Raw genomic sequence first — 115,343 nt, forward strand, 5'->3', positions numbered from 1 at the left:
TCCTGGTCTTCATCTTCTGCTGGAACGACCTGTTGTTCGCGATCTCGCTGACGTCGACGGAACGGTCCATCACCGCGCCTGCCGCGATCGCGAACTTCACCGGCGCCTCCCAGTTCGAGGAGCCGACGGGCTCGATCGCCGCGGCCGCAATGGTGATCACGATCCCGATCATCATCTTCGTGCTGTTCTTCCAACGACGCATCGTGGCCGGTCTGACCTCCGGCGCAGTGAAGGGCTGAGACCTGCTTGCAGGGTCGAAACTATGAAGGAGTTTCTGTGGCCGAAATCGTGCTCGACAAGGTGACGAAGCTGTACCCGGACGGCGCCAGGGCGGTGAGCGACGTCGACATCACGATCGCCGACGGCGAATTCATCATTCTGGTCGGACCGTCCGGTTGCGGGAAGTCGACCACTCTCAACATGATCGCCGGGCTGGAGGACATCTCCTCGGGTGAACTGCGCATCGCGGGGGAGCGGGTCAACGAGAAGGCGCCGAAGGACCGCGACATCGCGATGGTGTTCCAGTCGTACGCGCTGTACCCGCACATGACGGTGCGGCAGAACATCGCATTCCCGCTCACCCTGGCGAAGATGTCGAAGTCGGACATCGCGGCGAAGGTGGACAACGCCGCCAAGATCCTCGACCTCACCCAGCACCTCGATCGCAAACCGGCCAATCTGTCGGGCGGACAGCGGCAGCGGGTCGCGATGGGCCGGGCGATCGTCCGCAGCCCCAAGGCGTTCCTGATGGACGAGCCGCTGTCGAACCTCGACGCCAAACTCCGTGTCCAGATGCGCACCGAGATCGCCCGGCTGCAACAGCGGCTCGGCACCACCACGGTGTACGTCACGCACGACCAGACCGAGGCGATGACCCTCGGCGATCGGGTGGTGGTGCTGCGGGGCGGCGTGGTCCAGCAGATCGGGGCGCCGCAGGATCTGTACGACCACCCGAACAACCTGTTCGTCGCGGGTTTCATCGGCTCGCCGTCGATGAACTTCTTCCCGGGGCAGCTGACCGCCGACGGGGTGTCGACGCCGCTCGGCGAGTTCATGCTGCCCCCGGAGACGCGCGACAGGATCGGGTCGTCGAACACGGCGAAGGACGTCGTCGTCGGGATCCGTCCCGAGCACTTCGAGGACGTGGGGCTCGTCGACGAGGGGCAGAGGGCGGCCGGTGCCACGTTCACGGCCAACGTCGAGGTGCTCGAGTCGATGGGTTCGGACAAGTACGCCTATTTCACGGCCGAGGGACCGCAGGTGACTTCCCGGGAACTCGAGGAGCTCGCCGCCGACTCGGGGACCGCGGTCGCGGGCGGCGGGCAGCTGGTCGCCCGGTTGTCGACCGAATCGTCCGCGGCGCACGGCAGGCCGGTGGAACTGTGGTTCGACCGGGCGAAGATCGCCCTGTTCGATCAGGACTCGGGAGCCAACCTCACCCTCTGATCGGAGCGCTCACCCGAACCACTGGTGTTCGCTCCGCCGAGGCCACCGACCGTGCCCCACTCGGCCGCGAGGGCGGTCGCGTGGACCTCGTCCTCCTCCTCGTCGGACGGGGTGCGGGTGGTGCGCGTGATCCCGAAGAACGGCAGCAGCCCGGCGAGGGCGGCCGCGGTCGCGCCGACGGCGAACGCGATCACGTACGCCGATTCGGTCGGGACGTCCGTTCCGTCGATCGTGATGCCGGCGAGCAGGGTGGCGAGCAGCGCACTGGCGAACGAACTGCCCACGGACCGGGCGATGGAGTTGATGCTGTTCGCGACGCCGGTCTCGTCCTGCCGGACCTCGGCCACGAGCAGCGACGGCAGCGACGCGTAGGCGAGGCTGATGTACGTGTTGACCAGCAGGATGGCCGCGATCACCTCCCACGTGCGGTCGTGGGCGAAGACGAACACGACGAAACCGCTGACGCCGACGACGCTCGCGGCGATGAGGACGGCACGGGAACCGAAGCGGTGGATCAGTTTTCCGCTCAGGATCGACGCGAGGACGCCGCTGATCGCGCCCGGCAGCAGGTACACGGTGCTGGCCTCGAGGACGGTGGCCCCGAAGCCGTATCCGGCCACCGCGCGCGGTGTCTGGACGAAGTACGAGCTGCCCAGGAACATCACGAACATCGACATGCCGACCACGAGCGCGGACAGGTGGGTGACCAGGACGGGTGGGTTGGTCAGCAGCCGGGGCGCGACGAGCGGGTCGGTGATCCGGCGTTCGTAGAGGAACCAGCCGATCAGGACCAGGACTCCGGCGATGCCGCTGACGATGGTGACGGGAGACGTCCAGCCCCAGGTGCCGCCCTCGGCGAGCGGCAGCAGGACCAGGACCAGGCCGGCGGCGAGACCGGCCGCACCGACCCAGTCGATGGAACCCGTTCCGGCGCGCGGGCGGCGGGGGATGGCGATCCAGGCGAGGACGAGTCCGGCGGCGGTGATCGCCGACGACAGCCAGAAGATGCGGTGGAAGTCGGCGCCACCGGAGACCAGCACACCGGTGAGGACGATGCCGAAACATCCGCCGAATCCGAGGGTGCCGGAGAAGATCCCCATCGCCCCGGTCAGCTCCTCGGCGGGAAGCTCATCACGCAGGACCGCGATGCCGATGGGGAACAGCGCGAACGACACGCCCTGGAGCACGCGGGCGAAGATCAGCACCCCCACGGATGTCGACAGCGCACCGATCAGGGAGCCGAGCAGCACGACCACGAGCACCCCGAGCAGGACGGGTCGTTTGCCGCGGAGATCGGCGAGGCGGCCGAGGACGGGTGTCGCGGTGGCGGCCGCGAGGAGGTTCGCGGTGAGGAGCCAGCCGACGGCGGTGGGGCCGACGTCGAGTTGCGCACCGATGGTCCCGACGATCGGCACCACCAACGTCTGCAGAACGGCGACAATCATCACGACGAAGCACATGACGGGCAGGAGAGCCCTGGCTGCGGTTGTCGATCCGGCGGCCATGGGGGTCCTCCTGTGGGGGTCGGTGAACGAGCGTAATGAAACACGGTACTGGGGCTAACTAACAAAGGGGTTCACGGTGGGGTCTGAACGCATGTCGAATCGAGCGCTGGGCCGGGCGACACTGGCCCGGCAATCGCTGCTGAGCCGTTCGGACACGTCCGCTCTCGACATGATCGAGCACCTCTGCGGACTGCAGGCCCAGGCGCCCGCCCCGCCGTACTTCGCACTGTGGGCGCGGTTGACACGATTCCGCGCCGAGTCGCTGTCGGATCTCATCGAGAACCGCGCGGTGGTGCGGATCGTCGCGATGCGCGGGACGGTCTTCGCCCTGTCCGCCTCGGACGCACTTTCGTTCCGACCGCTCACACAACCGCTGCTCGACCGCGACCTCCACACCAACACGCAGTACCGGTCGAGCCTCGACGGGATCGACCTGGGCGCCCTCGCCGCCGCGGGACGCGAACTGGTGCGCGACGAGGCCCGCACCCAATCGCAGATGCGGCCCCTGCTCGAGGAGCGGTTCCCCGGCCGCGACGGGGCCGCCCTCGCCCACGGGGTGCGGGGACTGGTCCCGATGGTCCAGGTTCCGCCGCGCGGGCTCTGGGGCAGGTCGGGGCAACCGGCGCTGTCGACGCTGGAGTCGTGGGTGGGCCGTCCACTGTCCGCCGCGCCGTCCATCGACACGATGCTGTTGCGCTACCTCGCCGCGTTCGGCCCGGCGAGTGCGCGGGACGCCCAGGCCTGGTCGGGGTTGACCCGGCTCGGTGAGGTCCTGGACCGGTTGCGGCCGGAACTCCGGGTGTTCGCGGGGGAATCGGGGCCGGAACTTTTCGACCTTCCCGACGCACCCCGGCCGGACCCGGGCACCCCCGCCCCCGTCCGCATCCTCGCTCCGTTCGACAACGTGCTGCTCTCGCACGCGGACCGCGGACGCCTCCTCGACGACGACGTGCGGAAGAAAATCTTCACCCAGAACGGCATCATCAAACCGGCTGTCCTGGTGAACGGCAGGGTCGCGGCGTTCACCACGACGGTGGTCGAGAAGTCCCGTGCGGTACTCGACGTGGAACCGTTGGCGAACATCGCGAAAACGCACCGCACCGCGATCGAGGCGGAGGGCAGGCGACTGCTGAAGTTCGCGCACCCCGACGCGCCCGAGCGTGTCGTGCGGTTCACGGGCTAGCCGGTTTGTGCCTGCGCGGTGCGAGGTGACTGAGCTCGGCGATGATCTCGTCGTTCCAGACATGCTGGCGCACAAGGCGGTACCGCTCGCGTGCCACCCACAGGTACGCCTCGGCGTCGGTGTGGTCGGGCAGCATCTGCGCGGCCCGCAGCATCCGGACCACCGGCAGGAACTCCTCACCGAACCAGCGCCGGGCCACCGTCTCACGGCTGAGGAATTCGCCCACCTCCTGCATGAGCCGGAATCCCCATGCCTCGACACTCTGGCTGATCTCGGCGTACTCCCAGGGATCGGTGACCACCACGGCCGCCCGCTGGGGACCGCTCAACGGCACCCGCGTGAGGAACAGTCGGCGGTGGTCCTTGATGACCAGGTCGCCGCGCTGCGCGATCCCGTCGGGGGAGATCTTGGTCTGGATCTCGGTGACGTAGGCGTCGATCGTGCTCCAGTGCATCGCGTACGCGATGGAGACGCGGTGGTGGCCGTCGCTGACGAAGTGCATGGACCCGATCCGATACACCTGGATCGGCGGCACCGACTCGCCCCGGCGCTGCGCGGCCGCCAGCCGTTGCCAGCGCTCGCGCACACGGGTGGACGTGGGCCGGAAGAACCGGTCGAAGTCGCGGGTCCGGTCGACGCTTCCGACGATGGAGTTGACCGGGATCACCTGCAGTCCGAGCGATCGTTCCCCGACCCGTCCGACGGCAGCGACCACCTCGTCGAACGGCAGGATCTCGTTGACGTCGTCCGGCTCGCGGCGCAGCCAGCTGACCAGCCGCGACAACTCGGCGCGGCGACGCTGGCGGGAGAAATCGTTCTCCGCGTCGGCGGCGGGGAACCCGGTGTCACGTGCCATGCCGGCGCCTGACGATGGTGGGGTCGGCGCCCGGGGCCAACTCCATCAGGGTGAATCCCACGGTGTTGATCACCGTCGTCGCGCCGAGCGTGCGGTCCTCGGCGGCCCGGCCGTACGGGTGGACGTGCCCGTGAATCATGACGCGGGCCTGCAACCTGCCCGCCAAGGTCTCGAAGCATTCGAAACCCCGGTGCGGCGGATCCTCCTGGTCGCCCACTCCGCGCGGTGGGCTGTGCGTGAGCAGCACGTCGACGCCGGACACGCCCGAGCGGCGTGCGTGCCACGCACTCGTCAGAGCCAGGTTGCGCGCCCGCCGCCGCTGCTGCCGCTCGGTCCACTGATTGGGGCCGTCGTTGTAGCGGATCGACCCACCCAGGCCCGCGATGCGCAGGCCCGCGATCCGCACGATCCGGCCGTCCGCGTTGACCGCGCCGCAGGGTCCCGGCCACGCCGAGGGCAGACCCGCCCGCATCCATCCGACACGTCCCGCGGAGTAGCCGGACAGATCGGCGTCGTGGTTGCCCGGCACGAAGACACACGGCGCGTCGAGCGCGTCGATCAGGTATTCCAGGTAGTCGAACGGGAGATCGCCCGCACCGAGGATCAGGTCGACGTCCATGGCACGCACCTGCGAACTCCACAGCGACTCGATCGTCTCGTCGGACACTGCGAGTACCGAGACCATGCTCCGACGCTACCGGCTCGCGAGGCCGGAGGACGGGTGAGCGGCTTCGGTGGTTTGATTGCGGGGTGACTGACAGCGTTGTGGCCTCCGTTCGCGCGCACCTGCTGGGGCAGATCGGGGGACCGGAGCCGACCGCCGCATCGGTGACGTTCCTGGGCGTCGAGCCGCTGGACGTGCTGCGGTTCGCACCCGACGACGAGGATCTGGTTCGCTACGTGACCCTGGGGTGCTCCCGGCACCCGATGGGCGACCCCGGCGAACTGGTGGCCGACCCGCTCCGTGGCCCCCGCGCCGAACTGATCCTCACCCTGCGCGGCGGCGCCGGGGTGGCGTCGGGAGTGGCGCGCACACTCGCGGTCCTGGCGGCGGCGCCGTCGGTGGAAGGGGTGGTTCTCGTCGAGGACGCGCTGCTCGACCTGGGGGAGCCGCTGTGGAAGGACACACCGTTCACCGCCGTGCTGCTCGGTGAGTCGACCATCCCCGACCTCCCGCTGCCCGAACCCGCGGAGGCCGTGCGGTTCCTCGCGGTCGTGCCGATCACCGGCACCGAGGCGGCGTGGGTCCGACTGCGCGGCGCAGGCGCACTGCGCGACGCCTGGGCGGAGGCGGGCATCGACGTCCGCGATCCGCACCGCGGTGCCGCGTCCCTCTAGAGCCAGTGGTTCCGGCGGAACGTGACGAACAGGCCCACCGTCACCGACGCGATCACCAACACCACGCCGTGATAGCCGTACTGCCAATGCAATTCGGGCATGTTGTCGAAGTTCATGCCGTAGATGCCCGCGATCATCGTCGGCACGGCCGCGATGGCCACCCACGCCGAGATCTTGCGCATGTCGGTGTTCTGCTGCACGGCGATCTTGGCGAGGGCGGCATCGACGAGTGAGCTGAGGACCTCGTCGTATTCGGCGATCCGCTCGGCGACGGTGGTGTGGTGATCGAGGACGTCGCGGAAGTAGCGGCGAATCTCCTTCGGCACCGGATTGCCCGGGGATCGCGTCAGCCGGAGCAGCGGATTGGACAGCGGGTTCACCGACTTGCGGAGTTCGACGATCTCGCGCTTGAGAAGGTAGATGTGTTCGACCGCGACGCTGCTGCGCGGACTGAACACCGCCTCCTCCATGCCGTCGACGTCCTCCTCGATGGCCTGGGTGACCTCGAGGTACGTGTCCACCACGTGGTCCGCGACCGCGTGCAGCACCGCGTAGGGGCCCAGGGCGAGCCGCTCCTGGTTCGCCTCCAGCGCATGGCGGACGTTCGCGAGCGGGGAATGGTCACCGTGCCGGACGGTGATGACGAAGTCGGCGCCCACGAACACCATGATCTCGCCGGTCTCGACGATCTCGCTGGCGGTGGCCACCGACTCGTGCGGCACGTAGTTGACCGTCCGCAACACGAGGAACAGGACGTCGTCGTAGCGTTCCAGCTTCGGCCGCTGGTGGGCGTGGACGGCGTCCTCGACCATCAGCTCGTGCAGCCCGAACGTCTCGGCCACACTCTCCATCTGCCCCTCGTCGGGGGCGAGAAGCCCGACCCACACGAACCCCCGACCCTGCTTGCGGACCTCGGCCATCGCGGCCTGGTGGGTGTACTTGCCGGGAAGCCTCGTGCCGTCGACGTACACACCGCAATCCACGATGGCGCGCGCCGTCGGGATGCGGATCCTGGGGGCCGGGTCCTTGTCACCGTTGCGCTGATCCTTGTCGCTGCCGCGCTTGGGGAGCGAGGGCACAGACGGCACCGGGCCCTCCCTTCACCGTCGAGTCGGACATGCTGCTGGTGAATCGTACGTCAGCGCCCGCTCCGGGCCGTCGGTGTCGCACGACACGCCAGGCTTCCGGGCCGCACGCTCGGACCCCGTGCCGCGACACCTGACAGACTGGTCTGGTGCTCATCGATCTCCACACCCATTCGACGGCCTCCGACGGAACCGACAGCCCGGCGGACCTTGTGCGCGCCGCGGGGGCGGCGGGACTCGACACCGTGGCGATCACCGATCACGACACGACGGCGGGGTGGGCCGAGGCGGTCGCAGCGTTGCCTGCGGGGCTCGCGCTGGTGCGGGGCATGGAGATGTCCTGCGAGGGGCGAGGCGAGGACGGACGCCCGGTTGCGGTGCATCTCCTCGCCTACCTGTTCGATCCCGCGCACGCCGCGTTTGCGCGCGAGAGGGAACGGTTGCGGAACGAGCGGATCGTGCGCATCCGCGCCATGGCGGAGCTCATGATGGAGGACGGTCTCCCCATCGACGCCGACGAGGTGCTCGCGGAAGCGGGACCTGCGGCGGGGCGCCCGCACCTGGCGAGGGCCCTGATGCGCGCCGGTGTGGTCGGCAGCGTCGGTGAGGCGTTCGTGGATCTGCTGGCCCCGCGCGGCCGGTACTTCGTCGACAAGTCGGACACCCCCCTCGACGACGCCGTCCAACTGGTGGCGGAGGCCGGGGGAGTGAGCGTCCTCGCCCACGGTCGGGCCCGCACGAGGGGACGGCTGCTGTCCCTCGATCACGTCCGCGACCTGGCGGGAGCCGGTCTGCACGGACTCGAGGTGCATCACCCCGATCACTCGTCGGACGACGCGCGGGTACTGCAGGAACTCGCCGACGAGCTCGGTCTGGTCGTCACCGGCTCCTCCGACTACCACGGCACGAACAAGGCCATCCGGCTCGGTGAGTTCACGACGGACGCCGACGAATTCGACACCCTCGTATCGAAAGCATCCGGGGTGCAGGTGGTCTCGGCATGAACACGCACGAGTCCGAGCGGTACGACCCCTACGGTCCGACCGTCCCGAGGACGGTGACGGCCACCGAACCGCGACGCAGTCCGCTCGTGGTCCGCGCGCTGCGCGCCCTCAGCGGGGCCGTCGCCGCCGGCGTGGTGATCCTCTGCCTCGTCGTGATCGGCTCCGCCTACGTGGGCGGCGGCCGTGGCTTCCCAGGCCCCGGGGCGATCTCCATCACCGCGCACGTGGTTGCGTCCGTGTTCGTGATCGTGGCGCAGCGGATTTCGGACCGCCGCGACGGTCTCGTCGCCGTGGTCGCATCCGTCGCCGTTCTCGCGGCGGCGGCGCTTCTGCTGGCCACCCAGTGGTGGGGTTGACGGACACTCGGTGCGTTATGTGAAACCGGCTCTCACAGTGACCCGCCGGTAACTTATTCTCACAGGTAGAGGCCAGAAAACGTGAGACATCTGACTGTCGTGGCAATTTGATTGTGCATCGATATTCGTGCCAGACTTAGCACCACTCCGACGTCGGCGCCACCGCCCTTCGGCGGGGGTTTATGGCAGTGTTGCCAGGGCTCACCCGCCCGTGCCATGACGCTTCGGACGTTCTGCGGCCATCGTGATCGCGCACCCCGGAAGCTTCACCCTCAGTTGTCGTTCGTGGAGTAACTGTGAAGATCAGCGCCGATCCTCACGGTTACTTCTCAGTAACCCGGCCCCGAGTGAGCCTGGACTTAGCAGGAGTGTCATCGTGTCCATCGTGTCCGAACCCACCACACCGCAGAAGGTCGAGCTGACCGACGAAGAGATCTTCGCCGGCCACATCGGGGGGAAGCTCTCCGTCGAGACCACGACCGCCCTCGATACGCAGCGCGCCCTGTCCATTGCCTACACACCCGGCGTCGCACAGGTTTCCCGCGCCATCGCCGCCGACGAAACCCTCGCCGACCGGTACACCTGGACCAGCCGCCTGGTGGTCGTCGTCTCCGACGGCTCCGCGGTGCTCGGCCTCGGGGACATCGGCCCGCGCGCGTCCCTTCCCGTGATGGAGGGCAAGTCCGCCCTGTTCAAGAACTTCGCGGGCCTGAACTCGATCCCGCTGGTCCTCGACACCAAGGACCCCGACGAGATCGTCGAAACCCTGATCCGGCTGCGCCCGAGCTTCGGTGCGGTCAACCTCGAGGACATCTCCGCACCGCGCTGCTTCGAGATCGAAAAGCGCGTCATCGAGGCGTTGGACTGCCCGGTCATGCACGACGACCAGCACGGCACCGCCATCGTCGTCCTCGCCGCCCTCAAGGGTGCGGTCACGGTCCAGGACCGCGACATCCACGATCTGCGGGTCGTCATCTCCGGTGCCGGCGCCGCCGGAGTCGCCTGCGCGAACATCCTGCTCGCCGCCGGGATCGCCGACGTGACCGTCCTCGACTCGAAGGGCATCGTCTCCGCCGACCGGCAGGACCTCAACGAGATCAAGGTCGACCTGGCCGCGCGCACCAACCCGGCCGGCCGCCGCGGCGGCACCGCCGAAGCCCTCGACGGGGCGGATGTGTTCCTCGGGGTGTCCGCCGGGACCGTGCCGGAGGAGCTGATCGCCACCATGGCGAAGGATTCCATCGTGTTCGCGTTGTCGAACCCGGACCCGGAGATCCACCCCGACATCGCCCGCAAGCATGCGGCGATCGTGGCCACCGGACGCAGCGATTTCCCGAACCAGATCAACAATGTGCTTGCCTTCCCCGGCGTGTTCCGTGGCGCCCTGGATGCCGGTGCCCGCCGGATCACCGAAGGTATGAAGCTCGCCGCCGCCGAGGCAATCCTCTCGGTCGTCGGTGACGAGCTGGCTGTAGACAAGATCGTTCCCAGCCCGCTCGATCCTCGCGTCGCCCCCGCTGTCGCGGAGGCAGTCGCCGCCGCTGCTCGTGCAGAAGGCGTCACCGACTAGCGAGAATCCGTCGAGCACCCCGATCCGGAACCCGCACCCACGGTTCCGGTGTCGGGGTGTTTGCCGTTGGGGGACTTCTTCGCTACGACGCGCGCTCGGCGATCTGTTCGGCGCTCGGGTTGCGGCGCAGGCGGCCGGTCCCCGGAACGGACGCCCACACCGCCAGCGCCAGCAGGCCGTCCACGACGAGGGCGAGGATCGTCACGAGCAGCGCACCGACGAGCACCCGGTCGTACTGGCGCAGGGCCAGTCCGTCGAAGATGTAGCGCCCCAGGCCGCCGAGGTTGACGTACGCGGCGACCGTTGCGGTCGCGATGATCTGCAGGGTGGCGTTACGCAGCCCGCCGAGCATGAGCGGCAGCGCATTCGGGGCCTCGACACGCGTGAGGACCTGCCATTCGGTCATTCCCATCGCGCGGGCGGCGTCCACGACCGTTCGGTCGACGTTCGCGACACCCGCGTACGTGCCCGCGAGCACCGGCGGGATTCCGAGGATCACCAGCGCCAGGATCGGCGGGATCAGACCCAGTCCGAGCAGCAGCACCAGGAACGTCAGCAGACCCAGTGTCGGCAGCGAGCGGAGCGCGTTGACGAGACCGACCACGACCACGTCACCCTTGCGCAGATGTCCGATGATCAGACCGATCGGGACCGCGACCACCGCGGACAGTGCAACTGCCAGGAAGCTGTACCAGAGGTGTTCGAGAATGCGGGCGCCGATTCCGGTACTGCCCGACCAGTTACCCGGATCGACGATGTACTCCCATGCGCCGCCGAAGATGTTCACGAAGCCTCCCCTGCGGCCGGGGCCGCCGACTGTCCCGCGACCAGCGGCGTGCGCCGGACTTTCTGCTGCCGGGTCCACGGTGTCAGTGCCCGGCCGACCAGGAACAGCAGCAGGTCGAACGCGAGGGCCAGAACGACGATCGCGATGATCCCGGCGAGAATCTGGTCCGGGTAGTCACGCTGGTAGCCCTGGGTGAACAGGGTGCCGAGACCGCCGATCCCGATCAGCGAACCCACCGACACCAGCGAGATGTTGGTCACGGCCACCACTCGCACGTTCGCGACGAGAACGGGTAGCGCGAGGGGCAATTCGACGGTCAGGGCCCGGCGGAGCCGGGTGAAACCCATCGCGGTGGCCGAGTCGACGACGTCGGCGGGAACGGAGTCGAGGGCCTCGGGCACGGCGCGGATGAGCAGGGCGGTGGAGTAGATCGTCAGCGCGATCACCACGTTGAGCGGGTCCAGGATCTGCAGTCCGACGACGGAGGGGATTGTCACGAACAATGCCAGCGACGGGATCGTGAACGCGATGCCCGCGACGATCAGCGTGATCTTCCGCAGCCAGGACGCACCCCGGATCGCGGTCCCGACCGGGACCGCGATGAGCAACCCGATCAGCAGCGGAACCAGCGCGAGGTAGAGATGGGTCTTCGTCAGGTCGACGACGACCGAGAAGTTGTCGATGAGCCACCGCATGGGATCACGGCCCGTCCGGGGTTGCCGGTTGGGCAGTGAAGTAGTGCTCACCCCTCGCACGATCCTCGGCTGCCCGCTGCTCGGCCAGCTTCGCGATCACCTCGGAGCCGAGGATGCCCCCGGTGACCGCGCCGTCGGCGTCGACGGCCACACCGATGCCCGACGGAGAGGAGATGGCCGCGTCCAGGGCCTGCCGCAGGTCGGCGCCGGGGGAGAAGAGGGATCCACCGGCCGCGGTGCATTCGGAGACGGGCCGACCGGCCCGCGCCCCCTCGACGCCGGTGACGTCGATCCACCCCCGCGGTACGCCCGCGTCCGTGACGACCAGGACCCATTCACCCTGTTCGAGCCGGAGCCCGGGCAACTCCTTCTCGGTCGCCGTCCGGATGGTGTGCAGCGGAACCTGATCTGCCGTCCGGAACGACAGCCCGCGGTACCCGCGGTCGCGTCCCACGAACGAGGCGACGAAATCGGTGGCCGGCGCGGACAGCACCGTGTCGGGCGCGTCGTACTGCTGCAACCGGCCACCCGGTCCGAAGACCGCCACCCGGTCACCGAGTTTGACGGCCTCGTCGATGTCGTGGGTGACGAACACGATCGTCTTGCGCATCTCGGCCTGCAGGCGCTGCATCTCGGCCTGCAGATCTTCGCGGACAACGGGATCGACGGCGCTGAACGGTTCGTCCATCAGCAGGATCGGGGGGTCGGCAGCCAGTGCCCGCGCGACCCCCACGCGTTGTTGCTGCCCGCCGGACAGCTGGCCGGGATAGCGGGACGCCAGCGCCGGGTCGAGTCCGACGCGTTCGAGCACCGCCAACGCGGCCTTGCGGGCGTTGCGTCGTGAGTCGCCGCGCAGCACCGGCACGGTCGCGACGTTGTCGACCACCGTGCGGTGCGGCAGCAGTCCTGCGCTCTGGATGACGTAGCCGATGCCGAGCCGAAGCTTCACCGCGTCGGTCTGGGCGATGTCGCGGCCGTCGACCGTGATCGTTCCCGCGGTCGGGGTGATCATCCGGTTGATCATCCGCATCGACGTGGTCTTGCCACAGCCGGACGGCCCGACGAAGACCGTGAACGATTCGGCGTCGATCTCCAGGTCGAGGCCGTCGACCGCCGTCGTACCGTCCGGGTACTGCTTGGTGACTCCCGAGAATGTGATCACGGCAGGCTCCTCACGAGACCGGCTTGTCGAGCCCCTGGTCCGTCACCCACTGCTTCGCGGCCGCAGCCGGCTCGGTTTTCGCGTCACCCGACACGGAATCATTCAGCGCGACAAGCTCTTCGGTGGTCAGCTTCGCCGACAGCGCGTCGAGCGCCCGGGTCAGCTTGTCGGAGGACTTGGTGGCACGCACCACCGGGACGACGTTCTGCGCCGCGAAGTTGTTCTGCGGATCCGCGAGCACGACGAAACCGTTCTGCGCGATCGCCGGGGACGTCGTGAAGATGTCGGCGGCCGTGATCTGCCCCGACGCGAGGGCGTCCACCGTGGCCGGACCGCCGCCGTCGGCGATCGGGACGAAGTTATCGGCCGTGATGTCGAGGCCGTACTTGGCCTTCAGGCCGGGCAGGCCACCGGGACGCTCCTGGAACTCGGCGGGTGCACCGAATTTCACCTCGTTCGAGTGCGCCGCGAGATCCGCGATCGAGGTGAGGTTCCAGCGCTGCGCCGTCTCCTTCGTGACGACGACGGCGTCCTTGTCCTCGGCCGGGGCCGGGGTGGTGATCGTCAGCTCCGAGCCGAGCGCGGCAGGCAGCGCGGCGTCCACGTCGGCGGCGCTCGTCGCCGTCGAGTCCGGGTCGAGATACTGCAGCAGGTTGCCCGTGTAATCCGGGATGACGTCGATCGAGCCGTCCTTCAGCGCAGGGATGTAGGCCTCACGGCTGCCGATGTTGAACTTCGTCGTCACATCGAACCCGTTGGCGCGGAGCACCTCGGTGTAGATGTTCGCGACCGTCTCCGATTCGGGGAAGTTCGCCGATCCCACGATGATCGTGTCGGGGTCGTCACCGGATCCCTCGCCGCCGGCGGTCAGGGGGTCGGATCCGCCACCGCACGCCGCGAGCGACACGACGGCCACCGTCGCGAGAGCGATACTGCCCACGGAGCGGCGGGTGAGGCCCGACAGAATTCGTGAGGTGCGCATGAGCGTCCTTCCCGTTGTCACCGGCGCCGGACCTGCCGACGGAAACCGGTGGACGCGTGTCCGCGCCATCGGTTGGCCAGTGTAACGATAGGGGCGGACAGAGCACGGTTTTCGACCAGCTCGAGGTAAACGAAAGGCGCGACGTGGCACACACACGCACAGACGGATCGGCCGAGCGCCCGGCGGCATGGTCCCGGGCACTGATCGCCGCGTCCGCGCTGCTGCTGGTCGCGGGGGTGGTGTCGGGATGCGCAGGCGGTGACACGACCCTCGACGGTTCCGCGGGGCAGGGGACGGGCGAGATCGTGGTGGGTGCGGGTGACGGAGCGGAGAGCCGGATCCTGGCCGAAATCTATGCGGGTGCCCTGCGTTCGACCGGGGCGCCGGTCACCACCGAGGGGGGCCTCGGCGACCGGACCGCGTACCTCGGCCGGCTCGATGCCGGAAACGTCACGCTGTTGCCGGAGTTCACGGGCCGGTTGCTGCGCTACTACGACCCCGAATCGACGGAGACGGAACAGGACGAGGTGTTCGAGGCGTTGAGCAAGGCTCTGCCGCAGGGGCTTTCGATCTCCGACTTCGCGGCCGCCGAGGACAGATCGGCGCTGGCGGTGACCCCACAGGCGTCGGGGCAGCTGGATCTCACCACCCTGGACGAACTCGTTCCCTCGTGCAGCACGAGCACAGCCGTGCTCGCCCCGGCGTTCGAGGCCGACGCGCTTCCCGACCTCACCGGCTGCACGTTCGCACAGATTCGGACGGTGGACGACGCCGCCGCCGTCGGCGAACTCGCCGCGCCGGCACCGGCGGACGGAGTCGTGCGGGTGGCCGGGGTGACCACCGTGTCACCCGCCGTCGCGGGCGCGGACCTGGTGCTGCTGGCGGACGACGAGCACGTGTTCACCGCACAGAACGTGGTGCCGCTGTTCCGGATCGGAACTCTCACCGAAGCCCAGCTGAAGGCGTTGAACGTCGTGGCGGGTGAGCTGACGACCGCGGACCTGGCCGACATGATCGGCCAGGTCCGCGGTGGTGCCGATTCAGCCGACGTGGCGCGGGTGTGGCTCGACGCTCATCTGTGAACCCAGGAACGCGCCGAGTTCCGCGACCGCGTCCGCTGCCTCGCGGACCAGGGACGCCTGCAGGTGGGCGACGTGCCACAGCCGGGCGTACTCGGTGAGCGTGACGTCCACATTCGACTCGTTCAGCTTGTCGACGAACTCCACGATCTGCGGGTAGAGCACCTCGTCCACCCCGACGTGGATCAGTGTCGGCGGCAGTCCCGCCAGACTTCCGTGCAGCGGTGCGTAACCCGGATCGTGTGCGTCCCCGTTGCCCAGGTACTTCTCGGCGGCGTCGAACGACCACGCCGTGTTGACCACGAGATCCCGGTCCCGGGACGTGTCACGCCTGCCTGGATCGACCCACGGAGCGATCAGCGCCAACGCGGCCGGCGTCACCCCGTGCCGGTCGATCAGCCGTCGCGCGGTGGCGACCGTCAGGCCGCCGCCCGCCGAATCGCCCGCGATGGCGAGTTGCTCTGTCTCGTAGCCATGTTCGGTGTTCAGCTCCAGGTATGCCGCGACCGCGTCCTCGAGCCCGGCCGGGAACGGATGTTCCGGAGCCAGCCGGTAGTCGAGGGTGTAGACGACGCTGCCGGATTCCCTGGCGAGGTGAGCCGCCAGCGAACGGTGCGTGGCGAGCGAACCGATCGTGTACGCCCCACCGTGCAGGTAGAGCACGGCGGTCCGGCGTTCGGTGGCTCCCACCGTGATTCGCTCCGCCGGCCGCCCGGCCAGCGAGGTCGGGCGGACGACGGCACCTGCAGGCACCTGCTGCAACGGAGCGCCGAGGTCGAGGATCGCTCTCTGGACGGTGTACGGGAGCCGGGCGTTGAGGCCGAGGCGGTAGAACGGCCGGAGGGCCGTCGCGACGACCGGCAGCGGCAGGTGGAAGCTCATCGGTACCTCAGTTCGACTTCGGGAGGACGCGTCCGGCGACGAAAGCAACCACACGCTGGTAGCTCGGTCCGACGAGCCGCACCCAGGCGTCGAGGAACTTGGCGTCGGCGCCGATCAGGACGCGCGGCTTGCTCTTGCGGACACCGTTCACGATGGTCTCGGCCGCCGCCTCCGGAGTGGTGCGTGCGAGTTTCTGGTCGAAGAACTGCGCGAACGTGTCGAGGTCCTCGCCCGGGCCCGCGGTGGCGTTGCGGGCGATGGCCGTCTTGATGCCACCGGGGTGCACGCACGTCACCTTGACGGGGTGCTTGGCGATCAGCATCTCCTGGCGCAGCGACTCGGTGAAACCGCGCACCGCGAACTTCGCCGAGTTGTACGCGCTCTGGCCGGGCATGGACAGCAGACCGAAGAGGCTCGAGACATTCACGACGTGGCCGTCGCCGGACGCGATGAGATGCGGCAGGAAGGCCTTGGTGCCGTTGACGACTCCCCAGAAATCCACGTCCATGATCTTCTCGATGTCCTTGAACTCGGACTTCTCGAACTCACCGTGGTAGGCGATGCCGGCGTTGTTGTACACCTGGTTGATCTTGCCGAAGTGCGCCCGCACCTCGTCGGCGTATGCGAGCACCGCCTCGCGCTGGGTGACGTCCAGGTGATCGGCCTTGACCTCGGCGCCCAGCGCCTCGGCCTGGCGTGCGGTCTCGGCGAGCCCGACCGTGTCCATGTCCGAGATCGCCAGCCTGGCACCCCGGCCCGCCAGGTTGAGGGCGAGCGCCCTGCCGATACCGGAACCGGCTCCGGTGATTACGACTACCTTGCCTGCGAACTCGCTCACTGTGCTGTCACCTTGTCGTCGTCGAGGTCGATCTGTGCCGGGATGGCGGCCGGGCCGGGGGTCTTGCCGTTCACGTGCACCGGTGCAGCCAGATCGCCGGTGGTCACGCTGTCGTACGCGGTGAGGTCGAAGCGCTTCGTCTCGTTCCGGAACTGGAACGTGAAGCCCGGCCACAGCGTGGTGTTGTTGCCGTGCTTGTCGAGGTACCAGCTCGCGCACCCACCGTTGTTCCAGACGCTGTGCGACAGCTTCTCCTGGAGTTCCGCGTTGTATCGGTCCTGGGCGTCCTGCCGGACCTCGATCTTGCCGATGCCGTACTTGTCGAGCGTCTGCAGGGCGTCGACGAGGTAGTTGAGCTGCGACTCGATCATGAAGACCATCGAGGTGTGGCCCAGGCCCGTGTTCGGGCCCACCAGGAAGAACATGTTGGGGAAGTTCGCGATCGCGGCCCCCTTGTAGCCCTGCTGTCCGCCTTCGTCGAAGACGTCGGCGAGCGAGCGGCCGTCCTTGCCGAAGATGCCCTCGAACGTGGGGGAGTCGGTGACGTGGAAGCCGGTGGCGACGACGATGGCATCGACCTCACGGACGGTGCCGTCCTTCGAGACCACCGAGTTGGCCGTGACCTCGGCGATGCCGTCGGTCACCAGGTCGACGTTGTCCTGCGCCAGGGTGGGGTAGTAGTTGTTCGAGATCAGCATGCGCTTGCAGCCGATCTGGAAGTTCGGCGTGACCTTCTTGCGCAGATCCCTGTCCTTGATCTGGCGACGCAGGTGGCGCTCGGCCGCGAACTGCAGCGGCTTCATGAAGACGGGGGCCTTCGCGAGTCCGACGACCTGGCTCTCGCGCATCCAATAGATCCCGGCGCGGCACAGCTTCTGAAAGCCGGGGAGATACTTGAACGCGGTGTGCTCGAGCTTCGTGTACTCACGGTCCGCCCGGGGCAGGATCCACGGCGCCGTGCGCTGGTACACGTCGAGGTGTGACACCTTCTTGCCGATGGCGGGCACGATCTGGATGGCCGAGGCGCCGGTACCGATGACGGCGACGCGCTTCCCCGCCAGGTCGGCGTCGTGGTTCCAGCGGGCGGAGTGGAAGATCTCGCCCTCGAAGCCTTCGATGCCCTTGATGTCGGGGAGGGACGGCTCGCACAGTGCACCGACCGCAGACACGAGGACCTTCGCGACGAAGTTCCCCTTCGTGGTGGTGACCTCCCAGCGGGTGGTCGACTCGTTCCAGTGGGCGGACTGCACGTCACAGCCGAAGAGGTGCTTGTCGCGCACCTTGTACTTGTCGGCCACCGACTGGATGTACTTCTGGATCTCGGGCTGCGTCGAGAACGACCGAGTCCACTCCGGGTTCAGCGCGAACGAGTAGGAGTACAGATGTGAGGGAACATCACACGCCGCGCCCGGGTACGTGTTGTCTCGCCAGGTACCACCGACGTCGGTGCCGCGTTCGAGCACGAGGAAGTCTGTCTTGCCTGCCTGGGTCAGCTTGATCGCCGCGCCGAGGCCGGCGAACCCGCTGCCGATGATCAGCGTGTCGATGTGCCGGACCCCTGCGGTGGGGGCGGAAGTATCTGTGACGGGGAGACTCATGTAAGAAACAATAGGGCGCTATTGAGGGACAGTCAATAGCCTATTGACCTTCATTCAGTAGTCCTGTCTCATGGACGTCGTGAAGCGGACCCGTCTCAGCCCCGAACAACGGCGCGCGCAACTGATCGACCTCGGCGCGAAGATGCTGGCGCAGCGCCCGTTGGAGCAGATCTCCGTCGAGGACATCGCCGATCAGGCCGGTGTCTCCCGCGGCCTGCTGTTCCACTACTTCGCCTCCAAACACGACTTCCACCTCGAGATCGTGCGACACACCAGCAGCGAGATGCTCGCCCGCACCGCCCCCGACCCGTACGTCGGGGAAGCGCGGGATCCGATGCAGATCCTGCGCTCGGTGCTCGCGTCCTACGTCGACTACGTCAGCGAGAACCGTGGCACCTACGTGTCGCTCCTGAGGGGGACGGCGAGTGGCGACCCGGACATGCGCGCCGTCTTCGAGCAGACCCGCGCCGTGATGTCCGAACGGACCCTCGAACAACTCCCGGCGATCGGCATCGAGCCCACCAAGGCCGTCGCACTCGCCGTCCGGGGCTGGATCGCCTACGTCGAGGAAGTCACGATCACCTGGCTGCGCGACCCGCACCTGACCCGAGACGAGCTGATCGAACTCAACGTCCAGGCCCTTCCCGCGCTCGCCATCGCCGCCGCACCCGAGATCGCCGCAGCGCTGGTGTCGGCCACCACGACCCGACACCCCTAGTACCCGGGGCACACCCGTAGTACCCGCGGGTGACACCGGTTTCGTTCCCCGGCGTGACGTCGCGACGCATGCGACGTTCCTAGCGTTCTCGTCATGACCACACTCGATCTCCGCTCCCGCGTCGTCGCGTCCCGCCAGGTGCCGCTGGCGGTGATGGTCGCAGCGATGTCCGCCCTCGCGCTGGTGTGCGCCGTCGGACTCGTCGTCGACGACCGGACCGTGCTCGGAGTGTCCGTGTGGCTCAAGCCGCTGAAGTTCGCGATCTCCTTCGCGCTCTACGGGGCCACCATGGCGTGGATGCTGACCCTCCCGCATCGAGGCAGCAGATGGACACGGGTCATGGCGACGGTGTTCGCCGTGACCGGCATCCTCGACGTCGGATTCATCGCGGTCCAGGCCGCGCGCGGAACGTTCAGCCACTTCAACACGTCCGACGACGCCGTCAACACGATCGGGCAGTACGTGTTCATGACCGGTGTCCCCGGACTGTTCGTCGCGAACCTCGTGATCGCCCTGATCCTGCTGTTCCAGCGCGTGGGAGATCGTCCCCTCACCCGAGCCATCCATGCGGGCCTGTTCCTGGCGGTGGTCGGCATGGCACTCGGGTATCTCATGGGATTCCAGGGCCGGCAGTCGACGACCGACGCGAGCGGCCGCGCCGTCGAACTCGCCGCACGGCACAGCGTCGGCGTCACCGACGAGAATCCGGGACTGCCCGTCACCAACTGGAGCACGTCCGGCGGCGACCTCCGCATCCCGCACTTCGTCGGACTGCACGGGCTACAGGTGATGCTGATCGGCGCCCTCGTCCTGAGCGTTCTCGCGTCGCGGATTCCGTGGCTTCGCAGCGAGGGAACCCGCGCCTCCCTGATGGCCGTGCTGGCGCTCGCCTACACCGGACTGCTCGCCGTGCTCACCTGGCAGGCGTTCCGCGGCCAACCGCTGATCCACCCCGACGCGCTCACCCTCGCCGCCCTCGGCGGACTACTCGCCGCCACCGCCCTCGGAGTCCAGGCCGTGAGGTCCCGGGCAGAGACGGGGCAGCAGGCGCCTGCCTAGAGGTGCCGCAGGAAGCGGTCGGGTCCGTCGAGGAACGACCGCCAGTTGCGGACGAGGTCGAGCTGATTCCACTCGGGGAAGTCGATCCCGTCGTCGGTGAGTTCCCAGATCTCGGCGCCGGGCGCGGCGGCGAGCAGGGGAGAGTGCGTCGCCATGATCACCTGCGAACCCTCTTCGGCGAGATCCGCGATCACGCCGAGCAGCGCCAGGCAGGACTGGAACGACAGCGCGGCCTCCGGCTCGTCCAGAATCCACAGCCCCACGCCGATCGGACGGTCGGCGACGTACCGCAGGAACGACTGACCGTGCGAGAGCTGGTTGAACGACTGATCGTCGTTTCGGGGCCGTGACTCGTCGGCCGCACCGAACAACGAATGCATCGACTCGGCACGCAGAAAACACCCGCCGTACGGCTGCGGCCGGGCGCCGACACACGTGAGATGAGTGCCGAGGTCCGCGTCCTCGGGGCTGGATCCCGCCGACCACAACCGGTCCTGCGCCCCGCGGAACCCGCCCTGCCAGGCCGCGGCGATCGACTCGACGAGCGTCGACTTCCCGACCCCGTTCTCACCCACGATCACGGTGACGGGCCGCTCGAATGCCAGCCCGTTTTCGCACAGTTCCGCCACCGCGGGCAGGTCCAGATACCACGAAGCCGGGTCGAATCCGCTCCGTGGAGTGAACTCGACCCGGCTCAGTGGCAGATCAGTCAATCAAACGCTCAGCTGAACGCTTCGTCGATGATCTCCTGCTGTTCCACAGCGTGCACCTTGCTCGAACCCGAGGACGGTGCCGACATCGAACGACGCGAGATGCGCTTGATTCCGGACAGCTTGTCGGGCAGCAACTCGGGCAGAGCGAGACCGAAGAACGGCCACGCACCCTGGTTGGCCGGCTCCTCCTGAACCCACCGGAACTCGGTGGCGTTCGGGTAGCGGTCCAGCGTCTCGCGGAGACGACGGCTCGGAACCGGGTACAGCTGCTCGATGCGGACGATCGCGATGTCCTCGCGGTTGTCCTTCTGCTTCTTCGCCAGCAGCTCCCAGTACAGCTTGCCGCTGACCAGGAGGACACGACGCACCTTGTCGCGTTCGGCGTCGCCCGTCTCGTACGTGGGCTCCTCGAACACCGAGCGGAACTTGCCGGTGGTGAAGTCTTCGACGTCGGAGACCGCGGCCTTGTTCCGCAGCATCGACTTCGGTGTGAAGACGACCAGCGGGCGGCGGATTCCGTCGAGCGAGTGACGACGCAGCAGGTGGAAGTAGCTGGCCGGGGTGGACGGCACGGCCACGGTCATCGAACCCTCGGCGCACAACTGCAGGAAGCGCTCGATACGACCGGACGTGTGGTCGGGACCCTGACCCTCGTGGCCGTGCGGCAGCAGCAGCACGACGTCGGACAGCTGGCCCCACTTGGCCTCACCGGACGAGATGAACTCGTCGATGATCGACTGCGCGCCGTTGACGAAGTCACCGAACTGCGCCTCCCACAGCACGAGCGCGTCCGGGTTGCCCACGGAGTAGCCGTACTCGAAGCCGACGGCGGCGAACTCGCTGAGCGCGGAGTCGTAGACCAGGAACTTGCCGGGGTTCTCGCTGCCCAGGTTCTGCAGCGGGGTGTACTCGGCGCCCGTCTTGCGGTCGATGAGGACCGAGTGACGCTGCGTGAACGTGCCGCGCTTGGAATCCTGGCCGGACAGGCGAACCATCTTGCCCTGGTCGACCAGCGAACCGAACGCGAGCAGCTCGGCGAAGGCCCAGTCGATCTTGCCTTCGCGGGACATTTCGCGGCGCTTCTCGATGACCGGCTTGACGCGCGGGTGCACGGTGAAGCCCTCGGGCACGTTGACGAACGCGTCGCCGATCCGCTCGAGCACCGAGTCGTCGACGGACGTCTTCAACTTCGTGGGCAGTACCTGGTCGAGCTCGACCGACTCACTGGGCTCCGGCGTGTACTTCTCGAGTTCGCGAACCTCGTTGAACACCCGTTCCAGCTGGCCCTGGTAGTCGCGCAGTGCGTCTTCGGCTTCCTTCAGCGAGATGTCGCCGCGGCCGATCAGGGATTCGGTGTAGCTCTTACGAACGCTGCGCTTGGTGTCGATCACGTCGTACATCGCCGGCTGCGTCATCGACGGGTCGTCGCCCTCGTTGTGACCGCGACGGCGGTAGCAGATCATGTCGATGACGACGTCCTTCTGGAACTTCTCCCGGAAGTCGACAGCGAGCTGGGCGACCCAGACGCAGGCCTCGGGGTCGTCGCCGTTCACGTGGAAGATCGGCGCGCCGATCATCTTCGCGACGTCGGTGCAGTACTCGGACGAACGCGAGTGCTCCGGGGCGGTGGTGAAGCCGACCTGGTTGTTGACCACGATGTGCACGGTGCCGCCGGTGCGGTACCCGCGCAGCAGTGCCAGGTTCAACGTCTCGGCCACGACACCCTGACCGGCGAAGGCGGCGTCGCCGTGCAGCATGAGCGGCAGGACGGTGAAGCCGTCCTCGCCCTTGTCGAGGATGTCCTGCTTGGCGCGGACCAGGCCCTCGAGGACCGGGTCGACCGCCTCGAGGTGCGACGGGTTGGCCGTCAGCGACACGGTGATGTCGTTGTCGCCGAACATCTGGATGTACGTGCCCTCGGCGCCGAGGTGGTACTTCACGTCGCCGGAGCCGTGCGCGGCCGCCGGGTTCATGTTGCCCTCGAACTCGGTGAAGATCTTCGAGTACGGCTTGCCGACGATGTTCGCGAGAACGTTGAGGCGACCGCGGTGCGGCATGCCGATGACGACCTCGTCGAGCTGGTGCTCGGCGGCCTGGTCGATGACGGCGTCCATCATCGGGATGACGGACTCGGCGCCCTCCAGGGAGAAGCGCTTCTGGCCGACGTACTTGGTCTGCAGGAACGTCTCGAACGCCTCGGCGGCATTGAGCTTGCTCAGGATGTACTTCTGCTGAGCGACCGTGGGCTTGACGTGGTGCGCCTCGACCCGGTCCTGCAGCCACTGCTGCTGCTCCGGCTCCAGGATGTGCGTGTACTCGACGCCGACGTGGCGGCAGTACGCGTCACGCAGCACGCTGAGCACGTCGCGCAGCTTCATCTTCTCCTGGCCGTGGAAGCCGCCGACCTTGAACTCGCGGTCGAGGTCCCACAGGGTCAGGTCGTGCGTGCGGACGTCCAGGTCCGGGTGGCTGCGGAACTTGTCCTTGACGAACTGCAGCGGATCCGTGTCGGCCATCAGGTGACCACGGTTGCGGTACGCGGCGATCAGCTCGAGAACACGGGTGTTCTTGTCGACGGCGCCTTCGGGCACGTCCTTGCGCCAGCGGACCGGCTCGTACGGGATGTGCAGCGCGTGGAAGATCTCGTCGTAGAACTCGTCGCTGATCAGCAGGTTGTGGATGGTCCGGAGGAAGTCGCCGGACTCGGCACCCTGGATGATGCGGTGGTCGTACGTCGAGGTCAGCGTCATGAGCTTGCCGACGCCGATCTCGGCGAGGCGCTCGTCGCTCGCGCCCTGGAACTCGGCGGGGTACTCCATCGCGCCGGCACCGATGATGGCGCCCTGGCCGTTCATCAGTCGCGGCACGGAGTGCACGGTGCCGATGCCGCCGGGGTTGGTGAGCGAGATGGTGACACCCGAGAAGTCCTCGGCGGTGAGCTTGCCGTCACGCGCGCGCCGGACGATGTCCTCGTAGGCGCTGTAGAACTGCGTGAAGTTGTGGGTGTCGGTGTTCTTGATCGCGGCGACGACGAGGGACCGGCTGCCGTCCTTGCCCGGCAGGTCGATGGCCAGACCGAGGTTGGTGTGTGCGGGGGTGACCGCGTTGGGCTTGCCGTCGATCTCGGCGAAGTGCCGGTTCATGTTCGGGAACGCCTTGACCGCCTGAACGATCGCGTAACCCAGCAGGTGCGTGAACGAGATCTTGCCGCCGCGGGTACGGGCGAGGTGGTTGTTGATGACGATCCGGTTGTCGAACATCAGCTTCGCAGGGATGGCGCGAACGCTGGTGGCGGTCGGAATGGCCAGCGAGGCCGACATGTTCTTGGCGACGGCAGCAGCTGCGCCGCGGAGAACCTTCGACTCCTCCACTGCAGGCGCGGGAGCGGACGCCTTCGCGTCCTTCGCCGCGGTCTCCTTCGCGGGTGCGGCCTTCTTGGGGGCCTCGGTCTTCGGGGCAGCAGCCTTCGGAGCTGCACCGTTGGGTGCAGTCTTCGGCGCGGCGCCGTTGGCCGCCTTGGTCTGAGGCTTGGGTGCGGTCTCGGACTCGGGAACCGGGGGAGTCGACGCCTTGGCGGAGGGAGCGGCAGCAGGTGCGGCGGTGGTGGTGCCGTTCGTGCCTTGTCCGTTGGCTGCGCCTGCCTTGGCGGCGGCGTCGGGAGAGTAATCCGTCAGGAATTCGTGCCAACTCGCGTCCACGGACGACGGATCGTCCTGGAAACGCTGGTACATCTCGTCAACCAACCACTGGTTCTGTCCGAACTGGGATGTAGAGCTGCTGCTCACGGCAGGTGTTCGCCTCGTTTCTATTTCGGTACCCGATCAGAGCGCCTATATACATGAGACTAGCCCTCGCGTGTGACGTGTAGATCGCCAGGCCTGCACGTGTGAGCTGTCTCACGGCCAACCGATGGGGTCACCATCGATGACGGTTCTCGCCCCGCGATTATTCCCCGACCCGGTCTCCGCCGCATCCCACAGTCCCGAATAGTGGCCACCGGCATAGCGCAGGGTGGCGTGCGATCCGGTTTCGACCACCCGCCCCTTGTCGATGACGAGGATCACATCTGCCCGGGCCGCGGTGGCCAGTCGGTGGGCCACCACCACCGACGTCCGGGTGCGGGTCACACGGCTGCTCGCCTCGAGAACTACCTGCTCGGTGGCCGGATCGAGCGTCGCGGTCGCTTCGTCGAGCAGCAGTAGATCGGGGTCGACCAGCTCGGCCCGGGCGAGCGCGATCAGCTGGCGCTGGCCCGCCGACAGTCCCTGCCCGCGCTCGCCGATGGGGTGATGCATCCCACCCCGGAATCCGGCGATCGTGCCCAGCGCTCCGACCGCGCGGGCGGCGTCCTCGATCTCCTCGCGGCTCGCATCCGGGCGGCCGTACGCGATATTCGTGGCGACGGTCCCGGTGAACAGATGAGCTTCCTGGGGGACGACGCCGAGCCGTCCGCGGTACGCGCCGAGCGGGTACCGGCGGAGGTCCACGTCGTCGACGAGCACCGCGCCGGACGTCGGGTCGTAGAACCGGGCGAGCAGTTTCACGATGGTCGACTTGCCCGCGCCGGTCCGGCCGACCAGGGCGACGGTGGTGCCGGCGGGGATGTGCAGATCGATGTCGGTCAGGGCGTCGCTGTCCGCGCCCTGATAGCGGAACCCGACGTCCCGCAGGCACAGCTCGCCGCGCAGGTGCCCGTGGATCGGCTGGAGGTTCTCGCGCGAGGTCGCCCGCTCGATGGAACTGGGTGTGCGGAGCAGATCCCCGATCCGGAGCAGACCCACACTGGCCTGCTGGTACCCGTCGAACACCTGCGACAGCTGCTGGATGGGCCCGAACAGCAGCCCGAGGTACAGCACGAAGGCGACGAGCGTCCCGGTCGTCGTGTCGCCGCCCGCCACCTGGCGCGCACCGACGAACACCACGGCGGCCAGGGCGAGGTCCGAGAGGAACGCGATGAACGGGAAGTACAGCGAGATCGCCCGCTGTGACCGCATCCGGCTGCGCCGGTAGCTGTCGGCCCGCTCGGCGAACCGGCGGGCGGCGAACCCTTCGCGGCGGTACGCCTGGGCGGCCCGGAGCCCGGCGATGTTCTCCTGGAAGTCGGCGTTGACGAGCGAGATCCGCTCACGCGAGACCGTGTACGCCACCGAGGAGATCCGGCGGAAGATCAGCGTCGCGACGACGAGCGGTGGGATGACGGCGAGCGCCACCAGCGCCAGCGTGACGTCGGTGGCGACGAGGGCGACGGAGATACCGAGGACCGTCAGGACACTCACCACGGCGGTGGACATCCCCGTCTGGATGAACGACGACAACGCGTCGACGTCGGTGGTCATCCGGGTCATGATGCGGCCGGACAGTTCGCGCTCGTAGTAGTCGAGCCCGAGCCGCTGCAGGTGGGCGTAACTGCGCACCCGCAGCCCGAACAGCACACGTTCCCCCGCCCGGGCGGTGAGGACCGTCATCAGGGCGACGACGAGCCAGCCGGCGACCACGAGGGCGACGCCGACCCCCGCCGCGGTCCAGAGCGTGGCGGAGTCCTGCGGGACGACACCGCGGTCGATCGCGAACCGGACGATCGAGGGGAACGCGATCCCGGCGAGCGAGTCGAGCGCGAGGCAGACGACGACGGCGACGAGGAGGGCGCGGACCGGGCGCAGGATCCGCGACAGCCGGAAGTCGGGCTCGGGCAGGCGCAGGTTCCGGGTGTCGATGCCCGGGCTCTCGACGGCGGGCGGAAGGGCATTCACGGCCTGCCGGAGTTCCGGGGTCGCGGCCACGTTGCCCAGCGCTCCCGCCATCGGTCCGCCTGCGGCACGGCCGCCGCCGGGGCCCGCGCCGGGAGCCGGGGTGCGGCCGGACGAGGCGGACGCGACGGGCACGTCCCACTCCTCGGCGTCCTCCGGCCACAACTCGGACTCGGACGGCATGCGCTGATACGGCATCGGCTCGCTCGGAGCGGGGACGCTGACGTCGATGGGACCCGCGCTGTCGGGGGAGGAGAACAGTGCGCGGAAGAGCGGGCACCGCTCGTCGAGTTCGGCCACCGTCCCGGAATCGATGATCCGTCCGCCGTCGAGCACGGCGACGCGGTCGGCGAGCGACAGTGTCGAACGGCGATGCGCCAGTATCAGCGCCGTCCGGCCGCGATTCGCGCGCAGCGCCGCGAAGATCGACGCCTCGGTGGTGGCGTCGACGGCGGAAGTCGCGTCGTCGAGGATCAGCACCCGCGGGTCGGTGAGGAGTGCGCGTGCCAGCGCAATCCGCTGCCGCTGCCCGCCGGAGAGTGTGAGACCCCGTTCGCCGACCACGGTGTCGTAGCCGTCCGGCAACGCGGAGACGAACTCGTCGGCGGCGGCCATGTCGGCGGCGGCACGGATCTCCTCGGCGCTGGCGTCGGGCCTGCCGAGGGCGATGTTGGCCGCGATGGTGTCGGAGAAGAGGAACGGCTCGTCGAACACGAGGCCGACGGCTTCGCGCAACTGCTCGGCGCTCAGGTGTGCGACGTCGAACGACTCGCCCCCCGACGTGAGGGACACGGAACCCGAGGACGGGGCGTAGAAGCGGGGGAGCAGCAGTGACAGCGCGGTCTTGCCGGAGCCGGCCGTCCCGACCACCGCGACCGTCTCGCCGGGCGCGATGCGCAGGTCGAGTCCGCAGAGGATGTGCCGATCCGATTCGAATCCGAACGTGACCGAGCGCAGATCCACACCCAGCGGTCCGCCGGGCAGTGCAGTGGGGTGCGGCGGGTCCGCGACCTCCGGTTCGGCGTCGATCACCTCGTACACGCGCTCGACGGCCGCCCTGGACAGCTGTGCCATGATCACGACCGACGACAGTGTGCGGGTGACGCCGGTCATCGTGGCGACGTACGTGGCGAAGGCGAGGAACGTGCCGATCGTGATGGAGCCGTGGAGGGCGAGGTAACCGCCGACCGCGATGACGCCCACGAGACCCAGCTGGGGCAGTGCCGCCATGGTCGGCGCGAAGCGTGCATTGATCCGGGCGGCCCGCAGGCGTTCGGCGTACAGCGTGCGGCTGTGGTCTTCGAGCTGGTCGACGGCCCGGCGCTCCTGGCCGAACCCCTTGACGACGCGGACACCGGTGACGGTCTCCTCGACGTGCTGCGCGAGGTCGGCCGCCCGCTGCTGCGCCGACCAGGTGGCCGCGAACAGTTTCGGGCGCATCGCGTACACGACGAGGCACACCGCGGGGACGATCACCAGCGCGACGACGGTCAGTAGCGGTGACAGCCAGGCCATGATGCCGAGCGCGAGGACGAATTGGAGCAACGCGCCCGCCGACAACGGGACCATGGCGAGCAGGCCCTGCACCAGCTGGAGGTCGGTGATGGACCGGGAGACCACCTGGCCGGTGCGGATCTGATCCTGCCCCCGCCCGTCGAGCCGTTGCAGCGCACCCAGCAGGCCGAGCCGCAGGTCGTGCTGGACGTCGAGCGAAAGCTTCCCGGCGAGCATCCGGCGGCCGTACTGGCAGCCGAAGCGGACGCACGCGAGCAGTGCGATGAGCAGCGCGGCGATGCCGATCACCTGGGTGTCGCGACCCGAGCCGGCGGCGTCGACCGCGTACTTGGTGAGGAGGGGGAACGAGATGTCGATCCCGGCGGCGACGACCGTCACGGACAGGGCGCCGAGTGCGACGCGGCGGTGCGCCCAGCACTCACCGCTCAGCCGTCGAATCCAGCCCGGCCGTGCCTGATCCTGCTCCAGCGTCTGCTCCCGTTCGATCACCGAACCGGACGCACTCTCACTTGCCACTGGATCCACGTTAGCGCCGGGTACCGACAGGAGCGGCACCCGGCGCGGTGTCAGGTGATGTCGCGCTGCCGGGTGAGCGCCCAGCCGCCACCGACGAAGACCGCGGTCCACACGATCAGGGCGAGGGGCGCGGTGGGCCAGAGCGTCAGCCAGTCGATCTCGTTGCCCGCGGCCGCGTTCGCGACCGTCCCGAGGGTGGCGGACACGGGGAGGACACTTCCGACGGAGCCGATGCCGATCCCGCTGAGGATCGACCGGAGGATCATCTCGCCGAGGGTGTACCAGACCACGAGGGCGATGCAGCTTCCGACGGACGAGCCGGTGAGCATCGACACGCCGCCGCCGATGAGCGCCCACAGCGCCCCGCAGATCAGGGCCGCCCCGAGCATGGCGAACAGGGATCCGCGCAGTTCGAAGGTGTCACCGCCGAACGTCAGCAGCAGGGCGACGCTGACCACCTCCACCACGAGGCAGTAGAAGAAGCCGAAGGCCGCGGTGACGGCGAGCTTGGTGCCGATCACCCCGTCCCGGCCGCGAGCGGTGAGGAATGTGGTGGTGAGCGTCTTGTACCGGAATTCCGTGCCCACGTTCACCGCCCCGAAGAGTGCGGCGAACAGGACGACGAGGGCAACCGCGACCGCCAGGCCGAACAGGGTGGCGGCGAGGTTGGCCTCGCTCGGATCGGCCTCGAACGCGTCGGTGAACGCACGCATCACCGGCAGGGTGATCGCGCTCGAGAACATCCCGACGATCAGTGGTGCGAGACCGAGCATCCACCAGAAGCGCAGTGTGGTGACCTTGCGGAATTCCGCGGTGAGCAACGCTGTCATCGCGGACCTCCGGACATCGGACCGTGCTGGGGGTGTGCGGGTGGTGGACCGTAGCCCGGTGGCGGGGCGTACCCGGGAGGCGGACCGTAACCCGGCTGCGGGGCGTACCCGGGAGGTGCGTACCCGGGCTGGGGCGCGTACGCCGGCGGTGGGCCGTACCCCGCGGGCGCCGCGGCGCTCGCGCCGGCCACGTACTGGCCTGCGGTCATCGACAGGAAGAGTTGCTCGAGGTCGATGTGATCACCGGCGGCGCCGAAAATCGTGACCCCGGCTTCGGCGGCGACGGACTCGACGAGTTCGAGGGACGCGCCGACGACGGCGAGGCGCCCGTCCACGAGCGACCGGGCATCGACGATGCCCCTGGCGGCCAGGGCGGTCGCCAGCGCGGGCGGGCTCGAGGACGCGACCAGCAGCCGGCTCTGCTGCGACTTGCGCAGCTCCTCCATCCGTCCCTGATAGACGAGGGACCCGCGGCTGACGATCACGAGATTGTCGACGGTCTGCTCCACTTCGCGGAGGATGTGGCTCGAGATCAGCACGGTCCGGCCGGATGCGGCGAAGCCCTTGAGGAACTCGCGGAGCCAGGCGATGCCCTCGGGGTCGAGTCCGTTGGCCGGTTCGTCGAGGATTAGGATGCGCGGATCGCCCAGCAGCGCCGTCGCCAGCGACAGCCGCTGACGCATGCCGAGTGAGAAGCCGCCCGCCTTGCGCCCGGCAACGTCCTCGAGCCCGACGAGCGCGAGCACCTGTTGTGCGCGTGCGTCCGGTACACGGATCGCGGACGCGTACACCTTCAGGTGGTCGAGTGCCGTCCGGTTGGGGTGCAGGCTCTGCGAGTCCAGGACGGCACCGATCGTGCGCGCGGGGTCGACGAGGAGGCGGATCGGGACACCGGCGACCGTGGAGGTGCCGGCCGTCGGCTTCACGAGACCGAGGATCATCCGCAATGTCGTGGTTTTACCCGACCCGTTGGGCCCGAGGAATCCGGTGATCGATCCCTGCGGCACGGTGAAGCTGAGGTCCGTGACCGCGTCCACGTTCTTGAAACGCTTCGACAGCCCCCGCACCTCGATCGGCGCCGTGAAACTTCCCGGGATTGGTGTGGTCAACCCGTCCTCCCCTGCCACAATCGAATGGAACTGTTTCGACCCTACTGGGCTGCCGTGCCGAGATTCACCAACTGACGTACAGGGCGTCTGCGACGGCGCATGCTGAAACCACTTGATTGGGGACGCACATGAGCAAGCACCACCACCATCACCATCGCGACGTCATTTCCCCCGCGTACACGGGGCGCCTCTCGATCGATCCGTTTCCGGCGCTGCGGCTGCCGGACGAGGAAACCGATCCCGAGGCCGCCTATCGGTTCATCCACGACGAGTTGATGCTCGACGGCAGTTCGCGGCTGAATCTGGCCACGTTCGTCACCACGTGGATGGATCCCGAGGCCGACAAACTGATGGCCGAGACGTTCGACAAGAACATGATCGACAAGGACGAGTATCCCGCGACCGCGGCGATCGAGTCCCGCTGCGTGTCGATGGTGGCCGATCTGTTCCACGCTCCCGACCTGTCGACCACCGACCCGTCCAGCGCCACCGGCGTCTCGACGATCGGTTCGAGCGAGGCGGTCATGCTCGGTGGTCTCGCGCTCAAGTGGCTGTGGCGGGCGAAGCGGGAGGCGGCCGGGAAGGACACTGCGCGACCGAATCTGGTACTCGGCAGCAACGTCCAGGTGGTGTGGGAGAAGTTCTGCCGCTACTTCGACGTGGAGCCGAAGTACCTGCCGATGGAGAAGGGCCGCTACGTCATCACGCCGGAGCAGGTGCGGGAGGCGGTCGACGAGAACACGATCGGAGCGGTCGTGATCGTGGGCACCACCTATACGGGGGAGCTCGAGCCGGTGGCCGCGATCGCGGACGCTCTCGACGAACTCGCCGCGTCCGGCGGCCCGGACGTCCCGATCCACGTGGACGCGGCGAGCGGTGGCTTCGTCGTTCCCTTCCTGCAACCGGAGTTGTTGTGGGACTTCCGGGTTCCGCGCGTGGCCTCGATCAACGTGAGTGGTCACAAGTACGGGTTGACGTATCCGGGGATCGGGTTCGTGGTGTGGCGTGACCGTGAGCATCTTCCCGAGGGGCTGGTGTTCCGGGTCAACTACCTGGGCGGCGACATGCCGACGTTCACCCTGAACTTCTCGCGGCCCGGCAATCAGGTGGTGGGTCAGTACTACAACTTCCTGCGACTCGGGCGGGCCGGCTACCGGTCGATCATGGAGACGCTGCGCGACACCGCAGTTCGCGTGGGCAGACGCATCGCCGAGATCGACGGCTTCACCCTGATCACGGACGGCACCGACATTCCGGTGGTGGCGTTCGAACTCGCCGGCGACCCCGGGTTCACGGTCTTCGACGTGTCACACGAATTGCGGGCGCGGGGGTGGCAGGTGCCCGCCTACACGATGCCCGCCGATGCGGAGGACGTGGCGGTCCTGCGCATCGTCGTACGCGAGGGCTTCAGCGCCGATCTCGGATCCCTCGTCGCCGAGGCGATTGAGGAAGTGTGCGCCGAACTCCGCGAGAAGGGTGGCGGGCGTTCGACGGAACAGCACTTCGCCCACTAGGTCACGCTTCGATCGCGCGGAGTTCGTCCGGCCAGTGGGCCGGGGCGGGCCCGAACGCTTCGCGCGCGTTCTTGACGACGCCCTTGCCGATGGCCCGGTTGCCTGCGCCGCCGATGGCCGCGCCGATGCCTGCGGGCACGAGTTTGCCGAGGATCAGCGCGCTGCGGCGGGCGGCGTACTTGGTGATGAACTTGCGGACCAGGGTGCTGTTCATGCCCTTCATGGTGGGGCCGGGGATGCGGCTCGTGATGGCGCTCGCCCAGTTCTTCGCCGTCACGCCCGTCGCCTTCTGGACGATCTCCATGCCCGATTCGCCGAGCGCCACCGACAGGACCAGCGCACGCCGCTGCTGGTGGTCGGCGGCGGAGATGCCGTGCACCGACGCGACCGCGAGAGTGAGCAGCGCCGCCGCTTCCAGGAAGAACGCCGATTCGGCGCCCACCGCGGCGATGGACGCGACGGTCCCGACCCCGGGAATGGCGGCGGTGGCCCCGACTGCGCTGCCGCTGCCCGTCACGGCCAGAAGGAACATCTTCTCCATCCGCTCGACGATCTGTGCGGGCGACTCACCGGGGTGCGAGCGCCGGACCCATTCGACGTACTTGGCCACCGCGGGAGCCTGGAGACGGCTTCCGTTGTCGAGGACCGAGACCAGTACCTTCTCCACCGGTCCACCATTGCCAGCCATCGGGGCTCCCGTCTCGCCGTGTGCTTCGAGTGTGCTGGCACCGACTGTAGGTGAGTGAACGCTGTGGCCGGTGTCGGCGCCGTTGCCTAGGCTGGTTTCGTGAGCGTCGCAGACAGCGATACCGCGGTGTCGTCCGGGGCCTCCCGGCACCCGGCGGAACCGTTGCGCGCGCTGGTCACGGGATACGACGGCTACCGGCTGGCCGGATTCGAGCCCGGGATCCACCTCGGTCTGCCGTCGCCGTGCCTCACGGTGATCGTGACGATCGACGAGCCGCTCGACATCGCCGCCCAGGCGACGCCCGAGCAGGCGCCCGGTCGTTTCGACACTCTGGCCAGCGGCATCGCGACGGCGCCGGTAACGATCCGGCACGACGGCAACCAGCACGGCGTCCAGCTGGCGCTCAGTCCCCTCGGCGCCCGGTCGCTGCTGGGGGTGCCCACCGCCGCCCTCGGCGCCTGGGTCGTCGGACTCGAGGAACTGCTCGGTCCCGACGCGGGGGAACTGACCGAACGGCTGTCGCGCGAACCCGGCTGGGACGAGCGGTTCGCGATCCTCGACGAGGTCCTGACGCGCCGCGCGGAGCCGGCGGAGATCGACCCGCACCTCACCCGCGCCTGGCATCTGCTCGTCGCCGACGGCGGTATCCGGGTCGGCGAGGTCGCGCGCGAGGTCGGCTGGAGCCGAAGGCATCTGGTGAACAAGTTCGTCGCGGAGTACGGCGTGACGCCCAAGGACGTGGTGCGGTTGTCCCGGTTTCATCGTTCGCACCGGATGCTCAAGGGTGCCGCCGGGGCGACGCTCGCCGACGTGTCCGTGGTGTGCGGGTACTACGACCAGGCCCACATGGCGCGGGACTGGCGCGACCTCGCGGGCGTCGCACCGTCGCGGTGGCGCGAGATCGACCCGTTCTCATTCGTCCAAGACCCCTACCACGACGACGGCGCAGAGTGAGGACATGACTACTTCGACGCACACCACATGTGTATGGCCCACGCTCGTCTACCGCGACGCGCGCGCCGCGATTCGCTTCCTCGTCGACGCCTTCGGGTTCGCCGAGAACGCGGTGTACGGCGAGGGCGACCGGGTCGATCACGCAGAACTCGGCTGGCCGAAGGGCGGCGGGATCATGCTCGGTTCGCCCAGCGAGGATTCGGTCATCAGCGACCTGCCGCCGGGGACGGGCTCGGTGTACCTCGTCGTCGACGACCCCGACGCGCTCCACGAGCGCGCCGTGGCCGCCGGTGCCACGATCGTCCGCGGACTGCGGGACGAGGACTACGGATCGCGCGGCTTCACTTGCCGCGACCCCGAGGGTGTGTTCTGGAGTTTCGGCACCTACACCGGCGCGTAGACCGCCCGATCACGCCCCGTGCCCGGCCGGGACCTCCTCGCCGGGCCTCGGCGGAGGTGGCGGCGTGCCGTCACCGAACGGCCTGCCGCCGAGTTGTTCACGCCCGTGCGGCTCGAGCCAGCCGGACAGGTCGGGACCCTTCGGCACGATCCGGGTGGGATTGATGTCGGTGTGCACGATGTAGTAGTGCTGCTTGATCTGGGTGAAGTCGATGGTGTCGCCGAACCCGGGTGTCTGGAAGAGATCGCGGGCGTAGCTCCACAGCACGGGCATCTCGTCGAGTTTTTTCCGATTGCACTTGAAGTGTCCGTGATAGACCGCGTCGAACCGGGCCAGGGTGGTGAACAGTCGCACGTCGGCCTCGGTGATCGTGTCGCCGACGAGGAACCTGCGGTCGGTCAGACGGTCCTCGAGCCAGTCGAGGCGGGCGAACAGGCGGTCGTACGCGGATTCGTACGCCTCCTGGGATCCGGCGAAGCCGCACCGGTACACCCCGTTGTTGACGTCGCGGAACACGAGATCGGCGACCTCGTCGATCTCGTCGCGCAGCGGCTCGGGGTAGAGGTCGGGCGCGCCCTCGCGGTGGTATCGCGTCCATTCCGAGGACAGATCGAGGGTGATCTGCGGGTAGTCGTTGGTGACCACCTGCCCGGTGGGGACGTCGACGATCGCGGGCACGGTGATGCCGCGGGGGTAGTCCGGGAAACGTGCGAAGTACGCGTCCTGCAGGCGCGGGATCTTCAGCACGGGGTCGAGCCCGTCCGGATCGAGATCGAAAGTCCAGCTGCGCTTGTCGTGGGTGGGGCCGCACAGCCCCATCGACAACACGTCCTCGAGTCCGAGCAGTCGCCGGACGATGATCGCGCGGTTGGCCCACGGGCACGCCCGGGCGGCGACGAGGCGGTAGCGGCCCGGTTCGACCGGATAGCCGTCACGGCCGTCGGCCGTGATGCGGGTGGGGATGTAGTGGGTGTCGCGCGTGAACTCGGCGCCGGATTCGACGTAGGCGCCTTCCGTGCTGTGCGGTTCTGCCGTTCGGTCTGTCATGGTCGACTCGTCCCCGTCTTTCGATGTCTCTCAGAGCGTACTTCGGGAGATCGTGACCGCGGCGTACGTTCCCAGTTCCCGGTACCCGGCTCGGGCAGCGAGCGCGCGCGAGGCCAGATTGTCGCGGGGTGAACGGCATTGGGCGATCAGGCCGCTGTCGAGCGCGTCGTCGGTGGCGATCCCGGCGACCGCGGCGCCCAGCCCCCGGCGCCGGAACGCCGGAGCGGTCAGGACACCGACATCGGCGAGGAAACCCTGGAACTCGGCGTACCCGGCGGAGCTGACCGGTTGCTCCGCGTCGTCGAGAATCGTGAACCATCGGTCGCGGTCACCCAGATGGGCCTCGGTGACGTCGTCCGGGGGACACGCCTCCTCGACCTGCCGGACGTGGTCGTGTTCGTGGGAGACGAGCGGTGGCTGCCCGGTCGCGGGTTCCTGGTAGTCGGTGCCGAACGCGAGCACCACGGGACCGGCGCACCGTCCGGACCGATCCTGGGTGAGGGCGAGCAGGGTCGCGGATTCGGTCAGTTCCTCCGATGTGTGCCCGTCGGCACGCTCGATCGCCCACCGCGGGCCGACGAGCGCGGACGTCTCGCCCAGGCGCAGGAATCGGATCGTGTCCGTGTCGTCGTCCACCCGGACCGCGCGGTCGTCGGCGTCCGGCCGGGTGGACAGTGCGTCGTCGGGCAATCCCAGTTCGCGTGACCAGGCGAGTCGAATGATGTCGAGGTGATGGGAGTCCACGGGACCCACGGTAACCGCTTGTTCCCCGTCGGCCCGGCCGGTATATTCCACGTGGAGTATTCGACTTGGAGTAGTGGAGGTGGTGACCGTGGCACTCACGCCGCTCGGTGTCACCATCCTCGGTCTGCTGTGTGAGCGGACGATGCATCCGTACGAGATGTACCAACTCGCCGCCGTCCGGCGTGGACGCGTCGTGAAGATCCGGCCGGGGTCGCTGTACCACACCGTGAGCAGGCTCGAAGGTGAAGGGCTGGTGCGCACCACCGGTACCGACCGGGCGGGAAACCGGCCCGAACGCACCATGTACGAGGTCACGGATGCGGGCCGGGAAGCGCTCGCCCAACGGGTGAGCGACATGCTCGCCACCCCCGTGCACGAGTACCCGCAGTTTCCCCTCGCGCTGGCGGAGGCACACAACGTCGACGCACCCACCGTCGTGGAACTGCTCCGGGAACGGCTCGATCACCTCACCCGCGAGATCGACGAACTCGAGACCGCCGCCGCCCTCGCCTGTTCCACCGAGACCCCCAGGATCTTCCTCCTCGGCAACGAATTTCTCGTCACCGTCGCCCGTGCGGAGCACGAATGGCTCAGCGCCCTGGTGGCCGACATCGACTCCGGAGCCCTCCCGTGGCTTTCGCCGGAACTTCTCGAACGACTCACACACTCACGCCGGATCCCATCCGGTTCAGCAAAGGATTGATGATGGACACCGAGCGCACCGCACCACCCACGTCGCCACCCGAGCACCGAAATCCCTGGCCGGCGCTGTGGGCCCTCGTCATCGGCTTCTTCATGATCCTCGTCGACAGCACCATCGTCGCGGTGGCCAACCCGGCGATCATGAACGACCTGCACACCGACATCAACAAGGTCGTCTGGGTCACCAGCGCGTACCTGCTGGCGTACGCGGTGCCGCTGCTGGTCACCGGTCGCCTCGGTGATCGGTTCGGGCCCAAGAACATCTACCTGATCGGGCTCGTCCTGTTCACCGGGGCGTCGCTGTGGTGCGGACTGTCCGGCACCATCACCATGCTCATCGTCGCCCGGGTCTTCCAAGGACTGGGCGCCGCACTGATGACGCCGCAGACGATGGCCGTCATCACCCGCACGTTCCCGCCGGACCGCCGCGGCACCGCGATGGGTCTGTGGGGCGCCGTCGCCGGGGTCGCCACCCTGGTGGGACCGCTCGCGGGCGGCGTGCTCGTGGACAATCTCGGCTGGGAGTGGATCTTCATCGTCAACGTCCCCGTCGGCGTGATCGCGTTCGTGCTGGCCTGGCGACTGGTGCCGTCGCTCGAGACCCACGAGCACAAGTTCGACATCCCCGGGGTGGTCCTCAGCGCGCTCGGCATGTTCTTCCTCGTGTTCGGAATCCAGGAAGGCAGCTCCTACGACTGGTCGGCGACCGTGCTGGCATCGATCGGCGCCGGCCTCGTCCTGCTCGGCGTCTTCGTCTGGTACCAGTCCTGGAACAAGAACGAGCCGCTCCTGCCGCTGGGCCTGTTCAAGGACCGCAACTTCTCGCTCGCCAACGTGGCGATCACCTCGATGGGATTCGCGATCACCGCGATGGTCCTGCCGCTGATGTTCTACACGCAGGCGGTGCGGGGTCTGTCGCCCACACGGTCGGCCCTGCTGCTCGTGCCCATGGCCGTCCTCACCGGCGTGTTCGCTCCGTTCATCGGCAAGCTCGTGGACCGCACCCACCCGCGGTACATCGCGGGCGCCGGATTCCTGCTGTTCTCGATCGCACTCGGCTGGCTGTCCATGGTCATGTCACCCGACGTGGCGATCTGGAAGCTGCTGCTGCCCATCGGACTGATCGGCCTCGCCAACGCGTGTATCTGGTCGCCGCTCGCCGCCACGGCCACGCACAACCTTCCACCCCATCAGGCGGGCGCCGGAGCCGGCGTCTACAACACCACCCGCCAGGTCGGCGCCGTGCTCGGCAGCGCCGCGATCGGCGCACTCATCACGGCCCGCCTGTCCGCTCAGGGACTGAATGCCGACAGCCAGGAGGCCGGTGTGGGGGAGATGCCCGAGTTCGTGAAGGAACCGTTCGCGACGGCGATGTCGCAGTCGATCTGGCTGCCCGCCGCCGTCCTGCTTGTCGGGTTCGTCGCCTCCGTGTGCTTCGCGCGACCGTTGCGCGAGAAGAAGCCCGGAGTCAGTGCGGGCGACGCAGCCAGTCGGGAAACATCACTGCAGGGTTGAGGTAGCCCGCGGGATCGAACGCCTGCTTGATCGTCCACATCGCGGTGATGTCCTCGCGGCTGAGGGCGAGGTCCAGATAGTTGCGCTTGTGTGCGCCGACGCCGTGCTCGGAGGCGATGTTGCCGCCGTGATCGCGGATCAGTTCCGTGACCGGCCGGTACAGCACGGACTCGTCGGGGCAGCGCAGCACGTTGAGGTGGACGTTGCCGTCGGCGACGTGCCCGAAGAACACCGGGATCGCGTCGGGTTCCCGGCTCGTCACCATTGCGACCGCGTCGGCGACGAATGCGGCGAGGGTGTCCAGCGGGAGGGCGGCGTCGAACTTCAGCGGGGGTCCGAACAGTCCGACCACGTCCGCGAACGCGTCCCGCGCCGACCACACCCGGGCGCGGCCTGCGGGATCGATCCCGACGGCGGGTTCGTCGTCGGGAGCGCACTGCTCCAGCGCCTCCGCCAGCTCGTCGGTGAGGTCGCGGTGGCCGGCCAGCTCGACGAGGAGATACCACGGCAGACCCGTGGGAACTGCGAAACCCAGCCGCGAGGAGGCCAATTCGAGCCCGCGGCCGTCGAGCATCTCCACGGCGTCCACCCCCTCGAGCCGCCGGACGACGCGAGCCGCGTCGATCAACCCGGGCAGTTGTGTGAAGCCGGCGAGGGCCGTCACGCGGAACTCCGATACGGGGCGGAGCGCGAGATCGACGGTCGTGACCACGCCGAGAGTGCCCTCGCTGCCGACCCACAGCGCGGGCAGATCGTATCCGCAGTTCTCGGCGCCCACCCGCATGCTGCGCCGCACGATCGCCCCGTCGGGGAGCACCACCTCCAGGCCCAGCACCTGCGCGGACATGTGGCCGTACCGCACGGTGTGCAGCCCTCCGGCATTGGTCGACACCATGCCGCCGATCGTCGCGGTATCGCGGGAGGCGATGTCGACGCCGAACAGCAGTCCCGCGTCGGACGCGGCGTGCCGGAGCGTCGCGAGGGTGACCCCGGCGCCGACGGTGACACGCAGGTTCTCGCGGTCGACGGCGCCGACCGCGGTCAGCCGTTCCGTCGACAGCAGCACGTCGTCGTACTCGGGAACCGTGCCCGCTTCGAGTCCGGTCCGGCCACCCTGCACGGTGACCTTCACACCCGCTCGGCGGCAGATGCCCAGCACGGCCGAGACTTCCGCGGCATCCGCGGGCCGGGCGAGTGCGCTCGCCCGCCCGCTGTAGCGTCCCGTGTGGTCGGTGGCGCGGGCTGCGAGCACGTCCGCGTCCACGGTCACGAACCGTTCTCCGACGACGTCGGCCAGCGCCGCGCGCAGCGAGTCCACACCCCGATCGTAGGCGGAACGCGTGTGGCAGTCTGGCGGCATGACTGAGCCTGCCGCTGCGGCGCATCCCACCCGACTCGAGCGTGTCCGTACCGACGCCGGCGCCGAGATCGCGATCCTGACGTTCGCCCACGGCGCGCTGAACCTCTTCGATCAGGCGATGTTCGACGCCGTGCAGGCCGACGTCGCGGCGCTCGCCGAGAATCCGCCGCGCGCGGTGCTGCTGCGCGCCGAGGGCAAGGTGGTCTCCGCGGGGGTGGACGTCCACGTGTTCGACGGGCTCACCGCGGAACAGGGCGCGGATCTGTGGCAGGAGCTGTTCGCCGAGATCTGCCATCCGCTCGAGGCGCTGCCGTGCCCCGTCGTGTACTCGGCGCACGGACTGACGCTGACCGCGGCCTTCGAGATCGCGCTCGCCTGCGACATCATCCTCGCCGCACCGAAGGCGAAGTTCGGACTGGTCGAGACGGTGGTGGGGCTGACCCCGTCGATGGGCGGTCCGCAGCGGCTGGCCGAGCGGGCGGGGTCCGGCCGCGCCCGGGAACTGGTGATGACCGGCGACCTGTACGACGCCGCGACCCTGCGCGACTGGGGTGTGGTCAACGCCGTCCACGAGGACGTCGACGCGGAGGCCCGCGCGCTCGTCGCACGCCTGGCGGACGGGCCGACGCGCGCACACGACGCCACGAAGCAGATCATCTCCGCGTGGCGGTCGGGCGGAATCGCGCACGCCGACTCGATCACGCCCGACGTGTCGGGTGCGCTGTTCGAGACCGAAGACCTCCGGGGTGCGGTCCGCAGCTTCCTCGACGTCGGACCGGGCAAGGCGACGTACCGCGGACAGTAGGCGTCGGCGATCCGCTCCCCGCAACTGTGACGGGCGTCATATAGTCGTGGCAACGTCCCGGTCGCGCAGCAGTGTCGTCAGCGGAGGTGCAGATGCCGTCGTCCCTCGTCGAGTACCCGAGTAGTGGTCCCTTCTTCCACGACGACCGGGTGGTCCGTGGTCGCGACGGCCTGCTCCGGTACGGCGGGCTCAACCCGTCGCTCACCGAGCTGCTCGACATCTCGGTACACCGCTACGCGGGCCGGGTCGCCGTCGAGGAGGACGGTGGCCGGTCGCTCACGTTCTCGCAACTGTGGACGTCCGCGGCGCGGGTGGCCGGCGGGCTGAAGTCGAAGGGCGTCGAGATCGGCGACCGGGTCGCCGTCCGGCAGCCCATGGGGGTCCGCTGGGTCGAGGCGTTCCTCGGGGTGTTGCTGGCCGGCGGCGTTCCGGTCGGGGTGAGCCCGGCACTCGACGACGCGCGGACCGGCGAGGTGCTCGCCGACAGCGAGTCGGTGCTGATCCTCGACGGCGAACTGCCGGAAGGAATCTCGTTCATCGACGACGGCGCGAGCCCCGACGAGCTGGTGCTGCTGTCGTACACGCCCGGACCGTCGGAGTCCCCGAAGGGCGTGGAGCTGAGCAACGAGAACGTCCTCTCGACCATCGAATCCGTGCTCCACGCGCGCGGGTTCAGCTCCGAGGGACTGCGGAATCTGCTCGTCGAACCCGAACTGCATACCGTGGGTTCGCTCGTCGAATTGCTCTCGACGCTGGTGGTGGGCGGAACTGTCCTGTTGACCGGGAGCACCGACGCGGCGTCGTGGCGCGGCACAGGCGCCGACGTGCTCACCGCGGCGCCTGCCGTCCTCCTGCGGGCCGTGGAGAACTCGCGGGTGACGAGTTTCGGCCGGCGGGCGGTGCGCTGGATCGACTACAGCGGCTCCGGCCTGTCCCTGGAGCAGTCGCAACTTCTCCGGCGGACGTTTCCTGCGGCCAGGCACTTCCTCGGGTGGGGGATGACCGAGACGTGCGGGGCGGGCCTGGCGCTACCCGACGAGTGCGCTCTGACACACGCGGGCAGCGTGGGCGTCGCGTTCGGCGGGATGGAGGTGGCCCTCCTCGGTCCCGACGCCGGCCGCGGTGTCGGCGAATTGCTGTGTCGTGGTCCGGGAGTCAGTCGCGGCTACTGGAATCGGCCCGAGGTCACCGCGAAGACCTTCACGGGTGGCTGGTTTCACACCGGCGACACCGCGAATATCGACGGCGACGGCTTCGTCCGTATCGTCGACCGCGACACCGCTGCCTAGGTGGTGCGAAAGGCAGGTATCCACCCGTGAGCTCTCCCGTCGCCGAGCTGCACATGCACATCGAGGGTTCCCTCGAACCCGAGCTGATCTTCGCGCTGGCCGAACGGAATTCCGTGCAGCTGCCGTACGCGGACCTCGACGATCTCCGATCGCGGTACGAGTTCACCGATCTGCAATCGTTTCTCGACCTGTACTTCGCCAACATGCAGGTGCTGCGGACGGCGCAGGATTTCGCGGACCTCACCCGTGCCTATTTCGCGCGGGCGTCGGCGGGCGGTGTCGCGCACGTGGAGTTCTTCTTCAACCCGCAGGCCCACGTCAATCGTGGTGTCCCGCTGCACGAGGTGCTCGACGGGATCATGGACGCGGTGGCAACCAGTGAGCGGGAGTTCGGCCTCAGCAGTGCCGCGATCGCCGCGATCCTGCGAGACCGTCCCGTGCACGAGGCGGAGGAGGTGTTCTCGGAGATCATCCGATTGCAGACGCCGATCGTCGGGCTCGGGTTGGACTCGGCCGAGGTGGGAAACCCGCCGTCGCTGTTCGAGGACGTGTTCGCCCGCGCCCGGTCGGAGGGACTGCACGTGGTCGCCCACGCAGGGGAGGAAGGCCCGCCGGAGTACATCTGGCAGGCGCTCGACCTCCTCGGCGCCGAGCGCATCGACCACGGGGTGCGGGCGCTCGAGGACCCGGCACTCGTGGCGCGTCTGGTGGACGAGGAAGTGCCGCTGACCGTGTGCCCGCTGTCGAACGTGCGACTGTGCGTCGTCGACTCGCTGTCCGAGCACCCGCTGCGGACCATGCTGGAGGCGGGGCTGCTCGTCACCGTGAACTCCGACGACCCCGCGTACTTCGGCGGGTACGTCGACGACAACTTCGCCCAGCTGCGGGATCAGCTCGGCCTCACGGATGCCGAGCGCGAAACCCTCGCGCGCAACTCGATCAAGGCGTCGTTCGCGAGCGACGCGCGCAAGGCACAACTGCTCCGGGGCTGACGGTTTCGCGGCCGGCCTTTCCGGCGGTCAGTCGATCAGCCCCGTGTCGCCGAGGCTCGCGACGACGGCCAGGACGTCGCGGTCGCGGCCGTACGGGCCGACCAGGCAGAGGCCGACGGGAACTCCGTCGTCGGTGCGCAACGGCACGGTCGCGTTGGGCAGGCCGGAGATGGTTGCGAGGCACGTGAGCATGCCGGTGGCGCGCATCGTGTTCCGGAACCGGTCACCGCTCGGGTAGCTCATCCGCTCGGGGGCCGTGGACGAGGTCGCCGGGAGCAGGAGCAGGCTGTCGCCCACGTACGCGGTGATCGTCTGCGACGCCTCGCCGAGCTTGATCAGCTTCCGGCCGTACGTGGATTCCCAGATGCGGCTCGCGTCGGCGAAATTGCGGCCGGGTTCGTCGCCGAGCGACGTCATCGCCCCGCTCACCCAATCGCCGTGCAGCCGCCACGCCTCGTAGCCCTGCACGGCGACGACGGCGTCGTACCAGTCGGGAAGCCGGCCGATGTCCGTGTCGGTCCACGTCAGCCGGGGGAGGGAACTCTTCTCCCACGCGGTGAGGGCGCGCCGCACCGCGCCGAGCGCTCCCGCCTCGGCGACGGCGTTGATGCCGTCCGAGGTGAGCGCGCTACGGAACGGGGTCTCCGCCGTGAGCGGGAGAAGCGCGCCGGAGACCGCGACGAGGGTGTCGAGGTCGCCGCAGACCCACGCCGGGGTGTCGAATGTGGGCGACAGCGGGAACAGCCCGTCGGTGGAGACGGCGCCCCGGGACGGCGCGAAGCCGTACAGGCCCTGATACGAGGCGGGGATGCGGACGGAACCGGTGGTGTCGATACCCAATCCGATGTCGGCGGAACCCTGCGCGACCGCGCTCGCGGCGCCGGACGTCGCGCCGCCAGGCAGGCAATCCTCGGCGCGGGGGTTGGGCGGTGTGCCGAATTGCTGGTTGATGCCGGAATGCCCGTACCCGAGGTCGTCGGTCTGCGCCAGGCCCACGACGCGGGCGCCCTGACCGAGGAGGCGCGCCACCACTGCGGCGGTCCCCGTCTCGACGGGTGCCTCGGCGAGCCGCCGTCCGCTGCCCGCACCGATCTGCTGTCCCGCAACGGCATACAGGTCGGTGACCGCGAGTCGCATGCCGGCGAGTGGCCCGTCACCGGTCGGCGCGACCAGCGGATCCCCCTGCACGCGCCACGTCGCCTTGTCGACCGGCACGGTTTCGGACACCGCTCCGCCACCCGGAACGGACAGGCCGTCGGGAAGCGGCGGAACCTCCGGATCGTGCAGGCGTTCCCCGCACGCGCCGAGCATCACGGCACCGAGCGCCGCCGCCCCGGACGCAGCCGCGGCGCGAAGGAAGTCGCGACGGTCGAAAGATCGACTGGGGGCCACCTAGCCCACGTTAGCGACCGAGGACCTGCTGGAGGTACGCGTTGCCGAACATTCGCTCGGGGTCGTACTTGTCGCGCACGGCGACGAACTCGTCGAAGTTCGGATACGCGGGCCGCAAGTCGTCGGCGGTGCGGCCGTGCAGCTTGCCCCAGTGCGGTCGCCCGTCCACTTCCCGGGCGATGGCCTCGACCGCGGAGAAGTACGGCTCGTGATCGCGGCGATGGTACTGGTGCACCGCGATGTACGCCGTGTCCCGGCCGTTCGCCGTCGACAGCCACACGTCGTCGCCCGCGGCGAAGCGGACCTCGACGGGGAACGCGACCGTGAAACCGGATTTCTCCACCCACGAATCGATCGCCGCGAGAGTGTCGGGGAGGGCCTCGGTGGGAACCGCGTATTCCATCTCCCGGAACTTGACCCGGCGCTCCGACGCGAAGACGCGGTAGCTGCGGTCGGTGAACTCGCGTGCGCTCAGCATGCGCGACGACAGCCGGTTGATCTTCGGGATCGCTTTCGGCGCGAGGCCTGCGACCCTGTTGATGCCCTCGAACAGGACGTTGGCGAGCAGTTCGTCGTCGACGTAGGCGCGCACCGGGTGGAGCGGAGAGGCCGGGGTGTCACCGGGTAGCCGGGTGTTGCGTTTCGTCAGGACGCGGCGGGTGTGGGGAAACCAGTAGAACTCGAAGTGGTCGATCGTGGTGCGGTCGTGGTCGAGCCGGTCGAGGGTGGCGTCCAGTGACTCGGGCTTCTCGACGGCGTGCATCACATAATTCGGCACGCACTGGATCGTGACCTTCGAGATGATGCCCACGGCGCCGAGCCCCAGGCGTGCCGCCTCGAACAGTTCGGGGTTCTCGGTGGGGGAGCAGTCGGCCACCGAGCCGTCCGCCAGCACCACCTGCAGGGCGCGGACCTGAGTGGCGAGACCTCCGAAACGCGCTCCGGTGCCGTGTGTTCCGGTGGACAGCGCACCCGCGATGGACTGCACGTCGATGTCGCCGAGGTTGATCATCGCCAGGCCACGGTGCCAGAGTTGCTCGCTCAGGTCGTGCAGCCGCGTGCCGGCGAGGACGGTGACGAGGGCGCCCGCCGGTTCGTCGAGGGTGACGGATTCGATCCCGGTGAGGGCGTCGAGGCTGACGAGGATCCCGTCGGTGACGGCGACCCCGGTGAAGGAGTGGCCCGACCCCACGGCCTTGACCCGCTGCCCGTGCTCCGCGGCACCGCAGACGAGCGCGCTGAGCTCCTCTACCGAGCGCGGAGTCGCGAAGCGCAGCGGGTTCGCCGTCTCGGTGCCCGCCCAGTTGCGCCATGTGTCCTGTGCCATTCGCCCATCATGAACCTGGACGCTCGTCCAGGCAAATGGCGGGTTGGTCGGGCGTCCGTGTTGGTCACGGGCGAGGCCCTCGCAGGTTCTACGATCAGAGGATGCTGAACAGGCTTCCTGCGGATGAACGTCGTGCCCAACTCGTCGAGTCGGCACTGGCCATCGCGGAGCAGCGCGGCGTCGCGTCGGTCACGGTGCGTGCCGTGGCGGAGGAGGCGGGCGTCTCGCTCGGTGTGGTGCACTACTGCTTCGAGAGCAAGGAAGAGCTCCTCGCGGCGATGGGTGAGAGTCTTGTTCTGCAGCTCAGCGCGTCGATGCGGCTGGCGTTCGGTCAGGTGCGGCACGCGCCGGACCTCCGTGGGATCGACGGTCTGCGCGAGCTCCTCCACATCGGGATCAGCGGAATGTGGCCGATCATCGAGGCCACCCCGGACCGCCAGTTGCTGACGTACGAGATCACCGCGCAGGCGTTGCGGCACCGGGCCTCCGGGAGCGAGCGGGCCGGCGACATCGCCGGTCAGCAATACCGAACCATGGACGAGGAGGCGATCGAGTTCCTCGCCGAGTGCGCCCGCATCGCCGAAGTCGGCTGGGCCACCCCGGTCGAGGCGATCGCGCGATTCGGGCTGGCCATCCTGGACGGGCTCGTGCTGCGGTGGCTGGTGGACCGCGACAGCGAGGCGATGATCGCGGCGCTGGACGACATGGTGCACGTGATCGCGTCGAAGGCGGTCGAGCGGGTCTGAGCGGGTCCGATTTGATCTGGACAATCGTCCAACTCGGTGGTTGACTGGCGTCGCAGACCGATGGACAAGATTGGACGAACTGTGACGCCCACGCTCGACCGTCTCATCGCCTCGACAACCGAGGTCGACCCGCCGTTGGCCGCGCTCGACCTGACCACGCTGCGCGCCAACGCCGCCGACCTGGTGCTGCGCGCGGGCGGCATCCCCGTCCGCGTCGCCAGCAAATCCGTTCGCTGCCGCGCGGTACTCCAGGTCGCCCTCGGGGAGAATCTCACCGGGGCCGGCGGGTTCCGCGGGATCATGGCGTATTCGCTGCGCGAGGCGATCTGGCTCGCCCGCCGCGGCGCGGACGACATCCTCATGGGCTACCCGACGGCCGACCGCGGCGCCCTCGCCGAACTCGCGGCCGATCCCGAACTGCTGAACCGGATCACGTTGATGGTCGACAGCGACGACCACCTCGACTTCGTTCTCGCCGCGGCAGGCACCACGTCGCTCCGGGCCCGGCTGTGCATCGACGTGGACGCCTCACTGCGGCTCGGGCCCGTCCACATCGGGGTCCGCCGTTCCCCGCTGCGCGAACCGTCCGCCGTCGCCGCGTTCGCGAAGCGTGCCGCGGGGCGGGGGTTCGCCGTCGTCGGCGTCATGTTCTACGAAGCGCAGATCGCGGGTCTGCCCGACTCCAGTCCGCCGATCGGCTGGATGAAGCGGGCATCCGCGAAAGAACTCGCGACCCGTCGCGGTGCCGTGGTGAACGCCGTGCAGTCGGAGGTCGGGGTGCTCGAGATCGTCAACAGCGGGGGCACCGGCTCGCTCGAGGTGAGCTCCGCGGACCCGGTCGTGACGGAGGTGACGGCCGGTTCCGGTCTGTACGTCCCGACGCTGTTCGACGGATACCGCGCGTTCCGCCCGCACCCGTCGCTGTACTTCGCCCTGTCGACGGTCCGGCGGCCGAGTCCCGGCATCGCGACGCTGTTCGGCGGCGGCTACATCGCCTCCGGTCCCGCCGGGGGCGCTCGCGTGCCCAAGCCGGTGTGGCCGCCGCGGCTGAAGCTACTGCGCAACGAGGGCGCCGGGGAGGTCCAGACCCCGGTGACCGGAAAGGCGGCAACGGATCTCGGCATCGGCGACCGGGTGTGGTTCCGGCACGCGAAGGCCGGCGAGTTGTGCGAGCGGTTCACCGACGTGCACCTCGTCGAGTCGGACGGCTCCCGCACCGTGGTGCCCACTTACCGCGGCGAAGGTCAGTGCTTCGGCTGACCGGTGAGCCGCATGAAGGCACCCAGCTCGGTCAGACCCTCCGGGGTGCTCGGCATGTACTGCGTCAACGATTCCGACCGGATGATGATCGCAGCCCACTTGCCGCGGGATACCGCGACGTTCATCCGGTTCCGCGACAGCAGGAACGACATGCCGCGCGGCACGTCCTCGATCGCGGACGCGGTCATCGACACGATGGCGACGGCCGCCTCCCGCCCCTGGAACTTGTCGACCGTGCCCACCTCGACCTTGTCGAGGCCGACCGCGGCCAGATCGCGTTCGATCAACCCGACCTGCGCGTTGTACGGCGCCACCACCAGGATGTCGGACTCGTCGAGTGGGCGGGTGCCCTCGAATTCGCTGGGGTCGGTCCAGCCGGAACCGAGCAGCTTCGTGATCCGGTTGACCACCTCCCGCGATTCCTCGGGGGCTTGGGTGGCGTTGCCCTGGTGGTCGACGAAGACGGTGTGCACACCCGGTTCCATGCCGTCGAGTCGGCGTGCGGCACTCGCCGATTCCTGCGAACGCAGCTTGCCGTCGTAGGACAGTGTCGACACGGGTGCGCACAGTTCCGGGTGCATCCGCCACGTGCGTTCGAGGAAATAACCCCGGCTCGCGGGCAGCGCCCCGTGCCCCTCGGCGAGCCACCCGAGTGCCGACGCGTCCACCGGTTCCGGATGGGTGCCCTGGCTGACCTGCGGAAGCTGCTGGGGGTCGCCGAGCAGCAGGAGATTGCGTGCCGCACCGCCCACCGCGATGGTATTGGCGAGAGCGAACTGCCCGGCCTCGTCGATGACCAGCAGATCGAGGCTGCCGGGCGGCACGCGGTCGGTGTTTGCGAAATCCCAGGCGGTCCCGCCGATCACGCAGCCCGTTTCCTCGGCCTGGTCGATGAAGCCGGGGTAGTCGTTGGAGCTGATGTCGGTCCATGTCGCGGCGCGATGCCGCCCGTCCTTCTTCGCGACGAGCTCGGCGGGGAGCCCGGCCTTCACGACACCGCCGAGCATGTTCTCGATCACCGAATGCGACTGTGCGACCACGCCGATCCGCCAGTGGTGCTGCTCGACGAGCGCCTTGATCACCCGGGCCCCGGTGTACGTCTTGCCGGTGCCGGGAGGCCCCTGCACCGCGACGTACGAGTCTTCGAGGTCGAGCAGGGCCGCGGTGATCGCGCCCGCGTAGTCCGTGCCGTCGACGGGTGGGAGCGGATGTCCGCTCCGGGTGCGAGGGTCGGACCGACGGAGAATGTCCACCGACGCGCACAGCGGGAGTTCCGGCAGCGGTGAGCACATGGCGTCCGCCGCCACCGCGATGGACGATTCGATTCGGTCGGTCGTGATCGGGGGCCCGGGGGTGATCGCCGTCGGAAGTTGCACGTACTCCTCGCCGTTGAGAAGTTCCTCGACGATCACCACGTCGCGGCGCCGGCCGTCCTTCCCGACGTCGAGAACGTTGACCGTGCACGTTCCCCGCTGCTGCGGATTGTCGCCCGCGACCGCCTCGGGTGCGGGAGTGTCGTAGAGCGCATACATCGTAGTCTTGGGCCCCACCGTGCTCCCCGTCCCGAAACGGCCGGTGAGCTGCAGGCGCCGGCGCAGCTTGCGCTGCCGCGGGCTGCTCTTGTGCCAGTTCTCCTCGACGACCGCGGACGACACCACCAGAACGTCCCGGATGTCCGACAATTCGTCGTGCGGCACGACCAGCCGATCGAAATGCGCCCACCAGAACGGTTTCCGCTCGCGGCGGTGATAGCCGACCGCCGCCGCCATGAGCGCGGCGGCCTGCTGGTCGTGTCCTCGGTGCTCGCTCGGCCCGTGCCCGGCGAACTCGCGCAACGCCGCCTCCGCGGGGGTGCACTCCTCGGTGACTGCGGTGGGCCCGTCGCCGGGCGGCCGGAGGGCGACACCGTGCGTCTCCGCCTGCCCGATCAGCCAGTCGCGCAGCCGCAGCGTGGAATCGCAGTCGTACTCGTTGTAGTCGGCGATTCCCTGCAGCAGCGCGCGTGCCTCGGCCTCGCGGCCGTTGTCGCGGTGATCGCAGTAGTCGGCGTACGCGACCACCGACGCCGCGGCGTTGGTGACGTCGCCGTCGCGCGGTTGCTCCGGCATGTACAGCGGTTCGAGTTTCTTGATGCTGTAGGACCGTTCGCCGATGCGCAGGCACCCGCGCACCACCGGATACAGATCGACGAGGACGTTGTCGCGCAGCAGGGTGTCGACGGTCTCCTCGCCGACGCCGTGCCGTCCCGCCAGCCGCAGCAGTGCCGACTTCTCGTACGCGGCGTAGTGGTAGATGTGCATGTTCGGGTACTGCTGACGACGCGCGGTCACGTAGTCGAGGAAGTCGACGAGCGCCTGCCGCTCCTCGGTGCGGTCGTGTGCCCAGAACGGCCGGAACACGGCGGCGTCGGCGGGACCCTCGACCACGCCGAAGAGGTATTCGAGACCCCAGTCCGTGGAACCGTTCTCGGCCCAGAGCGGGTCGCCCTCGAAGTCGAAGAAGATGTCGCCGTCGTCCGGTTCGGGCAGACCGCCCAGAGCCTGCGGGGCGTACACCTGGAACTCGGGGGTCCCCGAGGACTCCTGCCGCAACTGCAGGGCGGCCTGCGCGCGAAGCGATTCCAGGGTGCGCTCGGGCAGTCCCTCGACACTGCCCGCGTGCGCGGCGAGGGCGTCGAGGGTGCCGATCCCGGCCGCGATCAGCCGGCTGCGCTGCGTCGAGCGCATTCCGGCGACGAGCAGGAGGTCGCGGTGCTGCTCCACCTCCGGGGTGCACGTGTCGCACCGGCCGCACGCCGTGTACCGGGGGTCGCCCCACTCCGCGAGGGACTGCTCGTCGCGGTGCTCGTCGAGAATTCGTTCGAGCGAGGACCGTCGCGCGGAGTACACGGGAACGATGTCGCCGAGCGAGTGCGCCGAGTCGCTGTCGTCGCCGAGCAGCAGGTGGACGTCCGGGGACGTCGGGATCCCGTTGTCGGCCAGCGCTTCCGCGTACGCGGCGAGCTGGAGCAGGGCCGACACCTTCGCGTGCCGTGACAGTTTGGTGTCGTAGACGGCGTACGTGTCGCCGTCGCGGACGAGGAAATCGCAGAAACCCAGGAATCGGCCGTCGAAGAACGTGCCCTGGTACACCACGTCGGCGCCGCCGCGGATCGCCTCCACGGTGGCCAGGTTCGCGTCGAAGAGACCCACCGCGGTGTACTCGGGACGGTCCATCGTGACCACCCCGTCGCCGTACTCGGCACGGAACTGCTCGAGCCGGCGGTGTTCGTGAGCATCGCCCAGGCTCGAGGTCCGTCGCAGCATCGGATCGTCGTCGACGGACGTGGCGGCGGACCCGGCGCCGGCGAGTCCGAGCGTGGCGTCCAACCGGCGTAGCAACGCGAACTCGCAGGTGGCGGCCGCGGAGAGGTCGCTGGCGCTGTAGACGATGGTGTCGTCGAGGAGGAACACAGCTACGTCCCCAGTTCTGCCGGTGAGTTCACCCGGCCGATTGTGCCATCGGGGTGCGACAGGCCCAGAATGGCAGCCATGCCTTTCTTCGACGGCCACTCCGGACGAGTCCACTACCGGCACTGGAGCGCGGTGGGAGGTCCCGTCGCCCAGGTGGTGTTTCTCCACGGTATGGGGCAGCACACGGGTCACTACCACCGGTTCGCGCGCGGACTGACGCCTGCCGGAATAGGGGTGTGGGGAATCGACCAGGCCGGTCACGGATTGTCCGAAGGCGACAATCCGGGATCCGTGGCGGACCTGGCGGAGGACGCCGCGCTTCTCACCGGCCTCGCAGGCAGACACGCGCCGGATGTTCCGCTCGTGCTCATGGGGCATTCGCTCGGTGCCGCGGTCTCGATGGAACTTCTCGTGTCCGGTGACCCCGGTTTCCGGTGCGCGATTCTGTGCGGGACACCGAAGACCGCCGCCGTGCAGCAGACGGCGGACGCGCTGGGGTCACTCGGGATACCGCTGCTCGCGGTTCACGGTGTCGACGACCGCATCGCACCGATCGACCCCGTGCGGGACTGGGCGGCGGGGATCGCAGGACTCGAATTCCGGGAGTTCGACGACGCCGGACACGACCTGCTTCACGAGAAGGTCCACGCCACCGTGACCGCGGTGGTCCGCGACTTCATCCTGGGCGCTGCGCACCCGTGAGTGTTCGAGGAGTCTCTGCACTCCCCGAACACTCACGGGCGGCGGAGCCGCTTACGCGTAGATGGCCTCGATGGCCGCGCCGTGCTCCTTGTGGATGACGTTCCGCTTGAGCTTCAGCGTGGGGGTGAGCTCACCGGTCTCCTGCGTGAAGTCGACTTCGAGGATGCGGTACTTCTTGATCCGCTCCGGGTTGGACACCTTCTTGTTGCCCTCGGCCACCGCCTCGTCGATCTCGGCGACCAGGTCGGGGTTCTTCACCAGTTCGGACACCGGGGTGTCGGCGGCCAGCCCGTGACGTTCCTTCCAGCCCGGGAGGGTTTCGGAGTCGAGGGTGATGAGCGCGCCGATGAACGGCTTGCCGTCGCCGACCACGAGGCACTGGCTGATCAGCGGGTGCGCGCGGAGTGCGTCCTCGAGGACCGCAGGCGCGACGTTCTTGCCGCCCGCGGTGACGATGATTTCCTTCTTGCGGCCGGTGATCGAGATGTAGCCCTCTTCGTCGATCGAGCCGAGGTCGCCGGTGTGGAACCAGCCGTCCCGGATCGAATCCGCGGTGGCCTGCTCGTTGTGCCAGTAACCGCCGAACACGACGGGACCCTTCAGGAGCAGTTCGCCGTCCTCGCCGATCTTGGCGGCGTGGCCGTCGATCGGCTTGCCGACGGTGCCGACCTTCTGTGCGCGGGTGGTGTTCACGGAGATGGCGGCGCTCGTCTCCGTGAGGCCGTAGCCCTCGTACACCGGAACGCCGATGCCGCGGAAGAAGTGACCGAGGCGTGCACCGAGCGCGGCGCCACCGGAGACGGCGCGGTCGCACTCGCCGCCGAGGGCGGTGCGCAGCTTCGAGTAGACGAGCTTGTCGAACAAGGCGTGCTTGAGCTTGAGACCGAGCCCGGCGCCGCCGTTGTCCTGTGCCTCGCTGTACGCAATGGCCGTGGCGGACGCCTTCTCGAAGATGCTGCCCTTGCCGCCGTCGTACGCCTTCTGCTTGGCGGAGTTGTAGACCTTCTCGAACACGCGCGGCACCGACAGGATGAAGTGCGGCTGGAACGCGGCGAACTGGTCGAGCAGCGTCGTGAGGTCGGCGGTGTGCGCGACGGTGACCTTGGCGTCGAACGCGCCGAAGGAGATGGCGCGGGCGAAGACGTGCGCGAGGGGTAGGAACATCAGGGTGCGCCTGCCGGCGTACATCGCGTCGCTGAGCGCGAGCTTCACGGCGGCGGACTCCGCGTAGAAGTTGGAGTGCGTCAGCTGCACGCCCTTGGGGCGGCCGGTGGTGCCCGACGTGTAGATGAGGGTCGCGGGGGAGGACGCGCGCACCTGGTGACGACGCTCGTGCAACTGCTCGTCGGTGACGCCTTCGCCCCGCTTCGACAGTTCGTCGATCGCGCCGGCTTCGATCTGCAGGACCTCACGCAGGTCCGGCGCGGCGTCGGTGACGACCTTCAGCGCGTCGGCCTGCTTGGCGTTCTCGACGACCAGCAGCGACGTGCCGGAGTCTTCGAGGATCCACTTCGCCTGATCGGGTGCGGACGTTTCGTAGATGGCGACGGTGCACCCGCCTGCCGTCCAGATCGCGTAGTCGATGACGACCCATTCGTACCGGGTCGCCGACAGGATCGCGACGCGGTCACCGAGCCCGACGCCGGAAGCGATGAGCCCCTTCGCGACGGCGGACACCTGCTCCGCGAACTCGGCGGCGGTGACGTCTACCCACCCACCGTTGCCGGGGCGCTTGAACGGAACGAACTTCGGGTCTTCCTCGGCATGACGGAAGACCGTGTCCGCCATGGAGGCGTCCTCCGGAATTGAGAACGACTGCGGTACCGAGAATTCACGCACTATGACCCCTCCACTGAAACGACATGACGGATGTGCATTCGATCACATTTGTCCCAGTTTCGCACCAGGGTCGATGTCCGTTATGTGTATTTCCGTTCTGACCAGCGGAGATAAGTGTAACTCGGCGTAAACTGATAACTCAGGCGGCCTCTTCCAAACGGCGCGAGTTCGCCGACAGCCAGCGCCGGATCGCATAGTTCAACTGATCCGGATCGACACCGAGTTCGGTCGCCGTCGCCTCGAGGATCTCCTCGGCAAGGCCGTCGTCGGTGGCTTCCGAAATGCCGAGCGCGCCGCTGATGAACACGTCCGCCACCCGATTCGGCCGGACACCCGGGATCCCGGCGAGCATCAGGAAGTGCGCCCACGTGACGTCGCTGCTCTCCCCGCACACCTCGATCCACGCGTCGTGGATCTGCTCCAGGGCAGCTTCGTCCCGGGCGGCCTCGAGAAGGTCGTCGATGCTGTTGATCCGGAGCTGGTGTAGTCGCTCCGCCGCCAGCTGGATGTGACGCGCCTCGATCGGCACACCGGTCGCGGAGTACCGCCGTTTGTACGAACCGACCTTTCCTGCCCACTGATCCGAGCTGCCCGCCTCCTCGAACGTGCGGAGTAGGTCGCGGGCGCCGTCGGTGAGGGGCTGATCGGGGTGCGCCCGCCGGTACGCCAGGTAGCGGTCCACGACGGCGACCTCGCTGTGCCCGGCGCTCGACTGCACCGATTCGATGATGCAGAGGGCGAGGCTGTGCCGGTAGGCGTCGGAGGTGACCCAGCCGGACGGGTCGCCCAATCGGTCGCGGCAGGCGGTGACGACGGTTTCGACGGTATCGGCAGAGACGGTCACGAGATCCTCCAAAGGCAGTCTGTTCTGTGCTCTGTCCGGTGTATCGACAGGGCCTCCGGGAACGTTGCACTGGAGCTGAAGATTCCTCGAGAACTACCGTCAGTGGTGGGTCAGCAGGTCTGTGACCTCGGTGTCCGAGAGTTGATGGAAATCGTCGTACGCGTTGCCGACGCCACCGAGATCGGCCGGGGTGTACAGGCAGACCACCTCGTCGGCGGTCACGCGCAAGCGGCCGACTGCCTCGGGGGCCGCCACCGGAACCGCGACGATCACGCGTGCCGCGCCCAGTTTCTTCACCGATTGGCAGGCCACCGCCGCGGTCGCGCCCGTGGCCATACCGTCGTCGACGAGGACGGCGGTGCGCCCCTTCAGTGACGCTCGCGGCTTGCCGCCGCGCAGCACCCGGGCCCTCCGTTCGAGCTCGCGGCGCTCCTTCGCCTCGACCATGGCGAGCGCGGTCTTGCTGATCCGGGCGATGCGCAGAACGTCGTCGTTGATCACCCGGGATTCACCCTCGCCGATGGCGCCCATGGCGAGTTCCGGCTGCCACGGGACACCCAGTTTGCGGACGAGGACGACGTCGAGGGGCGCCGACAGGGCGGCAGCGATCTCGAACGCGACGGGGACGCCGCCGCGCGGCAAGCCGAGCACCACCAGATCGGTGCCGCGCAGGTGCTCCAGTGCGGCCGCCAGTCTGCGACCGGCGTCGGCGCGACTGGTGTACAACATCGAACGCTCCGTGATCGGGGAGAACGGATCGTCTCCGACGCTACTCCCGATCGGGCCGTTCAGATCTCGCTGACGGTGAATCGGCGCAGGGCGAGGGCGGGATTCTTCTCCCGCACCTCGGTGATCCGCTCCGCGCTCACCGCGGCGACCGCGGTGCCCACCCGCTCACCGAGCGACGCGAGGGTCACACCCATCGGATCGACGATCATGCTGTTCCCGGCCCCGGTGCGCGCGCTCTGGTCGGCGGCGGCCACGTACACGGTGTTCTCGATGGCGCGTGCCCGCACGAGAGTGGACCAGTGGTCCTCCTTCAACGGTCCGGGCACCCACTGTGCGGGCAGCAGCAGCACGTCGGCGCCCGCGTCGACGATGCGGCGGGTGACCTCGGGGAACCGGAGGTCGTAGCAGGTCTGCATGCCGAACGTGAGGCCGTCGACGGCGAAGGTCTCCGGGACGCCGATCTCACCGGCGCGGATGACGTCGGATTCCTTGTAGCCGAACGCGTCGTAAAGATGGAGTTTGCGGTAGGTGGCGACGATGTCGCCGCCCGGTCCGAGCGCGACGAGGGTGTTCGAGATGCGATCGTCTCCGGGCAGCTGCTCGTTGACCCCTGCCACCAGATGGACGCCGAGTTCCTTCGCCGTCGCGGCCAGCCCGCCGACGAACTCGCCGTCCAGGCCCTCGGCCGACTCGACGATCCGCTCGTCCGTTCTCGGCGCCGTGAACATCGCATACTCCGGCGCCACCACCACCTTCGCACCGCGGCCCGCGGCCTCGGCGGCGAGCGTGCGGAGGGTGCGCAGGTTCTCCTGCTTGTCCTGACCGGGAGCGAACTGAATGACAGCGACATCGACCATGCCGTCCACGCTAGGCGACGAGGTGCGGCAGGTGTCTCCCGTCCCGGTCGCCGCGTATTTCCGCGGCGTGGCGATGCGCGGTGGACTCGTGCACTAAACTGCTGGTCAATGAGTGATATCGAGCGTGACCCCGAACCCCCCACTTTTGCCGACCTCGACATCGATGATCGGGTCTTGAAGGCACTGTCCGATGTGGGCTACGAGTCGCCCTCGCCGATCCAGGCAGCCACCATCCCGCCCCTCCTCGCCGGCAACGACGTCGTCGGCCTGGCGCAGACCGGCACCGGCAAGACCGCTGCGTTCGCGGTACCGATCCTCTCGAAGATCGACCTGACGCAGAAGTCGCCGCAGGCATTGGTCCTCGCGCCGACGAGGGAGCTGGCGCTGCAGGTCGCGGAGGCGTTCGGCAAGTACTCCGCCCATATTCCGGGCCTGCATGTCCTGCCCATTTACGGCGGTCAGAGCTACGGCGTCCAGTTGTCGGGATTGCGGCGCGGCGCACACGTCGTGGTGGGCACGCCCGGTCGCGTGATCGACCACCTGGAGAAGGGCACGCTCGACCTGTCCAAGCTCTCCTACCTCGTCCTGGACGAGGCCGACGAGATGCTGAAGATGGGATTCCAGGAGGACGTCGAGCGCATCCTCGCCGACACCCCGGAGTACAAGCAGGTGGCGCTGTTCTCGGCCACGATGCCAGGGGCCATCCGCAAGATCTCGAAGCAGTACATGCACGACCCCGTCGAGATCACGATGAAGTCGAAGACGTCGACCGCGTCCAACATCTCGCAGCGGTACGTCCAGGTGGCGCATCAGCGCAAGCTCGACGCCCTGACGCGTGTCCTCGAGGTCGAGGACTTCGAGGCGATGATCATCTTCGTGCGCACCAAGCAGGCCACCGAGGACCTCGCCGAAAAATTGCGGTCTCGTGGCTTCTCCGCGTCGGCCATCAACGGCGACATCGTGCAGGCTCAGCGTGAGCGGACCATCGGCCAGCTCAAGAGCGGCGCCCTCGACATCCTCGTCGCCACCGACGTGGCCGCGCGTGGCCTGGACGTCGACCGCATCTCCCACGTCGTCAACTACGACATCCCGCACGACACGGAGTCGTACGTCCACCGGATCGGCCGCACCGGTCGCGCCGGGCGCGCGGGCGAGGCGTTGCTGTTCGTGGCACCGCGCGAGCGGCACCTGCTCAAGGCCATCGAGAAGGCGACCCGTCAGCCGCTGGCCGAGATGCAGCTGCCCAGCGTCGACGACGTCAACGCGCAGCGTGTGTCCAAGTTCGGCGACTCGATCACCGAGAGCCTCACGTCCGACAACCTGGCGTTGTTCCGCAAGATGATCGAGGACTACGAGCAGGAGCACGACGTCCCGCTCGCCGACATCGCCGCCGCGCTCGCGGTGCAGTCGCGCGACGGTGAGGCGTTCCTCATGGCACCCGAACCGCCGCCCGCGCCCCGCCGCGAGCGTGAGCCCCGCGAACGCCCCGCGCGCCGGTTCGACGACGGCCCCCCTACGCGGTCGCGTGGACCGGAGGGCCAGGAGCTCGCGACGTACCGCATCGCGGTCGGCAAGCGGCACCGTGTCGTGCCGGGTGCGATCGTCGGTGCCATCGCGAACGAGGGTGGGCTGCGACGCAGCGACTTCGGGCACATCAGCATCCGCCCCGACCACAGCCTGGTGGAGTTGCCCGCCGACCTGTCCAGCGAGACTCTGGAAGCCCTGCGTCGCACCCGCATTTCCGGTGTGCTGATCCAGTTGCAGCCCGATTCGGGTCCGCCGTCGGGCCGACCGCGCGGTGGCCGCGACGATCGGGCAGGCGGGAAGTTCCAACGCGACCGGGACAGCAGGAAAAGGCCGCGCGAGTAGTCCTCGCGCGGCCCTCCGGAACGGAATCCCCGGCGGTTACGCCGGGGGAGCGGGAGCCGGGGCGGGCTGTGCCGCCTCGGCGGGCAGCGGGCCCTCCTCGGGAACGAAGAACGAGCCGACCGTCGGCAGCACGTAGCAGGTCGCGTTGGTGTACCCGACGGTGCCGAAGATCGATGCGACGACGGTGCCCGCACCGGTCGTCACGACCTTGTTCAGCGCCGGGTAGCCGCCCTCGGTGACGCCGTCGAGGGGCAGGATTCCGCTGGCGCCGGTGCTGGTGTTGATCCACGCGACGTTGAGGCCCGACGACTTCACGACACCGGGGTACGCGGACAGGGCCTGGAAGCTGATCTCGTTGGCCTTCACCTCGGCGGTGGGCCCCGTGGTGCCCGATGCCAGCGTCAGCGTGACCGGTGCGACGGTGCCGCAGCCCACGGTCGGCGCGGTGTAGAGGAACGGCGTGTACGCGCCCGCGACATCACGCAGCACAGTCGACGTGGCCAGTGCCTCGACCGCGGCCTTCTCCTCGGGCTTGTCGGCCTGGGTGCGCAGTTCGGCGAGTCCGGGGACGTCGTCGGGGGTGGCCGGTTCCGCCGCTGCCGTGCCCGAGAGACCGAAAGTCGCCGCGATACCGACCGTTGCCGCCGCGATCGTGCGTCGCATCACGCTCATACCGTCCACCTGAACTCCTCGTTGTCTCGTCGGGCGGCTCTGCAGCGCCGCCCGGACGGAGAATTTACCCGAGAGAACGGAATCAGTCAGGACCAGCTGCCGCCGCCGGCCAGCGTATCGGCGCGCGCGCCGTCGAGGGACTGCCGGATGATGTCGGCGTGACCGGCGTGCCGGGCCAGTTCCTCGATCTGGTGCAGCAGCATGTAGCGGACCGTGAAGACGACTCCCGACGCCATCCACTGCGCCACGTCGGCGGGCAGGTCGACGTCGCGATCCAGATCGGTTTCGGCGGCGACCGCGGCCTCGGTGGCGCGCCGTGCGTCGTCGAAGCGGGCGAGGAGGGCGTCGACGGTCTCGTCTTCGGTGACGTTCCATGCGGCCATCCACGCGGCCACCGGGTCGTCGCCGACACCGCGCGGGGCCCCGGTGATGCGGGAGGTCATCGCCTCTTCGCCGTCGATCACGTGTTTGAGCAGGGAAGCCAGGCTCATCTCGCTGGCGCTGGGCACACTGCGGGCCTGCTCCTCCGTCAGCCCGGACAGCGCGTTGCGGAAGGCGGTGCGCTGGTTGTCCAGCATGAGGAGAAGGAGTCCGCGCTCGTCGGAGATGGGGTTCTGGGTGCTGGGTGTCTCGGTCATGCATTCAGTGTTGCGCGGATAGCGGACACCTACTGTCCTCGATCAGCGACTTTTCGAGCTCATTGGCGGGACGTCGCGACCCTCGCCACCTCCGCCGGGTCGATCAGATGGGAGTGGTCGTCGTCGCCGACGTCGATCTGCACGACGTCGATTCGCCCGTTGAACTTGGTTTCTCCCACGTAGTGGGCGCTGACCGGCATCCCGTAGTCGTCGCCGATGTCGGTCGTCTCGTCCGCGGAGAAGATCATCGGCTGCGTCTGTTCGACGCGGCCGGAGCCGACGCTGCGGCCGTCGTAATAGAGGGTGACGTTGCCGCCCTTCGCGAGACCGCCGCCGTCGTAGGCGAACTCCGCTCGAATCTGACGAGTGCCTGCGGGCAGGTCTTCGGTGGCCTCGGTCGTGAACTCCTTCATGCCGAGGAGGTTGTAGACGAACGCAGCCCGCCCCTCCTTGACGTAGAGGGCCCATCCGCCGAAGCGACCGCCCTGCGCGATGACGACACCGTTGGTGGTGGCGTTCTTCGCCGTCTCGACGGCCGCGGTCACCGAGAACGACCGGTTCTTGATGTCGATGACACTGTGCTCGCTGAGCCGCTTCATCCCGGGAAACAGCACCTGCCTGCTGCCGGACACCAGTTGGGGCCGGCCGGCGATCGTCGGGTTGAGGCGTTCGAACCGGCGGTCGTCGATGGGCAGCACGTTGTATTTCACCGCTTCGATCAGCCACAGGCGCTGCAACGCCGCGAGCTTCTCGGGCATCTCCGCGGCCAGGTCGTGGGCCTGCGTCCAGTCGGTGGTCCCGTCGTAGAGCTCCCACACGTCGTCGTCGAGCGCGGGCAGCACCTCGTTCGATAGCCACGGAGTGCTGTGCCGGGTGACGGCGCTCCAGCCCTTGTAGTAGATGCCGCGGTTGCCTGCCATCTCGAAGTACTGCAGGTCGTGGCGTTCCGGGGCGTCCGCCTCGTCGAAGCTGTACACCATGCTGGTGCCCTCGATCGGGGCCTGTTGCACCCCGTTCACGAACGTGGGTTCCGGCAGCCCGGCGGCCTCGAGCACCGTCGCCGCGACGTCGATGACGTGGGTGAACTGAGACCGGGTCTCGCCTCGGCTGCCGATGCCGGCGGGCCAGTGCACGATCGTGCCGTTGCGGGTGCCACCCCAGTGCGAGGCCACCTGCTTGGTCCACTGGAACGGCGCGCACATCGCCCACGCCCAGCCCACCGAGTAGTGGTTGTAGGCGTCCGTGGTCCCGAGTTTGTCCTTCACTTCCGCCATGAACTCCGGCGTCTCGATCGCGGCGAGGCCGTTGAAGTTCGCCATTTCGTTGAATGCACCGTTGAGCGTGCCTTCGGCGGAGGCACCGTTGTCGCCGATGATGTAGTACACGAGCGTGTTGTCGAGAGCGCCGATCGCGTCGATCGCGTCGATCACGCGGCCGACGTGGAAATCGGTGTGCTCGAGGAAACCCGCATACACCTCCATCTGACGTTCCAGCACCGGCTTCAGCGCATCGTCCATCTCGTCCCACGCCGGGATCGCATCCGGGCGCGCGGTCAATTCGGCGTCGGCGGGCACGACCCCGCGCTGCTTCTGCTGTTCGAGGATCGACTCACGCTGCGCGTCCCAGCCGCCCGCGAACCGGCCGGCGTACTTGTCCGCCCACTCCGGCGGCACGTGGTGCGGTGCGTGGGTGGCGCCGGGGGCGAAGTAGACGAAGAACGGCTTGTCCGGGGCGAGCGCCTTCTGGGTGCGCACCCAGTCGATCGCGTGGTCGGCGAGGTCCTCGGTGAGGTGGTAGCCCTCCTCGGGTGTCTTGTCGGGCTCGACGGGGGCGAAGCCCTCGTAGAGCGCCGGGTAGTACTGGTTGTTCTCGCCCCCGATGAACCCGTAGAAGTACTCGAACCCGCCGCCACCGGACGGCCACGCGTCGAACGGGCCGACCGGCGAGGTCTGCCACGGCGGCACCTCGTGGCACTTGCCGAACTGGGCCGTCGAATAGCCGTTGAGTTTCAATGTCATCGGCAATGCTGCCTTGGTGTTCGGACGGAGCCCGGACGAACCGGGCGCCGACGTCGCCGTCTCGGTGATCATGCCCATTCCGACCGAGTGATGATTGCGGCCGCTGAGCAGGGCCGCACGGGTCGGTGCGCACAAGGCAGTGGTGTGGAATCGGGTGTATGTGAGCCCCCCGGCCTGCAGTCGCTCCGCGGTCGGTGTCTGCGCGGGCCCGCCGAACGCGCTGCTGGCGCCGAATCCCACGTCGTCCAGGAGGACCACCAGCACATTCGGGGCGCCCTCGGGTGGCAGCAGCGGCTCGATGGGCGGGAACGAGGTGTCCGGATCCTTCGCGTCGTAGGTCGTCAGGCCGAGATGCTGCCGATCGGGAATCGGTAGAACCTCGCGACGCTCGCCCGTTCGATCCACCATGGCTACTCATTCCGTTGTCTCACATCGGAACGCCCGACGGCGCCTGCCGAAATCAGAATAGCCGCAGGCTGCAGCGCCCCGAGCGCGTTTGGACCGGATGGACAGGACGCGGCCCCGCCCACCGAAACCTGGGGAGGCTGCGCGCGTTTCCAGCGGTTCGGGCAGGACCGACCTACGATCGAGGCACGTGTCCGGGGAACGCCCCCGTTCCTGTGATCGAGTCGCGAACCGAGGTGCTTATGGCCCTGGAAGATTCGTCGTCGGCCTTCGCCGACCCGTCCCGGGAGGGCGCGGCCCCACCGGAACACGACCTCGAAGGCCACATCATCGAGGCCCGGTCCGAGGACTTCTTCCACGCCAGAGAACTGCAAGTGGACAACGAGTGGTTCAAGACCGCGGTGTTCTACGAGGTTCTGGTTCGCGCGTTCTTCGATTCCTCGGGCGACGGAACGGGCGATCTCCGGGGGCTGACGTCCAAGCTCGACTACCTGTCCTGGCTCGGCGTCGATTGCCTGTGGCTGCCGCCGTTCTACGATTCACCGCTCCGCGACGGCGGATATGACATCCGCGACTTCCGTGCCGTGCTCCCGGAGTTCGGGACGGTCGAGGATTTCGTGCAGCTCTTCGATCAGGCGCACCGCCGCGGGATCAGAGTCATCACGGACCTGGTCATGAACCACACGTCCGATACGCACGCATGGTTCCAGGAGTCGCGCACCGACCCCGAGGGCCCGTACGGCGACTTCTACGTGTGGTCGGACCGCGACGCGGGGTATCCGGACGCGCGCGTCATCTTCGTCGACACCGAGACGTCCAACTGGACGTGGGATCCGGTGCGCAAGCAGTACTACTGGCATCGCTTCTTCGCCCATCAGCCGGACCTGAACTACGACAATCCCGACGTCCAGGACGCGATGATCGACGTGCTTCGGTTCTGGCTGGACCTCGGAATCGACGGCTTCCGGCTCGACGCCGTGCCCTATCTGTTCGAGCGGGAGGGCACCAACTGCGAGAACCTGCCCGAGACCCATGCGTTTCTCAAGAAGTGCAGGGCCGTCATGGACGCCGAGTACCCGGGGCGGGCGCTTCTCGCCGAAGCCAATCAGTGGCCGTCGGACGTCGTGGAGTACTTCGGCGAGCCGGACGTGGGCGACGAGTGCCACATGGCGTTCCACTTCCCGCTGATGCCCCGCATCTTCATGGCCGTGCGGCGGCAGAACCGGTTCCCGATCTCCGAGATCCTCGCGCAGACCCCGCCGATTCCGAGCTCGTGCCAGTGGGGAATCTTCCTCCGGAACCACGACGAGCTGACACTCGAAATGGTGTCGGACGAGGAGCGGGACTACATGTATTCCGAGTACGCGCAGGATCCGCGGATGAAGGCGAACATCGGCATCCGGCGACGTCTCGCGCCGTTGCTCGAGAACGATCGGAACCAGCTCGAGCTGTTCACCGCGCTGCTGCTGAGCCTGCCGGGTTCGCCCGTCCTCTACTACGGTGACGAGATCGGCATGGGCGACAACATCTGGCTCGGCGATCGGGACTCGGTGCGGACACCGATGCAGTGGACTCCCGACCGCAACGCCGGATTCTCCCGTGCCGATCCGGCCCGAATGTATTTGCCGGTCATCATGGATCCCACGTACGGCTACCAGTCGGTGAACGTCGAGGCGCAGATGAACTCGACCAACTCGTTGCTGCACTGGACTCGCCGCCTGATCCAGGTTCGCAAACAGCATCCGGCGTTCGGAACGGCCTCGTTCACCGAACTCGGCAGTGCGAACCCGGCCGTCCTGTCGTATGTGCGGGAGACGCCGCCGAGCCAGGATCGGCCGTACAGCGACGTCATTCTGTGCGTCAACAACCTGTCCAGGTTCCCGCAGGCGGTGATCCTGGACCTCACCCAGTTCGCCGGCCGAATCCCCGTGGAGCTCACCGGTTCCGTTCCCTTCCCCTCCATCGGGGACGACGGGTACATGATCACACTCCCCGGTCACGGATTCTTCTGGTTTGCGCTGCAACCGGATCCGAAATCCGACGGCGCCGTGAGCGGACACCCGGTCAGCAGCGAAGCGGAACAGGCGGTGCAGCAGTGAACGAACCCAGCAGTGAACGCATTCCCGACGAGACCCTCGAGCGGCAACTCGTCCGGTGGCTGCCGGACCGGCGGTGGTTCGCCGCCAAGGGCACCACCATCTTGGGGGTGCGGATCCTGCTGCGCCACGAGCTGATGTCGGTCTTCGGGTTCTCCGCCGAGCATCTCCTGGTGTCGGTGGAGTTCGAGGCAGGGCAGCCGCAGGTGTACCAGATACCGCTGGGGTTCCGCAGTCATCTGCCCGAGGACCTCGAGCCGTGGGCGCTGCCGGACGGCGACGGGAACATCATGATCGCGTACGACGGCCTGCACGATGCCGAGATCATCACCCTGTACGCCGACCTGCTGTCCGAGGCCGAGGGGACCGGGCCGGTGCAGTTGAAGACCGTGCCGGGCACCGTGATCGAACCGGGACTCCGCGGGCGGACGCTCGGCGCGGAGCAGTCGAACACGTCGGTGGTGCTGGGGGAGAAGCTCCTGATGAAGATCTTCCGTCTGGTCACGCCGGGCGTGAACCCCGACGTCGAACTGCACCTCGCGCTCGCCGAAGCGGGCAGCGAATACGTGGCGACGCTGCGGGCGTGGATGGAGACGGACGTGGCCGGGATTCTGACCACCCTCGCCATGGTGCAGGATTTCGAGGCCAACTCGGCGGACGGGTGGAGTATGGCGCTCGGCAGCGTCCGCGACCTCCTGATCGAAGCGGATCTCCACGCCGCGGAGTTGGGGACGGACTTCGCCGGTGAGTCCTACCGGATGGGCGCCGCGGTCGCCGAGGTGCACGCGACCCTGGCGCGTGCGCTCGGTGCGGAGGAACGACAGGTTGCGTCGACGACCGTGGAGGCGATGACGCGCAGGCTGGACGCCGCCACCTCGATCGTGCCCGAACTGGGAGAGGTGGCTGCCGCCGTTCGGGACAAGTTCGCCGAGGCGGAAGCGCTGGGCGCCACCACCGTCCAGCGGATTCACGGCGACCTCCACCTCGGTCAGGTGCTGCGGACGCCGGAGCGGTGGCTGCTCATCGACTTCGAGGGGGAGCCCGCCAAGACGCTCGACGAGCGCCGGGAACGGGACAGTCCGTTGCGGGACGTCGCGGGAATGCTGCGTTCCTTCGACTACGCCGCTCATCATCTGCTGGCCGATTCGGTGCCGATGGGAGCGATGGGCGCGGCGTCGCAGCGGGACTTCCGGGCGAGGGAGTGGGCCCAGCGCAACGCCGACGCCTTCTGTGAGGGCTATGCCTCCGTGTCGGGCACCGACCCACGCAAGGCGGCGGCGTTGCTCCGGGCCTACGAACTCGACAAGGCGGTGTACGAGACCGTGTACGAGGCGAGGAACCGCCCGAATTGGATCGGCCTGCCCCTCTCCGCCATTCGCAGACTCACCTCAGCACCTCGGTGAGGGTCGGGGACGAGATCGTGCCCGTGTCGAACTGAGTGCGGTACAGCTCCTCGTACCGGCCGCCCGCGGCGAGCAGTTCGGAGTGGGTGCCGCGTTCGACGATGCGCCCGGCCTCGACCACGAGGATCAGATCGGCAGCGCGGACGGTCGACAACCGGTGCGCGATCACGACGGCGGTCCGGCCGGCGAGGGCCTCGCCCAGCGCCTCCTGGACGGCGGCCTCGGACGTGGAGTCGAGGTGCGCCGTCGCCTCGTCGAGGATGACGACCCGCGGATGCGCGAGCAGCAGGCGCGCGATGGTCAGCCGCTGGCGTTCGCCTCCCGACAGCCGGTAGCCGCGCTCGCCGACGACGGTGTCGAGGCCGTCGGGCAGTGCGGCGACGAGGTCGGTGAGCCGCGCCCGTTCCAGCACCTCCGCGAGTTCGGCCGGCGTGGCGCCCGGGCGGGCGAGCAGCAGGTTGGCCCGCACGGTGTCGTGGAAGAGGTGCCCGTCCTGAGTCACCATGCCGACGGTGGCCCGCACGGAGTCGGCGGTCAGGTCGCGCACGTCCACCCCACCGAGTTTCACCGAGCCCGCGTCCGCGTCGTAGAGGCGGGGAACCAGTTGGGCGATGGTGGACTTGCCTGCTCCGGACGATCCCACCAGCGCGACCATCTGCCCGGGTTCGGCACGGAACGACAACCGGTGCAGCACGTCGACGCCGCCGCGGGTGTCGAGGGTCGCGACCTCCTCGAGCGACGCCAGCGACACCTTGTCGGCCGAGGGATACGCGAACTCCACGGAGTCGAACTCCACCGACACCGGGCCGTCGGGCACCGCGACCGCGTCGGGCTTCTCTGCGATCAGCGGCTTCAGGTCGAGGACCTCGAAGACGCGCTCGAAGCTCACCAGCGCGCTCATCACGTCCATGCGCGCGCTGGCCAGTGCGGTGAGGGGGGAGTACAACCGGGTCAGCAGCATCGCCATCGCGACGACGGCTCCCGCGTCGAGTTGTCCGCGCAGTGCGTAGAACCCGCCCAGTCCGTAGACGAGCGCGAGTGCGAGCGCCGACACGAGCGTGAGTGCGGTGACGAACACCGACTGCAGCATCGCCGTGCGGACACCGATGTTCCGCACCCGCCGGGCACGGACCGCGAACTCGGCGGACTCCTCCGACGGGCGGCCGAACAGCTTGACGAGCGTGGCACCGGGCGCCGAGAACCGCTCGGTCATCTGCGTGCTCATCACCGAATTGTGGTTCGCCGCCTCACGATTGAGTTGCGCCAGCCGCGCGCCCATCCTGCGGGCGGGCAGGACGAAGATCGGCAACAGCAACAGCGCGCACAGCGTGATCTGCCAGGAGATCCCGATCATCACGATGAGCGTGATGCCGAGCGTCACGAAGTTGGACACCACGCCCGACAGTGTGTCGCTGAACGCGCGCTGTGCACCGATCACGTCGTTGTTGAGGCGGCTGACCAGCGCGCCGGTGCGAGTGCGGGTGAAGAAGGCGATCGGCATCCTCTGCACGTGGTCGAACACGGCTGTCCGCAGATCGAGGATCAGGTTCTCACCGATGCTCGCCGACAGCCACCGCGTCCACAGGGCCAGCGCGGATTCGAGTACTGCGATGACCGCGATGAGTGCCGCGAGGCGCACGACGACGGACACCGCGTCGCCCCCGACGATGGCGTTGACGACACGGCCCGCCAGCACCGGGGTGGCCACGGCCAGCGCGGCCGTGACGACGCTGAGCAGCAGATACCACCCGAGGCTGCGACGGTGCGGCAGGGCGAATCGGGCTATCCGCCGCAACGTCGTGCGGGAGAAGGGTCGACGATCCTCTTGGGCGTGCATCGCGTTGTACATCGCGTTCCACGCCGTGACTTCCATGCTCATGCCAGCGGCCTCCTGTCGCTATCCCCCCACGGTAGAGCCGGGGTATGACACGACGGTAGAACCTCAACTTTACTCGAGGTCAAGCCGCGGGCGTGAAGCGCTACTTCGCGACGTCCACGACCACCCGCGTCGGATCGGACAGGGCCGACACCGTGAAGGGACGGTCCGGTTGCGTCACGCCGATGAACGACTGCGTGACGCCTTCGAACACGAGCGCGCCGTTGACCTCGGTCACCGTGCCGCCGGGAACACCGGGCACCGGGTTGGGGCCCGAGTATCCCTCCACATCACTGTCGAACGGGTACGCCGAGCCGTCGATCTGTACCTGCAGGATGCCGTTTCCCGACACCGGGATCGTCTTGCCGCTGCCGTCCTGCACCGCCTCGTCCACGTACGCGACCCGCCAGCCCGGCGTGCCCTTGCCGCCGAGTTCGTACACCACGCGGTCGAATCCCTCGTGCTCGCCGACGCGGACGTCGGTGACCGTGAGCTTCGCGGACTCGGACGCCGCGGACGATTTCGGTGACGCGTCGGTCGGGATCGGCGCCGACTCGGATTCGAGGGCGCTACTGGTGGTGGCGGCCGCGGCCGGTGACGTCGCCGCCACACTGCTGGCGGAGTTCGACTCCGAGCATCCGGTGAGCGTCAGCGTCAGGGCGCAGGCGGCGAGCGCGGCGAAGGGACCGATCCGGTGGTTGATCATGATCCGATCGTAAGCCGGGTGAGATCAGACTCGAGGGAGCCCCTGGCGTGGCGTCGCGATCGCGTCCAGGTACAGCCAATTGCCGTCCTCACGGACGAATCGGCTGTTCTCGTGCAGCGATTCGCGGTGGCCGTCCAGGACGTAGTGCGCGCGGAACTCGACGGTGCCGGTGGTGTCGAGCAGTCCGCCGCCGCTCGTGCCCAGGATGTCGAGGCGGGTCCAGCGCTGCTCCGGATCGAGGTCCAGGGTCCCGGGCCGCGTGCTCGGATGCCAGGTCGCGAGCAGGTAGTCGGCATCCAGGACGGCGAACGCGCTGAACCGGGATCGCATGAGGCGCTCGGCCGTGGGCGCCTTCGTCTCGCCGCGGTGATACCTCCCGCAGCACTCGTCGTACGGTTCACCGAGCAGGCAGGGGCATCGAACGGTCACGGCTCCAGTATGGACGGCGGTCACACGAGCTTGTGGGTGCGGTCCTTCCAGTACGGCGCGCGGAGTTCCCGCTTGAGGATCTTGCCGGTGGGGTTGCGGGGCAGCAGGTCGACGACGTCGACCGTCGTCGGGCACTTGAACTTCGCCAGACGCTGGCGGGTGTAGTGGATCAGCTCGTCCGGTTCGATATTCGTCCCGGTCACCGGCACGACGACGGCCTTGACCGTCTCACCCCAGTGATCGTCGGGCACGCCGATCACCGCTACCTCCGCCACGGCCGGGTGTTCGACGAGCACCCGTTCGATCTCGGGGGAGTACACGTTCTCCCCGCCGGTGATGATCATGTCCTTGAGCCGGTCCTCGATGAACACGAAACCGTCGGCGTCCGCACGGCCCATGTCGCCGCTGCGCAACCACCCGTCGGCGGTGATGGCCTCCGCCGTCGCCTCGGGCTTGCCGAGATACCCGGGCGTGCGTTGTTCCGAACGCCACCACAGTTCGCCCGTCTCGCCGGGGGCGACGTCCTCGGCGGTGGCCGGGTCCACGATGCGCATCTCCACACCGGGAATGGGCTGTCCCGCCGAGGCCATCCTCTCCTCCTGCGCCTCGTCGCGATGCACCTCGGGTAGCAGGGCGGTGACGACACCCGCGCATTCGGTCATTCCGTAGACCTGGACGAACTCCGCCTCCGGCCAGGCGGCGAGCGCGCTGCGCAGCAACGGCAGCGGCATCGGCGCCGCGCCGTACGTGATGCGATGCAGCGCACCGAACGCGGCCACGGCCTGCTCGCCCGCGGCGAGCACTCCGGCGATCACCGGCGGCACGAGGAACGCGATGTTCGCGCCCGCCGCGAGCGCGCCGAACAGGGACGGGGCGTCGGCCTCCCTGGTGAAGTGGCAGCGGGCGCCGGCGTGCACGCCCATGATCGCGTAGCAACTCCCGCCGACGTGGAACAGCGGCATGGCGACGAGCAGGCAGTCGTCGTGCCGCGCGGGCAGGATCTCGAGCACCGCGGTGCTGTGGGCGATCAGGTTGCGGTGGGTCAGCTGAACTCCCTTCGGCCTGCCGGTGGTTCCCGAGCTGTACAGGATCAGTGCGGTGGCATCCGCGGCGACATCCGGCGCCGACTTCAGCACGGACGCCTCGCCGAGCCACGGCTCGAACTCGTCGTGTTCTCCGCCGACGGTGACGATCTGCTCGATGCCGGTCAGCCGGTCGCGGAGCGCCATGACCTGTTGGAGAAACTCGTTGCCCACGAACAGGATCCGTGCCCCGGAGTCGTTGATCACGTAGTCGAGTTCCTCACCGGCCAGTCGCCAGTTGGGAACTGCGGCGGCCGCGCCGAGGAGCGAGGCGGCGTAGGTGACCTCGAGGCAGGACAGATGGTTCTTGTCGACGAACGCGACCGTGTCACCGGCCCCGATTCCGCCCTCCGCCAAGGCTCCCGCGATGTGCAGGATCCGGTCGTGCCATCCGGACCACGTGTATTCGGTGCCCTGGAACTGCACGGCGACGTCGTCCGGACGGACCTGCGCCCAGTGCGCGAGTCGGTCGAAGATGATCTCGTTGTCGGCGTCCGACATGCGCCCACCTCTCGTCTGTGACGTCAGTCACATCAGGCTAGTAGCCGGTGATCCGATCAGTGACGTTTTGCCTCACGCGGCCGAACTGCTTCGGCTCTGTGCGTCCGCGCGTCGCAGCGCGGCGGTGCCGATGGCGCCGACCACGATCAGGGTGATGCCCAGCCAGTCGGGGTCGTTGTCGGTGACGAGCATGGCGATCCCCACGCCGACCACGAACGGCGGCAGGAAGTCGAACAGTTTGACGAGGGGCGGTGCCACCTCTTCCGGTTCTCCGGGCTCCCGCGGCGCCTGCGCGCTCGCCACGTCCGGATACCACTCGGTGAAGGACAGCGCGAACAGCAACGCCCCGATCGGGATGATCCAGCCCGTCCAGAAATTGTCCGGCTGGTCGAGGACCAGGTCGCCGTACAGTCCCGCCGCCGCCGACACCGTGAAGGACAGCGCCCACACCAGCGTGATGAGCTGATTGACCTTGAGGAACAGCGGCGAGGTCCAATACTCCTCGGGTGTGGTCTCTTTCGCGTACGGCAGGGTGAACGGATTGCGCAGCAGCAACGACCCGAACGCGAATGCGACCAGCGCCAGGCTCGACATTTCGCCCGACCACTTCTCCAGCCAGGTGATCAGGTCGTCGGAGGCGAACAGTCCGATCGCGGCGAGGCCGCCGAAGTAGAGGATGTCGAACACTTCGAGGGGTTTGAGGGTTCCGCCCCGGCGGTGGCCGAGGAACAGGAACAGGATCGACAACCCGAGAGCGGTGGCGACCGATTCCTCGAACCGCCCGGGGCCGGACAGCAGTGACATCAGGATCCACGGCGCCAGCCCGGCAAACGGTGACTGCAGGAACGCGTCGAGGAACCGCGATCCCGCCCGGGGTTTGGGGGATTCGATGGCCATGAGGCTCTCCTTCGCGCCGGCGATACCGGAATTCTCCCAGGTCGGTACTTCCGTTGTGGGCGTTTCCGTGCGGGTCTCCGTGTCCGAGATCACGTCCGCGAGGATCGAAGATCAGGGTGGTCCCTGATGGCGGGCCGCCGCGGGTGTCGACAAGATGGAGGAGTGCGCCGCGCGTGCACCGTCCCGGCCCGTCACCACGGGGCCGGACCGCCACAAGAGGAATGACGAAAGGCGATCATGAGCACGCATGCCCCCGCTGTCGCTGCCCGTGCTGTCGAGCTGTCCAAGACGTACGGCACCGGCGACACCCAGGTCCACGCGCTCAGCGCGGTATCCGCGGAGTTCGCCCGTGGTGAGTTCACTGCGATCATGGGACCGTCCGGTTCCGGTAAGTCGACGCTGATGCACTGCCTGGCCGGTCTCGACGCGGCCAGTTCGGGTTCCGTCCTCATCGGCGACACCGAGTTGACGACGCTGACGGACAAGCAGATGACGCAGCTGCGACGCGACCGGATCGGCTTCGTGTTCCAGGCGTTCAACCTGGTGCCGACGCTGACGGCACTGGAGAACATCACGCTTCCGCTGGACATCGCGGGCCGCAAGCCGGACGCCGCGTGGCTCGAGAACGTGCTCACCAAGCTCGGACTGCAGGACCGTCTCGAGCATCGCCCCGGCGAATTGTCCGGAGGTCAGCAGCAGCGCGTCGCGTGTGCCCGTGCCCTGGCCGGGCAGCCGGAGATCATCTTCGGCGACGAGCCCACCGGCAATCTCGACTCGAAGTCCTCGGGTGAGGTGCTGTCGATCCTGCGGGCCGCGGTGGACGAGTTCCACCAGACCGTCGTCATCGTCACGCACGATCCCCGCGCGGCGGCCTACGCCGACCGGGTGGTCTTCCTCGCCGACGGCAAGATCGTCGACGAACTGCGTGATCCGACGGCCGATTCGGTACTCGACACGATGAAGCGACTCGACGAGCCCGCCCACGCCCTCGCGTCCGACGCGGCGGTCTGACCGCATGGCGTCCACATCCAGCGCTCCGATGCGCAAGGTGTCGCTGCGCAACCTGGCGGCGCACAAGGTCAGGCTGGCACTGACGGTGCTGTCCGTGGTGCTCGGCACCGCCTTCGTCGCAGGCTCCTTCGTCTTCACCGACACGCTCCAGAAGACGTTCGACTCGATCTTCGAGAACACCGCGCAAGGGGTCGACGTCCGGGTGTCGAGCGAGGAGCGCAACTCCAGCGGAGTGCCCCTCGCCGACCTCGACACCATCACCGCGCTCGGCGGAGTGCGCGCGGTCGCACCTGCCGTCAGCGGGCAGATCGTCCTGATCGACTCCGACGGCGCCGCCGTCCAGACGGGTGGTGCGCCGAGCATCGGCGAGTCCTACCTGCCGCCGGGTCAGGCGCTCGGTGAACCCGACGAATACGTTCAGGGCGGGCCGCCTGCCCAGGTCGGCCAGATGGCCGTCAACGCCAGTGCCGCCGACCGTGCGCAACTGGCGGTCGGCGACACCACCAAAGTTCTCGTGCCCGCTCGTGGCATGGTCGACGTCACCGTCTCCGGCATCTACGACACCGGCAACGAGACCGGCGGATTCATCGGCGCGACGTTCGTCGACTCGCAGGCCCGCGAACTGTTCACCGACGGCAAGCACGTCGAGTACATCGACGTCGCCGGGACGGGTCTGTCCCAGACCGAACTGCGCGACGAGATCGCTGCGGCCCTTCCCGACGCGAAGGTCCAGACCGGCGACGAGGTGCGCGAGGAGACCAAGGCTCAGGTGACGGAGGCGCTGAGTTTCATCAACTACTTCCTCCTCGCGTTCGGTGCGATCGCCCTGCTCGTCGGCACATTCATCATCTACAACACGTTCTCGATGATCGTGGCCCAGCGTCTGCGGGAGCTGGCGCTGCTCCGCGCGATCGGTGCCAGCCGCAAGCAGGTGGGACGTTCCGTGGTCTTCGAGGCCCTCGTGGTCGGCGTGATCGGCAGTGCGATCGGGATCGCCGCCGGCGTCGGCCTGGCCTACGGCCTGCGCGGACTGCTGAACGCGTTCGACGTCGGTCTGCCCGAAGGTCCCCTGCAGGTGGGGCCACGCACGATTCTCATCGCCCTCGTGGTCGGAGTGCTCGTGACGACGATCAGCGCGTACGCACCCGCCCGGCGCGCGTCCAAGGTGCCGCCGGTCGCGGCGATGCGGGAGGAATTCGCGTCCACCGGTGACTCGCTGCACGTGCGCACCATCGCCGGTGCCGTCCTCGGTGTCCTCGGCGTCGTGGGACTCGTCATCGGATCGCGGGGCACGGGTGGAGGCGCCGCCGCCGTCGTCGGTGCCGGAGCGCTCGGTCTGATCCTGGCCGTGCTGTTCGCCGCCCCCGCGTTGTCCCGGCCGATCGTCGGGGCGCTCGGAGCGGTGCTGGCCAAGCCGTTCGGCCCGGTCGGGCGACTGGCCCGCACCAACGCCGTGCGGAATCCGCGCCGCACCGCCGCCACCGCGTTCGCGCTGACGCTCGGTCTGATGCTCGTGTCCGTGATCGGCGTGTTCGGCGCGTCCGCGAAGGCCAGCGTCAACCAGCTCGTCGACTCGGGGGTGTCCGCCGACTACGTGCTCACCGGACCCAACCAGATCGGTGTGCCCAGCGGCGCGGCGAGGGCCGTGCGGAACCTCGACGACGTCCAGAGCGCCGCCGCCCTGCATCCGGTGTCCGTCAAGGTCGACGACGAGCAGCAGCAGGGCGCGTCGCTGGACGGCCCGCTCGAGGGCGTCCTCGACTACAAGCTCGTCGAGGGCGGCGCCGATCTGACGGGCAACCACCTCGTCGTGTCCCAGACGACGGCCGCGCAGAAGGGCTGGACGCTGGGGACGACGGTCCCGATGACGAGCGCCGACGGGAAGGTCGTCGACGCCGAGGTCACCGGCGTCTTCGAGGACAACCAGCTGGTCGGCGACTGGCTCGTCTCGGACGACGTGTACCGCCAGGTGATGCCCGCGGCGACCATTCCCGATCTGGCGGTCCTCGTCGACGCGAAGCCGGGTGCGGATCTGACGCAGCTGCGCGCCGACCTCGAATCCGCGACCAAGCAGTTCGTCGTCGTTCAGGTGCAGGACCGGGAACAGTTCAAGGGAACACAGGGGCAGCAGATCGACACTCTCCTCGCCATCCTGTACGGACTGCTCGCGCTCGCCGTCGTGATCGCGATCCTCGGCATCATCAACACACTCGCGCTGTCGGTGGTCGAGCGCAGGCGGGAGATCGGCATGCTTCGCGCGGTCGGAATGCAGCGGTCCCAGATGCGTCGCACGATCTACCTGGAGTCGATGCTGATCGCCGTGTTCGGTGCGGCCGTCGGCGTACTGCTCGGCATCGCGTTCGGCTGGGGCTTCGTGAGCACCCTGAAGGATCAGGGTCTCGACCAGGTGACGGTGCCATGGGGGCAGGTGGTCGCGATGCTGCTCGGATCCGGCGTGGTCGGCGTGCTCGCAGCACTGTGGCCGGCGAGTCGCGCCGCCCGCACCCGGCCTCTCGAGGCCATCGCCGATCTCTGACCCGTGAGTACTTGTTAACCGCCCGCGGTTAACAAGTACTCACGGGCGCGGAGCGCATAATGTGGTCGCGTGCAGAGAATTGTGATCGTGGGAGCGGGCCTCGCAGGTCTGCGGACAGCCGAGGAACTCCGGCGGGCCGGATACGAGGGTGACCTGGTTCTTCTCGGCGGTGAACCGCACCTTCCGTACGACCGCCCACCGCTGTCGAAGGAAGTGATGCGCGGGGAGAAGAGCGACACCACGCTCAAGCCGCGGGAGTTCTTCGACGAGAAGAACATCGACTTGCGTCTGGGGGTCGAGGCGGCCTCGGTGGACACCGGATCCCGCATCCTGAGACTCGCCGACGAGACCGAACTCGGCTACGACGAACTGGTGATCGCCACCGGCCTCGTGCCGCGGCGCATCCCGGGGCTGCCGGACCTCGCGGGCGTCCACGTTCTCCGTTCCATCGACGAGAGCCTGGCGTTGCGCGCGGACCTCGCCGAGGGCAAGCGCGCACTGATCGTCGGTGCGGGGTTCATCGGCTGCGAGCTGGCGGCGAGCATGCGGGCCGGTGGTCTCGACGTGGTGCTGGTGGAGCCGCAGCCGACGCCGCTCGCGTCCGTGCTCGGCGAGAAGATCGGCGGATTCGTCGCCCGGCTGCACACCGGCGAGGGGGTCGATCTGCGGGCTGGTGTCGGGCTCACGTCGCTGGTGGGGTCGGACCGGGTCACCGGAGCCGTCCTCGGCGACGGAACCGAGGTGGACGTCGACGTCGTGGCGATCGGGGTCGGCTCGGTGCCGGTCACCGCGTGGCTCGACGGCTCGGGTGTCGAACTGGCCAACGGTGTGGTGTGCGACGGCGTCGGACGCACGGCGGTCCCGCACGTGTGGGCGGTCGGCGACGTGGCCGCGTGGCAGCTGCGGGTGGGCGGCCGCAAGCGCGTCGAGCACTGGAGCAATGCCGGTGAGCAGGCCAAGATCCTCGCCGGGGCGTTGACCGGGACCGGCGACGAGAACGCCGCCGCTCAGGTGCCGTACTTCTGGAGCGACCAGTACGACATCAAGATCCAGGCACTGGGCACGGTAGCGGCCACCGACGAGGTGCACGTGATCAAGGACGACGGCCGCAAGTTCCTCGCCTACTACGAGCGGGACGGCATCCTGGCCGGTGTCGTCGGCGGTGGAATGGCGGGCGGCGTGATGAAGATGCGGGGCAAGATCGCGGCGGGAACTCCGATCGGCGAGGTCCTCGAGGCCGCGTCGGCGTAGGCGGCCGGGCGGGGGCGCGATAGATTCTCCGGGTGATTGTTGCGCTCATCGACTCGGGTCTCGGCATGCTGCCGACGTCGGCGTGGCTGCGCAAGTTGCGACCCGAACTGGATCTGATCCTCGCTCTGGATCCGGACGGGGCTCCGTGGGGTCCCAAGCCGGAACAGTGGGTGATCGACCGCGTTCTCGCGACCGCGCAGCGCTGCCTCGACCGCGGGGCCGAGGTGATCGTGCTGCCGTGCAACACGGCGAGCGTCACCGCGCTCGACCACGTCCGGGAGTTCGTCGGACCGGCTGTTCCGGTCGTCGGCACGGTTCCGGCGATCAAGCCGGCGGCTGCCGCATGTGAGTCGGTGGCCGTCTGGGCGACCGCGGCGACGACGGCGAGCCGGTATCAGGCCGATCTGATCGAGAAGTTCGGGAACGGGAGTTCCGTGGTGGGTGTCGCGTGCCACGGTCTCGCCGAGGCGATCGACCGCGGCGAGCGGGACGCGGCCACCGCAGCCATCGCCTCCGCCGTGGAGCGCACACCCGACGATGTGGGCGGGGTGGTGCTGGGATGCACCCACTATCCGTTGATGGCCGACGAGATCGCGGCGCAGCTCCCCGCCGGGGTGCGGTTGTTCGACAGCGCCGAGGCGGTGGCGACGCAGACTCTCCGCCGCATCGATGCGTTGAACCGTCCGAGCGCGGGGGAGGGCACCGTCGAGGTCTTCCTCAGCGGCAGGCCCGGACGTCTACCCGCGAGCGCCGAGGCGTTCCCCGCCGGTCAGCTGTTGTCGGCGGGGCGTTCTCAGCCGAGCTGAACCATCCCGGCCGCCACGACGCGTGCGACGTTGTCGAGTTCCTCGCCGTGCCGTCGCGGCAGGTCGTCGAGGTCGTGGAGGCGGTCGCTGCCCGCGACGGAGAACATCGCGGCCACCCACGCCGTCGCGCAGGCCCGGAGCGTCCCGGGTTGCACGGGGTAGGGCGAACTGGCCTGCAGGAGACGCTCGGTGATGTCGCTGAGGTAGTCGCGGAACCGGCGCAGGTGCGCACGGACGTCCGGGTGGGTCTCGGCCTCGCGCCAGATGATCACGCGCATCACCGACGAGTGGTGATCGCGCAGATTCAGCGCGTTGTCGAGGTTGACGAGGCTGGCGGCGGGGTCACCCGGAGTCACCAGGGGGCCCACGTCGCCGAAGGGTTCGGTGGGCAGTCTCTCGGAGAGCAGCGCCAGCAGGATGTCGGTCTTGGAGGGGAAGTAGTAGAACACCAGTCCTTTCGGGACGTGCGCGGCGGAGGCGATCGATGCGGTGGACGTGGCATCGAATCCGTGTACGGCGATGAGGGATTCGGCGGCGTCGAGAATCAGTTCCCGGGCGTCGCCGTCGATCTTCGCGCTGCGCCGCCGCCGGCCTTTCCGCGGTTGGGGGCCACCGGGCTTACCGAGATGGGGTGTTGGCATGGGCCTTTCCGGACGTGAACGGCGGGGCACAGGCCGTAAGCCTGTGCCCCGCCCCAATCGATGTTCTCGGTGCTGTGGTTGACGGATCAGTGATGTGTCGCCAGCCCTCCGTGTCCGTGCATCCGGGAACTCATCATCGGCAACCCGGTGACAGCCACGACGACTGCCAGGACACCGACGACCCATGCGGTCCACGACGCGCCCGTGAATGCGTCGAAGTTCATCACCCACGGGGAGAGGAACAACAGCACTCCGAAGACGGCCATCGCGTACTCGGCCACAGTCATCTCCGGGCGGCTCATATGGACGAGACCGGAGAGGGCCACGAGTACACCGAGCACGATGAGTGACCACATCGCGGCGTTGTTGGTGTCGAGCCACAACGGCGAGAGCGCCGCGAAGGCTCCGATCACGATCGCCACCACATCTTGCATACGACTCCACGATCTCATGTCCAGCCTCCTCGAAATGGATTGTGTCCACCTCGAGTACACGCCTGATTGACCGACCGATCAATACCTGGCTCGTTGCAGTCGGATAACGCGAACTGCAGGTCAGCGCATGTTTTGTGACCTTTGTTCTCGCGGTCGGGCGACTGTCGGTGTCCTGTGGGACAGTGTCTTCGTGACGTCCACCGCAGACGACGTGAAGCGCGCACTCGGCCAGTTGTCGAAGAAGACCGACGCCATCAATCTGGCACGGTTCTTCAAGACCGGTCCGGGGGAGTACGGGGAGGGCGACGTCTTCATCGGCGTGCGGGTTCCCGCGACGCGCAGCGTGGTTCGTGCTCACGCCGATCTGGACCTTCCGGAAGTGACGGTGCTGCTCGACAGTCCGGTGCACGAGCATCGACTGGCAGGGCTGCTGGTACTCGCGACGCAGTTCGACCGGGCGGCGAAGGCAGGCGACGACGCCCTGCGTGAGAAGATCGCGTCTTTCTACCTCGACCTGGTGATGCGGGGACGGGTGAACAACTGGGATCTGGTGGATTCGTCCGCCGACCGGATCCTGGGCGCGTGGCTGTACGACCGGCCGCGCGACCCGGTGTTCGCGCTGGCCGCGGACGACGACCTCTGGCGGCGCCGCGTCGCGCTGCTCAGTACGTTCGGTTTCATCCGCCGGGGCGACGCCTCCACGACGCTCGAGGTCGCGGAGTCCGTCCTCGGTGATCGCCGCGACCTCACGCAGAAGGCGACGGGATGGATGTTGCGCGAGGTCGGCAAGCGCGTCGATCGCGACCTGCTCACCGGTTTCCTCGACCGGCACGCCGCGGCGATGGGCCGCACCGCCCTGACGTACGCGTGCGAGCATCTGACCGCCGAGGAGCGCGCGGGCTACCGCGCGATGCGGTGACCGGATACCCGCTACATTCGGTGGCATGACTGCTACCGCGCCCACTCGGCGCCGCCGACGTGCCGGGCTGATCCTCGGCACCGTCGTCGCCGTGATGGCCGTCGTGGCGGGTGGTGTGTTGTGGCTGGCGCCGGACCGCTACCTGCCGTGGGACACCGCAGAGTTCCCTGCCGTCGACACGTCCGCGTTGTCGCCGCAGCAGGCACGGATCGTCGGGCTGCTCGAGGCCGAGCACGGCGGGCAGCGGCCGGGCACGTTCTACGCCGAAGGGGTCGAGGAGCCCTGGTGCGCGGACTTCGTCAGCTGGATCATGCGGGAAGCAGGCCGGCCGCTGTCGAATCCGAATTCCGGGCACTGGCGGATCCCCGGGGTCTACACGTTGCAGGAGTACTACGAGTCGCAGGCGCGCTTCGAGGAGGTCGGTGGCGGATACCGCCCGAACGTCGGGGACGTCGTGCTCTACGACAACAGCAGCTGGGTCGGCCAGCACACCAACATCGTCGTCGCCGTCGACGGGGACACCGCTACGACGGTCGGCGGCAACGAGTTCGGCCGTATCCGCGTGCACACCGTGGACTGGTCGAGCGACTCCGCCGTCGTCGGCTTCGGCCGGCTCGGGTGAGGGGCGTCAGAATTCGATCTTGAGGTGATCGGTGACCGGCCGGGCCTGGCAGCCCAGAATGTAGCCGCTCTCGATGTCCTCGGGGTCGAGGATTTCGCTGTTCTCCATCTCGACCTTGCCCTCGAGTACGGTGCACGCACAGGACCCGCACTCGCCCTCCTGGCAGGAGTACGGCACGTCGATTCCCTTGGCCAGCATGATGTCGACGAGGGTCTGCTTGCGGGGCCAACTCAGGTTGTGGATCTCGCCGTCGAGTTCCACCTCCACGGTGGCGGCGTCGGCGGCCTCGTCCTCGGTGACCTCCACGACGTCGGCGTCACGGAACGGGTCGCCGGCCAGCGAGTTGAACACTTCGGCGTGCACCTGGGTGCGCGGCATCCCGGCGTCCGCGAGGGCCTTGTGGATCGTGTCCATGAACGGCGCCGGTCCGCACATGAATGCTTCGTGCCCGAGGTAGGGCGCGACGGCGGAGGCGAGCTGATCGACGCCGGGCAGTCCCTGGACCGTCTCCAGCCAGTGAATGGACACGAGCCGTGAGGGGTACCGGCCGGCGAGCGTGCGGAGTTCCTCCGCGAAGATGACCGACTTCTCGTCGCGGTTGGCGTAGAAGAGCACGACCTTCCCGGACCCCTCGGTGAGGGCGGACTTGAGGATCGAGATCACCGGAGTGATGCCACTGCCTGCCGCGAACAACAGGAAATCGTGGTCCAGTGACTTGGGGGTGAAGACTCCCGACGGGGGGAGGACTTCGAGGGTGTCGCCGACGGCGACGTTGTCGCAGAGCCAGTTGGACCCGTAACCCTCCGCCGTCCGCTTGACGGTCACCTTGGGGGCGTCGTCGGTGAACGGCGAGCTGGCCAGCGAGTAGCACCGGGCGACCGATCCCGTGCGGTCGCTGGGGATGCGCAGGGTGAGGAACTGGCCCGGCTTGTAGGCGAACTTGTCGGCGAGGTCTGCCGGCACGTCGAAGACCAGTGACAGGGAGTCGGGGGTTTCCTCGACCACGCCCGACACGGTGAGCACCACCGATCGTGAGCTGTGCGGCACCTCGACAGTCGTCATCGTGTGTGCAGTCCTTCCGTACTTCGCAGCGCCGGAACGCTCGCTTGCCTGCTCCAAATATAGAACAGGTTCTAGTTTTTGCCTAGCGGGTGGGCTCCGCGTGAAGTGGACAGCCTATCGAGTGCCGCCCCCTCCGGCTCGGCCCGGCCGCACCTGCCCGTTCGGGCAGTTTGTGCGCCGCGGTCGGACGGTTCGGCCCCGCAGGCCTGTATCCGGGGTCCGAACTAGGTCACAGTGGGTTCCAGGTGAGACGCCGATCACATCACTTGCGTCCCCTTCCACAACGCTTCAGATCCGACATCGACTAATCGAGGAGACGGCCATGGCCATCGAGCTCAACCAGATCTGGGACTTCCCCATCAAGGAATTCCACCCGTTCCCGCGGGCGCTGATGGGAGTGGGCGCCCACGACATCATCGGCGTCGAGGCGAAGAACCTCGGATTCAAGAGGACCCTGCTCATGACCACGGGCCTGCGCGGCTCGGGCATCATCGAGGAACTGGTCGGCAAGATCGAGTACCAGGGCGTCGAGGTCGTGCTCTTCGACAAGGTCGAGTCCAACCCCAAGGACTACAACGTCATGGAGGCAGCCGCGCTCTACCAGAAGGAGAAGTGCGACTCGATCATCTCCGTCGGCGGCGGCTCGAGTCACGACGCCGCCAAGGGCGCCCGTGTGGTGGTCGCGCACGACGGCCGCAACATCAACGAGTTCGAGGGATTCGCGAAGTCCACCAACAAGGAGAACCCGCCGCATATCGCCGTATCCACCACGGCCGGTACGGGTTCGGAGACGTCGTGGGCGTATGTCATCACCGATACGTCGGACATGAACAACCCGCACAAGTGGGTGGGATTCGACGAGGCGACCATCGTGACCCTCGCGATCGACGACCCGCTGCTGTATTACACCTGCCCCCAGCACTTCACGGCGTACTGCGGATTCGACGTCCTCGCGCACGGCAGTGAGCCGTACGTGTCGCGTCTCGACTTCGCGCCGTCGCTCGGCAATGCGATCTACTCGGTGGAACTGGTCGCGAAGAACCTGCGGGAGGCCGTGTTCGAGCCGCGCAACCTGAAGGCCCGCGAGGGAATGATGAACGCGCAGTACATCGCCGGCCAGGCATTCAACTCCGGCGGCCTCGGCATCGTGCACTCCATCTCGCACGCCGTCAGCGCGTTCTTCGACAGCCACCACGGGCTCAACAACGCCATCGCCCTGCCCCGTGTCTGGGAATACAACCTGCCGTCACGGTACGAGCGCTACGCCCAGTTGGCGGGCGCCCTGGGGGTCGACACCCGAAACCTCACCACGGTGCAGGCCGCGGACGCGGCGGTCGAGGCGGCCATCCGCCTGGCGAAGGACGTCGGCATTCCGGACAACTTCGGTCAGGTGCGCACCGACTCGTACGACAAGAACCAGATGAACACCAAGAAGTACGAGGGTCGCGGTGACACCATCCGGGGCGACGAGAAGACCGTGCGGGCCATCTCCGAGCACATCCAGGGCGACTGGTGCACGCCGGGCAATCCGCGCGAGGTGACGGTCGAGTCGATGATCCCCGTGGTCGATCACGCGATCAACAACGCGTACTGACCGATCACAGAAACTCGCGTCCGGGGCGGGAGCCTCACCCCAGCCCGGCCCCGCCCCGGATGCGTTCCCACCACCACACCGCTGACGAAGGACGGACGCCCCGATCATGACTGCACCGCACACAGCCCCGGAACCGGAGGACATCCGCTTCGCCGACGGCGCGGAACTGAAGGAGGCGTTGCGCGAGGTCGACTACATCGCCGACGACGAGTTCGCGGTCGTCGTCCACCTGGCGACCGCGCTCGAACGCCCGCTGCTGCTGGAGGGGCCTGCCGGCGTCGGCAAGACGGAGCTGGCGAAGTCGCTGGCCGAGGCGTCGGGGCGAAAGCTCGTCCGGCTGCAGTGCTACGAAGGTCTCGACGACAACCGGGCCCTGTACGAGTGGGACTACGCGAAACAGCTTCTGCACGTGCAGATGTTGCGTGACCGCATCGGTGAGAAGATGGCCGCGTTCGACGACGTCGCCGAGGCGTCGCAGTTCCTGGCCGCTCAGGATTTCGGGTTGTATTCGGAGAAGTTCCTGTCGGTCCGTCCGCTGCTCGAGGCGATCCTGTCGCCGGAACCGGTGGTGCTGCTCGTCGACGAGGTGGACCGCACCGAGGAGTCGATGGAGGCGTTGCTCCTCGAAGTTCTCGCGGAGGGGCAGGTCACCATTCCCGAAGTGGGGACGTTCGTCGCGCGGTCGGCGCCGTGGGTGATCCTGACGTCCAACGACACTCGCGAACTGTCACCCGCTCTCAAGCGTCGTTGCCTGCACTACCACCTCGGCTACCCGACGCCGCAGCGTGAGCGGGACATCGTGACGGCCAAGGCCCCCGAGGTCGAGGACGCCGTCGCGGCGGAGGTGGTGGATCTGGCTCGCACGTTGCGGCAGTTGCCGCTCCGCAAGAGTCCGTCCATCGCGGAGGTCATCGACGCGGCGCGGGCGGCGGTGGTCCTGAAGTCGACGGGGGTGGCCGTGAGTTCGCAGGCCGCGGTCCGAGACATCCTGCTCACCGCCCTGCTCAAGTACACCAGCGACGTCGAACTGGTCCGCACCCGGCTGTCCGGCGATCAGCCTTTCCCGGCGGAGGTCGAGGAGACCGCTCCGGCCGGGCCGGTGGAGCGGGTGACGGTCGCATCGCGGCCGGCCAACACCACCACAGCAGTATTCCGCGGGCGCGGTGGCCGCGACCGTGGCGGCATCGGTGCGGGCCGGCAGGGCAGGCGCTGACGATGCTCCGCCCGCAGCCCGACCCGTCCCCGTCCCTTCCCGCGCAACTCCTCGACGTTCTCGCGGCGTCCTTCGGAAAGGTGTTGCGCCGCTACGGCGTCGCCGCGTCGCCCGCCGAGGTCATCGAGGTTCGCCGGGTGTTCGGCTTGGTCGGCGGCCGGGACCTGCCCACACTGAGGGCGTCGTTGCGCGCGGTGTGCGCGAAGTACACGTACGAGCAGGCTGGATTCGACCGCGCCTTCGACGTGTTCTTCGCATCGGTCAGCGACGCGGCACCGGACGCGCGTCCCCCGTCCCGGACCGAGTTCGCGGAGGGCCTGCCCTCCGCGCTGGAGGTGGCGGACAACGCGGAGACCGCCCGGTACGCGGAATACAACGAGCGCGCCGCCGAGGTGGGCGACCACTTCGACACCCCCGAGGCGCAGAAGGGTTTCAACCCCCACAAGGACGACGACGATGTCAGCATGACGTCGAGCGACGCGGATCTGTCCGTCGATTCGGAAGCCGAATCCGGACGACGCGGCGTCACGTACACGGTGGAGGTCGAGCGGGCGGCGAGCACCGCCGTCGGTGACCTGGCGTCGTCGACGAGCGGTGCCGTCGTCGGATCGTTGTCCTGGGATGATCCGGAGTCGATTCTCGCGTGGCTCGACGCCTACGACCCGAGCAAGGTCTACGCCGATTCCGATGGGGTCGAGCCTCTCACCGCGGCCCAGTTGAACCGGCTGGCGGAGGCGGTGGAGGCCTTCGTCGGCGCGCTGGCGGACGCCCGGGACCTGAGCGCCGGACCTGCGAAAGGACCGGAGACTGCGAGCGGCACGGTGGCGGCCACGACCCGCGCCGAAGTGAATCAGGCGTGCTACGAGGTGCTTCGGCGGATGCGCGGGCCGTCGCGTCCCCGCCCGCGCGAACTGGCGCGGGGCCGGCTCGACATGCGCCGGACCGTGCGCGCGAGCCTGCGGACCGACGGCATACCCTTCCACCTCATGGTGAAGGCGCCCCGCCCGGACCGGGTGCGGGTGCTGATCCTCGCGGACGTGTCGCTGTCGGTACGACCCGTCACCGCCTTCACCCTCCGGCTGGCACAGGCCATGCACCGCCGGGCGAGCCGCTGCCAGGTCCTGGCGTTCGTCGACCGGCCCGTCGACGTCACGGACACCCTCCTCGCCGGGACCGACGACGACGCGCTCGCATCGGTGCTCGCCGACCCGCGCATCGATCTGGAGGCGAGCAGCGACTACGGCAAGGTTTTCTCCGAGGTGCTGACCGAGTTCGGCACCGACGTGAACTCCCGCACCTCGGTGGTGGTCGTCGGCGACGGGCGGTGCAACGGCCTGCCCCCGGGTGTGGACGAGTTCGCCGAACTGCGTCGCAAGGTACACCGGCTGGCCTGGATCACCCCGGAACCCGAGCGGTACTGGAATCAGGCGTCGTGCGCGATGCCGGAGTACGCAGAGATCTGCGACCGTGTCGTCGTCGCGCGAGATGCCGCCCAGCTGATGTCCCGCGCCGCCGAACTGGGGCACGCGCTGCGGTGAGATCCGTCCACCTACCCGATCGGGTAGGTACCGTGCCTGTCCTTCGGTGGGTGTGGGAGCTCGTCCCGGACCGTAAGGTCTAGGTCAGGGTCTTGTAATCTGGATCACATGCACGCAGGTGTCGGGAGGAGTGTCGACTTGTCCGTGTCCTATCCGTCCACCCGCACCACCGCCCCGGGCCGGCTGGTGAAATTCCATGCACCCGAGATCGTGTTCGGTATCGGGTCGATGGTCGAGGCCGCGCACGCGGTACTCCGCCTCGGTGGGGCCAGGCCGATGCTCGTCACCGATCCCGGTCTGATCGACGCCGGCTGGGCGGCCGAACTTCAGGATCAGCTGCGCGAGCAGGGCCTCACCCCCGTCGTGTGGAGCGCGTTGACGCCCAACCCCAAGGACCACGAGATCGCGGCCGGGCACGACGCGTATCGCGAGGGCGAGTGCGACGTCCTCGTCGCCCTGGGCGGCGGCTCGGTCATCGACGCGACGAAGGGTATCGCCGTGCTCGCCGCGAACGGGGGCAACATCCTCGACTACGAGGGAGTCGACCAGGCCACCAGTCCGATCCCGCCGCTGGTGATGGTGCCGTCCACGTCGGGTACGGGCGCCGACGTGTCGCAGTTCTGCATCGTCACGGACACGAGGCGGGGCACCAAGATCACCATCATCGGCCGCGCGCTCGTGCCGGACGTGACCGTGATCGACCCCAGGCTGCTGACCACCATGCCGGAGTGGCTCAATGCGGCGACCGGCCTGGACGCCCTCACTCACGGCATCGAGGCGTTCGTGTCGCTGGCCCACAACCCGCTCACCGACCACCATGCGCTCCGCGCGGTCGGGCTGGTCACCGACACCCTCGTCCGCACCATCGAGGAGCCGATGGAGATGGAATCGCGCGCCGTCATGGCGCAGGCGAGTCTCGAAGCCGGCCTCGCGTTCACCAATGCGATTCTCGGTGCCGCGCACGCGATGAGCCATCAGGTCGGGGGACTGCTCGACCTGCCGCACGGAGTCATCAACGGCATCCTTCTTCCGCACGTGATCCGTTTCAACGCCACCGACGACGCCACCCCCTTCGTCGCCATCGCCGCCGCTCTCGGTCTCGAGGAGCGTCGAGGAACACCCGAGGAGGCTGCTCTGGCGGTCGCGGACCGGGTGGAACGCCTCGCCCGCGAGGTCGGAGTTCCGAAAGGTCTGGGGCAGTTGGGCGTTCGCGAAACCGATCTGTCACGCCTGGCCGAGTTCGCGCTCCGCGACGCGTGCATGTCGACCAACCCGCGCACAGCCACCCAGGAGCAGATGGTGGCGCTGTTCCGGACTGCGCTGTGAGCGCATGAACGCCCCGGACCTGTCGACGCTCACCGGACTGCGGTCCGGCAAGCCGACGTTCTACCCCCAATATCGTGGCGCCGCGGAACGTCTCGAACGTGTCGTCCATGCTCTGGAACTCATCTCGCGGGCCCTCGTCCGCACAGTGGAGGGCCCCGAGACCCTCATCTGCGCGGTCGCCGAGGCGGCCCGGGCGCACCTGGACGCGCGGTGGGTCGCGTTCGCCCTCGCCGACGGCATGCTGCCCGACGCCGGCCCGCGCCGGCTCGTCCTGGGGCCGGACGCGACGCCGTTCCTCGTCGACAACGTCGAGGGCCCACCACTGCCGGACGAAGTCGTGACGTGTCTGGCCGACATCCGGTCGGCGCGCACCGGGGGCGCTCCCGTCATCGACGCGCACCACGCCTTCGTGCCGATCGTCCTCGAGGGTGGCGTCGTGGGAGCGTTCGCGGCCTGGACGGCCGAGCACCGCACGCTCGATACCACCGACGGCGCAGTTCTCAGCATCCTGGCGAGTCAGACCGCCGTGGCACTGCAGAATTCGGCGCTCTACCAGCGGGGTCAACTGCTGCTCGAGCGGGCCGAGCACGCGTACTCGGAGGCGCGTCGCAACGCCTCCGATCTGGCAGTGCGCAATGCAGAACTCGAATCCACCCAGCGTCAACTCGGAGCGGCCCACCGGCACCAGGTGCTCGACGAGGAACGGCACCGGATCGCCCGCGAACTCCACGACAGCGTCACGCAGGCGGTGCTGTCGGCGGGCATGCAGATCGAGGTGTGCCGTAGCGGTGTCCCGGACGACGAACGCAGTGAGAGGCTCGACCTTGCAAAGGAATTGACGCGTCGCGCCGTGGAGCAGTTGCGCTCGGCGATCTACGCGCTCAATCACTCCGGCGGCTCCGACCGGACGTCCCTGCCCGAGATGCTCGAGCAACTCGGGGTCGTGCACATGCCCGACGAGCTCGCGGTCACGGTCCGCGTCGGCGGCACACCCGCTGAGCTGTCCAGCGACCGGGAACACGCGCTGCTGCGGATCGCGGGGGAGGCACTGTTCAACGCGGCTGTCCACGCCAACGCGACGCGCGCCGTCCTGAGGCTCACGTACTCGGCCGATTCCGTGTTGCTCTCCGTCGCCGATGACGGAGACGGAGATCCCAAGCGGATGCGCCTGCTGCTGCGGATGGCGGCGAACAACGACCTCGACGGGCACCACCGTGGGTTGGCGAACATGCAGGCCCGGGCAGCCGAGTTGGGCGGGACTCTCGAAGTGGCGCGGGCCAGGATCGGCGGAGTCCGGGTGGCTGCCCGGATTCCGTTACATTCCGACAGTGAGGTGGATCGATGACCATACGAACCTCGGTGCGCGACCAGACCGGGTCCGCTCGCCCCACGTCGGTGGTGAAGCTCGTGCTCGTCGACGACCACGCGATTCTCCGTCAGGGTCTGCGTTCAGTCCTCGAGCGGGAGCCGGATCTCGAGGTGGTCGGGGAGGCGTCGTCCTTGCAGGAGGCGCTGGCCGTCGTCGGTGACGTCGCGCCGGATGTCGTGCTGATGGACTTGAAGTTGTCGGCTGCCTCCGACTACGAGGGACTGGCACTGTGTGCGCAGCTGTCCGCCGCGGACGGCAAGATGGGTTTGCTCGTGCTCACGACGTTTCTCGACGAGCAACTCGTCGTCCGCGCCATCCACGCCGGCGCCCGCGGATACGTGGTCAAGGACGTCGACACCACCGAATTGGTGCGCGCCATCCGCGCCGTGTCCCGCGGCGAGAGCGCGTTCGATTCACGCAGCGCGTCGGCGGTGATCCGGTCGCTCAACGGTCAGACGACGCCGCGGGACGGGCTCACCGAGCGTGAACTCGAGGTCCTGCAACTCCTGGCCAAGGGGCTTTCGAATGCGAAAATTGGTGAGCGGCTGTTCATCTCGGCTACGACGGTGAAATTTCACGTCAGCAACATCATGCGTAAACTCGACGTCAGCCGCCGGGCGGAGGCCGTGTACGAGGCGGGCAAACTCGGTTTGATCTGACCCGGCCCCGTCGCGGCGGGGGCCGCGGAACCCGTCGTGACCACCCGTGAACCGGCGTAGCGTCCCCATCATGGCTGCGATCTCGGTGGAGAATCTCGTCAAGACGTTCGGGCCGACCCGCGCACTCGACGGCCTCGACCTCGAGGTGGGGACCGGGGAGGTGCACGGATTCCTCGGCCCCAACGGGTCCGGCAAGTCGACAACCATCCGGGTACTCCTCGGCCTGCTGTGCGCGGACTCGGGCAGTGCCACGCTCCTGGGCGGCGACCCGTGGCGCGACTCCGTGTCGCTGCACCGGCGGCTCGCCTACGTTCCGGGTGACGTGAACCTGTGGCCCAATCTCACCGGCGGCGAGGCGATCGACCTCCTCGCGGGATTGCGCGGCGGGCTCGACGAACCCCGGCGCGCGGAACTCCTCGAGCGCTTCGAACTCGATCCGACGAAGAAGGCGCGCACGTACTCGAAGGGCAACCGGCAGAAGGTTGCGTTGGTGGCCGCGTTCGCGTCGGACGTCGAACTGTATGTGCTCGACGAACCCACGTCCGGGCTGGATCCGTTGATGGAGTCGGTGTTCCAGGACTGCGTCGAGGAGATGTCCGACGCGGGGAAGACGGTCCTGCTGTCGAGTCACATCCTCGCGGAGGTCGAGGCGCTGTGCGATCGGGTGAGCATCATCCGGGAGGGCCGCACCGTGGAGACCGGCACCCTCGCGGAACTGCGTCACCTCACGCGCACGTCGATCACCGCCGATACGCAGCGGCCGGTGACCGGACTCGATGCCGTCGAGGGGGTGTACGACGTGCGAGTCGACGGCCTGCACACCCGGTGCGAGGTGGATACCAGCGCGATCGACGGGGTGCTGCGCCATCTGCTGACATTCGGGATCATGTCGCTGACATCGACGCCACCGACGCTGGAAGAGTTGTTCCTCCGGCACTACGGGGACGAACTGGCCCGAGAGGGCGAGAACCACCGGCGGGCCGAGTCCGGGACGCGGACGCGATGAGTACGGTGACGGCGCCGGCGACGGCCGGCCGCGGCCAGTACGCGGGCACCGTCCGGCTCGTGCGGCTCGCCCTGCGCCGCGACCGCATCCAATTGCCGGTGTGGCTGCTCGCTCTCGCAGTGCTGCAGGCATTCTCGGCGTCGAGCGTGCTCGGCCTGTATCCCACGGTGCCCGACCTGCGCAGTTTCGCGATGGCCACCGCGGCGTCGCCGGTCGCGCTGGCCACCAACGGTCTGGTGTCGGGGTACAGCGCCGGCGCCGTGCTCGCCTGTCAGATCGTGATGCCGATGTCGCTGGCCGCCTGCCTGATGACCACCCTGCTGGTCGTGCGGCACACCCGCCAGAACGAGGAGACCGGCCGCGCCGAACTCGTCGAGGCCGCCGTGGTGGGCCGGAAGGCACTGCTCACCGCGGCCCTGGCGGTCGCGGTCGGTGCCAACCTCGCTCTCGGACTGCTCAACGTCGTGGTGCTGATGGCGGCGGGTCTGCCACTGGACGGGTCGGTGGCGCTCGGCGCGGCCGTCGCCGGTGCCGGTATCGCGTTCGCGGCGATCGCCGCGGTGACGGCACAGGTGACGGACAGTGCCCGCACCGCCAACGGGCTGGCCGGGGCTGCCCTGGGCGTGGCATTCCTGTTGCGTGCGGTGGGGGACATGACGGGGACGGTGACGGAGAACGGCACGCGGGTGGTGAGTGGCTGGCCGACGTGGGTATCGCCGATCGGCTGGGCCGAGCAGGTCCGCCCCTACGACGACAACGCCTGGTGGGTGCTGGCGTTGCCCGCCGTGTTCGCACTCGTGGTCGGCTCGGTCGGCTTCGCCCTCACCGAGCACCGGGACGTCGGCTCGGGGCTCGTGCCGACCCGCCCGGGCCCCGCCCGCGCGTCCCGTTCGCTGCCGACGGCGGTCGGATCGGCGTGGCGGATGCAACGGACGATCCTGTTCTGGTGGGCATTCGGAATCGCCGTCCTCGCCGTGGTGTACGGCGCGATCGCAGACCAGATCGACGACTTCCTCGGCGAGGGCGAGCAGGTGGCCGACATGATGGAACAACTCGGTGGCGGCACGACGAACATGGTCGACGCCTACTTCGCCGCAATTTTCGGCATGATGGCGATCGCGGTCGCGGGCTACGCCGTGCAGGCTTTGCTGCGGATGCGCGGAGAGGAGTCGGCGGGGCGACTCGAACCCGTTCTCGCGACAGCGGTCTCGCGTCCGCGGTGGATTCTGGCGCACGTCGGCCTGGTCACGGTCGGCATCGTCGTCCTCCAGGCGCTGACCGGGGCGGCGACCGGTCTCGCATACGGTCTGGTGACCGAGGACGTGCCGGGGAAGGTCGTGAACCTCACGGGGGCCGCCCTCGTCTTCGTACCGGCGATCGGGGTGGTCGCCGCAGTGGTGGTGTTGGCGTTCGGCGGCGTCCCGGCCTGGTCGGCCGGGCTCTCCTGGGGCGCGCTCGCGGTCTGCCTGATCTTCGGATTCCTCGGATCGCTGCTCGGGCTACCACAGGCGGTCCGCGATCTGTCGCCGTTCACGCACGTCCCGCCCGTTCCCGCCGCGGAGGTGACGGCCACTCCGCTGCTCTGGCTCGCGGTGGTCGCCGTCGTCGTCGGTGCCGTCGGAGTGGTGCTGTTCCGTCGGCGAGACCTCACGAACTCGTAGCGGCACAGGGAGGCTGGGTCGACGGTCAGCGACGGAGGTCGGCGTCCAGCATGCGGATCAACTCACCGACCCGTCCACCGCCTCCCGGCGCCGCCGGAAAGCGTCCGAGCACCGCGACGACGACTGGTGTCGCACGATGTACCGCTTGCTCGACGTGTCCGGCACCGACGGTCCGATCGTCACCGGCGACGAGCTCGGCCGCCCTGGCCGCGTGAGCGCCCGCGCCCAGAATGTGTTTGACCTGGGTGGCCTTGGCCAACGGATGCAGATAGGCGGCGCCTGCCGCAGACATCGCTGCCCACGCTGCCTCGCGCGCAGCCGCAGTGTCCGTGCCCTTGGCTGCCGCGAGCGCCGCCCACGCTGTGTCGCGCAGAGATTTCCCACGCTCACCACCCCGCGCGAATTCCCACGCAGCCGTGATCGCATCCCGGGGCCGCGAGTCGTGCGGCTGATCGGCCTCGAATATCTCGAGGACCACCTCCGCACACCCCGCAGCAAACGCGGTGACCTCACGAAGTTCCTGCGTGCTCAGAACGATCTCGCTCGCTTCCCCTGCCATCGTTCCATTTTCGACCATCGAGGCGGGTGCCGTACCGCGCGTTCACGCTGTGTCTTCCCCGAACAGGGTCCGCACGTCGGCGACGTCGTACTCGGCTACCGACGCCGACAGCATGTCCGCGCCCTGCTCATCGCTCGGGCCGTTGCCGCGGAAGGTTTCGACCGCCGCATGCGACTCCCAGCGCTCGAAGACGTTGATGCGGCCGGGGTCGATCAGGTCGGCGGTGATGGCGAAGTCGAGGCAGCCGACTGCACCGCGTGCCTGTTCGACGACGCCCACGCAGCCTGCGAGATAGGACTCGCGCTGCTGCGGTTCGACGGTGATGTGTCCTGCGACGATGACCATGGGTTCGCTCCTCTTCCTGGCGTAGTCGTGTCGAGCGGCTCATCCGATACAGACAGCGTGCGCGCCCGAAACTCATCGCGATTATCATGCCCACCATGGGGGCATCGGAGCCGGAGTGCGGCGGGTGGACTGTCGATCTCCGTGGCCGGTTGGACGAACTGGTCGACGGGTACCGGGCTGCTCTGCGCGGCAGTCTGGACGGTCTGGACGAGGAGCAGGCGCGTCGGCGTCTGGTGCGCTCGAAGACGACGCTGCTCGGATTGGTCAAACACGTCACCTACGTCGAGGGCGTGTGGTTCGACCAGGCGGTGACTGGTCGCTCGTACCGGGAGATCGGCATCGCGAGCACCCCGGACCGGTCGTTCACCCTCACTCGGGCCGACACCATCGCATCCGTGCTCGACGCCCACGCCGAACGCTGTGACGCATCCCGGCGGACCATGGCCGCTCTGGCGCTCGACGACACAGTCGACGGCCGGGGCGAGCGCACCGTGTGGGCGCTGTACCTGCAGGTACTGCGTGAACTCGCCCAGCACGCCGGTCACGCCGACATACTCCGCGAGCAGGTCCTCGCCGACCGCATCCCGTGATCGCTGGTGGTCGTGTGCCCTACTGGGGGCGGATCGGATTGCAGCCGACGCTGACGTAGGTGACGATCCCCTCCTGCAGTCCGCACGTGGTGAAGGCGCCCGTCGAGACGCCGACCTCCCACCACGGGGCACCGATCCCGCCGACGCACGATCCGGTCGACGGTGTGCCCGTCGGCACCCACAGGCCATCGCGGCGATAGCCCTGAATCCACGGAATGTGCGAGACACCCCCGGGTCCCGGAATCGCTCGTGGCGTCAGGCCGAAGCACTCGACGGTCCCGATGTGGACCGCAGCCATACCATCAGGCACGCCCTGCGCCGTGCAGTGCGAGGTGCCCGATGTGGGCGTGGTGCCGGTGTGACAGTCGGCCGACGGTTCGGCCTGGGCGGGTGCAGCGGCAACCGCGACCACCGCGGCGGCGAGGGCCGACGATGCGGCCGCTCCGGCGAGGAACCTGCGGATCCTGTGGGTCATCGGATACTCCTTCGGGTCCGGCGGCCCCGCTCCTGACGATCGGGCCCGTACGGTGCTTCTGTCGCTGCGGCATCGGATTTCGTTAGCCGTGCGGCGATGAGCCCGGGTTCAACGGTGGCCGGCGCCGCGGTAAATCCGTTGACGACTGTCGACGGTGTTCGCGACGATGAACCGTTGTGGCGCCGACCGTGAGCGGCGGGCCGAGCCGAGAGGGACCGAGGTTGTGGAGGACCCACCGGAGGACGCGTATGGGCGGGTGACGAATCCGGAGCGGTTCGCCTCGCTGATCCCGGCCGCCGAGGTCCTGATCGCCGATCTGGGACGTCGGTTCGATGTCGTTGTCGACCGCGGACCCGCACCGCCATCGAGGTCTCGGACGGTGGCGACCCTCGAATTGGTGACGATCACTCCGGTTCAGCGGGATCAGGCCCCGCTGACGATCACCTTCACCTCGTTCCCCGGCCTGTACCTGAGGGCGGGAGCGTGGCAGGACTTCGCGCTACCGGCATGTGGCTGCGACGCCTGCGAGGAGGACGCGGAGGACGTCCTGCGCGAGTTGGCCGAGTACGCGGAGGCGCTCACCGCCGGACGGCTTTCCGAACGGATCACGGGCCGCCACCGCGCTGTTCTCGAGTTCTCCTGGGAAGGCGACGACTGGCGTCGCCACGGAACGACGACGCTGTCTGCGGCGGACGTGAAGGAGCTGCGCGCCCGGCCGGTGCAACCGCCGGCCGATGGCCATTGGTGGCCGTGGTCACCCTGCCGCTGACTCAATCCAGGTCGCGTGACCAACACGCGGCTCCAGCGTCGGGGGAGATGGTCGAACCTGCGCGACGGACCTGTCGGAGCCTTCTATTGCTGTGGTCGCGTTCGATTGCTAGAGTCGAACAAAGTTTCGAATGACCTTGGGGGAGGTTGTTGTGGGGGAAGTGATGGCGGCGGATCTGGACGAGTTGCGTGCGTTCACGGCGCGGCTGCGATGCGTCGAGGCGGGTGGGGACGCCGGGTTGGGGATCGAGTGGCTCGATGCGATCGAGTCGTTGAAGTCGGTCGGGTGTGCGGTGCAGGCGGTGATCACCGACGGCGTCGCCACGAGTATTCGCGCGGACCGGAGGGCACGGGGGTTGCCGCGGGCGGACTGGGCCCGCGGCATCGCATCGCAGATTGCGTTGGCGCGCAGGGAATCCCCGAATCGCGGCGGTCGGCACCTCGGTTTCGCGCAGGCTCTGGTGCACGAGATGCCCCACACCCTGGCCCTGTTGCGGTCGGGCCGGTTGAACGAAAGGCGCGCCACGTTGCTGGTGCGGGAGACGGCGTGCCTGTCGGCGCAGGATCGGGGAAACGTGGACCGCCGGTTGTGCTCGGACCCGGCCACTCTCGACGGGGTCGGCGACCGCGGGCTGATCGCGCAGGCGAAAGCGTTGGCGGTCGAACTCGACGCCGCGGCGGTCGTGCGCCGGCACCGCAAGGCGGTGTCGGAGCGTCGGGTCACGACGCGCCCGGCGCCGGATTCGATGGCGTATCTGAGCGTGCTGATGCCGGTCGAGCAGGCGGTGTGCCTGCAGGCCACGCTCGGCCGGGATGCGGACAGCCTGATCGCCACCGGGAACAGTGGAGGTCGCACCCGCAGTCAGCTGATGGTGGACCTGTTGTTCGACCGCGGCACCGGAGCGTCAGTGGCGTCGGGTGTGCCGGTGGCGGTGAACCTCGTGCTCTCGGACGAGACCTTGCTTGCCGGTGGGCACGAGGCCGCGCAGTTGCAGGGGTTCGGGCCGGTGCCGGCAGGAATCGCCCGGCGACTGTTGGCGGACGCCGTCGATAGTGATATCGAGACGTCGGTGCGGCGGGTGTATTCGTGCCCGCAGTCGGGGGCGTTGACGGCGATGGAATCGCAGTCGCGCACCTTCCCGAAGAGCCTGAGGACGCTGATCGACCTGCGGGACCGGACGTGCCGCACCCCGTGGTGTGATGCGCCGATCCGGCATCACGACCACATTCGCTCACGCCGAGAATCCGGTCCCACGACGGCAGACAACGGGTCCGGGCTGTGCGAGGCCTGCAACTACGCGAAGGAAGGCGACGGATGGACCGCCCGCCCGGTACACAACCCCGGCGGCACCCATCTGCTCGACGTCGGCACCCCGACCGGGCACCACTACCGATCGGCGGCGCCGCCGCTCCCGGACCCGGCGCATCTGCGGGCATCGTGAGGTGGTCAGCAGTCGATGACGAGCCAGCCGCCGTGGTGCTCGAACACCTCGAACGGGCGTCCCGTCGATTCACCGACCTTCGTGAGCGACGGGGTGTCGAAGGTGCGGATGTGGCCGTGGCAGGCCGTTGCCTCGTCCTCGTAGGGGACGGCGACGACGACCCTGTCGCGGGCAACCCGGATGGCCTCGGATATCACTGCGGCCCCGATGTTTTCGTCGACATGTTCGAGGAGGTGGATGGCGGTGACGGTGTCGGCGCTGTCGTCGGGAACCGGCACGTGCGCGGCGTCGCACACGAGCGTGCGCAGATCGAGTCCGAGTTCCGGGGCCACGGCGTCGAGGAGGCTCATGGTGCCGGGCAGGATGTCGGTCGCCGTGACGGACCGCCCGGCGCCGGCGAGTCGGAGCGGAAGGAATCCGAAGCACGACCCGAGGTCGAGGACGGAACCGCGAACCAGTTGTTCCGCCTTCTCGTGGATCGGTGCGAAGTCGGCGGTGCCGTCCAGCAGTTCGTTCAGGGAGTTGCGGTAGTAGACGGTCCACGCCTCGAGCGCACCGTCGACGGTGGAGCGGACCAGTCCGACCATGGTCGATTCGAATTCGTCCTGACCGAAGTCGGCGTCCTCGATGGACGCGGTGACCGAGGCGACGAGTCGTTCACTCAGATCTTCGGGTGTCAGAGCGTGTGTCACCCGCAGCTGGTCGCCGTCACGGGTGAGTGTGAGCGGCCCGGCTGCGACCCGCTCGACTGTGACGTGACCATGTGACCACAGCCCCGATTCGCACGGTGCGAGAGAGTCGAACGCGGGTGTGTCGAGAGTGGAAGTCATTCGAGGCAACCTTGCCGAGAGGTGATGGCGGGAGTGGGTCAGGTTCGGGTGTCGGGCTCGCCGAGGGAACTCAGCCCATCGTAGAGCGATTGCATTCCGCTGGCGAGTAGTTCGTTCAGTTCGAGCGAATCGTCGTCGAGCCACTGCTCGTACGCCGACATCGCAACGCCGAGTAGAAGATAGCCGACTGTCCGTGGAACGTGGTCGGTCGGTGAGGTTCCGAGTCGGCTCGCGACGTACTCGGCGATGACGTTGCGCCACCCTTCGTACATCACCACCGAATATGCCTGCAGGGCGGGGACCCGGAGGATCAGCCCCATGCGTTTGCGGTGGTTGATTTCCTCGCTCGCGGGAAACGCGTTGAACTGCAGGAGTGCTGCGGTGAGTCCGTCGACGATCGGGATGTCGTCGGGTTGCGCTGCGAGTTGGGCGCGCATTTCGGCGAGGTGGGCGTCGAAGTCTCCCCACGGGATCGCGTTCTTGGACGGGAAGTAGCGGAAGAGGGTGCGCCGCGCGATGCCGGACGCTTCGGCGACTTCGTCGACGCTGGTGGCGTCGAACCCCTGTTCCGTGAACAGTTCGATCCCGACGGTACTGATCCGATCCTGCGTCGTGGACGGGCGCCGCCCTATCCGACTGGATGGTTTTCGACGACTTCTCAATTTCGTCCCCTCCCGATCTGTCATTCTGCACTCGATGCCATTACAGTGGTGAGGCGAGTCACAGGGACGGTCTCCTATGACGGGGAACATCCCTCCGGCTCGCGCCGTATCACCGAACAGTAGGAGGAAATCATGTCGGATCGCGACAACAACGTGCTGGAAAACGACTTGGTCGAGGAATCCCTGGTGGAAGAGGTCTCGATCGACGGCATGTGCGGCGTGTACTGATCATGTCCGCTCCAGCTTCTGCTTCAGTGGCCGGCGACGCCGGTATCGATCTCGATGTGGGCTGGAAGCTTCATCCGCAGGTGGCGCTGCGTCCCGAACCTTTCGGGGCGCTGCTCTACCACTTCGGGACGCGCAAGCTGTCGTTCCTGAAGAACCGCACGATCGTCGCGGTGGTCGAAGCCCTTCCCTCACACGCCGACGCCCGGTCCGCACTGCGGGCGCAGGGTATCGGGGACGACACTGCCGCGCAGTATGCGCGAGCGCTCGGCACCTTGGCCGAGTCGCACATGATCGTCCCCGCCTGACCAGCTCTCTCCACCCGTACCAGAGGACACAGCCCATGACCTCCATGCTCGAAAGGCCTTCCGCCCCGGTCGGCCGCCTCGTCGACCAGTTCGAACTCGGTCTCGACGCCCCGATCTGCCTCACCTGGGAGTTGACCTACGCGTGCAACCTGTCGTGCGTGCACTGTCTGTCCTCCTCCGGCCGGCGTGACCCGCGGGAGTTGAGCACCGAGCAGTGCAAGTCGATCATCGACGAACTGCAGCGTATGCAGGTTTTCTACGTGAACATCGGTGGCGGTGAGCCGACGGTTCGCTCGGACTTCTGGGAGCTGGTCGACTACGCGACCGCCCACCAGGTGGGGGTGAAGTTCTCCACGAACGGGGTGAAGATCGACAAGAAGGTCGCCGCCCGGCTCGCGGCCAGCGACTACGTCGACGTGCAGATTTCCCTCGACGGTGCAACGGCCGAGGTCAACGACGCCGTCCGTGGTCCGGGTTCGTTCGCGATGGCGGTGCGGGCACTCGAGAATCTCTCCGAGGCGGGTTTCAAGGACGCCAAGATCTCCGTGGTGGTCACCCGGCACAACGTGTCGCAGCTCGACGACTTCAAGGCCCTCGCCGACAAGTACGGCGCCACCCTGCGCATCACCCGGCTGCGACCGTCGGGGCGCGGCGCGGACGTGTGGGACGAACTGCATCCCACGCAGGCGCAGCAGCGTGAGCTCTACAACTGGCTGGTCGCCAACGGCGAGGGTGTGCTCACCGGCGACTCCTTCTTTCACCTGTCCGCGTACGGCGACGCGTTGCCCGGTCTGAACCTGTGCGGCGCCGGACGGGTGGTGTGCCTGATCGACCCGATCGGCGACGTCTATGCCTGCCCGTTCGCGATCCACGAGCAGTTCCTCGCGGGAAACATCCTGGCGGACGGCGGTTTCCAGCAGGTGTGGCAGACGTCGGAGCTGTTCCAGGAGCTGCGGTCCCCGCAGACCGGCGGTGCGTGCAGCAAGTGCAACCACTACGACTCCTGCCGCGGCGGATGCATGGCCGCGAAGTTCTTCACCGGACTGCCGATGGACGGCCCGGACCCCGAATGCGTGATCGGCAACGGCGAACTGGCGTTGGCTGCCGCGGGGGAGATCCCGAAATCCAGTGTCGACCACTCCCGCACCGGCCAGCGCCGGACTCCGCGGGCGCCGGTTCCGTTGACGCTGATGGTGCGTCCGCCGGCCAAGATTTGTGACGAGAACCCGCTTGCGGGCATGGACCAGACGTAAGTCGTCTGCCAGGTACGAGAGGTATTGCCATGGGTAAGAATCCGTTCTTCGAGACGGTGGCGGAGGCTCAGCGTCGCGCGAAGAAGCGCCTGCCGAAGTCGGTGTATGCGGCGCTGATCGCCGGTTCCGAGCGGGGCGTGACGGTCGACGACAACATCGCGGCGTTCGCCGAGCTGGGGTTCGCGCCCCACGTCGTCGGTTTGTCCGACAAGCGTGAGCTGTCCACGACCGTGATGGGACAGCCGATTTCGCTGCCAGTCGTGATTTCCCCGACCGGTGTGCAGGCCGTGCACCCCGACGGCGAGGTCGCGGTCGCACGAGCGGCGGCGGCACGGGGAACGGCGATCGGGCTGAGCTCGTTCGCGAGCAAGTCGATCGAGGAGGTCACGGCGGCCAATCCTCAGACGTTCTTCCAGATGTACTGGGTCGGTACCCGGGACGTGTTGATCCAGCGGATGGAACGCGCCCGTGCCGCCGGGGCGACCGGCCTGATCATCACCACCGACTGGTCGTTCTCGTACGGACGCGACTGGGGTAGCCCGGCCATCCCCGAGAAGATGGACCTCAAGGCGATGCTCCAGTTCGCCCCCGAGGGCATCACCCGTCCGAAGTGGTTGTACGAGTTCGCGAAGACCCGCAAGATCCCGGATCTGACCACCCCGAACCTGGCGCAGCCCGGTCAGGAACCGCCCACGTTCTTCGGCGCCTACGGCGAGTGGATGCAGACGCCGCTGCCGACGTGGGACGACATCGCGTGGCTGCGTGAGCAGTGGGGCGGGCCGTTCATGCTCAAGGGTGTCATGCGGGTCGACGACGCCAAGCGTGCCGTCGACGCCGGCGTCACCGCGATCTCCGTGTCGAATCACGGCGGCAACAACCTCGACGGCACCCCGGCGCCGATCCGCGCGCTGCCCGCCATCGCGGAGGCCGTCGGCGACCAGGTCGAGGTGCTTCTGGACGGTGGTATCCGCCGTGGCAGCGACGTCGTGAAGGCCGTCGCGCTCGGTGCGAGGGCGGTCATGATCGGCCGCGCGTACCTGTGGGGCCTCTCGGCGAACGGTCAGGCCGGCGTCGAGAATGTGCTCGACGTCCTCCGCGGAGGTATCGATTCGGCGCTGCTCGGGCTGGGTCACTCGTCCATCCACGACCTCACGCCGTCCGACGTCGTGATCCCGCCCGGATTCGCCCGCGTGCTCGGCGCCGACTCCTGAACCCACGAACGGCGTAGATGTCTGCGCAACTGACAGACCCGATCACCCTGGCCGGACGCCACGCCCCGTCCAGGGTGCTTCTGGGTCCGCACCCCACCAACCTCGGTGCGGGAAGAACGCTTTCACCGCGGCATGTCGCGTACTACGAGCGTCGGGCACGTGGTGGCGCGGGGGTCGTCGTCACCGAGGTGGCGTCGGTCCATGCCTCCGACTGGCCGTACGAGCGCGCTCCGCTGGCGTCCGACTGTGTCGGCGGCTGGCGGGACGTCGTCGCCGCCTGCCGTCCGCACGGCACGCTGGTGCTGGCCGGGCTGGGGCACACCGGACTGCAGGGGTCGAGCGCGTATTCGCAGGCGGTGCTGTGGGGGCCGTCGGGAATTCCCGACGTGATCTCCCGTGAGATGCCGATGCAGATGGAGCAGGCGGAGATCGACAGTCTCGTCGAGGGCTTCCGGGCTGCGGCCGCCGCGGCCGTGTCCGCGGACGTGGACGGGGTCGAGCTCGACGCCGGACCGAGAGGGCTGCTGCGACAGTTTCATTCGGACCTCACCAATGTTCGCGACGACGAGTACGGCGCCGACCCGCTGCGCCTCACCCGGGAGGTCCTCGCTGTCGTCCGCGAAGAGTTGGGCCCCGGCCGGGTCCTGTCCCTGCGGCTGAGCTGCGACGAGGCGACGTCCTGGGCGGGGATCACGCCGTCGATCGCCGCCGGACAGGCACGGGAACTTGCCGAGGCTCTCGACCTGCTGGTGGTGGTCCGGGGCGGACCGTTGTCAGCGAACGCCTACCGCCCCGACTTCCACCGGCCACCCGCGTTCAACATCGAACTCTGCCGGAACATCCGCACGGCCGTCGCAGGCGCGGTCCCGGTCGTCCTCCAGGGCAGCGTCGTCGATCCGGCCGACGCCCGGCGGGCGCTCGACGAGGGGGTCGCCGACGTCGTCGAGATGACGCGTGCCCAGATCGCCGACCCCGACCTCGTCGTCAAGATCCGGCGCGGTGCCGTGCCGCGGCCGTGCGTCCTGTGCAATCAGACGTGCCAGGTGCTCGACCCCCGCAATCCGGTCGTCACTTGTGTCGGTAATCCGACGGCCGGGCACGAGACCGTCGATCCCGCCGAGGACATCGCCGATGTGGCCGCCGGCGCGGTGCTGGTGGTCGGCGGTGGTCCGGCCGGTCTCGAGGCGGCCCGAGTGCTGGCCCTGCGAGGTCACCGCGTCACCGTGGCGGACGCGTCGGCCCGGCCCGGCGGGATGGTGCGGGCCGCCGCGGGTACACCACACCTCCAGGCACTCACCGACTGGCTCGAGGACGAATGCCGCAGGCTCGGAGTCGAATTCCTTCTCGGTACGGCTGTGTCGGACGCCGAACTCGACGCTGCGGAACGCGCGGGGGCGACGGTGATCCTCGCGACCGGCAGCAGGCCTCGGCCGTTGCCGTTCCCGGTCGAGGGGCACGTCCGGTGCGTTGGCGCCGCAGACTTGCCGGACGGAGGCACGCCGACGGAAGGGCCGCACGTCGTCTTCGACCCGGTCGGGGGGCCGGTCGGCGTGGCAGTCGCCGAACGGCTCGCGGCGCAGGGACGGGACGTGAGCATCGTGACCCAGGATTCCGTGGCCGGCTCGCGACTCGGAATGACCGGAGACCTCGCCGACGCCAACACCCGACTGCAACGAGCCGGGGTGACGCGCCACCTCGACAGCCGCATCGTGTCGATCGGCGACGAAGGTATGCGGATCCGCAACAGGTACACCGCCGACGAGGCGGTGGTGCCGTGCGCCGTGCTGATCGACTGCTCGCATCGCCTCCCCGACGACACACTCGGCTCGTCCCACATGGATGCGGTGCGGGTCGGCGACTGCGTGGCCCCCCGCACACTGCTCGAGGCGGTCCGGGAGGGTCGCATCGAAGCGCTTGCCGTGACCGCCTCCCGGCGGAACGAGTTCGACCACCATCCGTTCACCCTCGTCAACGAGAGATAGGACATTTCATGGGACAGTTCGACGACAAGGTCGCGTTCATCACCGGGGCTGCCCGTGGGCAGGGGCGGACGCACGCGGTGCGGTTGGCGCGGGAAGGTGCGGCGATCATCGCCGTGGACATCTGCGGGCCGGTGTCGGAGTACAACAGTTACGAACCGGCGACGCCGGACGACCTGGCCGAGACGGTGCGGCTCGTGGAGTCCGAGGGCGGCAAGATTCTCGCCGAGCAGGCGGACGTGCGTGACAGTGCGCAACTGAAGGCTGTCGTGGACCGGGGAGTCGAACAGTTCGGCCGGCTCGACATCGTGATCGCGAACGCCGGGATCTGCAACTGGAACCGCTTCTGGGAGATGCCCGACGAGCAATGGGAGACGCTGATCGACGTGAACCTCACCGGCGCGTGGAAGACGCTGAAGGCTGCGATCCCGGCGCTGATCGAGGGAGGTCGCGGGGGTTCGATCATCGTGATCAGCTCCGTCGCGGGGATCAAGCCACTTCCGGGGCAGGCGAATTACGCCGCCTCCAAGTTCGGGCTCGTCGGCCTCACCCAGACCGCGGCAAAGGAGCTGGGCGAATACGACATCCGGGTCAATTCCGTTCACCCGTACGGGGTGAAGACTCCGATGGGCACCGATCCCGGCAGCCTCGTGATACTCGAGAAGCACCCGCACTATCTGTCGAGTTTCGGCACCATCCTCACCGACCACCCGCTGGCCGACACCGACGACATCACCGATGCGGTGCTGTGGCTGGCCGGTGACGGTTCGCGGAGGGTCACGGGCAGTCAGGTCGCCGTCGACATGGGTAACACCAAGGTGTGAGCGTTTCCGCGTACCGCCACCTGTTCACCCCATTGCGCCTGGGTCCGCTGACCCTGCGCAATCGGGTGGTCTTCTCCGCGCACCTCACGGGGTATGCCGTCGACGGCCTGCCCACCGCGCAGCACGCCGCCTATTATGCGGCGCGCGCGAAGGGTGGTGCGGGCCTGATCATCTCCGAGGAGCACGCCACGCATCCGGGTGACTGGCCGTACGAGAAGGTGATCGCCGGCTACCGGCCGGAGGTCGTCCCGGGCTACCGGCGGATCACCGACGCGGTCCACGAGCACGGTGTCCCGATCCTGGCTCAGGTCAACCACAACGGCGGCCAGGGATCGAGTATGTACTCGCGGCGGCCGCTGTGGGCGCCGAGTGCCGTCCCCGATCCGCTGTTCCGTGAAGTCCCCAAGGCGGTCGATCAGCGGGAGATCCGGACCCTCGTCGACGGGTACGCGCGTGTGGCCGAGCACTGTGTCCGAGGCGGATTCGACGGGATCGAACTGCAGTGCTCCCATTCGTCGCTGGTACGCAGTTTCCTCGCCCCCGCCACGAACCAGCGCACGGACCGTTACGGCGGATCGCTGGAGAACCGTGCCCGGTTCCTCCTCGAGGTCGTCGAGGAGGTGCGCGCCGCGATCGGTCCGGACCGTGTACTCGGGGTGAGGCTCGCGGGGGAGGACCTGTTCGACGGTGGAGTCCACCTCGACGAGGCGGTGGAGGTGGCCGCTCTGGTGGAGGCGGACGGCCGGGTCGACTACATCAACACGTCCATCGGGATGGCCACCGAGACGCTCCACATGATCGAGGCGTCCATGGCCGTCCCTCGCGGCTACGCGCTGTTCGTCCCGAACGCCATCCGGCAACGGGTAGGTCTTCCCGTGGTCGGTGTCGGCCGATTCTCGGATCCGCACCAGGCCGACCAGGCTCTGGACGAGGGGCACTGCGACCTGATCGGAGTGGTCCGCGGCCAGATCGCGGACCCGGACTTCGCAGCGAAGGCCCTGGCCGGCGAGGAGGCAAATATCCGAACGTGCCTGGCGTGCAATCAGGAATGCATCGGACGCATGGGGCTCGGCCGATGGCTCGGGTGCGTCGTCAACCCCCGCGCGGGCAGGGAAGCGGTCCTGCTGCCCGGACCGACCGTCCGCGGCAGGCGGGTCTTCGTGGTCGGCGGAGGGCCGGCCGGGTTGAAGGCCGCGGCGACGGCGGCGCAGCGGGGTCACGACGTGACGTTGTTCGAACGCGCGACTGTTCTCGGCGGCCAGGTGCGGACGGCCGCCGCCGTGCCGGGGCGCCGTGAGTTCCTCGACCTCGTCGTCGATCTGGAATCGGAATGCGCTCGGCGCGGTGTGGACGTGCGGACCGGCACCGACGCGACTACCGAGACGGTGGTGCAGGGACGTCCCGGCGTGGTGGTGCTCGCGACCGGGGCGCGTCCGCGCCGACCGCGCTGGGCGGGCGCGTCGGACCGGGTGGTGGACGTGCGCGACGTGTTGGAGGGTCGCACGCGTCCGGCCGGGACGGTGCTGGTAGTCGACGAACTGGGATTCCATCAGGGCACGTCCGTCGCGGAGTTCGTCGCCGACGCCGGATGTGCCGTCACGATCTGCACACCGGGGATGATCGTCGGCCAGGACCTCGGTATCACGCTGGACCTCGAGGGATGGAACCGGCGGGCGCACGGCAAGGGCATCATGCAGGTGACGGACGTGGTGCCGACCGGGTGCGAGGTCGTCGACGGCGGTCGGCTCGCGGTCACGCTCCTGCACCACCCGACCGGTGCGCCGCGGCAGCTCACCGTCGACTGGGTGGTGTCCTCGGCGCATCAGCAGCCGGAGGACGGGCTCTGGAAAGATCTGGCCGACAGCGGTATCGAGGTTCATCGCATCGGCGACGCCCTGGCTCCGCGCCGCGCGCATTCCGCCGTCATCGAGGGGGAGCGGGTCGCGCTCGCGCTCTAGTGCGAGCAGCAGCCGGTTCCGCGTCGCCTAGCATCGGAGGATGCCCCATTCCGGACACCTCGACGACGCGGTGTGGCCCGAACTCGTGTCCCGTGTGTCGACGGTCGTTGTCCCGGTCGGTTCCCTCGAGCAGCACGGACCGCACCTGCCACTCGACACCGACACCGCCATCGCGGACGCGGTATCCCGCGCGCTGCCGCACGTACTGGTGGCGCCCCCGATCGCCTATGGCGCCAGCGGCGAGCACGAGGGGTTTCCCGGGACCGTCTCGCTCGGGGCTGAGGCACTCGAGGCCGTGCTGGTCGAGTACGGCAGGTCCGCGTGCCGGTGGGCCGACCGCGTGCTTTTCGTCAACGGGCACGGCGGAAACGGGCCCGCGCTTGTCAAGGCTGTCGCCTTGCTTCGGTGCGAGGCTCGCGATGTGGCTTGGGTGCCGTGTGCGGTACCCGGGGCGGACGCCCATGCCGGGCGTACGGAAACGTCCTTGTTGCTACACCTTTCACCCGGTCGGGTGAGGTTGTCCAGGGCTGAAGCCGGTAATACGGAACCTATTGCGAGGTTGATGCCAAGACTGCGTGAAGGCGGTATGGTCGCCGTGTCGGCCAACGGCGTGCTCGGTGACCCGACGGGCGCTACGGCCGCGGAGGGGGCGCAGATCTTCGGCGTGCTCGTTCACACAGTCACCAAGGCACTGGCCCGGTGGGAACCGGGCCCCGATGGAAGGCTCCGGTGGGAACCGGGCGCCGATGGGAGGCTCCAATGACCCGCACGGGCGTCCTCGAGTTGCCGAGGGCGGATTTCCGGCATGCCGACGCGACTAATTTCCGGCATGCCCTGCCAGCGCTCTCCGATCCGCATACGATCGACTGATGCGCCAAGCTCGACTTCCCGATGGATTCGGGATCCGAATCGACCCCAAGGTACGCGCATATTCCGGAGGTCGAGTGCTGATCGGCGGTTCGCCGACTCGGATGCTGAAGCTGGCGCCCACCGCGGCGGCCATGATCGGAGACGGCTACCTCGAGGTCGTCGATCCGCAGTCCGCGGTCGTCGCACGCCGCCTCCTCGATTCGGGGGTCGCCAACCCGCGCCCCATGAGTACCCCGTCGCCCCGGGATGTCACCGTTGTCATTCCGGTGAAGAACAACGCGTCGGGGCTGCACCGGGTGCTGGCCTCGCTCCGCGGACTCGAGGTCGTCGTCGTCGACGACGGCTCCGACGTCCCGATCGTCGCCCCCGTGCTGCAGAACGGGTGCGGAGGCCACGTCACCGTGCTGCGTCACGAGACGGCCAAGGGGCCGGCCGCGGCACGGAACACCGGTCTGCGTTACGCCGCAACTCCGTTCGTGGCGTTCCTCGACTCCGACGTCCTGCCGCGCACCGGCTGGATCGAGGTCATGCTCGGCCACTTCAGCGATCCCGCGGTCGCACTCGTCGCCCCGAGGATCGTGGCGCTCGAACCCGAGGCGAGCACACTCGCGCGGTACGAGCACGCCCGCTCCTCCCTCGACCTCGGGCGCAAGGAGTCCGCGGTCCAGTCCGGCGGCCCGGTGTCGTACGTGCCGAGCGCCGCGATGATCGCCCGTCGCGAGGTGCTCGACGAGTTCGGCGGCTTCGACGAGTCCATGCACGTGGCGGAGGACGTCGACCTGTGCTGGCGGCTCCAGGAGTCCGGCTGGCGACTGCGGTACGAGCCCGTGGCCCACGTCGCGCACGATCACCGTGTGACGTTCGGAAAGTGGTTCGGCCGCAAGCTGTTCTACGGCACCGGTGCGGCGCCGCTGGCGGCGAGGCATTCGGGCATGGTTCCACCGCTGTCGATGTCGCCGTGGACGTTCTTCGCGTGCATCGCCGCCGCCACGTGCACCCGACTGGGCCTGCTCGGCGCCGTCGCCACACTCGCGATGATTCTGCTGCGCCTGCGCCGCATGTTCACGGGCCTCGACCAGCCGACCCGCATCGCCGCGATCCTCGCAGCCCAGGGCTTCGCCGGCGGTGCCTGGCAGCTGGCGTCCGCACTGTGTCGCCACTACTGGCCGATCACTCTGCTGGCGGTGCTGCTCTCGAAACGGATCCGCCGTATCGCGCTCGCGATCGCCGTCGCCGAGGGCGTCGCCGACTGGGTGACCCACCGGGAGCCCGGAGGGCTGGGGCCCGTGCGGCACACGGTGTTCAAGCGGATGGATGACGTCGCGTACGGCGCCGGGCTCTGGAAGGGCGCCATCACCGCCCGTGACCTCGACGCATTGAAGCCCCGGTTGAAGTCGTAGTGGCCGATCCGATTCGCGCCGCCGACGTCGTGGTCGTCGGCGGCGGTTCGAGTGGATGCGTGGTGGCCGCCCGGCTCAGCGAGAATCCTGAGCGATCGGTTCTCCTCCTCGAGTCCGGACCCGGCTACCGGTCGGTCTCCGACTGTCCCGTGCTCGACTACCGGACGCTGCCGGTCGGTCCGGGCAGCGTGTTCACGGAGACGTACGGCGTGGAGTTGGCGCCGAGCGTTCCCTCGGCGATGGTGCGGGGACACGTCCTCGGTGGTTCGGGCGCCGTCAACGGCGCCTACTTCGTCCGTGGGACGGAAGCGGATTTCCGGCACTGGCCCGCCTCGTGGTCGTACGAGAACGTGCTGCCCGCCTTCCGGGCACTCGAGCGTGACGCAGACTTCGACGATTCCCGGCACGGCACGACCGGGCCGATGCCCGTTCGCAGGCAGCCCGCGGAACGGCTGAGCGAGATCAGCGCTGCCTTCCGCGCCGCGGCGCTCGGTGCAGGACATCCCGAGGAACCCGACAAGAACGGCGACGGCGCCGGCGGTGTCGGTCCGGTGCCTCTCAATGTCGACGGCGACCGCCGTGTCAGCACGGCAGTGGCGTACCTGCTGCCGGCGTGGGGGCGGCCCAATCTGACCGTCGAAGCGAATTCCGATGTCGTCCGAATCCTGTTCTCCGGTAACGAGACCGTCGGGGTGGAGGTGGAGTCGGACGGCGTGCGGCGCACGGTCCGCACCGGTCGGGTCGTGCTGGCGGCGGGTCCCGTCGAAACCCCGGTGCTGCTGATGCTTTCGGGAATCGGTCCGGCGGAACACCTGATGGACAACGGCATTCCCGTCGTCCTCGACGCGCCCGGTGTCGGCAGCGAGTTCAGTGACCACCCCGAAGTGGCTCTGCCGTACCGTATCCGGGACTCGCTCCGCCGCGACGACACGAGTCCGGTCGTCGAAACGGTGCTGAATGTCGGCGACCTCGAGATCCGTCCGTACACGGCGCCGTTCGACGTGCTCGTCCCCGGATCCGGGCAGCCCGACCCGATCCTCGGGATCGGGCTCATGGTGACGGACAGCCGGGGCGACATCCGGCTCACGTCGGGGCACCGCCGGGACCGTCCCCGAATCGAATACCGCTACGCGCAATCCGCCGCCGACCGCCGGGCGCTGCGCGAGGGGCAGGCCATCGGATCGGAACTTCTCCGTTCACCAGAACTGGGACCGCTGCTCGAACCGCTGACCCGGGAGGTGTCCGACCGTGCGGTGCTCGCCCACCTGGGGACGTCGCTGCACATGTGCGGCAGTTGCCGGATGGGCGGACGCGACGACGCGGGCGCGGTGGTGGACGAGTGGTGCAACGTCCGCGGAATGGAAGGGCTGACCATCGCCGACACCTCGGTGTTCCCGGTGGTCCCGAGCCGTGGGCCGCACGCCACGGCGGTCATGGTCGCCGAGCGCGTCAGTACCTTCCTGCGGGAGTGACCGAGGGGGCGACACAGGCCCGTGTGATGCGGGTTACAGTAGGCAGAGACGCCGTGGAGGAGTTCGATGCAAAGTCAACCGCCCACAGGGGGCAATCCGTGGGTCGCCGTGCGCCCGGGAGACGACGTCGCGATGCTGGCACGCAGGGTGTCGTCGGCGCATCAGTTGTTCGTCGAGCGTCGTGCACCCGCCGGCCGTGCCCCGGACGGTGAGGGGAATTCCGTCCGTTCCGTCATCCTCGACTCGTGGGTGCGCAGCACCAGCAAGGGAGTGAACCCGGACGGGTCGGCCCGCGCCGTCGATCTGGCGGCTGCCGATCTCGCCGCCTACCGGGCGTCGCACCCGATGTCGATCATCCGCCCGGTGGTCCGCAAACTCCTCGTCGAGGACGCCGCCGACACCGGACTGCTCGTTGCCATCACGGACGAGAAGGGCCAGCTGCTGTGGGTCGAGGGCGATTCGTCCGCCAAGGACCGCGCACTGGAGATGAACTTCGTCGAGGGCGCCGACTGGAGTGAGGACACCGTCGGCACCAACGCCCCGGGTACCGCCCTGGCGCTCGACCATTGCGTGCAGATCTTCGGTGCCGAGCATTTCAGCCGCTCGGTGCACGACTGGAGTTGTTCTGCGGCGCCCGTCCACGACCCCGCTACCGGACTGATCGTCGGGGCCATCGACATCACCGGCGGTCCGCGGGTGGCGGTGCCCGAGGTGCTCTCGTTGATCCGGGCGACCGTCGCGGCAGCCGAGGCGGAGTTGCGACTGCACCAGCTGCGTTCACCGCACCCGCTCGTCGAGACGGTACTGCGGTTGGAGGTGCTGGGATCGGGACGTCCGACTCTGATCCGTGGGGGCGAACGCATCCCGCTGTCGCAGCGGCACGCGGAGATCCTCCTGCTCCTCGCGGAGCACCCTGAAGGCCTGAGTTCCGACCGTCTCGCGGTGCTGCTCGACGAGAACGAACTCGACGCCGTCACGATTCGTGCCGAGATGTCGCGCCTGCGTAAGGTTTTCGGTCCCGTCAATCTCGGTTCGCGGCCGTATCGGCTGCTCGCCGAACTGACGTCGGACGTCCGGCAGGTCCGCGGAGCCCTGGACCGTGGTGAGCTCGCCGCCGCCCTCGACGTCTACTCGGGTCCGGTCCTTCCCGGGTCCGAGGCGCCCGGGGTCGAGGATCTTCGCGACGAGTTGCGGGCACGCGTCCAGGCGGCGCTGCTGCGGGAAGGTGATCAACGGTTGCTCGCCAAGTGGACCACATCCGTCCACGGCCGCGAGGACGTCGCCGCATGGGAGGCGTATCTGGCGGGCCTCGACCCGCGTTCGCCCCTGTATTCCCAGGTCAAGTCCAGGATCGATCTGTTCGATCAGCAGTACGCAACGTAGTTGCAACGGTACGGTCCCTAGTGTTGTGAGTCACACCCAGAAGTTCCACCGAGTTTCACGACACCAGGGAGTTATCGATGACCGTGTATGCCCGCCCGGGTTCGCCGGACGCCGTCATGTCCTTCCAATCGCGTTACGACAACTGGATCGGCGGCCAGTGGGTTGCGCCCGTCAAGGGCCAGTACTTCGAGAATCCGACACCCGTCACCGGGCAGCCGTTCTGCGAGGTCGCGCGTTCGACGTCCGAGGACATCGAACTTGCGCTCGATGCCGCACACGCTGCGGCTCCGGCATGGGGTAAGACGTCGGTGGCCGAGCGCGCCATCATCCTGAACAAGATCGCGGACCGCATCGAGGAGAACCTCGAGTCCATCGCGCTCGCAGAGTCCTGGGACAACGGCAAGCCGATTCGCGAAACCCTGAACGCCGACATTCCGTTGGCCATCGACCACTTCCGCTACTTCGCCGGCGCGATCCGGGCGCAGGAAGGCGCACTGTCGGAGATCGACTCCGACACCGTCGCCTACCACTTCCACGAGCCGCTCGGTGTCGTCGGCCAGATCATTCCCTGGAACTTCCCGATCCTCATGGCCGTGTGGAAGCTCGCTCCCGCACTCGCCGCGGGCAACGCTGTCGTTCTCAAGCCCGCCGAGCAGACCCCGGCGTCGATCCTGCACCTCATCTCGATCATCGGCGACCTGCTGCCCGCCGGTGTGATCAACATTGTCAACGGCTTCGGCGTGGAAGCAGGCAAGCCGCTCGCCTCGAGCCCGCGGATCCGCAAGATCGCGTTCACCGGTGAGACCACCACGGGTCGGCTCATCATGCAGTACGCGTCGCAGAACCTGATCCCGGTCACTCTCGAACTCGGTGGCAAGAGCCCCAACATCTTCTTCTCCGACGTGCTCTCCTCGAACGATGACTACCAGGACAAGGCGCTCGAGGGCTTCACGATGTTCGCCCTCAACCAGGGTGAGGTGTGCACCTGCCCGTCGCGTTCTCTGATCCAGGAGGACATCTTCGACGAGTTCCTCGCGATGGCAGCCATCCGCACCAAGGCCGTCCGCCAGGGCGACCCGCTCGACACCGACACGATGATCGGCGCGCAGGCCTCGAACGATCAGCTCGAGAAGATCCTGTCGTACATCGAGATCGGTAAGGGCGAAGGCGCCAAGGTCGTCACCGGCGGTGAGCGGGCCGAACTCGGCGGCGACCTGTCCGGCGGTTACTACGTGCAGCCGACGATCTTCACCGGTCAGAACAAGATGCGGATCTTCCAGGAGGAGATCTTCGGTCCCGTCGTTTCCGTCACGTCGTTCAAGGACTACGACCAGGCCATCGAGATCGCCAACGACACGCTGTACGGCCTCGGCGCCGGCGTGTGGTCGCGGGACGGTGGCGTCGCCTACCGGGCCGGACGTGACATCCAGGCCGGCCGCGTGTGGACCAACACGTACCACCAGTATCCCGCGCACGCCGCATTCGGTGGCTACAAGCAGTCCGGCATCGGCCGCGAGAACCACCTGATGATGCTCGAGCACTACCAGCAGACGAAGAACCTGCTGGTCAGCTACGCCCAGAAGGCTCAGGGCTTCTTCTGATGGACGCGGTCCGGGCGCCTCAGCGCCTGAAGGCAACCGCCGGGGCGGTGGAGCTTCTCCGCCGCCTCGGCGGTACCCACGGGGCGCTGATGATGCATCAGTCCGGCGGGTGCTGCGACGGCTCCGCGCCGATGTGTTATCCCGACGGTGAATTCATCGTCGGCGACCGCGACGTGCTGCTCGGCGTCCTCGACCTGCGTCTCGGTGTCGGGGAGACCCTGTCCACCCGACCCGAGGGTGCCGATGCGGTACCCGTGTGGATCTCCGGTTCGCAGTTCGAGGCGTGGAAGCACACTCAGCTGGTGCTCGACGTGGTGCCCGGTCGCGGATCGGGATTCAGCCTGGAAAGTCCCGAAGGCATGCGCTTTCTCAGTCGTGCGCGTGCCTTCACCCCGGAGGAGAACACCAGCCTCGCCGCGGAGGAGGTCATCGTGGGCCAGCGGTGGGAGCAGGGCGGGAGGCCCGCGCCGTCCCCCGAACCACAAGTGGTCGCCGAAGCCGTCGACGCATGTCCCGTGCCCGCCCGCCGCCCGGTCCCATAGCACCCGAAGCGCGGTACGCCTCGGTTTTTACGTCGTGGTCACGTTCTGCTGACACGACGAGTACACAACTCGTTCACCATTGGCCTCGGCCGTCCGATCCCGCTCCTCGAGCGGGGCGGGGCGAGGCACCATTCGGATCGACGTAGGGGACGGAATGTCACTCGTAGAACCATCCAAGAATTCCGGAACCGGTCAACATCACGATGCTGCCGATTTCCACTCGGAAGACAGCAGCTATCTGGAAAAACGCACGCTCCGTAAGGGTTCGGCGGGCTGGGTGCTGCTTGCCGGCCTCGGTGTCAGTTACGTGATCTCCGGCGACTACGCCGGATGGAACAACGGGCTGGCCGAGGGCGGATTCGGCGGTCTGCTGATCGCCGGTGTCGTCATCGCGGGCATGTACCTGGCCATGGTGCTGGGCATGGCCGAGATGTCGTCCGCACTGCCCGCCGCCGGCGGTGGCTACACGTTCGCCCGGCGTGCACTCGGACCGTGGGGCGGATTCGCCACCGGCACGGCCATTCTCATCGAATACGCGATTGCGCCTGCCGCCATCGCGACCTTCATCGGCAGCTACGTCGAGTCGCTGAACCTGTTCGGGATCACCGACGGGTGGTGGGTGTACCTGGCGGTCTACGCCATCTTCATCGGAATCCACCTGACCGGGGCCGGCGAGGCACTCAAGGCCATGTTCGTCATCACGGCGATCGCACTGGTCGGTCTCGTGATCTTCGCGGTGTCCGCGATCGGTCTGTTCGACGCGGGCAACCTCACCGACATCGCCGCGACCGACGCGGTGGGGGCCTCGAGTTTCCTGCCCTTCGGTGCATTCGGCATCTGGGCGGCCGTCCCGTTCGCCATCTGGTTCTTCCTCGCCGTCGAAGGCGTGCCGCTGGCCGCGGAGGAAGCCCGCGAGCCGGAGAAGAACGTGCCGCGCGGAATCATCATCAGCATGCTCATCCTCATCGTCACGGGGGCGGCGGTCCTGTTCCTCGCCACCGGAGCGCTCGGTGCCGAGAGCCTGTCGACGTCCGGCAATCCGCTGGTCGAGGCGCTCGGTGACGGAACCGCGGCGAAGGTCGTCAACTACATCGGACTGGCCGGCCTCGTCGCCAGCTTCTTCTCGATCATGTACGCCTACTCGCGGCAGACGTTCGCGCTGTCCCGCGCCGGCTACCTTCCCAAGAACCTGTCGATCACGAACTCGCGGAAGGCGCCCACGCTCGCCCTCATCGTGCCGGGCGTCATCGGGTTCGTGCTGTCGCTCACCGGTGAAGGCGCGATGCTGCTGAACATGGCGGTGTTCGGCGCCGCCGTCAGCTACGTGCTGATGATGGTCAGCCATATCGTCCTCCGCAGGCGCGAGCCGGAGATGAAGCGGCCGTACCGGACACCGGGCGGAATCGTCACCACGTCGTTCGCGCTCGTCATCGCGGCCGCCGCGGTGATCGCCACCTTCCTCGTCGATCCGGTCGCCGCGCTGTGGACGCTGATCGCGTTCGCGGCCTTCATGGCCTACTTCGGCCTGTACAGCCGGCATCACCTCGTTGCCAATTCGCCCGACGAGGAGTTTGCTGTTCTTGCGAAGGCAGAGGAAGATCTCGATTAACGGCTCCCCGCGAGAGGCGGAGGATTTCACGCTCAGACCGCATGCACATCCGACCCGAAAGGGGAAGACGCATGGCTGACGTCGTCAACACGAGTGTGGCGCCGTTCTGCCACAGCCAAGATCACCCTGGCAGCGTTCCTGTCTCGGCAGTCGATGAATCCGCACTCCCGACACTGGAAGGTTCGTTCCGCGAGCCCGAGTCGCTGCTTGGCTCTCGCGAAACAACTCGAACACGTCATCGTCGTGTACGCGGGCGCGACCAAAACCACCTTCCGGCCGGCCCGAGCGGCACACTCGATCAGTTCCTGCTTCGATACGCCGATCGCTGCATCGGTGGCCTTTCGGGGCATCGTGGATTTGGCGAGGAACTTAGGCGTGAAGTCCTCGACCGCGATCAGATGGTGATGGTCGACAACACTTTTCGCCCAGGCCCTCGCATCATGCCGGGCCTGCCGAGCAGCCTTCTTCTGCAAGGTCGCTGCGGCCTTGCGGGCCCGCTGGTATCCCTTCGACTGCGGCCCACGCTTGCCGCTGTGTCGTCGGGCCATCTTCCGCTGCGCCTTGCCCAGCTCGGCGGCGCAGCGCTTACGATGTCCCAGATACGGCAGGTCGAACTCCGGACTCGTGGTCGTGGCCGTGACGGATACGCCCCAGTCGATGCCGATCCCACTGCCCTCATCGGCAGCGGGGGTAGCGACGACTTCGCGTCGCACCACGAACGACGCGTACCAGTGCCCGAGCGAATCTCGATGCACTCGCACACTGGTCGGCTCGGCTGGGAGCTCCCGCGACCACACCACTGGAATCACGATGCCCTTCGCCAGACACAGTCGACCGCCACGGCAGGAAAATCCTCTGGAGCTGTATTCGAGCGACGGAAGCGTGTCCCGGCGCGTCTTGAACCTCGGGCGCCCGCGGCCCTTCACTGCAAACGAGTGCTCCAGAGATTGCGCATACGTGCGCAAGATCTGCTGCTGAGGAACCTGCGCACCCTCCCGCAGCCATGCATTATGGCTGCGGGCATCGGTCAGAAGTTTTCCGAGCTTGGCGAACGTCGGCTTGCGACCGGTCTTCTGCTGGCGCACAGCCTCGTTCCACAGATACCGGCAGCGATGCCACTCCGACTCCAGCGCGCGCACGGCCATCGCGCCTGGCCGAAGCCGAAAGCTGTACCGCACGATTTCCTCCACAGCATTACCGTAGTCAGGAGCACCGACATGAACAGACGTCACACTCGCCGCATCTGCCTGAGGAGCTGCATCCAGATTCGAAAAGGTGGGGCACACACCCGTGAGTCCCAATGACCACCTACAGTCACGGCGTCGCGGGAACCGGGTACACGTTCGACGGTCTCGTCGACCTCATGGCCAAGGCGACACCGCTCCGCAGCGGAGACGAGCTGGCCGGGTGCGCGGCGTCCTCCGACGCCGAACGCGCCGCCGCGCAGTGGGCGCTGGCCGACGTCCCGCTCGGCACGTTTCTGAACGAACTCGTCGTTCCCTACGAGGACGACGAGGTCACGAGGCTCATCATCGACTCGCACGACCGGGTCGCGTTCGGTGAGATCTCCCACCTGACGGTCGGCGGCCTGCGTGACTGGCTGCTGGACGTCGCTGCGCGGGACGGCGCGGCCGAGACATTCCGCCGCGTCGCCCCCGGGCTGACACCGGAGATGGTCGCGGCGGTCAGCAAGATCATGCGCAACCAGGACCTCATCGCGGTGGCGCGGGCCGTCACCGTGACCGCGGCGTTCCGGACGACGCTCGGCGTACCGGGGCACCTGGGAACCCGGCTGCAACCCAACCATCCCACCGACGATCCGCGCGGCATCGCGGCCGCCACGCTCGACGGCCTGCTGCTCGGCTGCGGTGACGCCGTCATCGGAATCAACCCGGCCACCGATTCGCCGCACGCCACCGCGGAACTGCTCCACCTGCTCGACGACATCCGTCAGCGCTTCGACATCCCGGCGCAGTCGTGCGTGCTGTCGCACGTGACCACCACGATGGGCCTGATCGAGGAAGGCGTTCCCGTCGACCTCGTGTTCCAGTCCATCGCCGGAACGCAGGGAGCCAATTCCAGTTTCGGGGTTGATATTTCGCTGCTCCGTGAGGCCAACGCGGCCGGCCGGTCCCTGAAACGCGGCACCGTCGGCAACAACGTCATGTACCTCGAAACCGGTCAGGGATCGGCGCTCAGTGCCGGCGCCCACCTCGGCGCGGGTGGCAGGCCCGTCGACCAGCAGACCCTCGAGACCAGGGCGTACGCGGTGGCCCGCGATCTCGAACCGCTGCTGATCAACACGGTGGTCGGGTTCATCGGACCGGAGTACCTGTACGACGGCAAGCAGATCATCAGGGCCGGGCTCGAGGATCACTTCTGCGGAAAGCTCCTGGGCCTGCCGATGGGTGTCGACGTCTGCTACACCAATCACGCCGAGGCCGACCAGGACGACATGGACACGCTGCTCACCCTGCTCGGGGTGGCAGGCGCGGCCTTCGTCATCGCGGTACCCGGCGCGGACGACGTCATGCTCGGGTACCAGAGTCTGTCGTTCCACGACGCGCTGTACGCGCGTCAAGTCCTCGGACTCAGGCCGGCGCCGGAATTCGAGGACTGGATGCGCCGCCTCGGGATGGTCGACGACGCGGGACGGGTCCTGCCGGTCGACGCCGCGGCGTCGCCGCTGCGGGCGCTGACGGTGGCACGATGAGCGATCCTGTCGTTCAAGACTTCTGGGCGGAACTGCGGGCCACGACGCAGGCGCGTATCGGTCTCGGCCGCACCGGTGACGCCCTGCCCACGCAGCGCGTCCTCGAGTTCCGCTCGGCACACGCCGCCGCACGTGACGCCGTCCACCAGCCGCTCGACGCGGAGGCGCTGGCCGCGCAGGTCGAGGCCGTGGGCCTGGGCAGGCCCGTGGTCGTCACGAGTCAGGCATCGGACCGCAGCGAGTACCTGCGCCGGCCCGACCTGGGCCGCACACCGGCAGACCTGTCCGCGGTTCCCGCGGGAACCGCGGAGGTGGGGTTCGTCCTCGCCGACGGATTGTCGCCACGGGCGCTC

The 115,343-nt window shown here is 68.3% G+C and carries 101 protein-coding genes (2 of these 101 cut by a window edge); 57 read left to right on the forward strand and 44 right to left on the reverse strand.

The window, feature by feature from the left end:
• Together DTA22_RS32235 and DTA22_RS32240 are read left to right on the forward strand one after the other, a co-directional pair.
• On the forward strand, positions 1–239 hold the end of the coding sequence (locus DTA22_RS32235) for a carbohydrate ABC transporter permease (protein WP_005239292.1). 598 nt of this gene lie to the left of the window's left edge; the window shows 239 of its 837 coding nt (coding positions 599–837); the start codon falls outside the window, past its left edge; the stop codon is at positions 237–239.
• Positions 240–276: 37 nt separating this feature from the next.
• Positions 277–1,446 carry an ABC transporter ATP-binding protein gene (locus DTA22_RS32240; protein WP_112302134.1) on the forward strand — a complete coding sequence of 390 codons (1,170 nt, stop codon included), beginning with the start codon at positions 277–279 and terminating at the stop codon, positions 1,444–1,446.
• On the opposite strand, the gene DTA22_RS32245 is transcribed toward DTA22_RS32240, so the two are convergent.
• A complete protein-coding gene (locus tag DTA22_RS32245; protein WP_112302135.1) occupies positions 1,416–2,951 on the reverse strand; it encodes an MFS transporter in 1,536 nt (511 codons plus the stop codon). The two genes, DTA22_RS32240 and DTA22_RS32245, sit on opposite strands and share 31 nt — an antisense overlap.
• 76 nt (positions 2,952–3,027) lie before the next feature.
• Between DTA22_RS32245 and DTA22_RS32250 the strand changes: the two genes are divergently transcribed.
• On the forward strand, positions 3,028–4,134 hold the full coding sequence (locus tag DTA22_RS32250; protein WP_112302136.1) for a winged helix DNA-binding domain-containing protein: 1,107 nt from the start codon (positions 3,028–3,030) through the stop codon (positions 4,132–4,134).
• Here the strand turns inward: DTA22_RS32250 and DTA22_RS32255 are convergent.
• Together DTA22_RS32255 and DTA22_RS32260 are read right to left on the reverse strand one after the other, a co-directional pair.
• Entirely contained in the window at positions 4,124–4,990 is an 867-nt protein-coding gene (locus tag DTA22_RS32255; protein ID WP_112302137.1) for a chromosome partitioning protein ParB, read from the reverse strand. The genes DTA22_RS32250 and DTA22_RS32255 overlap by 11 nt on opposite strands.
• Positions 4,980–5,675, reverse strand: coding sequence for a metallophosphoesterase family protein (locus tag DTA22_RS32260; RefSeq protein ID WP_005264659.1), 696 nt, complete (start codon positions 5,673–5,675; stop codon positions 4,980–4,982). The genes DTA22_RS32255 and DTA22_RS32260 overlap by 11 nt, the downstream gene beginning before the upstream one ends.
• A gap of 65 nt (positions 5,676–5,740) precedes the next feature.
• Between DTA22_RS32260 and DTA22_RS32265 the strand changes: the two genes are divergently transcribed.
• Positions 5,741–6,328, forward strand: coding sequence for a suppressor of fused domain protein (locus DTA22_RS32265; protein ID WP_174233896.1), 588 nt, complete (start codon positions 5,741–5,743; stop codon positions 6,326–6,328).
• Here the strand turns inward: DTA22_RS32265 and corA are convergent.
• On the reverse strand, positions 6,325–7,416 hold the full coding sequence (gene corA, locus DTA22_RS32270; protein ID WP_112302139.1) for a magnesium/cobalt transporter CorA: 1,092 nt from the start codon (positions 7,414–7,416) through the stop codon (positions 6,325–6,327). The two genes, DTA22_RS32265 and corA, sit on opposite strands and share 4 nt — an antisense overlap.
• 146 nt (positions 7,417–7,562) lie before the next feature.
• Here corA and DTA22_RS32275 point away from each other — a divergent pair, with 146 nt between their 5' ends.
• From DTA22_RS32275 to DTA22_RS32285, 3 genes are all read left to right on the forward strand, one after another.
• Entirely contained in the window at positions 7,563–8,417 is an 855-nt protein-coding gene (locus DTA22_RS32275; protein WP_037244392.1) for a PHP domain-containing protein, read from the forward strand.
• On the forward strand, positions 8,414–8,773 hold the full coding sequence (locus tag DTA22_RS32280) for a hypothetical protein (RefSeq protein WP_112302140.1): 360 nt from the start codon (positions 8,414–8,416) through the stop codon (positions 8,771–8,773). The genes DTA22_RS32275 and DTA22_RS32280 overlap by 4 nt, the downstream gene beginning before the upstream one ends.
• 376 nt (positions 8,774–9,149) lie before the next feature.
• Positions 9,150–10,343 (forward strand): NAD(P)-dependent malic enzyme, encoded by a 1,194-nt coding sequence (locus DTA22_RS32285; protein WP_112302141.1) that lies wholly within the window; start codon positions 9,150–9,152, stop codon positions 10,341–10,343.
• 82 nt (positions 10,344–10,425) lie between these two features.
• On the opposite strand, the gene DTA22_RS32290 is transcribed toward DTA22_RS32285, so the two are convergent.
• From DTA22_RS32290 to DTA22_RS32305, 4 genes are read right to left on the reverse strand one after another with little or no spacing between them, the layout of a single operon-like run.
• Positions 10,426–11,130 (reverse strand): ABC transporter permease, encoded by a 705-nt coding sequence (locus DTA22_RS32290; RefSeq protein WP_005253728.1) that lies wholly within the window; start codon positions 11,128–11,130, stop codon positions 10,426–10,428.
• Complete coding sequence (locus tag DTA22_RS32295; RefSeq protein ID WP_005239327.1) at positions 11,127–11,825, reverse strand: ABC transporter permease; 699 nt, start codon at positions 11,823–11,825, stop codon at positions 11,127–11,129. Before DTA22_RS32295 ends, DTA22_RS32290 begins: the two co-directional genes overlap by 4 nt.
• A gap of 4 nt (positions 11,826–11,829) precedes the next feature.
• Complete coding sequence (locus tag DTA22_RS32300) at positions 11,830–12,987, reverse strand: ABC transporter ATP-binding protein (RefSeq protein WP_112302142.1); 1,158 nt, start codon at positions 12,985–12,987, stop codon at positions 11,830–11,832.
• A gap of 10 nt (positions 12,988–12,997) precedes the next feature.
• Positions 12,998–13,969, reverse strand: a complete 972-nt coding sequence (locus DTA22_RS32305; RefSeq protein ID WP_112302143.1) for an ABC transporter substrate-binding protein — start codon at positions 13,967–13,969, stop codon at positions 12,998–13,000.
• 143 nt (positions 13,970–14,112) lie between these two features.
• On the opposite strand from DTA22_RS32305, the gene DTA22_RS32310 reads away from it, so the two are divergent.
• Positions 14,113–15,051, forward strand: a complete 939-nt coding sequence (locus DTA22_RS32310; RefSeq protein ID WP_112302144.1) for an ABC transporter substrate-binding protein — start codon at positions 14,113–14,115, stop codon at positions 15,049–15,051.
• Here DTA22_RS32310 and DTA22_RS32315 read toward each other — a convergent pair.
• Genes DTA22_RS32315 through DTA22_RS32325 form a run of 3 tightly spaced genes read right to left on the reverse strand, consistent with a single transcriptional unit; the run spans position 15,010 to position 18,366 of the window.
• The gene (locus DTA22_RS32315) at positions 15,010–15,930 is read right to left on the reverse strand and encodes an alpha/beta hydrolase (RefSeq protein WP_112302145.1); all 921 of its coding nucleotides are present in this window, start codon (positions 15,928–15,930) and stop codon (positions 15,010–15,012) included. The genes DTA22_RS32310 and DTA22_RS32315 overlap by 42 nt on opposite strands.
• A 7-nt stretch (positions 15,931–15,937) precedes the next feature.
• On the reverse strand, positions 15,938–16,768 hold the full coding sequence (locus DTA22_RS32320; protein WP_037244416.1) for an SDR family NAD(P)-dependent oxidoreductase: 831 nt from the start codon (positions 16,766–16,768) through the stop codon (positions 15,938–15,940).
• Positions 16,765–18,366: a flavin-containing monooxygenase gene (locus DTA22_RS32325; protein WP_112302146.1), complete on the reverse strand. Its 1,602-nt coding sequence runs from the start codon at positions 18,364–18,366 to the stop codon at positions 16,765–16,767. Before DTA22_RS32325 ends, DTA22_RS32320 begins: the two co-directional genes overlap by 4 nt.
• 70 nt (positions 18,367–18,436) lie before the next feature.
• Between DTA22_RS32325 and DTA22_RS32330 the strand changes: the two genes are divergently transcribed.
• Together DTA22_RS32330 and DTA22_RS32335 are read left to right on the forward strand one after the other, a co-directional pair.
• Positions 18,437–19,084 (forward strand): TetR/AcrR family transcriptional regulator, encoded by a 648-nt coding sequence (locus tag DTA22_RS32330; protein WP_112302147.1) that lies wholly within the window; start codon positions 18,437–18,439, stop codon positions 19,082–19,084.
• A 93-nt stretch (positions 19,085–19,177) separates the two neighbouring features.
• Positions 19,178–20,143 carry a hypothetical protein gene (locus DTA22_RS32335; RefSeq protein WP_245973318.1) on the forward strand — a complete coding sequence of 322 codons (966 nt, stop codon included), beginning with the start codon at positions 19,178–19,180 and terminating at the stop codon, positions 20,141–20,143.
• Here the strand turns inward: DTA22_RS32335 and DTA22_RS32340 are convergent.
• The 5 genes from DTA22_RS32340 to DTA22_RS32360 form a co-directional block, all read right to left on the reverse strand.
• Positions 20,140–20,856, reverse strand: a complete 717-nt coding sequence (locus tag DTA22_RS32340; protein ID WP_037244423.1) for an AAA family ATPase — start codon at positions 20,854–20,856, stop codon at positions 20,140–20,142. The two genes, DTA22_RS32335 and DTA22_RS32340, sit on opposite strands and share 4 nt — an antisense overlap.
• Before the next feature lie 8 nt (positions 20,857–20,864).
• On the reverse strand, positions 20,865–24,587 hold the full coding sequence (locus DTA22_RS32345; protein WP_409372256.1) for a multifunctional oxoglutarate decarboxylase/oxoglutarate dehydrogenase thiamine pyrophosphate-binding subunit/dihydrolipoyllysine-residue succinyltransferase subunit: 3,723 nt from the start codon (positions 24,585–24,587) through the stop codon (positions 20,865–20,867).
• Positions 24,588–24,752: 165 nt separating this feature from the next.
• A complete protein-coding gene (locus DTA22_RS32350; RefSeq protein WP_112302148.1) occupies positions 24,753–28,634 on the reverse strand; it encodes an ABC transporter ATP-binding protein in 3,882 nt (1,293 codons plus the stop codon).
• Between the two features lie 50 nt (positions 28,635–28,684).
• Positions 28,685–29,464 (reverse strand): ABC transporter permease, encoded by a 780-nt coding sequence (locus tag DTA22_RS32355; protein WP_037244427.1) that lies wholly within the window; start codon positions 29,462–29,464, stop codon positions 28,685–28,687.
• Positions 29,461–30,573, reverse strand: a complete 1,113-nt coding sequence (locus DTA22_RS32360) for an ABC transporter ATP-binding protein (RefSeq protein WP_112302255.1) — start codon at positions 30,571–30,573, stop codon at positions 29,461–29,463. Before DTA22_RS32360 ends, DTA22_RS32355 begins: the two co-directional genes overlap by 4 nt.
• A 128-nt stretch (positions 30,574–30,701) precedes the next feature.
• Between DTA22_RS32360 and DTA22_RS32365 the strand changes: the two genes are divergently transcribed.
• Positions 30,702–32,087, forward strand: a complete 1,386-nt coding sequence (locus DTA22_RS32365; RefSeq protein WP_112302149.1) for a glutamate decarboxylase — start codon at positions 30,702–30,704, stop codon at positions 32,085–32,087.
• A gap of 1 nt (position 32,088) precedes the next feature.
• Here DTA22_RS32365 and DTA22_RS32370 read toward each other — a convergent pair whose 3' ends face one another.
• Positions 32,089–32,775 carry a hypothetical protein gene (locus DTA22_RS32370; RefSeq protein ID WP_112302150.1) on the reverse strand — a complete coding sequence of 229 codons (687 nt, stop codon included), beginning with the start codon at positions 32,773–32,775 and terminating at the stop codon, positions 32,089–32,091.
• 99 nt (positions 32,776–32,874) lie between these two features.
• Here DTA22_RS32370 and DTA22_RS32375 point away from each other — a divergent pair, with 99 nt between their 5' ends.
• Both DTA22_RS32375 and DTA22_RS32380 read left to right on the forward strand, forming a co-directional pair.
• A complete protein-coding gene (locus DTA22_RS32375) occupies positions 32,875–33,729 on the forward strand; it encodes an AraC family transcriptional regulator (RefSeq protein WP_112302151.1) in 855 nt (284 codons plus the stop codon).
• A 4-nt stretch (positions 33,730–33,733) separates the two neighbouring features.
• On the forward strand, positions 33,734–34,129 hold the full coding sequence (locus tag DTA22_RS32380; RefSeq protein ID WP_037244984.1) for a VOC family protein: 396 nt from the start codon (positions 33,734–33,736) through the stop codon (positions 34,127–34,129).
• Positions 34,130–34,138: 9 nt separating this feature from the next.
• On the opposite strand, the gene DTA22_RS32385 is transcribed toward DTA22_RS32380, so the two are convergent.
• Positions 34,139–35,176, reverse strand: coding sequence for a glutathione S-transferase family protein (locus DTA22_RS32385; protein WP_112302152.1), 1,038 nt, complete (start codon positions 35,174–35,176; stop codon positions 34,139–34,141).
• A 30-nt stretch (positions 35,177–35,206) separates the two neighbouring features.
• Entirely contained in the window at positions 35,207–35,929 is a 723-nt protein-coding gene (locus DTA22_RS32390; RefSeq protein WP_052033806.1) for a GNAT family N-acetyltransferase, read from the reverse strand.
• A gap of 70 nt (positions 35,930–35,999) precedes the next feature.
• Here DTA22_RS32390 and DTA22_RS32395 point away from each other — a divergent pair, with 70 nt between their 5' ends.
• Both DTA22_RS32395 and DTA22_RS32400 read left to right on the forward strand, forming a co-directional pair.
• Entirely contained in the window at positions 36,000–36,623 is a 624-nt protein-coding gene (locus DTA22_RS32395; protein ID WP_235214481.1) for a PadR family transcriptional regulator, read from the forward strand.
• A 2-nt stretch (positions 36,624–36,625) separates the two neighbouring features.
• The gene (locus tag DTA22_RS32400; RefSeq protein WP_037244437.1) at positions 36,626–38,137 is read left to right on the forward strand and encodes an MFS transporter; all 1,512 of its coding nucleotides are present in this window, start codon (positions 36,626–36,628) and stop codon (positions 38,135–38,137) included.
• Here DTA22_RS32400 and DTA22_RS32405 read toward each other — a convergent pair.
• Complete coding sequence (locus DTA22_RS32405) at positions 38,091–39,497, reverse strand: FAD-binding oxidoreductase (RefSeq protein WP_409372736.1); 1,407 nt, start codon at positions 39,495–39,497, stop codon at positions 38,091–38,093. The genes DTA22_RS32400 and DTA22_RS32405 overlap by 47 nt on opposite strands.
• Between DTA22_RS32405 and DTA22_RS32410 the strand changes: the two genes are divergently transcribed.
• The 3 genes from DTA22_RS32410 (at position 39,496) to DTA22_RS32420 (ending at position 42,583) form a co-directional block, all read left to right on the forward strand.
• The gene (locus DTA22_RS32410; RefSeq protein ID WP_037244441.1) at positions 39,496–40,302 is read left to right on the forward strand and encodes an enoyl-CoA hydratase/isomerase family protein; all 807 of its coding nucleotides are present in this window, start codon (positions 39,496–39,498) and stop codon (positions 40,300–40,302) included. The two genes, DTA22_RS32405 and DTA22_RS32410, sit on opposite strands and share 2 nt — an antisense overlap.
• A 92-nt stretch (positions 40,303–40,394) precedes the next feature.
• The gene (locus tag DTA22_RS32415; protein WP_112302154.1) at positions 40,395–41,591 is read left to right on the forward strand and encodes a class I adenylate-forming enzyme family protein; all 1,197 of its coding nucleotides are present in this window, start codon (positions 40,395–40,397) and stop codon (positions 41,589–41,591) included.
• A 26-nt stretch (positions 41,592–41,617) separates the two neighbouring features.
• Positions 41,618–42,583, forward strand: coding sequence for an adenosine deaminase (locus DTA22_RS32420; protein ID WP_037244448.1), 966 nt, complete (start codon positions 41,618–41,620; stop codon positions 42,581–42,583).
• 27 nt (positions 42,584–42,610) lie between these two features.
• Here the strand turns inward: DTA22_RS32420 and DTA22_RS32425 are convergent, their stop codons facing one another.
• Together DTA22_RS32425 and DTA22_RS32430 are read right to left on the reverse strand one after the other, a co-directional pair.
• Positions 42,611–43,975 carry an amidase family protein gene (locus DTA22_RS32425; RefSeq protein WP_112302155.1) on the reverse strand — a complete coding sequence of 455 codons (1,365 nt, stop codon included), beginning with the start codon at positions 43,973–43,975 and terminating at the stop codon, positions 42,611–42,613.
• 10 nt (positions 43,976–43,985) lie between these two features.
• Positions 43,986–45,302, reverse strand: a complete 1,317-nt coding sequence (locus DTA22_RS32430) for a D-arabinono-1,4-lactone oxidase (RefSeq protein WP_112302156.1) — start codon at positions 45,300–45,302, stop codon at positions 43,986–43,988.
• Positions 45,303–45,403: 101 nt separating this feature from the next.
• Between DTA22_RS32430 and DTA22_RS32435 the strand changes: the two genes are divergently transcribed.
• Together DTA22_RS32435 and DTA22_RS32440 are read left to right on the forward strand one after the other, a co-directional pair.
• On the forward strand, positions 45,404–46,048 hold the full coding sequence (locus tag DTA22_RS32435) for a TetR/AcrR family transcriptional regulator (protein WP_037244456.1): 645 nt from the start codon (positions 45,404–45,406) through the stop codon (positions 46,046–46,048).
• A 60-nt stretch (positions 46,049–46,108) separates the two neighbouring features.
• Positions 46,109–47,308: an amino acid deaminase/aldolase gene (locus DTA22_RS32440; RefSeq protein WP_081792777.1), complete on the forward strand. Its 1,200-nt coding sequence runs from the start codon at positions 46,109–46,111 to the stop codon at positions 47,306–47,308.
• Here the strand turns inward: DTA22_RS32440 and DTA22_RS32445 are convergent.
• A complete protein-coding gene (locus DTA22_RS32445; protein ID WP_112302157.1) occupies positions 47,293–50,760 on the reverse strand; it encodes a TM0106 family RecB-like putative nuclease in 3,468 nt (1,155 codons plus the stop codon). The two genes, DTA22_RS32440 and DTA22_RS32445, sit on opposite strands and share 16 nt — an antisense overlap.
• A 78-nt stretch (positions 50,761–50,838) precedes the next feature.
• Here DTA22_RS32445 and DTA22_RS32450 point away from each other — a divergent pair, with 78 nt between their 5' ends.
• The gene (locus DTA22_RS32450; RefSeq protein WP_052033808.1) at positions 50,839–51,462 is read left to right on the forward strand and encodes an alpha/beta hydrolase; all 624 of its coding nucleotides are present in this window, start codon (positions 50,839–50,841) and stop codon (positions 51,460–51,462) included.
• A 51-nt stretch (positions 51,463–51,513) separates the two neighbouring features.
• Here DTA22_RS32450 and DTA22_RS32455 read toward each other — a convergent pair whose 3' ends face one another.
• From DTA22_RS32455 to DTA22_RS32470, 4 genes are all read right to left on the reverse strand, one after another.
• Positions 51,514–53,301, reverse strand: coding sequence for an AMP-dependent synthetase/ligase (locus tag DTA22_RS32455; protein WP_037244466.1), 1,788 nt, complete (start codon positions 53,299–53,301; stop codon positions 51,514–51,516).
• Between the two features lie 139 nt (positions 53,302–53,440).
• Positions 53,441–54,145, reverse strand: coding sequence for a hypothetical protein (locus tag DTA22_RS32460; protein ID WP_007295739.1), 705 nt, complete (start codon positions 54,143–54,145; stop codon positions 53,441–53,443).
• A 99-nt stretch (positions 54,146–54,244) separates the two neighbouring features.
• Entirely contained in the window at positions 54,245–54,874 is a 630-nt protein-coding gene (locus tag DTA22_RS32465; RefSeq protein ID WP_037244469.1) for a phosphoribosyltransferase, read from the reverse strand.
• 59 nt (positions 54,875–54,933) lie between these two features.
• Positions 54,934–55,731, reverse strand: coding sequence for a carbon-nitrogen hydrolase family protein (locus tag DTA22_RS32470; protein ID WP_112302158.1), 798 nt, complete (start codon positions 55,729–55,731; stop codon positions 54,934–54,936).
• Positions 55,732–55,839: 108 nt separating this feature from the next.
• Between DTA22_RS32470 and DTA22_RS32475 the strand changes: the two genes are divergently transcribed.
• Complete coding sequence (locus DTA22_RS32475; RefSeq protein ID WP_037244475.1) at positions 55,840–57,600, forward strand: DEAD/DEAH box helicase; 1,761 nt, start codon at positions 55,840–55,842, stop codon at positions 57,598–57,600.
• A gap of 36 nt (positions 57,601–57,636) precedes the next feature.
• Here the strand turns inward: DTA22_RS32475 and DTA22_RS32480 are convergent, their stop codons facing one another.
• From DTA22_RS32480 to DTA22_RS32490, 3 genes are all read right to left on the reverse strand, one after another.
• A complete protein-coding gene (locus tag DTA22_RS32480; protein ID WP_037244993.1) occupies positions 57,637–58,272 on the reverse strand; it encodes a hypothetical protein in 636 nt (211 codons plus the stop codon).
• Between the two features lie 86 nt (positions 58,273–58,358).
• The gene (locus DTA22_RS32485; protein WP_112302159.1) at positions 58,359–58,910 is read right to left on the reverse strand and encodes a DinB family protein; all 552 of its coding nucleotides are present in this window, start codon (positions 58,908–58,910) and stop codon (positions 58,359–58,361) included.
• Positions 58,911–58,969: 59 nt separating this feature from the next.
• Positions 58,970–61,336, reverse strand: coding sequence for an arylsulfatase (locus DTA22_RS32490; protein WP_112302160.1), 2,367 nt, complete (start codon positions 61,334–61,336; stop codon positions 58,970–58,972).
• Positions 61,337–61,575: 239 nt separating this feature from the next.
• Here DTA22_RS32490 and treS point away from each other — a divergent pair, with 239 nt between their 5' ends.
• Together treS and DTA22_RS32500 are read left to right on the forward strand one after the other, a co-directional pair.
• Positions 61,576–63,432, forward strand: coding sequence for a maltose alpha-D-glucosyltransferase (gene treS, locus DTA22_RS32495; RefSeq protein ID WP_037244996.1), 1,857 nt, complete (start codon positions 61,576–61,578; stop codon positions 63,430–63,432).
• Positions 63,429–64,832, forward strand: coding sequence for a maltokinase N-terminal cap-like domain-containing protein (locus tag DTA22_RS32500; protein ID WP_112302161.1), 1,404 nt, complete (start codon positions 63,429–63,431; stop codon positions 64,830–64,832). Before treS ends, DTA22_RS32500 begins: the two co-directional genes overlap by 4 nt.
• On the opposite strand, the gene DTA22_RS32505 is transcribed toward DTA22_RS32500, so the two are convergent.
• The 5 genes from DTA22_RS32505 to DTA22_RS32525 form a co-directional block, all read right to left on the reverse strand.
• Positions 64,813–66,711 (reverse strand): ABC transporter ATP-binding protein, encoded by a 1,899-nt coding sequence (locus DTA22_RS32505; protein WP_112302162.1) that lies wholly within the window; start codon positions 66,709–66,711, stop codon positions 64,813–64,815. The genes DTA22_RS32500 and DTA22_RS32505 overlap by 20 nt on opposite strands.
• 100 nt (positions 66,712–66,811) lie before the next feature.
• Positions 66,812–67,414, reverse strand: a complete 603-nt coding sequence (locus DTA22_RS32510; protein WP_037244487.1) for an AMIN-like domain-containing (lipo)protein — start codon at positions 67,412–67,414, stop codon at positions 66,812–66,814.
• A 24-nt stretch (positions 67,415–67,438) separates the two neighbouring features.
• Positions 67,439–67,867 (reverse strand): YchJ family protein, encoded by a 429-nt coding sequence (locus DTA22_RS32515; protein ID WP_037244489.1) that lies wholly within the window; start codon positions 67,865–67,867, stop codon positions 67,439–67,441.
• Positions 67,864–69,426 (reverse strand): long-chain-fatty-acid--CoA ligase, encoded by a 1,563-nt coding sequence (locus DTA22_RS32520; protein WP_112302163.1) that lies wholly within the window; start codon positions 69,424–69,426, stop codon positions 67,864–67,866. Before DTA22_RS32520 ends, DTA22_RS32515 begins: the two co-directional genes overlap by 4 nt.
• 72 nt (positions 69,427–69,498) lie before the next feature.
• Positions 69,499–70,416, reverse strand: coding sequence for a DUF3159 domain-containing protein (locus DTA22_RS32525; RefSeq protein WP_112302164.1), 918 nt, complete (start codon positions 70,414–70,416; stop codon positions 69,499–69,501).
• Between the two features lie 144 nt (positions 70,417–70,560).
• Here DTA22_RS32525 and DTA22_RS32530 point away from each other — a divergent pair, with 144 nt between their 5' ends.
• From DTA22_RS32530 to DTA22_RS32545, 4 genes are all read left to right on the forward strand, one after another.
• A complete protein-coding gene (locus DTA22_RS32530) occupies positions 70,561–71,334 on the forward strand; it encodes an ABC transporter ATP-binding protein (RefSeq protein ID WP_005239421.1) in 774 nt (257 codons plus the stop codon).
• Positions 71,335–71,338: 4 nt separating this feature from the next.
• Positions 71,339–73,870: an ABC transporter permease gene (locus tag DTA22_RS32535; RefSeq protein ID WP_112302165.1), complete on the forward strand. Its 2,532-nt coding sequence runs from the start codon at positions 71,339–71,341 to the stop codon at positions 73,868–73,870.
• Between the two features lie 69 nt (positions 73,871–73,939).
• Positions 73,940–75,121, forward strand: coding sequence for an NAD(P)/FAD-dependent oxidoreductase (locus DTA22_RS32540; RefSeq protein ID WP_245973317.1), 1,182 nt, complete (start codon positions 73,940–73,942; stop codon positions 75,119–75,121).
• A gap of 32 nt (positions 75,122–75,153) precedes the next feature.
• The gene (locus tag DTA22_RS32545) at positions 75,154–75,927 is read left to right on the forward strand and encodes a glutamate racemase (protein ID WP_037244503.1); all 774 of its coding nucleotides are present in this window, start codon (positions 75,154–75,156) and stop codon (positions 75,925–75,927) included.
• On the opposite strand, the gene DTA22_RS32550 is transcribed toward DTA22_RS32545, so the two are convergent.
• Complete coding sequence (locus DTA22_RS32550) at positions 75,915–76,568, reverse strand: TetR/AcrR family transcriptional regulator (RefSeq protein ID WP_009479291.1); 654 nt, start codon at positions 76,566–76,568, stop codon at positions 75,915–75,917. The genes DTA22_RS32545 and DTA22_RS32550 overlap by 13 nt on opposite strands.
• An 86-nt stretch (positions 76,569–76,654) precedes the next feature.
• Positions 76,655–77,020 (reverse strand): SPW repeat domain-containing protein, encoded by a 366-nt coding sequence (locus tag DTA22_RS32555; RefSeq protein ID WP_025432213.1) that lies wholly within the window; start codon positions 77,018–77,020, stop codon positions 76,655–76,657.
• Positions 77,021–77,129: 109 nt separating this feature from the next.
• Between DTA22_RS32555 and DTA22_RS32560 the strand changes: the two genes are divergently transcribed.
• On the forward strand, positions 77,130–77,921 hold the full coding sequence (locus DTA22_RS32560) for a DNA alkylation repair protein (protein ID WP_245973316.1): 792 nt from the start codon (positions 77,130–77,132) through the stop codon (positions 77,919–77,921).
• A 25-nt stretch (positions 77,922–77,946) separates the two neighbouring features.
• The gene (locus DTA22_RS32565; RefSeq protein WP_112302168.1) at positions 77,947–78,543 is read left to right on the forward strand and encodes a CHAP domain-containing protein; all 597 of its coding nucleotides are present in this window, start codon (positions 77,947–77,949) and stop codon (positions 78,541–78,543) included.
• A 6-nt stretch (positions 78,544–78,549) separates the two neighbouring features.
• Here DTA22_RS32565 and DTA22_RS32570 read toward each other — a convergent pair whose 3' ends face one another.
• Entirely contained in the window at positions 78,550–79,605 is a 1,056-nt protein-coding gene (locus tag DTA22_RS32570) for a ferredoxin--NADP reductase (protein WP_037244515.1), read from the reverse strand.
• A 322-nt stretch (positions 79,606–79,927) separates the two neighbouring features.
• Here DTA22_RS32570 and mdo point away from each other — a divergent pair, with 322 nt between their 5' ends.
• The 8 genes from mdo (at position 79,928) to DTA22_RS32610 (ending at position 89,971) form a co-directional block, all read left to right on the forward strand.
• Positions 79,928–81,199 (forward strand): NDMA-dependent methanol dehydrogenase, encoded by a 1,272-nt coding sequence (gene mdo / locus DTA22_RS32575; RefSeq protein WP_112302169.1) that lies wholly within the window; start codon positions 79,928–79,930, stop codon positions 81,197–81,199.
• Positions 81,200–81,305: 106 nt separating this feature from the next.
• Complete coding sequence (locus DTA22_RS32580) at positions 81,306–82,412, forward strand: MadB family AAA-type ATPase (RefSeq protein WP_112302170.1); 1,107 nt, start codon at positions 81,306–81,308, stop codon at positions 82,410–82,412.
• 2 nt (positions 82,413–82,414) lie between these two features.
• Positions 82,415–83,950, forward strand: a complete 1,536-nt coding sequence (madC, locus tag DTA22_RS32585) for a MadC family VWA domain-containing protein (protein WP_112302171.1) — start codon at positions 82,415–82,417, stop codon at positions 83,948–83,950.
• Positions 83,951–84,088: 138 nt separating this feature from the next.
• Positions 84,089–85,276, forward strand: a complete 1,188-nt coding sequence (locus tag DTA22_RS32590) for an iron-containing alcohol dehydrogenase (protein ID WP_304363920.1) — start codon at positions 84,089–84,091, stop codon at positions 85,274–85,276.
• Between the two features lie 4 nt (positions 85,277–85,280).
• A complete protein-coding gene (locus DTA22_RS32595) occupies positions 85,281–86,621 on the forward strand; it encodes a MadS family sensor histidine kinase (protein ID WP_037244525.1) in 1,341 nt (446 codons plus the stop codon).
• Entirely contained in the window at positions 86,618–87,304 is a 687-nt protein-coding gene (locus tag DTA22_RS32600) for a MadR family response regulator transcription factor (RefSeq protein WP_037244527.1), read from the forward strand. The genes DTA22_RS32595 and DTA22_RS32600 overlap by 4 nt, the downstream gene beginning before the upstream one ends.
• A gap of 70 nt (positions 87,305–87,374) precedes the next feature.
• On the forward strand, positions 87,375–88,310 hold the full coding sequence (locus DTA22_RS32605; protein ID WP_112302173.1) for an ABC transporter ATP-binding protein: 936 nt from the start codon (positions 87,375–87,377) through the stop codon (positions 88,308–88,310).
• Positions 88,307–89,971 carry an ABC transporter permease gene (locus DTA22_RS32610; protein WP_112302174.1) on the forward strand — a complete coding sequence of 555 codons (1,665 nt, stop codon included), beginning with the start codon at positions 88,307–88,309 and terminating at the stop codon, positions 89,969–89,971. The genes DTA22_RS32605 and DTA22_RS32610 overlap by 4 nt, the downstream gene beginning before the upstream one ends.
• A gap of 25 nt (positions 89,972–89,996) precedes the next feature.
• Here DTA22_RS32610 and DTA22_RS32615 read toward each other — a convergent pair whose 3' ends face one another.
• Positions 89,997–90,530: a putative immunity protein gene (locus tag DTA22_RS32615; RefSeq protein ID WP_112302175.1), complete on the reverse strand. Its 534-nt coding sequence runs from the start codon at positions 90,528–90,530 to the stop codon at positions 89,997–89,999.
• A gap of 42 nt (positions 90,531–90,572) precedes the next feature.
• Positions 90,573–90,875, reverse strand: a complete 303-nt coding sequence (locus DTA22_RS32620; RefSeq protein WP_112302176.1) for a putative quinol monooxygenase — start codon at positions 90,873–90,875, stop codon at positions 90,573–90,575.
• A 95-nt stretch (positions 90,876–90,970) separates the two neighbouring features.
• Between DTA22_RS32620 and DTA22_RS32625 the strand changes: the two genes are divergently transcribed.
• Positions 90,971–91,465, forward strand: a complete 495-nt coding sequence (locus DTA22_RS32625) for a DinB family protein (protein WP_218027726.1) — start codon at positions 90,971–90,973, stop codon at positions 91,463–91,465.
• A gap of 19 nt (positions 91,466–91,484) precedes the next feature.
• Here the strand turns inward: DTA22_RS32625 and DTA22_RS32630 are convergent, their stop codons facing one another.
• Complete coding sequence (locus DTA22_RS32630; protein WP_112302178.1) at positions 91,485–91,940, reverse strand: hypothetical protein; 456 nt, start codon at positions 91,938–91,940, stop codon at positions 91,485–91,487.
• Positions 91,941–92,163: 223 nt separating this feature from the next.
• Between DTA22_RS32630 and DTA22_RS32635 the strand changes: the two genes are divergently transcribed.
• Positions 92,164–92,709 (forward strand): DUF6226 family protein, encoded by a 546-nt coding sequence (locus tag DTA22_RS32635; RefSeq protein WP_146777810.1) that lies wholly within the window; start codon positions 92,164–92,166, stop codon positions 92,707–92,709.
• A gap of 130 nt (positions 92,710–92,839) precedes the next feature.
• Positions 92,840–94,150 carry an HNH endonuclease gene (locus DTA22_RS32640; protein ID WP_409372738.1) on the forward strand — a complete coding sequence of 437 codons (1,311 nt, stop codon included), beginning with the start codon at positions 92,840–92,842 and terminating at the stop codon, positions 94,148–94,150.
• Between the two features lie 5 nt (positions 94,151–94,155).
• Here DTA22_RS32640 and mftM read toward each other — a convergent pair whose 3' ends face one another.
• Positions 94,156–94,980, reverse strand: coding sequence for a mycofactocin oligosaccharide methyltransferase MftM (mftM, locus tag DTA22_RS32645; protein ID WP_112302181.1), 825 nt, complete (start codon positions 94,978–94,980; stop codon positions 94,156–94,158).
• Between the two features lie 38 nt (positions 94,981–95,018).
• Positions 95,019–95,642 carry a mycofactocin system transcriptional regulator gene (gene mftR, locus DTA22_RS32650; RefSeq protein ID WP_005239471.1) on the reverse strand — a complete coding sequence of 208 codons (624 nt, stop codon included), beginning with the start codon at positions 95,640–95,642 and terminating at the stop codon, positions 95,019–95,021.
• 132 nt (positions 95,643–95,774) lie between these two features.
• Between mftR and mftA the strand changes: the two genes are divergently transcribed.
• From mftA to eat, 14 genes are all read left to right on the forward strand, one after another.
• Positions 95,775–95,870, forward strand: a complete 96-nt coding sequence (mftA, locus tag DTA22_RS32655; protein ID WP_005573048.1) for a mycofactocin precursor MftA — start codon at positions 95,775–95,777, stop codon at positions 95,868–95,870.
• A gap of 2 nt (positions 95,871–95,872) precedes the next feature.
• Positions 95,873–96,175: a mycofactocin biosynthesis chaperone MftB gene (gene mftB, locus DTA22_RS32660; RefSeq protein WP_112302182.1), complete on the forward strand. Its 303-nt coding sequence runs from the start codon at positions 95,873–95,875 to the stop codon at positions 96,173–96,175.
• A 35-nt stretch (positions 96,176–96,210) separates the two neighbouring features.
• On the forward strand, positions 96,211–97,428 hold the full coding sequence (gene mftC / locus DTA22_RS32665) for a mycofactocin radical SAM maturase (protein WP_037244550.1): 1,218 nt from the start codon (positions 96,211–96,213) through the stop codon (positions 97,426–97,428).
• A 29-nt stretch (positions 97,429–97,457) separates the two neighbouring features.
• On the forward strand, positions 97,458–98,639 hold the full coding sequence (mftD, locus tag DTA22_RS32670; protein ID WP_037244552.1) for a pre-mycofactocin synthase MftD: 1,182 nt from the start codon (positions 97,458–97,460) through the stop codon (positions 98,637–98,639).
• A gap of 17 nt (positions 98,640–98,656) precedes the next feature.
• A complete protein-coding gene (locus DTA22_RS32675; protein WP_112302183.1) occupies positions 98,657–100,621 on the forward strand; it encodes a mycofactocin system FadH/OYE family oxidoreductase 1 in 1,965 nt (654 codons plus the stop codon).
• Between the two features lie 8 nt (positions 100,622–100,629).
• Entirely contained in the window at positions 100,630–101,442 is an 813-nt protein-coding gene (locus DTA22_RS32680; RefSeq protein ID WP_037244558.1) for a mycofactocin-coupled SDR family oxidoreductase, read from the forward strand.
• Positions 101,439–103,400 carry a mycofactocin system FadH/OYE family oxidoreductase 2 gene (locus tag DTA22_RS32685; RefSeq protein WP_112302184.1) on the forward strand — a complete coding sequence of 654 codons (1,962 nt, stop codon included), beginning with the start codon at positions 101,439–101,441 and terminating at the stop codon, positions 103,398–103,400. The genes DTA22_RS32680 and DTA22_RS32685 overlap by 4 nt, the downstream gene beginning before the upstream one ends.
• A 40-nt stretch (positions 103,401–103,440) precedes the next feature.
• Positions 103,441–104,163 carry a mycofactocin biosynthesis peptidyl-dipeptidase MftE gene (gene mftE, locus DTA22_RS32690; protein ID WP_112302185.1) on the forward strand — a complete coding sequence of 241 codons (723 nt, stop codon included), beginning with the start codon at positions 103,441–103,443 and terminating at the stop codon, positions 104,161–104,163.
• Between the two features lie 106 nt (positions 104,164–104,269).
• Complete coding sequence (gene mftF / locus DTA22_RS32695; protein WP_112302186.1) at positions 104,270–105,670, forward strand: mycofactocin biosynthesis glycosyltransferase MftF; 1,401 nt, start codon at positions 104,270–104,272, stop codon at positions 105,668–105,670.
• Positions 105,670–107,142 carry a mycofactocin dehydrogenase MftG gene (gene mftG / locus DTA22_RS32700; RefSeq protein ID WP_112302187.1) on the forward strand — a complete coding sequence of 491 codons (1,473 nt, stop codon included), beginning with the start codon at positions 105,670–105,672 and terminating at the stop codon, positions 107,140–107,142. Before mftF ends, mftG begins: the two co-directional genes overlap by 1 nt.
• A gap of 66 nt (positions 107,143–107,208) precedes the next feature.
• On the forward strand, positions 107,209–108,525 hold the full coding sequence (locus DTA22_RS32705) for a sigma-54-dependent transcriptional regulator family protein (RefSeq protein ID WP_112302188.1): 1,317 nt from the start codon (positions 107,209–107,211) through the stop codon (positions 108,523–108,525).
• Between the two features lie 77 nt (positions 108,526–108,602).
• Positions 108,603–110,126: an aldehyde dehydrogenase gene (adh, locus tag DTA22_RS32710; RefSeq protein WP_037244571.1), complete on the forward strand. Its 1,524-nt coding sequence runs from the start codon at positions 108,603–108,605 to the stop codon at positions 110,124–110,126.
• Positions 110,126–110,668 carry a DUF779 domain-containing protein gene (locus DTA22_RS32715; protein WP_112302189.1) on the forward strand — a complete coding sequence of 181 codons (543 nt, stop codon included), beginning with the start codon at positions 110,126–110,128 and terminating at the stop codon, positions 110,666–110,668. Before adh ends, DTA22_RS32715 begins: the two co-directional genes overlap by 1 nt.
• 154 nt (positions 110,669–110,822) lie before the next feature.
• A complete protein-coding gene (gene eat / locus DTA22_RS32720; protein WP_112302190.1) occupies positions 110,823–112,277 on the forward strand; it encodes an ethanolamine permease in 1,455 nt (484 codons plus the stop codon).
• 32 nt (positions 112,278–112,309) lie between these two features.
• Here the strand turns inward: eat and DTA22_RS32725 are convergent, their stop codons facing one another.
• The gene (locus tag DTA22_RS32725; protein WP_255309553.1) at positions 112,310–113,467 is read right to left on the reverse strand and encodes an RNA-guided endonuclease InsQ/TnpB family protein; all 1,158 of its coding nucleotides are present in this window, start codon (positions 113,465–113,467) and stop codon (positions 112,310–112,312) included.
• A gap of 110 nt (positions 113,468–113,577) precedes the next feature.
• Here DTA22_RS32725 and DTA22_RS32730 point away from each other — a divergent pair, with 110 nt between their 5' ends.
• Positions 113,578–114,990 (forward strand): ethanolamine ammonia-lyase subunit EutB, encoded by a 1,413-nt coding sequence (locus tag DTA22_RS32730; protein ID WP_112302191.1) that lies wholly within the window; start codon positions 113,578–113,580, stop codon positions 114,988–114,990.
• Positions 114,987–115,343, forward strand: partial view of an ethanolamine ammonia-lyase subunit EutC gene (eutC, locus tag DTA22_RS32735; RefSeq protein WP_112302192.1) — the start only. The gene runs 411 nt beyond the window's last position; the window shows 357 of its 768 coding nt (coding positions 1–357); it begins with the start codon at positions 114,987–114,989; the stop codon falls past the right edge of the window. Before DTA22_RS32730 ends, eutC begins: the two co-directional genes overlap by 4 nt.

The sequence above is a fragment of the Rhodococcus wratislaviensis genome, from assembly GCF_900455735.1.
Lineage (GTDB): Bacteria > Actinomycetota > Actinomycetes > Mycobacteriales > Mycobacteriaceae > Rhodococcus_F > Rhodococcus_F wratislaviensis.

What these genes read in the sequence shown, in the direction of transcription:
- DTA22_RS32245 (WP_112302135.1), bottom strand. Translation starts at nt 2,951, where the DNA reads ATGGCCGCCGGATCGACAACCGCAGCCAGGGCTCTCCTGCCCGTCATG.
- DTA22_RS32255 (WP_112302137.1), bottom strand. Translation starts at nt 4,990, where the DNA reads ATGGCACGTGACACCGGGTTCCCCGCCGCCGACGCGGAGAACGATTTC.
- DTA22_RS32260 (WP_005264659.1), bottom strand. Translation starts at nt 5,675, where the DNA reads ATGGTCTCGGTACTCGCAGTGTCCGACGAGACGATCGAGTCGCTGTGG.
- DTA22_RS32280 (WP_112302140.1), top strand. Translation starts at nt 8,414, where the DNA reads ATGAACACGCACGAGTCCGAGCGGTACGACCCCTACGGTCCGACCGTC.
- DTA22_RS32295 (WP_005239327.1), bottom strand. Translation starts at nt 11,825, where the DNA reads ATGCGGTGGCTCATCGACAACTTCTCGGTCGTCGTCGACCTGACGAAG.
- DTA22_RS32305 (WP_112302143.1), bottom strand. Translation starts at nt 13,969, where the DNA reads ATGCGCACCTCACGAATTCTGTCGGGCCTCACCCGCCGCTCCGTGGGC.
- DTA22_RS32315 (WP_112302145.1), bottom strand. Translation starts at nt 15,930, where the DNA reads ATGAGCTTCCACCTGCCGCTGCCGGTCGTCGCGACGGCCCTCCGGCCG.
- DTA22_RS32325 (WP_112302146.1), bottom strand. Translation starts at nt 18,366, where the DNA reads ATGAGTCTCCCCGTCACAGATACTTCCGCCCCCACCGCAGGGGTCCGG.
- DTA22_RS32330 (WP_112302147.1), top strand. Translation starts at nt 18,437, where the DNA reads ATGGACGTCGTGAAGCGGACCCGTCTCAGCCCCGAACAACGGCGCGCG.
- DTA22_RS32335 (WP_245973318.1), top strand. Translation starts at nt 19,178, where the DNA reads ATGACCACACTCGATCTCCGCTCCCGCGTCGTCGCGTCCCGCCAGGTG.
- DTA22_RS32345 (WP_409372256.1), bottom strand. Translation starts at nt 24,587, where the DNA reads ATGTACCAGCGTTTCCAGGACGATCCGTCGTCCGTGGACGCGAGTTGG.
- DTA22_RS32355 (WP_037244427.1), bottom strand. Translation starts at nt 29,464, where the DNA reads ATGACAGCGTTGCTCACCGCGGAATTCCGCAAGGTCACCACACTGCGC.
- DTA22_RS32365 (WP_112302149.1), top strand. Translation starts at nt 30,702, where the DNA reads ATGAGCAAGCACCACCACCATCACCATCGCGACGTCATTTCCCCCGCG.
- DTA22_RS32370 (WP_112302150.1), bottom strand. Translation starts at nt 32,775, where the DNA reads ATGGCTGGCAATGGTGGACCGGTGGAGAAGGTACTGGTCTCGGTCCTC.
- DTA22_RS32380 (WP_037244984.1), top strand. Translation starts at nt 33,734, where the DNA reads ATGACTACTTCGACGCACACCACATGTGTATGGCCCACGCTCGTCTAC.
- DTA22_RS32385 (WP_112302152.1), bottom strand. Translation starts at nt 35,176, where the DNA reads ATGACAGACCGAACGGCAGAACCGCACAGCACGGAAGGCGCCTACGTC.
- DTA22_RS32400 (WP_037244437.1), top strand. Translation starts at nt 36,626, where the DNA reads ATGGACACCGAGCGCACCGCACCACCCACGTCGCCACCCGAGCACCGA.
- DTA22_RS32410 (WP_037244441.1), top strand. Translation starts at nt 39,496, where the DNA reads ATGACTGAGCCTGCCGCTGCGGCGCATCCCACCCGACTCGAGCGTGTC.
- DTA22_RS32405 (WP_409372736.1), bottom strand. Translation starts at nt 39,497, where the DNA reads ATGCCGCCAGACTGCCACACGCGTTCCGCCTACGATCGGGGTGTGGAC.
- DTA22_RS32415 (WP_112302154.1), top strand. Translation starts at nt 40,395, where the DNA reads ATGCCGTCGTCCCTCGTCGAGTACCCGAGTAGTGGTCCCTTCTTCCAC.
- DTA22_RS32430 (WP_112302156.1), bottom strand. Translation starts at nt 45,302, where the DNA reads ATGGCACAGGACACATGGCGCAACTGGGCGGGCACCGAGACGGCGAAC.
- DTA22_RS32435 (WP_037244456.1), top strand. Translation starts at nt 45,404, where the DNA reads ATGCTGAACAGGCTTCCTGCGGATGAACGTCGTGCCCAACTCGTCGAG.
- DTA22_RS32440 (WP_081792777.1), top strand. Translation starts at nt 46,109, where the DNA reads ATGGACAAGATTGGACGAACTGTGACGCCCACGCTCGACCGTCTCATC.
- DTA22_RS32450 (WP_052033808.1), top strand. Translation starts at nt 50,839, where the DNA reads ATGCCTTTCTTCGACGGCCACTCCGGACGAGTCCACTACCGGCACTGG.
- DTA22_RS32465 (WP_037244469.1), bottom strand. Translation starts at nt 54,874, where the DNA reads ATGTTGTACACCAGTCGCGCCGACGCCGGTCGCAGACTGGCGGCCGCA.
- DTA22_RS32470 (WP_112302158.1), bottom strand. Translation starts at nt 55,731, where the DNA reads ATGGTCGATGTCGCTGTCATTCAGTTCGCTCCCGGTCAGGACAAGCAG.
- DTA22_RS32475 (WP_037244475.1), top strand. Translation starts at nt 55,840, where the DNA reads ATGAGTGATATCGAGCGTGACCCCGAACCCCCCACTTTTGCCGACCTC.
- DTA22_RS32480 (WP_037244993.1), bottom strand. Translation starts at nt 58,272, where the DNA reads ATGAGCGTGATGCGACGCACGATCGCGGCGGCAACGGTCGGTATCGCG.
- DTA22_RS32485 (WP_112302159.1), bottom strand. Translation starts at nt 58,910, where the DNA reads ATGACCGAGACACCCAGCACCCAGAACCCCATCTCCGACGAGCGCGGA.
- DTA22_RS32490 (WP_112302160.1), bottom strand. Translation starts at nt 61,336, where the DNA reads ATGGTGGATCGAACGGGCGAGCGTCGCGAGGTTCTACCGATTCCCGAT.
- treS (WP_037244996.1), top strand. Translation starts at nt 61,576, where the DNA reads ATGGCCCTGGAAGATTCGTCGTCGGCCTTCGCCGACCCGTCCCGGGAG.
- DTA22_RS32505 (WP_112302162.1), bottom strand. Translation starts at nt 66,711, where the DNA reads ATGAGCATGGAAGTCACGGCGTGGAACGCGATGTACAACGCGATGCAC.
- DTA22_RS32510 (WP_037244487.1), bottom strand. Translation starts at nt 67,414, where the DNA reads ATGATCAACCACCGGATCGGTCCCTTCGCCGCGCTCGCCGCCTGCGCC.
- DTA22_RS32520 (WP_112302163.1), bottom strand. Translation starts at nt 69,426, where the DNA reads ATGTCGGACGCCGACAACGAGATCATCTTCGACCGACTCGCGCACTGG.
- DTA22_RS32530 (WP_005239421.1), top strand. Translation starts at nt 70,561, where the DNA reads ATGAGCACGCATGCCCCCGCTGTCGCTGCCCGTGCTGTCGAGCTGTCC.
- DTA22_RS32535 (WP_112302165.1), top strand. Translation starts at nt 71,339, where the DNA reads ATGGCGTCCACATCCAGCGCTCCGATGCGCAAGGTGTCGCTGCGCAAC.
- DTA22_RS32550 (WP_009479291.1), bottom strand. Translation starts at nt 76,568, where the DNA reads ATGCCAACACCCCATCTCGGTAAGCCCGGTGGCCCCCAACCGCGGAAA.
- DTA22_RS32555 (WP_025432213.1), bottom strand. Translation starts at nt 77,020, where the DNA reads ATGAGATCGTGGAGTCGTATGCAAGATGTGGTGGCGATCGTGATCGGA.
- DTA22_RS32560 (WP_245973316.1), top strand. Translation starts at nt 77,130, where the DNA reads ATGTTTTGTGACCTTTGTTCTCGCGGTCGGGCGACTGTCGGTGTCCTG.
- DTA22_RS32565 (WP_112302168.1), top strand. Translation starts at nt 77,947, where the DNA reads ATGACTGCTACCGCGCCCACTCGGCGCCGCCGACGTGCCGGGCTGATC.
- DTA22_RS32570 (WP_037244515.1), bottom strand. Translation starts at nt 79,605, where the DNA reads ATGACGACTGTCGAGGTGCCGCACAGCTCACGATCGGTGGTGCTCACC.
- mdo (WP_112302169.1), top strand. Translation starts at nt 79,928, where the DNA reads ATGGCCATCGAGCTCAACCAGATCTGGGACTTCCCCATCAAGGAATTC.
- DTA22_RS32580 (WP_112302170.1), top strand. Translation starts at nt 81,306, where the DNA reads ATGACTGCACCGCACACAGCCCCGGAACCGGAGGACATCCGCTTCGCC.
- madC (WP_112302171.1), top strand. Translation starts at nt 82,415, where the DNA reads ATGCTCCGCCCGCAGCCCGACCCGTCCCCGTCCCTTCCCGCGCAACTC.
- DTA22_RS32595 (WP_037244525.1), top strand. Translation starts at nt 85,281, where the DNA reads ATGAACGCCCCGGACCTGTCGACGCTCACCGGACTGCGGTCCGGCAAG.
- DTA22_RS32600 (WP_037244527.1), top strand. Translation starts at nt 86,618, where the DNA reads ATGACCATACGAACCTCGGTGCGCGACCAGACCGGGTCCGCTCGCCCC.
- DTA22_RS32605 (WP_112302173.1), top strand. Translation starts at nt 87,375, where the DNA reads ATGGCTGCGATCTCGGTGGAGAATCTCGTCAAGACGTTCGGGCCGACC.
- DTA22_RS32610 (WP_112302174.1), top strand. Translation starts at nt 88,307, where the DNA reads ATGAGTACGGTGACGGCGCCGGCGACGGCCGGCCGCGGCCAGTACGCG.
- DTA22_RS32615 (WP_112302175.1), bottom strand. Translation starts at nt 90,530, where the DNA reads ATGGCAGGGGAAGCGAGCGAGATCGTTCTGAGCACGCAGGAACTTCGT.
- DTA22_RS32620 (WP_112302176.1), bottom strand. Translation starts at nt 90,875, where the DNA reads ATGGTCATCGTCGCAGGACACATCACCGTCGAACCGCAGCAGCGCGAG.
- DTA22_RS32625 (WP_218027726.1), top strand. Translation starts at nt 90,971, where the DNA reads ATGGGGGCATCGGAGCCGGAGTGCGGCGGGTGGACTGTCGATCTCCGT.
- DTA22_RS32630 (WP_112302178.1), bottom strand. Translation starts at nt 91,940, where the DNA reads ATGACCCACAGGATCCGCAGGTTCCTCGCCGGAGCGGCCGCATCGTCG.
- DTA22_RS32640 (WP_409372738.1), top strand. Translation starts at nt 92,840, where the DNA reads ATGACCTTGGGGGAGGTTGTTGTGGGGGAAGTGATGGCGGCGGATCTG.
- mftM (WP_112302181.1), bottom strand. Translation starts at nt 94,980, where the DNA reads ATGACTTCCACTCTCGACACACCCGCGTTCGACTCTCTCGCACCGTGC.
- mftA (WP_005573048.1), top strand. Translation starts at nt 95,775, where the DNA reads ATGTCGGATCGCGACAACAACGTGCTGGAAAACGACTTGGTCGAGGAA.
- mftB (WP_112302182.1), top strand. Translation starts at nt 95,873, where the DNA reads ATGTCCGCTCCAGCTTCTGCTTCAGTGGCCGGCGACGCCGGTATCGAT.
- mftC (WP_037244550.1), top strand. Translation starts at nt 96,211, where the DNA reads ATGACCTCCATGCTCGAAAGGCCTTCCGCCCCGGTCGGCCGCCTCGTC.
- mftD (WP_037244552.1), top strand. Translation starts at nt 97,458, where the DNA reads ATGGGTAAGAATCCGTTCTTCGAGACGGTGGCGGAGGCTCAGCGTCGC.
- DTA22_RS32675 (WP_112302183.1), top strand. Translation starts at nt 98,657, where the DNA reads ATGTCTGCGCAACTGACAGACCCGATCACCCTGGCCGGACGCCACGCC.
- DTA22_RS32680 (WP_037244558.1), top strand. Translation starts at nt 100,630, where the DNA reads ATGGGACAGTTCGACGACAAGGTCGCGTTCATCACCGGGGCTGCCCGT.
- mftE (WP_112302185.1), top strand. Translation starts at nt 103,441, where the DNA reads ATGCCCCATTCCGGACACCTCGACGACGCGGTGTGGCCCGAACTCGTG.
- mftF (WP_112302186.1), top strand. Translation starts at nt 104,270, where the DNA reads ATGCGCCAAGCTCGACTTCCCGATGGATTCGGGATCCGAATCGACCCC.
- DTA22_RS32705 (WP_112302188.1), top strand. Translation starts at nt 107,209, where the DNA reads ATGCAAAGTCAACCGCCCACAGGGGGCAATCCGTGGGTCGCCGTGCGC.
- adh (WP_037244571.1), top strand. Translation starts at nt 108,603, where the DNA reads ATGACCGTGTATGCCCGCCCGGGTTCGCCGGACGCCGTCATGTCCTTC.
- DTA22_RS32715 (WP_112302189.1), top strand. Translation starts at nt 110,126, where the DNA reads ATGGACGCGGTCCGGGCGCCTCAGCGCCTGAAGGCAACCGCCGGGGCG.
- eat (WP_112302190.1), top strand. Translation starts at nt 110,823, where the DNA reads ATGTCACTCGTAGAACCATCCAAGAATTCCGGAACCGGTCAACATCAC.
- DTA22_RS32730 (WP_112302191.1), top strand. Translation starts at nt 113,578, where the DNA reads ATGACCACCTACAGTCACGGCGTCGCGGGAACCGGGTACACGTTCGAC.